The organism is Streptomyces sp. NPDC050509 (assembly GCF_044457965.1).
Classification (GTDB): domain Bacteria; phylum Actinomycetota; class Actinomycetes; order Streptomycetales; family Streptomycetaceae; genus Streptomyces.
Genome location: NZ_JBITHL010000004.1, coordinates 340377 through 453511 on the forward strand (window position 1 = coordinate 340377; position 113135 = coordinate 453511).

Annotated in this window: 102 protein-coding genes, 1 tRNA gene and 1 pseudogene (1 of these 104 only partly in view); 55 read left to right on the plus strand and 49 right to left on the minus strand. The window is 71.2% G+C overall.

Going from position 1 to position 113135, the window contains the following annotated elements:
- Window positions 1-60: 60 nt before the first annotated feature.
- Both ACIBJC_RS13965 and ACIBJC_RS13970 read left to right on the plus strand, forming a co-directional pair.
- The gene (locus ACIBJC_RS13965) at window positions 61-1503 is read left to right on the plus strand and encodes an ATP-grasp domain-containing protein (protein WP_399291815.1); all 1443 of its coding nucleotides are present in this window, start codon (window positions 61-63) and stop codon (window positions 1501-1503) included.
- A 47-nt stretch (window positions 1504-1550) separates the two neighbouring features.
- On the plus strand, window positions 1551-2828 hold the full coding sequence (locus ACIBJC_RS13970; protein WP_399291817.1) for an FAD-dependent oxidoreductase: 1278 nt from the start codon (window positions 1551-1553) through the stop codon (window positions 2826-2828).
- Between the two features lie 52 nt (window positions 2829-2880).
- Here ACIBJC_RS13970 and ACIBJC_RS13975 read toward each other — a convergent pair whose 3' ends face one another.
- The 3 genes from ACIBJC_RS13975 to ACIBJC_RS13985 all read right to left on the minus strand — a co-directional run bounded on the left by ACIBJC_RS13975 (window position 2881) and on the right by ACIBJC_RS13985 (window position 4858).
- A complete protein-coding gene (locus ACIBJC_RS13975; RefSeq protein WP_399291818.1) occupies window positions 2881-3753 on the minus strand; it encodes a chaplin in 873 nt (290 codons plus the stop codon).
- Window positions 3754-3908: 155 nt separating this feature from the next.
- Window positions 3909-4142, minus strand: coding sequence for a chaplin (locus tag ACIBJC_RS13980; RefSeq protein WP_399291820.1), 234 nt, complete (start codon window positions 4140-4142; stop codon window positions 3909-3911).
- A gap of 305 nt (window positions 4143-4447) precedes the next feature.
- Window positions 4448-4858 carry a rodlin gene (locus tag ACIBJC_RS13985; protein WP_399292332.1) on the minus strand — a complete coding sequence of 137 codons (411 nt, stop codon included), beginning with the start codon at window positions 4856-4858 and terminating at the stop codon, window positions 4448-4450.
- Window positions 4859-5090: 232 nt separating this feature from the next.
- Between ACIBJC_RS13985 and ACIBJC_RS13990 the strand changes: the two genes are divergently transcribed.
- The 5 genes from ACIBJC_RS13990 (at window position 5091) to ACIBJC_RS14010 (ending at window position 8485) form a co-directional block, all read left to right on the plus strand.
- Window positions 5091-5501, plus strand: a complete 411-nt coding sequence (locus ACIBJC_RS13990) for a rodlin (protein ID WP_399291822.1) — start codon at window positions 5091-5093, stop codon at window positions 5499-5501.
- Between the two features lie 168 nt (window positions 5502-5669).
- Window positions 5670-6077, plus strand: coding sequence for a rodlin (locus tag ACIBJC_RS13995; protein ID WP_399291824.1), 408 nt, complete (start codon window positions 5670-5672; stop codon window positions 6075-6077).
- A gap of 29 nt (window positions 6078-6106) precedes the next feature.
- On the plus strand, window positions 6107-6514 hold the full coding sequence (locus ACIBJC_RS14000) for a rodlin (RefSeq protein WP_399291826.1): 408 nt from the start codon (window positions 6107-6109) through the stop codon (window positions 6512-6514).
- A gap of 196 nt (window positions 6515-6710) precedes the next feature.
- On the plus strand, window positions 6711-7376 hold the full coding sequence (locus ACIBJC_RS14005) for a TetR/AcrR family transcriptional regulator (protein WP_399291828.1): 666 nt from the start codon (window positions 6711-6713) through the stop codon (window positions 7374-7376).
- The gene (locus tag ACIBJC_RS14010) at window positions 7373-8485 is read left to right on the plus strand and encodes an ABC transporter permease (RefSeq protein WP_399291830.1); all 1113 of its coding nucleotides are present in this window, start codon (window positions 7373-7375) and stop codon (window positions 8483-8485) included. The genes ACIBJC_RS14005 and ACIBJC_RS14010 overlap by 4 nt, the downstream gene beginning before the upstream one ends.
- On the opposite strand, the gene ACIBJC_RS14015 is transcribed toward ACIBJC_RS14010, so the two are convergent.
- The 4 genes from ACIBJC_RS14015 to ACIBJC_RS14030 form a co-directional block, all read right to left on the minus strand.
- The gene (locus ACIBJC_RS14015; RefSeq protein ID WP_399291831.1) at window positions 8467-10101 is read right to left on the minus strand and encodes an alpha-L-fucosidase; all 1635 of its coding nucleotides are present in this window, start codon (window positions 10099-10101) and stop codon (window positions 8467-8469) included. The genes ACIBJC_RS14010 and ACIBJC_RS14015 overlap by 19 nt on opposite strands.
- Window positions 10098-12041, minus strand: coding sequence for a family 20 glycosylhydrolase (locus tag ACIBJC_RS14020; protein WP_399291833.1), 1944 nt, complete (start codon window positions 12039-12041; stop codon window positions 10098-10100). The genes ACIBJC_RS14015 and ACIBJC_RS14020 overlap by 4 nt, the downstream gene beginning before the upstream one ends.
- Window positions 12042-12165: 124 nt before the next feature.
- Window positions 12166-13167, minus strand: coding sequence for a hypothetical protein (locus tag ACIBJC_RS14025; RefSeq protein WP_399291835.1), 1002 nt, complete (start codon window positions 13165-13167; stop codon window positions 12166-12168).
- Window positions 13164-13547, minus strand: a complete 384-nt coding sequence (locus ACIBJC_RS14030; protein ID WP_399291837.1) for a PadR family transcriptional regulator — start codon at window positions 13545-13547, stop codon at window positions 13164-13166. Before ACIBJC_RS14030 ends, ACIBJC_RS14025 begins: the two co-directional genes overlap by 4 nt.
- A 144-nt stretch (window positions 13548-13691) precedes the next feature.
- Here ACIBJC_RS14030 and ACIBJC_RS14035 point away from each other — a divergent pair, with 144 nt between their 5' ends.
- Window positions 13692-14495, plus strand: coding sequence for an exodeoxyribonuclease III (locus tag ACIBJC_RS14035; protein WP_399291838.1), 804 nt, complete (start codon window positions 13692-13694; stop codon window positions 14493-14495).
- Window positions 14496-14545: 50 nt separating this feature from the next.
- Here the strand turns inward: ACIBJC_RS14035 and ACIBJC_RS14040 are convergent, their stop codons facing one another.
- The 4 genes from ACIBJC_RS14040 to ACIBJC_RS14055 all read right to left on the minus strand — a co-directional run bounded on the left by ACIBJC_RS14040 (window position 14546) and on the right by ACIBJC_RS14055 (window position 17168).
- Window positions 14546-14668 carry a hypothetical protein gene (locus ACIBJC_RS14040; RefSeq protein ID WP_399291840.1) on the minus strand — a complete coding sequence of 41 codons (123 nt, stop codon included), beginning with the start codon at window positions 14666-14668 and terminating at the stop codon, window positions 14546-14548.
- Window positions 14669-14968: 300 nt separating this feature from the next.
- Window positions 14969-15166: a hypothetical protein gene (locus ACIBJC_RS14045; RefSeq protein WP_399291842.1), complete on the minus strand. Its 198-nt coding sequence runs from the start codon at window positions 15164-15166 to the stop codon at window positions 14969-14971.
- Between the two features lie 61 nt (window positions 15167-15227).
- Complete coding sequence (locus ACIBJC_RS14050; RefSeq protein ID WP_399291843.1) at window positions 15228-16442, minus strand: helix-turn-helix domain-containing protein; 1215 nt, start codon at window positions 16440-16442, stop codon at window positions 15228-15230.
- A 189-nt stretch (window positions 16443-16631) separates the two neighbouring features.
- Window positions 16632-17168 carry a recombinase family protein gene (locus ACIBJC_RS14055; RefSeq protein ID WP_399291844.1) on the minus strand — a complete coding sequence of 179 codons (537 nt, stop codon included), beginning with the start codon at window positions 17166-17168 and terminating at the stop codon, window positions 16632-16634.
- Window positions 17169-17175: 7 nt separating this feature from the next.
- Between ACIBJC_RS14055 and ACIBJC_RS14060 the strand changes: the two are divergent.
- Window positions 17176-17292, plus strand: a pseudogene (locus ACIBJC_RS14060) (exodeoxyribonuclease III); the annotation flags it as partial.
- 19 nt (window positions 17293-17311) lie between these two features.
- Here ACIBJC_RS14060 and ACIBJC_RS14065 read toward each other — a convergent pair.
- A complete protein-coding gene (locus ACIBJC_RS14065) occupies window positions 17312-17953 on the minus strand; it encodes a MerR family transcriptional regulator (protein ID WP_399292334.1) in 642 nt (213 codons plus the stop codon).
- Window positions 17954-18118: 165 nt separating this feature from the next.
- Here ACIBJC_RS14065 and ACIBJC_RS14070 point away from each other — a divergent pair, with 165 nt between their 5' ends.
- From ACIBJC_RS14070 to ACIBJC_RS14085, 4 genes are all read left to right on the plus strand, one after another.
- The gene (locus tag ACIBJC_RS14070) at window positions 18119-19669 is read left to right on the plus strand and encodes a flavin-containing monooxygenase (protein ID WP_399291846.1); all 1551 of its coding nucleotides are present in this window, start codon (window positions 18119-18121) and stop codon (window positions 19667-19669) included.
- Window positions 19666-20568 carry an alpha/beta fold hydrolase gene (locus ACIBJC_RS14075; RefSeq protein ID WP_399291847.1) on the plus strand — a complete coding sequence of 301 codons (903 nt, stop codon included), beginning with the start codon at window positions 19666-19668 and terminating at the stop codon, window positions 20566-20568. Before ACIBJC_RS14070 ends, ACIBJC_RS14075 begins: the two co-directional genes overlap by 4 nt.
- Window positions 20565-21491 (plus strand): SDR family oxidoreductase, encoded by a 927-nt coding sequence (locus ACIBJC_RS14080; RefSeq protein ID WP_399291849.1) that lies wholly within the window; start codon window positions 20565-20567, stop codon window positions 21489-21491. The genes ACIBJC_RS14075 and ACIBJC_RS14080 overlap by 4 nt, the downstream gene beginning before the upstream one ends.
- Before the next feature lie 105 nt (window positions 21492-21596).
- Complete coding sequence (locus tag ACIBJC_RS14085; protein WP_399291850.1) at window positions 21597-21776, plus strand: hypothetical protein; 180 nt, start codon at window positions 21597-21599, stop codon at window positions 21774-21776.
- A 97-nt stretch (window positions 21777-21873) separates the two neighbouring features.
- Here ACIBJC_RS14085 and ACIBJC_RS14090 read toward each other — a convergent pair whose 3' ends face one another.
- Window positions 21874-25449, minus strand: coding sequence for a S41 family peptidase (locus tag ACIBJC_RS14090; protein ID WP_399291852.1), 3576 nt, complete (start codon window positions 25447-25449; stop codon window positions 21874-21876).
- A gap of 162 nt (window positions 25450-25611) precedes the next feature.
- Between ACIBJC_RS14090 and ACIBJC_RS14095 the strand changes: the two genes are divergently transcribed.
- Both ACIBJC_RS14095 and ACIBJC_RS14100 read left to right on the plus strand, forming a co-directional pair.
- On the plus strand, window positions 25612-26184 hold the full coding sequence (locus tag ACIBJC_RS14095) for a TetR/AcrR family transcriptional regulator (RefSeq protein WP_399291853.1): 573 nt from the start codon (window positions 25612-25614) through the stop codon (window positions 26182-26184).
- A 164-nt stretch (window positions 26185-26348) separates the two neighbouring features.
- Window positions 26349-28592, plus strand: a complete 2244-nt coding sequence (locus tag ACIBJC_RS14100) for an MMPL family transporter (protein ID WP_399292336.1) — start codon at window positions 26349-26351, stop codon at window positions 28590-28592.
- A gap of 148 nt (window positions 28593-28740) precedes the next feature.
- Here the strand turns inward: ACIBJC_RS14100 and ACIBJC_RS14105 are convergent, their stop codons facing one another.
- A complete protein-coding gene (locus ACIBJC_RS14105) occupies window positions 28741-29199 on the minus strand; it encodes an SsgA family sporulation/cell division regulator (RefSeq protein ID WP_399291855.1) in 459 nt (152 codons plus the stop codon).
- Between the two features lie 386 nt (window positions 29200-29585).
- On the opposite strand from ACIBJC_RS14105, the gene ACIBJC_RS14110 reads away from it, so the two are divergent.
- The 6 genes from ACIBJC_RS14110 to ACIBJC_RS14135 all read left to right on the plus strand — a co-directional run bounded on the left by ACIBJC_RS14110 (window position 29586) and on the right by ACIBJC_RS14135 (window position 34930).
- A complete protein-coding gene (locus ACIBJC_RS14110) occupies window positions 29586-29849 on the plus strand; it encodes a hypothetical protein (RefSeq protein ID WP_399291857.1) in 264 nt (87 codons plus the stop codon).
- Window positions 29846-30790: a RimK family alpha-L-glutamate ligase gene (locus tag ACIBJC_RS14115; protein WP_399291858.1), complete on the plus strand. Its 945-nt coding sequence runs from the start codon at window positions 29846-29848 to the stop codon at window positions 30788-30790. The genes ACIBJC_RS14110 and ACIBJC_RS14115 overlap by 4 nt, the downstream gene beginning before the upstream one ends.
- Window positions 30791-30915: 125 nt before the next feature.
- The gene (locus ACIBJC_RS14120) at window positions 30916-31965 is read left to right on the plus strand and encodes an energy-coupling factor ABC transporter permease (RefSeq protein WP_399291859.1); all 1050 of its coding nucleotides are present in this window, start codon (window positions 30916-30918) and stop codon (window positions 31963-31965) included.
- A 1-nt stretch (window position 31966) separates the two neighbouring features.
- Window positions 31967-32728: a cobalt ECF transporter T component CbiQ gene (cbiQ, locus tag ACIBJC_RS14125; RefSeq protein ID WP_399291861.1), complete on the plus strand. Its 762-nt coding sequence runs from the start codon at window positions 31967-31969 to the stop codon at window positions 32726-32728.
- An 11-nt stretch (window positions 32729-32739) separates the two neighbouring features.
- Complete coding sequence (locus tag ACIBJC_RS14130) at window positions 32740-33543, plus strand: energy-coupling factor ABC transporter ATP-binding protein (protein ID WP_399291863.1); 804 nt, start codon at window positions 32740-32742, stop codon at window positions 33541-33543.
- Window positions 33544-33673: 130 nt separating this feature from the next.
- Window positions 33674-34930: a serine hydrolase domain-containing protein gene (locus ACIBJC_RS14135; protein ID WP_399291865.1), complete on the plus strand. Its 1257-nt coding sequence runs from the start codon at window positions 33674-33676 to the stop codon at window positions 34928-34930.
- 7 nt (window positions 34931-34937) lie between these two features.
- On the opposite strand, the gene ACIBJC_RS14140 is transcribed toward ACIBJC_RS14135, so the two are convergent.
- Window positions 34938-36005: a DUF1259 domain-containing protein gene (locus ACIBJC_RS14140; RefSeq protein WP_399291867.1), complete on the minus strand. Its 1068-nt coding sequence runs from the start codon at window positions 36003-36005 to the stop codon at window positions 34938-34940.
- A gap of 185 nt (window positions 36006-36190) precedes the next feature.
- Window positions 36191-36595, minus strand: a complete 405-nt coding sequence (locus ACIBJC_RS14145; protein ID WP_399291869.1) for a Dabb family protein — start codon at window positions 36593-36595, stop codon at window positions 36191-36193.
- A gap of 163 nt (window positions 36596-36758) precedes the next feature.
- On the opposite strand from ACIBJC_RS14145, the gene ACIBJC_RS14150 reads away from it, so the two are divergent.
- Window positions 36759-37388 (plus strand): TetR/AcrR family transcriptional regulator, encoded by a 630-nt coding sequence (locus ACIBJC_RS14150; RefSeq protein ID WP_399291871.1) that lies wholly within the window; start codon window positions 36759-36761, stop codon window positions 37386-37388.
- A 105-nt stretch (window positions 37389-37493) separates the two neighbouring features.
- On the opposite strand, the gene ACIBJC_RS14155 is transcribed toward ACIBJC_RS14150, so the two are convergent.
- On the minus strand, window positions 37494-39083 hold the full coding sequence (locus ACIBJC_RS14155; protein WP_399291873.1) for a putative glycoside hydrolase: 1590 nt from the start codon (window positions 39081-39083) through the stop codon (window positions 37494-37496).
- Between the two features lie 320 nt (window positions 39084-39403).
- On the opposite strand from ACIBJC_RS14155, the gene ACIBJC_RS14160 reads away from it, so the two are divergent.
- Window positions 39404-40414, plus strand: coding sequence for a polysaccharide deacetylase family protein (locus tag ACIBJC_RS14160; protein ID WP_399291875.1), 1011 nt, complete (start codon window positions 39404-39406; stop codon window positions 40412-40414).
- A gap of 159 nt (window positions 40415-40573) precedes the next feature.
- Here ACIBJC_RS14160 and ACIBJC_RS14165 read toward each other — a convergent pair whose 3' ends face one another.
- Genes ACIBJC_RS14165 through ACIBJC_RS14175 form a run of 3 tightly spaced genes read right to left on the minus strand, consistent with a single transcriptional unit; the run spans window position 40574 to window position 42199 of the window.
- A complete protein-coding gene (locus ACIBJC_RS14165) occupies window positions 40574-41650 on the minus strand; it encodes a protein-L-isoaspartate O-methyltransferase (protein WP_399291877.1) in 1077 nt (358 codons plus the stop codon).
- 10 nt (window positions 41651-41660) lie between these two features.
- Entirely contained in the window at window positions 41661-41903 is a 243-nt protein-coding gene (locus ACIBJC_RS14170; protein WP_399291879.1) for a hypothetical protein, read from the minus strand.
- Complete coding sequence (locus ACIBJC_RS14175) at window positions 41900-42199, minus strand: ATP-binding protein (RefSeq protein WP_399291881.1); 300 nt, start codon at window positions 42197-42199, stop codon at window positions 41900-41902. The genes ACIBJC_RS14170 and ACIBJC_RS14175 overlap by 4 nt, the downstream gene beginning before the upstream one ends.
- A gap of 397 nt (window positions 42200-42596) precedes the next feature.
- Here ACIBJC_RS14175 and ACIBJC_RS14180 point away from each other — a divergent pair, with 397 nt between their 5' ends.
- From ACIBJC_RS14180 to ACIBJC_RS14195, 4 genes are all read left to right on the plus strand, one after another.
- Entirely contained in the window at window positions 42597-43481 is an 885-nt protein-coding gene (locus ACIBJC_RS14180; protein WP_399292338.1) for a helix-turn-helix domain-containing protein, read from the plus strand.
- A 2-nt stretch (window positions 43482-43483) separates the two neighbouring features.
- Window positions 43484-43669: a DUF397 domain-containing protein gene (locus tag ACIBJC_RS14185; RefSeq protein ID WP_399292339.1), complete on the plus strand. Its 186-nt coding sequence runs from the start codon at window positions 43484-43486 to the stop codon at window positions 43667-43669.
- Window positions 43670-43675: 6 nt separating this feature from the next.
- Window positions 43676-43861 (plus strand): DUF397 domain-containing protein, encoded by a 186-nt coding sequence (locus ACIBJC_RS14190; protein ID WP_399291882.1) that lies wholly within the window; start codon window positions 43676-43678, stop codon window positions 43859-43861.
- A gap of 67 nt (window positions 43862-43928) precedes the next feature.
- Complete coding sequence (locus ACIBJC_RS14195; protein ID WP_399291884.1) at window positions 43929-44630, plus strand: class I SAM-dependent methyltransferase; 702 nt, start codon at window positions 43929-43931, stop codon at window positions 44628-44630.
- Window positions 44631-44724: 94 nt separating this feature from the next.
- Here ACIBJC_RS14195 and ACIBJC_RS14200 read toward each other — a convergent pair whose 3' ends face one another.
- The gene (locus ACIBJC_RS14200; RefSeq protein WP_399291885.1) at window positions 44725-45663 is read right to left on the minus strand and encodes a helix-turn-helix domain-containing protein; all 939 of its coding nucleotides are present in this window, start codon (window positions 45661-45663) and stop codon (window positions 44725-44727) included.
- 327 nt (window positions 45664-45990) lie between these two features.
- Here ACIBJC_RS14200 and ACIBJC_RS14205 point away from each other — a divergent pair, with 327 nt between their 5' ends.
- On the plus strand, window positions 45991-46884 hold the full coding sequence (locus ACIBJC_RS14205; RefSeq protein WP_399291886.1) for a DUF6801 domain-containing protein: 894 nt from the start codon (window positions 45991-45993) through the stop codon (window positions 46882-46884).
- Between the two features lie 175 nt (window positions 46885-47059).
- Window positions 47060-49234: an NACHT domain-containing protein gene (locus tag ACIBJC_RS14210; RefSeq protein ID WP_399291888.1), complete on the plus strand. Its 2175-nt coding sequence runs from the start codon at window positions 47060-47062 to the stop codon at window positions 49232-49234.
- 162 nt (window positions 49235-49396) lie between these two features.
- Here ACIBJC_RS14210 and ACIBJC_RS14215 read toward each other — a convergent pair whose 3' ends face one another.
- The 3 genes from ACIBJC_RS14215 to ACIBJC_RS14225 all read right to left on the minus strand — a co-directional run bounded on the left by ACIBJC_RS14215 (window position 49397) and on the right by ACIBJC_RS14225 (window position 51692).
- Window positions 49397-50095, minus strand: a complete 699-nt coding sequence (locus tag ACIBJC_RS14215) for a cation transporter (RefSeq protein WP_399291890.1) — start codon at window positions 50093-50095, stop codon at window positions 49397-49399.
- Window positions 50096-50419, minus strand: a complete 324-nt coding sequence (locus ACIBJC_RS14220; RefSeq protein ID WP_399292341.1) for an ArsR/SmtB family transcription factor — start codon at window positions 50417-50419, stop codon at window positions 50096-50098. It lies immediately after the preceding gene.
- Window positions 50420-50546: 127 nt separating this feature from the next.
- Window positions 50547-51692, minus strand: a complete 1146-nt coding sequence (locus ACIBJC_RS14225; RefSeq protein ID WP_399291892.1) for an amidohydrolase family protein — start codon at window positions 51690-51692, stop codon at window positions 50547-50549.
- A 182-nt stretch (window positions 51693-51874) separates the two neighbouring features.
- Here ACIBJC_RS14225 and ACIBJC_RS14230 point away from each other — a divergent pair, with 182 nt between their 5' ends.
- Window positions 51875-52804 carry a sigma-70 family RNA polymerase sigma factor gene (locus tag ACIBJC_RS14230; protein WP_399291894.1) on the plus strand — a complete coding sequence of 310 codons (930 nt, stop codon included), beginning with the start codon at window positions 51875-51877 and terminating at the stop codon, window positions 52802-52804.
- A 38-nt stretch (window positions 52805-52842) separates the two neighbouring features.
- Here the strand turns inward: ACIBJC_RS14230 and ACIBJC_RS14235 are convergent, their stop codons facing one another.
- From ACIBJC_RS14235 to ACIBJC_RS14245, 3 genes are all read right to left on the minus strand, one after another.
- On the minus strand, window positions 52843-54507 hold the full coding sequence (locus ACIBJC_RS14235) for a penicillin-binding transpeptidase domain-containing protein (RefSeq protein WP_399291896.1): 1665 nt from the start codon (window positions 54505-54507) through the stop codon (window positions 52843-52845).
- 137 nt (window positions 54508-54644) lie between these two features.
- Window positions 54645-57452 (minus strand): SpoIIE family protein phosphatase, encoded by a 2808-nt coding sequence (locus ACIBJC_RS14240; protein WP_399291897.1) that lies wholly within the window; start codon window positions 57450-57452, stop codon window positions 54645-54647.
- Between the two features lie 96 nt (window positions 57453-57548).
- A complete protein-coding gene (locus ACIBJC_RS14245; protein WP_399291899.1) occupies window positions 57549-59273 on the minus strand; it encodes a dolichyl-phosphate-mannose--protein mannosyltransferase in 1725 nt (574 codons plus the stop codon).
- A gap of 101 nt (window positions 59274-59374) precedes the next feature.
- Between ACIBJC_RS14245 and rsmI the strand changes: the two genes are divergently transcribed.
- The 8 genes from rsmI (at window position 59375) to ACIBJC_RS14285 (ending at window position 67269) form a co-directional block, all read left to right on the plus strand.
- Window positions 59375-60295: a 16S rRNA (cytidine(1402)-2'-O)-methyltransferase gene (gene rsmI / locus ACIBJC_RS14250; protein WP_399291901.1), complete on the plus strand. Its 921-nt coding sequence runs from the start codon at window positions 59375-59377 to the stop codon at window positions 60293-60295.
- 128 nt (window positions 60296-60423) lie between these two features.
- Window positions 60424-60927: a hypothetical protein gene (locus tag ACIBJC_RS14255; RefSeq protein ID WP_399291903.1), complete on the plus strand. Its 504-nt coding sequence runs from the start codon at window positions 60424-60426 to the stop codon at window positions 60925-60927.
- A 69-nt stretch (window positions 60928-60996) separates the two neighbouring features.
- Window positions 60997-61866, plus strand: a complete 870-nt coding sequence (locus tag ACIBJC_RS14260) for a TatD family hydrolase (protein WP_399291905.1) — start codon at window positions 60997-60999, stop codon at window positions 61864-61866.
- A 125-nt stretch (window positions 61867-61991) separates the two neighbouring features.
- A complete protein-coding gene (locus ACIBJC_RS14265; protein ID WP_399292343.1) occupies window positions 61992-63185 on the plus strand; it encodes a ubiquitin-like domain-containing protein in 1194 nt (397 codons plus the stop codon).
- A gap of 95 nt (window positions 63186-63280) precedes the next feature.
- On the plus strand, window positions 63281-64135 hold the full coding sequence (gene rsmA, locus ACIBJC_RS14270) for a 16S rRNA (adenine(1518)-N(6)/adenine(1519)-N(6))-dimethyltransferase RsmA (protein WP_399292344.1): 855 nt from the start codon (window positions 63281-63283) through the stop codon (window positions 64133-64135).
- Entirely contained in the window at window positions 64132-65067 is a 936-nt protein-coding gene (locus ACIBJC_RS14275; protein WP_399291907.1) for a 4-(cytidine 5'-diphospho)-2-C-methyl-D-erythritol kinase, read from the plus strand. Before rsmA ends, ACIBJC_RS14275 begins: the two co-directional genes overlap by 4 nt.
- A gap of 149 nt (window positions 65068-65216) precedes the next feature.
- A complete protein-coding gene (locus ACIBJC_RS14280) occupies window positions 65217-65816 on the plus strand; it encodes a hypothetical protein (protein ID WP_399291908.1) in 600 nt (199 codons plus the stop codon).
- A gap of 127 nt (window positions 65817-65943) precedes the next feature.
- Complete coding sequence (locus ACIBJC_RS14285) at window positions 65944-67269, plus strand: hypothetical protein (RefSeq protein ID WP_399291910.1); 1326 nt, start codon at window positions 65944-65946, stop codon at window positions 67267-67269.
- A gap of 72 nt (window positions 67270-67341) precedes the next feature.
- On the opposite strand, the gene ACIBJC_RS14290 is transcribed toward ACIBJC_RS14285, so the two are convergent.
- The gene (locus tag ACIBJC_RS14290; RefSeq protein ID WP_399291912.1) at window positions 67342-68436 is read right to left on the minus strand and encodes a hypothetical protein; all 1095 of its coding nucleotides are present in this window, start codon (window positions 68434-68436) and stop codon (window positions 67342-67344) included.
- Window positions 68437-68745: 309 nt separating this feature from the next.
- Here ACIBJC_RS14290 and ACIBJC_RS14295 point away from each other — a divergent pair, with 309 nt between their 5' ends.
- Window positions 68746-69081 carry a hypothetical protein gene (locus tag ACIBJC_RS14295; RefSeq protein WP_399291914.1) on the plus strand — a complete coding sequence of 112 codons (336 nt, stop codon included), beginning with the start codon at window positions 68746-68748 and terminating at the stop codon, window positions 69079-69081.
- 138 nt (window positions 69082-69219) lie between these two features.
- Here ACIBJC_RS14295 and ACIBJC_RS14300 read toward each other — a convergent pair whose 3' ends face one another.
- From ACIBJC_RS14300 to ACIBJC_RS14310, 3 genes are all read right to left on the minus strand, one after another.
- On the minus strand, window positions 69220-69684 hold the full coding sequence (locus ACIBJC_RS14300; protein WP_399291916.1) for a hypothetical protein: 465 nt from the start codon (window positions 69682-69684) through the stop codon (window positions 69220-69222).
- Between the two features lie 83 nt (window positions 69685-69767).
- On the minus strand, window positions 69768-71363 hold the full coding sequence (locus ACIBJC_RS14305; RefSeq protein ID WP_399291917.1) for an alpha/beta hydrolase: 1596 nt from the start codon (window positions 71361-71363) through the stop codon (window positions 69768-69770).
- A 10-nt stretch (window positions 71364-71373) separates the two neighbouring features.
- Window positions 71374-71613: a hypothetical protein gene (locus ACIBJC_RS14310; RefSeq protein WP_399291919.1), complete on the minus strand. Its 240-nt coding sequence runs from the start codon at window positions 71611-71613 to the stop codon at window positions 71374-71376.
- A gap of 261 nt (window positions 71614-71874) precedes the next feature.
- Here ACIBJC_RS14310 and ACIBJC_RS14315 point away from each other — a divergent pair, with 261 nt between their 5' ends.
- The 4 genes from ACIBJC_RS14315 (at window position 71875) to ACIBJC_RS14330 (ending at window position 78794) form a co-directional block, all read left to right on the plus strand.
- Window positions 71875-73689 (plus strand): ABC-F family ATP-binding cassette domain-containing protein, encoded by a 1815-nt coding sequence (locus ACIBJC_RS14315; RefSeq protein ID WP_399291920.1) that lies wholly within the window; start codon window positions 71875-71877, stop codon window positions 73687-73689.
- 251 nt (window positions 73690-73940) lie between these two features.
- Window positions 73941-75845 (plus strand): PQQ-binding-like beta-propeller repeat protein, encoded by a 1905-nt coding sequence (locus ACIBJC_RS14320; RefSeq protein ID WP_399291921.1) that lies wholly within the window; start codon window positions 73941-73943, stop codon window positions 75843-75845.
- A gap of 99 nt (window positions 75846-75944) precedes the next feature.
- Window positions 75945-77780: a PQQ-binding-like beta-propeller repeat protein gene (locus ACIBJC_RS14325; protein ID WP_399291923.1), complete on the plus strand. Its 1836-nt coding sequence runs from the start codon at window positions 75945-75947 to the stop codon at window positions 77778-77780.
- 300 nt (window positions 77781-78080) lie between these two features.
- Window positions 78081-78794 (plus strand): LuxR C-terminal-related transcriptional regulator, encoded by a 714-nt coding sequence (locus ACIBJC_RS14330; RefSeq protein WP_399291924.1) that lies wholly within the window; start codon window positions 78081-78083, stop codon window positions 78792-78794.
- 30 nt (window positions 78795-78824) lie between these two features.
- Here ACIBJC_RS14330 and ACIBJC_RS14335 read toward each other — a convergent pair whose 3' ends face one another.
- Both ACIBJC_RS14335 and ACIBJC_RS14340 read right to left on the minus strand, forming a co-directional pair.
- Window positions 78825-79214, minus strand: coding sequence for a hypothetical protein (locus tag ACIBJC_RS14335; RefSeq protein WP_399291926.1), 390 nt, complete (start codon window positions 79212-79214; stop codon window positions 78825-78827).
- A complete protein-coding gene (locus ACIBJC_RS14340; protein ID WP_399291928.1) occupies window positions 79211-79549 on the minus strand; it encodes a hypothetical protein in 339 nt (112 codons plus the stop codon). The genes ACIBJC_RS14335 and ACIBJC_RS14340 overlap by 4 nt, the downstream gene beginning before the upstream one ends.
- 119 nt (window positions 79550-79668) lie before the next feature.
- Here ACIBJC_RS14340 and galT point away from each other — a divergent pair, with 119 nt between their 5' ends.
- From galT to ACIBJC_RS14360, 4 genes are all read left to right on the plus strand, one after another.
- A complete protein-coding gene (gene galT / locus ACIBJC_RS14345; RefSeq protein ID WP_399291929.1) occupies window positions 79669-80712 on the plus strand; it encodes a galactose-1-phosphate uridylyltransferase in 1044 nt (347 codons plus the stop codon).
- Window positions 80709-81686: a UDP-glucose 4-epimerase GalE gene (galE, locus tag ACIBJC_RS14350; RefSeq protein WP_399291931.1), complete on the plus strand. Its 978-nt coding sequence runs from the start codon at window positions 80709-80711 to the stop codon at window positions 81684-81686. The genes galT and galE overlap by 4 nt, the downstream gene beginning before the upstream one ends.
- A 106-nt stretch (window positions 81687-81792) precedes the next feature.
- On the plus strand, window positions 81793-82965 hold the full coding sequence (gene galK, locus ACIBJC_RS14355) for a galactokinase (protein WP_399292346.1): 1173 nt from the start codon (window positions 81793-81795) through the stop codon (window positions 82963-82965).
- A gap of 315 nt (window positions 82966-83280) precedes the next feature.
- Window positions 83281-84135, plus strand: coding sequence for a LuxR C-terminal-related transcriptional regulator (locus tag ACIBJC_RS14360; protein WP_399292348.1), 855 nt, complete (start codon window positions 83281-83283; stop codon window positions 84133-84135).
- Between the two features lie 24 nt (window positions 84136-84159).
- Here the strand turns inward: ACIBJC_RS14360 and ACIBJC_RS14365 are convergent, their stop codons facing one another.
- Window positions 84160-84657: a MarR family transcriptional regulator gene (locus tag ACIBJC_RS14365; RefSeq protein ID WP_329823396.1), complete on the minus strand. Its 498-nt coding sequence runs from the start codon at window positions 84655-84657 to the stop codon at window positions 84160-84162.
- A 183-nt stretch (window positions 84658-84840) separates the two neighbouring features.
- On the opposite strand from ACIBJC_RS14365, the gene ACIBJC_RS14370 reads away from it, so the two are divergent.
- The gene (locus ACIBJC_RS14370; RefSeq protein ID WP_399291933.1) at window positions 84841-85674 is read left to right on the plus strand and encodes a trans-aconitate 2-methyltransferase; all 834 of its coding nucleotides are present in this window, start codon (window positions 84841-84843) and stop codon (window positions 85672-85674) included.
- A 30-nt stretch (window positions 85675-85704) separates the two neighbouring features.
- Here the strand turns inward: ACIBJC_RS14370 and ACIBJC_RS14375 are convergent, their stop codons facing one another.
- The 3 genes from ACIBJC_RS14375 to ACIBJC_RS14385 form a co-directional block, all read right to left on the minus strand.
- Window positions 85705-86067 (minus strand): hypothetical protein, encoded by a 363-nt coding sequence (locus tag ACIBJC_RS14375; RefSeq protein WP_399291935.1) that lies wholly within the window; start codon window positions 86065-86067, stop codon window positions 85705-85707.
- A gap of 171 nt (window positions 86068-86238) precedes the next feature.
- A complete protein-coding gene (locus ACIBJC_RS14380; RefSeq protein WP_399292350.1) occupies window positions 86239-86934 on the minus strand; it encodes a TetR/AcrR family transcriptional regulator in 696 nt (231 codons plus the stop codon).
- Complete coding sequence (locus ACIBJC_RS14385; RefSeq protein ID WP_399291936.1) at window positions 86934-87923, minus strand: acyl-CoA desaturase; 990 nt, start codon at window positions 87921-87923, stop codon at window positions 86934-86936. The genes ACIBJC_RS14380 and ACIBJC_RS14385 overlap by 1 nt, the downstream gene beginning before the upstream one ends.
- Window positions 87924-88220: 297 nt before the next feature.
- Between ACIBJC_RS14385 and ppc the strand changes: the two genes are divergently transcribed.
- Window positions 88221-90950, plus strand: a complete 2730-nt coding sequence (gene ppc / locus ACIBJC_RS14390) for a phosphoenolpyruvate carboxylase (protein WP_399291937.1) — start codon at window positions 88221-88223, stop codon at window positions 90948-90950.
- A gap of 122 nt (window positions 90951-91072) precedes the next feature.
- Here ppc and ACIBJC_RS14395 read toward each other — a convergent pair whose 3' ends face one another.
- From ACIBJC_RS14395 to ACIBJC_RS14425, 7 genes are all read right to left on the minus strand, one after another.
- A complete protein-coding gene (locus tag ACIBJC_RS14395) occupies window positions 91073-91597 on the minus strand; it encodes a hypothetical protein (protein WP_399291939.1) in 525 nt (174 codons plus the stop codon).
- A 76-nt stretch (window positions 91598-91673) separates the two neighbouring features.
- Window positions 91674-92270, minus strand: a complete 597-nt coding sequence (gene pth / locus ACIBJC_RS14400; RefSeq protein ID WP_399291941.1) for an aminoacyl-tRNA hydrolase — start codon at window positions 92268-92270, stop codon at window positions 91674-91676.
- 133 nt (window positions 92271-92403) lie between these two features.
- Window positions 92404-92991: a 50S ribosomal protein L25/general stress protein Ctc gene (locus tag ACIBJC_RS14405; RefSeq protein WP_399291943.1), complete on the minus strand. Its 588-nt coding sequence runs from the start codon at window positions 92989-92991 to the stop codon at window positions 92404-92406.
- Between the two features lie 224 nt (window positions 92992-93215).
- Window positions 93216-94193 (minus strand): ribose-phosphate diphosphokinase, encoded by a 978-nt coding sequence (locus tag ACIBJC_RS14410; RefSeq protein WP_329823405.1) that lies wholly within the window; start codon window positions 94191-94193, stop codon window positions 93216-93218.
- Between the two features lie 130 nt (window positions 94194-94323).
- The gene (glmU, locus tag ACIBJC_RS14415) at window positions 94324-95772 is read right to left on the minus strand and encodes a bifunctional UDP-N-acetylglucosamine diphosphorylase/glucosamine-1-phosphate N-acetyltransferase GlmU (protein WP_399291944.1); all 1449 of its coding nucleotides are present in this window, start codon (window positions 95770-95772) and stop codon (window positions 94324-94326) included.
- A gap of 109 nt (window positions 95773-95881) precedes the next feature.
- Window positions 95882-95954, minus strand: a tRNA-Gln gene (locus ACIBJC_RS14420).
- Between the two features lie 27 nt (window positions 95955-95981).
- A complete protein-coding gene (locus ACIBJC_RS14425; protein WP_399291946.1) occupies window positions 95982-96839 on the minus strand; it encodes a hypothetical protein in 858 nt (285 codons plus the stop codon).
- A 156-nt stretch (window positions 96840-96995) separates the two neighbouring features.
- Between ACIBJC_RS14425 and ACIBJC_RS14430 the strand changes: the two genes are divergently transcribed.
- Window positions 96996-98336, plus strand: a complete 1341-nt coding sequence (locus tag ACIBJC_RS14430) for a sensor histidine kinase (RefSeq protein ID WP_399291948.1) — start codon at window positions 96996-96998, stop codon at window positions 98334-98336.
- A 74-nt stretch (window positions 98337-98410) separates the two neighbouring features.
- On the opposite strand, the gene ACIBJC_RS14435 is transcribed toward ACIBJC_RS14430, so the two are convergent.
- The 4 genes from ACIBJC_RS14435 to ACIBJC_RS14450 all read right to left on the minus strand — a co-directional run bounded on the left by ACIBJC_RS14435 (window position 98411) and on the right by ACIBJC_RS14450 (window position 104401).
- Window positions 98411-99427 (minus strand): ImpB/MucB/SamB family protein, encoded by a 1017-nt coding sequence (locus ACIBJC_RS14435; protein ID WP_399291949.1) that lies wholly within the window; start codon window positions 99425-99427, stop codon window positions 98411-98413.
- Window positions 99424-102897, minus strand: a complete 3474-nt coding sequence (locus ACIBJC_RS14440; RefSeq protein ID WP_399291950.1) for a DNA polymerase III subunit alpha — start codon at window positions 102895-102897, stop codon at window positions 99424-99426. Before ACIBJC_RS14440 ends, ACIBJC_RS14435 begins: the two co-directional genes overlap by 4 nt.
- 395 nt (window positions 102898-103292) lie before the next feature.
- A complete protein-coding gene (locus ACIBJC_RS14445; protein ID WP_399291953.1) occupies window positions 103293-103808 on the minus strand; it encodes an SUKH-3 domain-containing protein in 516 nt (171 codons plus the stop codon).
- A gap of 2 nt (window positions 103809-103810) precedes the next feature.
- Window positions 103811-104401 carry a YwqJ-related putative deaminase gene (locus tag ACIBJC_RS14450; RefSeq protein WP_399291955.1) on the minus strand — a complete coding sequence of 197 codons (591 nt, stop codon included), beginning with the start codon at window positions 104399-104401 and terminating at the stop codon, window positions 103811-103813.
- A gap of 394 nt (window positions 104402-104795) precedes the next feature.
- On the opposite strand from ACIBJC_RS14450, the gene ACIBJC_RS14455 reads away from it, so the two are divergent.
- The 4 genes from ACIBJC_RS14455 to ACIBJC_RS14470 all read left to right on the plus strand — a co-directional run bounded on the left by ACIBJC_RS14455 (window position 104796) and on the right by ACIBJC_RS14470 (window position 110576).
- Window positions 104796-105773 carry an SMI1/KNR4 family protein gene (locus ACIBJC_RS14455; protein WP_399291957.1) on the plus strand — a complete coding sequence of 326 codons (978 nt, stop codon included), beginning with the start codon at window positions 104796-104798 and terminating at the stop codon, window positions 105771-105773.
- The gene (locus ACIBJC_RS14460) at window positions 105770-108415 is read left to right on the plus strand and encodes an SUKH-4 family immunity protein (RefSeq protein ID WP_399291958.1); all 2646 of its coding nucleotides are present in this window, start codon (window positions 105770-105772) and stop codon (window positions 108413-108415) included. The genes ACIBJC_RS14455 and ACIBJC_RS14460 overlap by 4 nt, the downstream gene beginning before the upstream one ends.
- A gap of 156 nt (window positions 108416-108571) precedes the next feature.
- Window positions 108572-109429 (plus strand): cellulose-binding protein, encoded by an 858-nt coding sequence (locus ACIBJC_RS14465; protein WP_399291960.1) that lies wholly within the window; start codon window positions 108572-108574, stop codon window positions 109427-109429.
- Window positions 109430-109535: 106 nt separating this feature from the next.
- A complete protein-coding gene (locus ACIBJC_RS14470; RefSeq protein WP_399291961.1) occupies window positions 109536-110576 on the plus strand; it encodes an SDR family NAD(P)-dependent oxidoreductase in 1041 nt (346 codons plus the stop codon).
- Between the two features lie 35 nt (window positions 110577-110611).
- Here ACIBJC_RS14470 and ACIBJC_RS14475 read toward each other — a convergent pair whose 3' ends face one another.
- The gene (locus ACIBJC_RS14475) at window positions 110612-112183 is read right to left on the minus strand and encodes an MFS transporter (protein WP_399292352.1); all 1572 of its coding nucleotides are present in this window, start codon (window positions 112181-112183) and stop codon (window positions 110612-110614) included.
- A 551-nt stretch (window positions 112184-112734) separates the two neighbouring features.
- Here ACIBJC_RS14475 and ACIBJC_RS14480 point away from each other — a divergent pair.
- Window positions 112735-113135, plus strand: the 5' portion of a protein-coding gene (locus ACIBJC_RS14480) for an ABC transporter ATP-binding protein (protein ID WP_399291963.1). 388 nt of this gene lie beyond the right edge of the window; 401 of the gene's 789 nt are visible here — the first part of the coding sequence; it begins with the start codon at window positions 112735-112737; its stop codon lies beyond the right edge, outside the window.

A 113135-nucleotide genomic window follows, 5' to 3' on the forward strand; every position in this document is an offset into this window, starting at 1 on the left:
ACCCGACCTGGTGTTCCAGTAGTCCGTTCGTGAATTTCATCCCTCGCATGGGGTATCGAAATGAAGGGCACCACCGTGCCGAGCTTTGACACCCGCGTCCCGGCCGTCCTCGTACGGCTCGACCGGAACCCGTTCCACCACGGCACGCTGGGCGCCGTACGCTCCCTCGGCCGCGCCGGCATCGAGGTGCACGCGGTGGTCGAGGGCGCGCACAGCCCCGTCGGGCGCTCCCGCTATCTGCGCCAGGCCCATCTACGGCCCGGTCACGCAGTGGATCTGACGGCGGATCCGACGCACGACCCGGCGCGGGACCCGGCGCTGTCGGCGGTGCGGCGGCTGCTCCTCTCCATCGCCGACCGGCTCCCGGCCCCGGCCGTCCTCATCGCGATGGACGACCTGAGCGCGATCGCCGTGGGCCGGCTCCAGCCGGAGCTGGCGGGCCGTTACCTCCTGCCTGAACAGCCGTCAGGGCTGCCCGAGCGCGTCGCCGACAAGGCGGAGCTGGCCGGAATCTGCCAGGAGCTGGGCCTGCCCCATCCGCGCACGGTCATCCCGGACGGAGCCGCGGAGGCCGCCGCGGCGGCCTGGTCGCTGGGGCTGCCCGTGGTCGCGAAGTGGAGCAGGCCCTGGCTGCTGCCCGAGGGGTCCGGGCTGCGCAGCACCCGCGTCGTCCGCTCCTCGCAGGAGGCCCGCGCGCTGTACGGGCGCAGCGACGAGGCGGGCAGCAGGCTGCTGCTCCAGGAATTCCTGCCGCACGGCCCCGACCGCGACTGGTTCTTCCACGGGTACAGCGCGCGCGCCCCCGAGGCCGGCCGCACCCGGCTGCTCGGTGCGGCCGGGCGCAAGGACCGGGCCTGGCCGGTGGGGGCGGGGCTGACCGCGGTCGGCCGGTGGCTGCCCAACCCGGCCGTGGAGCGGCTGGCGGGCGAACTGGTCGCCGCGCTCGGCTACCGGGGGATCCTCGACCTCGACTTCCGCCGCGAGGCCGCGACCGGCGCGTACCACCTGCTCGACTTCAACCCCCGGCCCGGCGCGCAGTTCCGGCTCTTCACCGACCGCTCGGGCACGGACGTGGTCCGCGCGCTCCACCTCGACCTGACCGGGCGCGGCCTTCCGGTGCAGGAGGCGGTGCACGGGCGCGCGTTCGTCGTGGAGAACTACGCGCTGCTGTCGCTCCTCTCCCACGCCGGGGCGTCCAGAAAGCTGCCCCGCTTCCGCTTCCGCTTCCCTTCCCCTTCCTCTTCCCGTTCCCCCTCCCGTTCCACGGAGACGGCGTGGTGGGCGCTGGACGATCCGCTGCCCGCCTGCGCGATGGCCCTCGCCTGGGCGTTGCATCTCGTACGGCGCGGCGGGCGGCTGCTGCGCCGCGCCCTGCCGTACCGGCGTACGGGCGAGGCCGGACGGCCGCCGCGCACCCCGCCCGCACGGCAGCGGTGGAGCGGCCCGGACCACTCCGGCCCCACCGACCGATCCAGGACCCCCGCATCACGCCGTACCCGATGACCTCCCACCCCCTGACCGACCGACACGCACAGAGAGCGGGAAACACCATGCACGACCTGGTAGTTGTGGGCGCAGGCCCCTACGGACTCTCCATCGCCGCGCACGCCGCCGCGGCCGGGCTCGACCTGCGGGTGTTCGGCAGGCCGATGGCCTCATGGCGGGAGCACATGCCGCCGGGGATGTTCCTGAAGTCCGAACCGTGGGCGTCCAACCTCTCCGACCCGGACGGCGCCTACGGCCTCGCCGCGTACGCCGCCACCCGGGGCAGGGAGGCCCGGCACGGCGTTCCGCTGCCGGTCGGTCTCTTCGCCTCGTACGGACTGTGGTTCGCCGAGCGCGCGGTCCCGCCGGTGGACGAACGGACCATCACCTCCGTACAGGCGTGCCCCGGCGGGTTCCGGCTGACCGCCGAGGACGGTGAGCAGCTCCTGGCCCGTACGGTGGCGCTCGCCGTCGGGGTGATGCCGTTCATCGACATCCCCGCGCCGCTGCTCGGTCTGGACCGCGCGCAGGTGACCCACAGCAGCCACCACGCCGATCTGACCCGCTTCGCCGGCGGCGACGTGACGGTCATCGGGGCGGGGCAGGCGGCGCTGGAGACCGCCGCGCTCCTCGCCGAACAGGGCACGTCCGTACGGCTGGTGGCCCGATCCCAGCGGCTGAACTGGAACACCCTGCCGCCGCCCCTGGACCGCCCAGCCGCCACGGCGGCCCGCGCCCCGCACACCGGGCTCGGGTGCGGCTGGAAGAACTGGCTGTACGCGGAGACCCCCGGCGTCTTCCGCCGCTTCCCCGAGGCGACCCGCGCCCGGATCTTCACCTCGGCGCTCGGCCCGGCCGGCGCGTGGTGGCTGCGCGAGCGCTTCGAGACGGCGGCGCGGGTGGAGGTGCGGCTCGGCGAGAGCGTGGTGACGGCGGCCCCGGCGGGCGGGCGCGTACGGCTGGAGCTGTTCGCCACCACGGGACGGACGGAGACGGTGGAGACCGACCATGTCATCGCCGCCACCGGCTTCACCCCGGGGCTCGACCGGCTCGGCCTGCTGGAGGGACCGCTCGCCGAGGGCCTGCGGACCGTGGGCCCGAGCAGGGCGCCGGAGGCGAGCGCCGCCTTCGAGTCCTCGTACCCGGGACTGTTCCTGGCGGGCCTGCTGAGCGCGCCGTCGTTCGGCCCGTCGATGCGCTTCGTGTACGGGGCGTCGTACACCGCGGAGCGGCTGGTGGCCGGGGTACGGCGCAGGGTCGGCGCCCGGGGCGGACCGCTCGCGAAGGTGCGTCAGCGGCAGGTGCGGCGGCAGGTCCGCCAGGACCGGATCCCCGTGAGGTGACCTCGGCCCGTCGCCCCGTCAGCCCCACGCCGACGGGGTGACGGGGCGGTGGTCAGACGCGGGCCGCGACGCGGGAGCGCCGGTACAGGAGCGCGCCGCCGAGGATCAGCCCGGCGCTCGACGCGGCGGCGCTGAGGAGGCGGGGGTCGCCACCGGTGGCCGCGAGCTGCTCATCGGCGGCGGGGTTCGCGGCGACGGGCAGGACGGCGGGCGTGATCGCCCGCGAGGTGACCTCGGTGTGCGGCACGTGGTGCGGGGGTGCGGCGGGGGACGGCGGGAGTACGGAGCGGTCCTCCGGCGGCGTGATCTCCTCGGGCACCTCTTCGGGGGCGTCGGGGAGTTCGGGGGCGGTGGGCCGCTCCGGGGGCGTGCCGTTGACGCAGGAGTTGCCGAAGGCCGGGTTGAGGAGGCCCACCAGGTCGACGGAGTCGCCGCAGACGTTCACGGGGATGTCGACCGGCGCCTCGACGCTGTTGCCCCCGAGCACGCCGGGCGACCCCTTGGCGATGCTGCTGGCCTCGCTGCCGGAGCCGGTGACCGCCTGGTGCGGGGCTCCGGGCGCCAGGTGCGGCTGGGCGGGAGCGCCGTGCGGGGCGGGAGCGCCGTGCTGCTGGGGCGCGTGGTGCTGGGGCGCCGCGGGGTGCTGAGGCGCGTGCGGGGGTGCCGTGTGGTGCTTCGGCGGGGCCGACACGTTGGCGCAGGAGTTGCCGAAGGCGGGGTTCAGGAGCCCGACGACATCGACGCTGTTGCCGCAGACGTTGACCGGGACGTCCAGCGGCGCCTGGACGTTGTTGCCGGACAGCAGCCCCGGCGATCCGACGGCCGCGCCGCTCGCGTCGGCGGCCTGGGCGTAACCGCCGCTCAGGGACAGCACACTCGACGCCGCGGCGGCCGTGAGCAGTCCTTTGCCGATGAGGTCTCGCACTCTGTTTCTCTCCTCCTGCCGGTGGACCGGCGGGCTGTTGTCGCGGGTGGGTTCGGTGCCCCACCGGGACCGGTCCCGGAGCGCGACCGAACGCGCTCCGGGACCGGAAGGGGGTGTCCCGCGGGACGCCCCCGGGACCTCACGAGGTCACAACGTCACTTGTTGATACAGACGTTGCCGAAAGCGGGGTTCAGGATCCCGATGACGTCGATGCTGTTGCCGCAGACGTTCACGGGGATGTGAACGGGAATCTGGACGACGTTGCCCGAGAGGACACCCGGGGAACCGACGGCGATGCCCTCGGCGCCCGCGTCGGCCATGGCGGGGGCCGCGGCACCCATGGCGAGGAGCAGACCCGCGACGACCGTTGCGGCCTTCTTGCACTTCATGTTGAGCCCTTTCCGCAGCGGCGAACACGTCCGCACGACCGTCGTGCGGGCGTGAGCCGTCGACTACCGGCTCTCACTCCGCTGCTGGAACTCCAACGAGAGGGCCGTTCCGAGGAAACTGTCCTGATTTACGGCATTGTTGTTTCACCCGATTGCGCCCTTGAGGATTTTCGTTTCTGCGCGGAAGAAACAGACGCGGAAGAACGGACGCGGAAGAACAGACACCGAAGTGCCGAAACGCCGAACGGGCCGTACGGGGCGCCATTGCCCCGTACGGCCCGCCCATCGCGCGCCGAGCGGTCGGGTCAGCCGTTGCCGACACCGTTGCCCGAGAGCACCGGGATGTCCTCCAGCAGGTGCGACAGCGGCTCGTCGCCCTTGGCCTGGGTGGAGTTCTCCGCGCACTGCTGGTTCTGCGGGGAGGACAGGACGTTGACGTCCTGGACGGCGACGGGCACGAGCAGGCCGACGAGCGAGCCGACGTTGGCCTTGATCGGGGCGCCGACGCACAGCTTGTTCAGCGACCCCTGGACCAGCTCCAACTGAGGGCTCTGGTCGCCCTTGGTCACCGCGTTGCCGAAGGTCTCCTTGGCGCCGTTCCCGCTGAACGACGTGGTGCCGCCGTCATCGGCGATGGCGAGTGCCGGAGCTGCGGCGGCGGCGGAGACGCCGACGACGGAGACGGCCATGGCCGCGCCGGCCATAATCTTCTTGATCACGGTCTGTTTCCTTTTCTCAAGAAATGCATGTGGAGCGACCTGAACAACCGGGTGGCGGTGTTTTGGTTCTCCTCGGCCCTCCTGCTTCACCCGATCGGCTTGTCCGCCCTCCGAGTGGTAGATCGCCGGTAATAGGCCATTGGAGTGAAGGGCCAGAACCAAACCGGTGGTGTGGAGTTGCACAGGGGGCCCCGGGGATTTTGGGGCATCCTTCAGAAGGGGACTCATCGTGATCAAGAAGGTTATGGCCGGCGCGGCTGTCGCCGCCTCCGTCGTCGGCGTCTCCGCCGCCGCCGCGGCCCCGGCACTCGCCATCGCCAACGACGGCGGCACCACGTCGTTCAGCGGCAACGGCGCGGACCAGTGGTACGGCAACTCGGCGACCTACGGCAACATGAGCCCGCAGATGGCGCTCATCCAGGGCTCGCTCAACAAGCCCTGCATCGCCCTGCCCGCCAAGGCGAACGTCGGTTCGCTCCTGGGCCTGGTGCCGATCTCGGTCCAGGACCTCAACATCCTGTCCTCGCCGCAGAACCAGCAGTGTGTCGAGAACTCGACGCAGGCGAAGGGTGACGAGCCGCTGTCGCACATCCTCGACGACATCCCGATCCTGTCCGGGAACGGCGTCGCGAACAACTGAGGAATCGGCCGTCAAGGCCGGGCTGTTGCTGTTCTCCGCGACGGTCCGGCCTTTTTATCTGCCGGTGCGGTACTCCATTAGGGGGAACCGCAGAAACTAATCCCCCCGTAAGTAGTTGAACACAATGGATTCCACCGGTGGAGTCCGACTTTCCGGAAAGGCATTTAAATGAAGAAGCTGTGGGCAACCGCTGCTGTAGCCGCCTCCCTCGTCGGTGCGACGGCCGCCATGGCGTCGCCGGCGCTGGCCATCGCCGATGACGGTGGTACGACCTCCTTCAGCGGCAACGGCGCCGAGCAGTCCTTCGGCAACGCGGTGACCAAGGGCGACCTGAGCCCCCAGCTCGGTCTGGTCCAGGGGTCGCTGAACAAGCCCTGTGTCGGACTTCCGCTCAAGGCCAACGTCGGTTCGCTGATCGGTCTCATCACGGTCGCCGTCCAGGACGTCAACGTGCTGTCCTCCCCGCAGAACCAGCAGTGTGTCGAGAACTCGACGCAGGCGAAGGGTGACGAGGCGCTGTCGCACATCCTCGACGACATCCCGATCCTGTCCGGCAACGGCGCCGGCAACCACTGAGAAACCGACTTTCCGGAAAGGCATTCACCATGAAGAAGCTGTGGGCAACCGCTGCTGTAGCCGCCTCCCTCATCGGTGCGACGGCCGCCATGGCGTCGCCGGCGCTGGCCATCGCCGATGACGGTGGTACGACCTCCTTCAGCGGCAACGGCGCGGACAGCTCGTTCGGCAACGCCGTGACCAAGGGCGACATGAGCCCCCAGGCCGGTCTGATCCAGGGCACGCTGAACAAGCCCTGCATCGGTCTGCCGATCAAGGCGAACGTCGGCTCGCTCATCGGCGCCGTGCCGATCGCGGTCCAGGACATCAACGTCCTGTCCTCGCCGCAGAACCAGCAGTGCACGGAGAACTCCACCCAGGCCAAGGGTGACGAGCCGCTGTCGCACATCCTGGACGACATCCCGGTCCTGTCCGGGAACGGTGTCGGCAACCACTGACGCTCCCACGGAGGCCCGGTCCGGCGGTACGCACCGCCGGACCGGGCCTTTTGGCGTGTGCGGGGGCGTGCGGGGCTCCCGGGTGCCCGGGGTCACTTTGCATACATCACGTATCGGATACATGATGTATCCGTTGGTCCCTGGCGCACATCGCCACGGACCCCGGCCGGCCGGAGCGCGAGAAAGGGTCCCTTCCATGCCGAAGTCACCGACCAAACGCCGCCCCCGTACGGTCGCCTCCCTGACCGGCAGCGCGCTGGCGCTCTTCACCGAGCACGGCTTCCACGCCACCTCGATCAGCGACATCGTCGAGCGCGCCGGGCTCACCCGGGGCGCCTTCTACTCCAACTACCGCGACAAGGACGAGCTGTTCCTCGCGCTGTACGACGCCCACGCCGACCGCCTGCTGGCCGGTCTGCGGGACGAGGCCGCCCGGCTGGACCCCGGAGAGGACCTGGTCGACGGGCTGCTGGCGTACACGGCGGACCGGGCCGCCCGGGAACGGCAGTGGTTCCTGGTCTCGATGGAGTTCACGCTGCACGCGGCCCGCACCCCCGCCGTGGCCGAGCTGCTGGCCGTCCACGAGGAACGCCTGGTCCAGGGGGTGTCCGGGATGATCACGGAGACCCTCGCCAGGACCGGGCTGCGCCCCGCGATCGACCCCGCCGACGGGGCCCGGCTGCTCATCGCCCTGTTCAAGGGCATCAGCGCCCTGGAGCCCGTCCAGGGGCCGCGGGGGCTCCGGGGCACCGACGGACTGTCGCGGCGGATCGCCCCGTACCTCGTCCGCGCGCTGACCACGGCGGCCGACCCCGGGGCCACCCCCCACCCGAACGACGCCGAAGGAACCCCCGAGCGATGAGCACCGACCTGTCCGACCCGCCCGAGCCGTCCATATCCACCGCCCCACCGGCGCCCGGGTTCACCGCCGAGCTGCGGGACGCGCTCAGCGCGCGCGGGGTGCTGCTCGTCGTCGGCGGTCTGGTCCTCCAACTCGCCTTCATCCTGTCGTACATCGGGGCGTTCCACGCCCCCACCCCGCACCGGATCCCGCTCGCCGTCGTGGCGCCGGAGCAGGTCTCCGCGCAGACCGTCGACCGGCTGAACGCGCTGGACGGCGACCCCCTCGCGGCCCGTGCCGTCAAGGACGAGGCCGCCGGGCGCGCGCTGATCCACGACCGCACCGTCGACGCCGTACTCCTGGTGAACCCGCAGGGCACCGAGGACACGCTGCTCGTGGCGTCCGCGGGCGGGCCCGCCGTCTCGTCCGCGACCACCCAGATCATCGAGAAGGCCGACGCGGCCCAGAACCGTACGGTCACGACCGACGACATCCTGCCGCCCGCGGCGGGCGACGGCCGGGGGCTGTCCTCGTTCTACCTGGCCATCGGCTGGATCGTGGGCGGCTATCTCGCGGCGGCCATCCTCGGGGTCGCCTCCGGGGCCCGGCCGGCCAACCCGCACCGTACGGTCATCAGGCTCGGCGTCCTCGCCGTGTACGCGGTGGTCTCCGGTCTGGGCGGCGCCCTGATCGCGGGGCCCGTACTCGGGGCGCTGGACGGCCACTTCGCGCGGTTGTGGGCGATCGGCGCGCTGACCGTCCTCGCCGCCGCCGCGACCACCGTCGCCCTCCAGATCCTGCTGGGCGTCATCGGTATCGGTGTGACGATCCTGGTCTTCGTCGTGCTGGGCAACCCCAGCGCGGGCGGCGCGTTCCCCAGCTCGCTGCTGCCGCCGTTCTGGCGGGCCATCGGTGACTACATCCCGACCGGCGCGGGCACCACCGCCGTACGCAACACCGTCTACTTCGGCGGCAACGCGCTCGCCGGGCCGCTGTGGGTGCTGGCCCTCTACGCGGCGGCCGGTACCGGCATCGCGGTGCTGGCCTCGGTCCGCCACCGGCGCGGGGAGACCGCACCGGTGGCGGAGAACGGGACGGATGTGCGGGAGCGTCAGAGCGTGGAGCGGTAGAGGCCGAACTCCGCGATACGGGCCGGCCGGCGGGAGCCGAGGATCCGCAGCCGCCAGCGCCGGGCCGTGACCGGGGCCGGCAGGAGCAGGATGCGGCTCGCACCGACCGTGCCCGTACGGGCGACCTCCGTCCAGCCGGCCGTCGATTCGGCCTCGACCACGGCCCGTTCGACCTGCTGGCCGTGGCGGATGTCCTCGGCCAGCCGGATCCGGTCGACGGCCGTGGGCGCGCCCAGGTCCAGGGTGAGCGTCCCGGCGGACGGTGCCGGGGCGGTCCACGAGGTGTCCGGGTCGCCGTCGACCGCCAGGGCGGGATCGCGGCCGTCGCCCCGGGCGCGGGCACCCCGGGCCAGGTCCGCGGGGAGTTCGCGGCGCACCCGGTCGGCGAAGGCGCCGAGGACCGCGACATCCGCCGGGTCGAGCCGGCCCTGCCGGTCGGGCGGGACGTTGAGCAGGAGGACGGCGTTCCGGCCGACCGACCGGAAGTAGAGGTCGGTGAGCTGCTGGGCCGTCTTGGGGCGCTCTTCCGGGTGGAAGAACCAGCCGGGGCGGATCGACACGTCGCACTCGGCGGGCCACCACTGGAGGTAGTCGGTGTCCGGCTGGGCACGGACCAGGGCGTCGCGGCTGCCCTGGTCGGGGGTGTCGTACGAGAGGGCGAAGTCGGTGCGGCCGTTCGGTACCGCCGTGACGGGGACGGTGCTCCACTCGTTCTCGCGGGCCGAACCGTCCTCGTTGCCGACCCAGCGGACATCGGGCCCGGAGACGGCGATGGCCGCCTGCGGGGCGAGGGCGCGGATCAGCGCGTACCAACTGTCCCAGTCGTAGACCTCGACGTGTTCGGGCGGGATACGGCCCTGGGCGCCGTCGAACCAGACCTCGTCGACCTGGCCGTACTCGGTCAGCACCTCGTAGAGCTGGTTGAGCATATGGGCGCCGTAGTCGGTGGCGGGGAGGTGGAGGACGGGGCCGTCCTGTCCGGCGCGGTCGTCGCCGTCGACCAGGGTGGGGATGGTGCGGGGGGTGCGGGCGCTGCCGTTGGCGTAGACGCCGTGCAGGTACTGGTTCTCGTCGGCGGGGGAGATGTACACACCGACCTTGATGCCGTGGGCGCGCATCGAGTCGGCGAAGGAGCGCAGGACATCGCCGCGGCCCGCCTCCCAGGTGGAGGAGGCGACGCTGTGGGCGGTGTGGCGGGAGGGGTAGAGGACGAACCCGTCGTGGTGCTTGACGGTGAGGATGGCGAGCGAGAAGCCGCCGTCGCGCAGGGCGCGCGCCCACTGGTCGGTGTCCAGGCCGACGGGCTGGAAGACCTCGGGGTCCTCGTCGCCCGTCCCCCATTCGAGACCGGTGAAGGTGTTCACACCGAAGTGCAGGAACGCGGTCCGCTCCAGCCGCTGCCATGCTATCTGGCGCTCCGTCGGGCGCAGGCCCGCGGCCTTCGCCACGAGCTGGTCGGGGGTGTCGCCGGGGCCGACGGGGACACGTGCGGCGCTCTCGTCCGTGACGGCTCCCGCGGTACGGCGGGGGGCCGCCTGCGCGGGGGCGTACGGGAGGAGCGGTACGGCGCCGAGTGCGCCGAGGCCCGCGGCGAACGGGCGTCTTCCCAGGGTCATGAGCGGTTCCCCTTCGGCTGCTGAGGTGTGTTCGGCTGCTGTGGTGGGGCGGCGGTGAGCGTCCAGACGGTGGGCGGGCGCTGGTCGGGCGGGTACTGGACCCACCGTCCCTCGGCGGTGAGGACGACGGACATCCGGGTGATCGCGTGGGTGAGGTGGAACCCGCCAAGGACCGTGGTCAGTTGCCAGCGTTGCAGTGTGTTGGCGGCGGAACAGACCTCCTGGGTGACCGGACTGCCGGGCTCCAGCGGGGTGTTGAGGGTCAGCCTGCCGCTCCGGATCTCCGCGCACCGCCCGGTGGCGGGGTCGGTGAGGGTGACGTAGCCGTCGGCGGTACGGGTGATCCGCCGTGTCGTGGCGGGTAGTTGGCCGCCCGCGTCCCGCAGGGAGTAGGTGCCGTCGGGCAGCGGCGGGCGGGTGAGATCGGTGCGTCCCGGCGCGTACCCGGCGGCGGTGGCGCGGGCGGTGAACTCCGCGTAGGTCGGGTCGGGGCGCGGGACGCCCCAGGTGGTCTGGGCGATGTAGCGCAGCGGCAGGAACAGGCCCGCGGCGACCTCGTTCTCGGTCTCGCCGCGCCCGTTGTCGGGCCAGAGGCTGATCTTCGCGCCGGTGATCCCGGTGGCGGAGGCGACCTTCTCGCCCTCGAAGCTGCGCGGGTCCCAGCCCTGTTCGTACAGGGAGGCGGTGTTCATGTGGAAGCCGCCGCGGATGAGATAGAGGGAGTACGAGGCGTTCATGACCCGGTACCCCTGGGCGAGGAGTTCGCTGGGCCTGGTCCTGACGTTCAGCCAGTGCTCGACGGTGGTGCCCGCGGCGACGGGGACGGTGTGGTCGCCGGTCAGCCCGTCGTTCCAAATCCTGAGCTGCTTGCCCCGGGCCGCCGCGTGGGCCTGGACGCGGTTGACGAAGTCGATGAAGGCGTCCTGCGGAGTGGCGGCCGGGCCGTACCGCTCGCGCGCGTACGCCAGGATGTGCGGGTACTTTGCGAAGTCGGAGCCGAGCATGTACTCGTCCGCGCCCATGTGCCAGACGGGCGCGGTGAAGACCTCGGCGTACTCGTCCATGAGATCGGTGTAGTACGCGAAGGCGTCCTGGCTGGTGATGTCGAGGCGCGAGGGCTGCGGGGCGCCGTCGGAGTCGGTGAGCTGGAGATCGGGCCGCCGCTCGATCCACGGGTCCATGTGGCCGGGGGAGTTGATCTCCGGGACGATGGTGATGTGGTAGCGGTCGCCGAGCGCGACGAGCCGCCGTATCTCGTCCTTGGTGTAGTAGCCCCAGGAGTTGGCCTCCGGATGGCGGTCGCTCTTCACCTTCAGCTCCAGCAGAAGCTGGTTGAGCTTCAGGTACGCCATGTCGCGGACCAGGTTCTCCAGCCAGGCCGGGGTGATGTGGATGTAGCAGGCGCAGACGCCCGCGCCCCGCTCCTCGTACGCGGGTACGTCGACGGTGCGGCCCGCCGGGATCCGGTCGGCCGTGGCGAGGAGCTGGAGCAGGGTGCGGGTGCCGTAGAAGGCGCCGGCGGCGGTGGCTCCGGTGATACGGACCCGGTCGGTGACCTGGAGTTCGTACCCCTCGGCCTTGAGCGTCCCGCTCCGCCCGGGGTCGGTCCCGATGCTGACGTCCCCGGGGCGGCCGGAGCCCCGTACGGCGGCGACGGGGACGGCGCCGCGGCCCGCCGCGCGGAGGTCCTGGGCGAGAGTGTCCGCGGTGCGGCGGGCGGCGGGGTCGTCCGGGGCGACGATCAGCCGGGTGGCGGTGGTGAAGGTGAACTCACCTTGTTCTGCTGTCCAGTTGGTGAGCGCGGGGACGGTACGTGGCGTGGTGTCCGCGGTCGCGGTGGTCGCGGGCGGGGCGCTCGCGGGCGGGGTGGCGGTCGCGGTGGGCGCGACCCCCGTGACCAGCAGCAGCGCTGTCACGAGGATCCCGGCGAGGCGGGCCATCCCTCGGATCTCTGATGAGGCGGATGTTGCTCGGGCGCGGTGGAGCATGGATACAGCACCTCCTGAGGAATCAGGTCATCCGATGTGTACCCGTCGGAGACGGCTGATGCCCCGGTGCGCGCCCTCAGGATGACGGCTTGTCCGGAACCACCTTCGCGACCCAGAGCAGGGCGACGGCGGCCACCCCGGCCGTGTTGACCCAGAACACCCAGTCGATGTCGCCCTGGGAGAGGCGCACCACCCAACTGGCCGTGATCAGCGAGCACATGACCGGCAGCCACCAGCCCGAGCGTGACCACCAGGTGCGGGGGCCCGCGTGCTCGGCCAGGTGGAGCGCGTACACCTCCACGGGCCCGAACTCCTCGGCCGGTGAACTCCCGCTCGCCGCCAGGTGGTCACGGGCCTCGGTGACCAGCTCGGCGGCGCGGCGGCGGGGCAGCTTGTGGCGTCCGCGCAGGAGCGCTTCGAGCCGGCGCAGCCACTGCTCGGGGTCGGTGGGGTCGGGCGCCGCGGTGGCGCGGGCGGCGTAGCCGGGCCGCAGGCGCACGGTCAGGGCGTGCAGCGCCACGCAGACAGGGATCAGCGCGAGGGTCGGGAAGCGGGCGATCCGGTCGTCCGGCAGCGACAGGAAGGCGACCGCGGACCCGACGACCAGCGCGGCGGCGGCGTCCCCGGCGACGGCGGCGGCCCTTATCCGGCCGTCGGCGTGCAACCCCATGCCGAACCAGGCCAGTTGTACGAGCACGGCCATCAGTGCGACCCCGCTCAGGCCCGAGACGGTCACGTCGAACCAGAGGCCGTGATGGACGAGGGTGAAGACGGCGAAGACCGCCAGCATCCCGGTGACGGTGATCAGGCCCGTGGGCCAGAACTCCGAGGGTGCCCGGAAGGCCCAGTCGCGCCGGGCCCGCTCCTCGACGGGCACCCGGTCGCGGGCCGCCTGGACGGCGAACTCCTCCGGCGAGCCGAACGCCTCCTCGGGGTGCCGGCCGGTCTCGGCGCAGTGCGCGGCGACCTCGTTCAGCACCTCGGTGATCGCGGCGCGGTCCATGCCGGGCTCGCCCGCCAGCCGGTACTCCAGCCGCTCCGTCCACTGCGCGGCGGTCCTGCTGTGTGTCTCGGTCATCGTTCCCCCTGAAGCGATCGATCGGGTGTGTGTGCCACGGGCGGTGCCTCGGTCAGCAGCCCGTGCATGAGGACCGAGAAGCGCGTCCATTCCGCCCGCTGCTCCCCGAGCCGGTCCCGGCCCGCCGGTGTGAGCGCGTACACCTTCCGGCCGGGTCCGCCCTCGCCCGGCTCCCAGTTCGCTGTCACCACGCCGTCCCGCTCCATCCGGCCCAGGACCGGGTAGAGCGCGGCGCCCTTGACCTGGCCGAAGCCGTGTTCGTCCAGTCGCTGGGCGAGCGCGTAGCCGTGGCCGTCGCCCTCGGCGAGGACGGCGGCGAGGGCGAGTTCGAGGGCGCCGCGCAGCCAGCCCGCCTGCCAGTCCACCGGTTTGCCCGGCATGCGGCCTCCCGTCATCCGTTTGTCGAGTAGCTGGTAACTCCGACTAGTTCGAATTCAGACTAGCAGGAGGTGCGGGGCCCTCCCAGGGGGTGGCCGGATAGGCTGCCCGTCTGTTCTGTGCGACGTGCGACGGAAGATGATGTTTTGTACACCGTGACCAGCGTGAATGTGAATGGGCTCCGCGCCGCCGCGAAGAAGGGCTTCGTGGAGTGGCTCGCGGCCACCTCCGCCGATGTGGTCTGCCTCCAGGAGGTACGGGCGGAGCCCCAGCAGCTCCCCGACGCCGTACGGGCGCCCGACGGCTGGCACGTCCTGCACGCCCCCGCCACCGCCAAGGGCCGCGCCGGGGTCTCGCTCTACGCGCGCCGGGAGCCGGAGGCCACCCGCATCGGGTTCGGCAGCGCGGAGTTCGACGCGAGCGGGCGGTACGCGGAGATCGACCTGCCCGGGGTCACGGTCGCGAGCCTCTACCTGCCCTCGGGCGAGGTCGGCACGGAGCGGCAGGACGAGAAGATCCGCTTCATGGACGCGTTCCTGCCGTACCTGGAGGGGCTGCGCGAGCGCGCGGCGGCCGACGGGCGCGAGGTGGTGGTCTGCGGCGACTGGAACATCGCCCACCAGGAGGCCGACCTCAAGAACTGGAAGGCCAACCGCAGGTCCTCCGGCTTCCTCCCCGAGGAACGCGCCTGGCTGACCCGGGTCTTCGAGGAGCCGGGCCCGGGGTACGTCGATGTCGTACGCGCCCTGCATCCGGACCAGGTCGGCCCGTACTCGTGGTGGTCGTACCGTGGCCGCGCCTTCGACAACGACGCGGGGTGGCGCATCGACTACCAGATCGCGACGCCGGGGCTGGCGGCGCGCGCGGTGAAGGCGTACGTGGAGCGCGCCGCCTCGCACGAGGAGCGGTGGAGCGACCACGCGCCCGTGACGGCGGTGTACGACCTGTAGGCAGGGGCAGCGGGAAGCCCCGAACGGCACGGGACCGAACGGGGCAGGGTCTATATGACCAGTCCGATGATGACTGCCACTACAGCGACCGAACATGTGATGATCGTCAGCCCGGTGACCATCAGCGCGACCATCACGCGCTCTTGCCCGTCGTCCTGGTCGTGCTCGCTCATTCGGTGCGGACCGCCAGCACGACACCGAGTGCGATGAGGCCCCAGCAGATCGCCACGCCGAATCCCCCAGCGATCCTGCCGACCCTCTGCCGCGCCGTGCGGCTCACTCGGCACGCCTCACGTCATCCGGGGGTACCAGCCACTCGGCACCCCCGCCCACGGGCCAAAGGAACGCCGTAGGACGCTTGCGGCGCTGGCCCGGGGGCTCGGCGGGATCCTCATAGTCCGGGATCACGTCGCGCAGGATGCCGACGCGCCCCGCAGCGTCCTCCACCCGAGTGCCGATATCTGCCCGCGCGATCACCCGTGACCCTCCGGATGCCGCCGCATGAAGACGTTGCAGTCGGACACGGTGGTCATGTCGCCCCCAGTACGGGCACGGTCCCGCACGTTCGCGAGTTCGGTACAGCCCGGACACCCCTCCACTGGGGTCGGCTCCAACTCCATACGTAATGGCAGTTCCACCGGCATGGTCTGGTAACGCGTCGGTTCGGTCATGTGCCGAGCGTTCCGTTGAACGGCATGGAGTTACAGGGACGGAACGTCCTACTTTCCGTAGCTAGTCGGTGACCCCCAGGAACTCGGCCAACTTGCGCAATCCCGGGGGACGCGTGGGTCCGTGCCACAGATCACCGACGATCGCGACAGCCAACGTGTGATGCCTCATCCAGGCCGGGGCAACCCTGCGCAGAGATTCCAGCGCGCGGACAGCCCCGGCGGAGTCCCCGACATCGGTATGTGCGCGGGCCACGTCGAGCAACAGCCACGTTCGCCATGAGGGCGGGATATCCCGGCTGAGACGCATACCGCGCGCCAATGTCAACGCCTCGTCCGGGCGCCCGTGCTGGACGGCCAGACGCACCCGCTCAATCCGTACAGAGGAACGGCTGAAGACTGACACCAGCTTGCTGTCCGCCGGGGGCGGAAGCGTCGCCAAACGGCCTGTGGCGGCCTCAGCAGTCACCATCATGTCGTTGGCTGTGCTGTAGTCACCATTCCGGGCGTAGGACGTGGCTGCGGACATGAGCAAGCCGCCCCACACGCGGACACCCTCCGCCGTGTCGGTGTGCTCCCGCTCCACTCCGTCAGCGACGTACACCGCCAGGTGCTGCGCGTCATCCAACCTGTTCTGCCGTTGATATGCCCACGCCACGGAGTTGGAGACCATGGCGGACAGCAAGGGATCGGAAGACATCTCCGCTGCCCCTATGGCTCTCTCCAGCGCGGACAGCGCGAGATCCGACTTCCCAAGCCGGATAGCCAGATGACCGCCCAGTTGCAGCGCCTTGCCCAATGCCGCCTGCCCGGCCGCACGCTCATCGTCGCTGCCCACGGCAGCCACAAGGCGAGCGTCCGCGATGATCCCCGGAAGAACGTCCATGAGCCGTCCGAACTCCGCGTCGTGGTAGAGCGTCCACGCAGCGGCAAGTTCAGCCCGCAGAAGGGGCAATGAAAGCCGTTCGGCGCCCGACGGCTCGGGAGGCGGGGCGAAGAGCGGCGGCATGAGCGCACGCCGGACGGCAACCAGAGAAGGGGAATCCGGCTCACCGTTCGACGACACGCCGGGTGGGTCCCCGAGTAGTGCCGTGAGTTCGACGCCAAGCCCTTTGGAAACAGCGTGAAGGGTGGGCAGCCGCGCACTGTGCTTGCGTTTTTGCTCCAACTTCCGAATCACGTCCACGGACACGCCGGAGCGCTCGGACAGCCCCTCTTGGGTGAGGTCGGCAAGGCGGCGCAGTCTCGCGATGCGGTCGCCCAAGTGATCAGTAGCCATGCGTCCGAAGCTACGCCAGAGACAGTTCCCCGGAAACGCGATCACGTTTGACACCACGCGCGGAAAGCTTGAGCAGGAAAGACCGCCCACCCCGTCGGTGAACGGTCCCTCGGGTCGGGGTCGGGTCACTCCGTTGCGCGGCTATGGCGTTCGGAGAGTCGCCGTCCAGCACCATCCGGACCATGGTTTCTATGACATCCACGCGTTCCGGGTCGGGGGGCAAGCGTCCATCCTTCGCCGTTCTCGCGCGGGACCGGTAGGTATCCGTACGGCGGCAGCCCGCCCGCGTAGCGGCCAACGGGCGCGCAGAGCGGCGTTCGCTCCTGTCACGGGTTCTTTGATGGCCTGAGACTCCATCTGCGCGGCGAACGCCAGAAGCATGATGATCAGCTTCGACGTGATCGAAGTCATGTCGGGTTCCAGGGACGCCCCACCCGGTCCCTCGGCGAATATGAGCCGCTTGCCGTGTTGCTTCGCCTGGCGCGCGAGTACCGCCATGTCGGCCATGAAACGAACCGCGCGGTCGAGCCGCCACCAGGTGATCACGTCGTGGTCGTCGGGGCGTGCCGGCCACTCGCCGAGTTCGGGCCGCTCGAACGGGGTCGTCTTGCTCGCGGACACGTCCAGATCTTCCGCATACCCGACGACCTCAGCGCCGAGCCGTTCCGCCGCAATGTCCCCCGCTTCCCGTTGCCGCTTCGGAGAAGTCGTCTCGTCCGTCTTCACGCTCAGGCGTATCGCGACGCCGGGGCTGGCGGCGCGCGCGGTGAAGGCGTACGTGGAGCGCGCCGCCTCGCACGAGGAGCGGTGGAGCGACCACGCGCCCGTGACGGCGGTGTACGACCTGTAGCCGCGCGCCCTGCGCCGCGTCAGACGGCCGGCGGGTCCGGGTCCGGGTTCGTGTGGAGGCGGCGGTCCAGGGCCATGGAGAGTTCCGCCTCCACCACGCTCCGCGCCAGCGGGCGCAGCTTCGCCGGGTCCGCCTCGGGGGCGTGGGTGTGGAGGGTGGTGGCGAAGAGGTCGGCCATCGCGTCCGCGTGGGCGCGGACCCGGCGGGCCGCTTCCAGGACGGCGGCGAGGGGGACGCCCTCGCGGACCAGGGCCGAGGAGACGTCCAGCAGACGGCGGCTGATGTGGACTATCTCGTCGCCGTCCGTGGCGAGGTAGCCGAGTTCCAGCGCCGTCGCCAGGTTCTCCGGGGTGACCTCGTCCTCGAAGTAGTCCGCCAGTTCCTCCGGGGAGAGGCGTACGGGGGTCTCCTCCGTCGGTTCGCCGAGGCCAAGGACCTCGCCGACGTCGCGCCCGCTCTCGAAGACGGTGGCGAGATCCGCGATGCCGGTCAGGGTGTGGCCGCGTTCCAGGAGGGCCGCGATGGTACGGAGCCGGGCCAGGTGGTGGTCGTCGTACCAGGCGATCCTGCCCTCGCGCCGGGGTGGCGGGAGCAGGCCGCGTTCGCGGTAGAAGCGCACGGTGCGCCCGGTGATGCCCGCCGCGCGGGCCAGCTCCTCCATGCGGTATTCCATGGCGGGCAGCCTATGTCGTACCGCCGGTAACTTGGTTCGGTCCGCCCCCTACCCATGGGTAGCCCGCTGCTCTACTCTCACCACCATGCCAGTGATTACTGGCGTGATGCGTGTGCGTCACGGATACGGCTGGGAGGGGTGGTCAGGGTGGTCATGGACCGGCGTGACGAGACCCGGCACGTGCGGGTGGCGGTGATCGGATCCGGGTTCGGCGGGCTCGGTGCCGCCGTCCGGCTGCGCCGGGAGGGGATCACCGACTTCGTCGTCCTGGAGCGCGCCGACACCGTCGGCGGGACCTGGCGGGACAACAGCTATCCGGGGTGCGCCTGCGACGTACCCTCGCACCTCTACTCGTTCTCCTTCGCGCCCAACCCCGACTGGCCGCGCACCTTCTCGGGGCAGCGGCACATCAGGGCGTACCTGGAGCACGTCGCGGACCGCTTCGGGCTCCGGCCCCATCTGCGGCTCGGGCACGAGGTGCGGCTGATGCGCTGGGACGGTGCCGCCGCGCACTGGGAGATCGAGACCTCCCGGGGGACGTTCACCGCCGAGGTCGTCGTCTCCGCGACCGGGGCGCTCTCCGACCCGAAGATCCCGGACATCCCCGGGCTCGACGGCTTCCCCGGCACGGTCTTCCACTCGGCGCGCTGGGACCACGGCTTCGACCCGCGCGGCAAGCGCGTCGCCGTGGTCGGCACCGGCGCCTCCGCGATACAGATCGTGCCCGCGATCCAGCCCGACGTGGCGAGGCTGACCCTGTTCCAGCGCACCCCGCCCTGGGTGATGCCACGCGTCGACCGGGCGATCTCCGGCGCCGAGCGCGCCCTGCACCGCGCCCTGCCCTTCACCGGGGCCGTGCGGCGCGGAGTCCTGTGGGGCATCAGGGAGTTGCAGGTCCAGGCGTTCACCAAGCGGCCGGACGAACTCGGGCTCGTCGAGTCGCTGGCCAAGGCCAACATCGCACGGGCGATCAAGGATCCGGCGCTCCGGGCCAAGCTGACGCCCTCGTACCGCATCGGCTGCAAGCGCATCCTGCTCTCCAGCTCCTACTACCCGGCGCTCGCCCGCCCGAATGTGGATCTCGTCGCCTCCGGGCTGGCCGAGGTGCGCGGCTCCACACTCGTCGCAACGGACGGTACGGAGGCGGAGGTGGACGCCGTCGTCTTCGGGACCGGCTTCCACGTCACCGACATGCCGATCGCCGAACGCGTGGTCGGCGAGGACGGCGTCACGCTCGCCGAGTCGTGGAAGGACGGCATGGCGTCGCTGCGCGGCGCGACCGCCGTCGGCTTCCCCAACTGGATGACGATCGTCGGCCCCAACACCGGCCTCGGCAACTCCTCGATGATCCTCATGATCGAGTCCCAGCTCGCCTACATGGCCGACTACCTGCGGCAGTTGGACGGTCTGGGCGGGCGCGGCGGAACCGGCCGGGCCGTCCTCACCCCGCGCCCCGCCGCCGTGGCGGCCTGGAACCGGCGGGTGCAGGAGCGCATGCGGCGCACCGTGTGGAACACCGGCGGCTGTACGAGCTGGTACCTGGACGCCGGCGGCCGCAACACCACCATCTGGCCCGGCACCACAGGGGAGTTCCGGCGCGCCACCCGCCAGGTCGACCTCGCCGAGTACGAGGTGGGCCGCGCCGGCCCGGGGGTGCCCGGACAGAGAGCCGCGACGACGAGGAAGAAGGAGGCCGCGCGATGATACGGCCGCACACGGAACGCGAACTGACCGCCATATCCGCCGACGGCACCCCTCTCCACGTCGAGGTCCACGGCGAGGCCGGCCGCCCGGCCGTCGTCCTCATACACGGCTGGGCCTGCTCGGTCGAGTTCTGGTCCGCGCAGCTCGCGGAGCTGGCCGCCGACCACCGGGTGATCGTCTACGACCAGCGCGGGCACGGCCGTTCGGCGGTGCCCGACCCCGCGCACTCCGCCGGATACGGCACCGAAGCCCTCGCCGACGACCTGGAGGCCGTACTCCGCCTCACCCTCGGACCGGGCGAGCGCGTGGTGCTCGCCGGGCACTCCATGGGCGGTATGACGCTGATGGCCGCCGCCCGCAGACCCGCCTTCCGGGAGCACGCCGCCGCCGTACTGCTGTGCAGCACGGGCAGTTCACGGCTGGTCGCCGACTCCCGGGTCGTCCCGCTGCGCGAAGGGCCCGTACGGACCCGGATCACGGCGGCCCTGCTCGCCTCCTCCCTCCCGCTGGGGCCCGTCACGCTGCTGTCGAAGAAGCTGCTCCGGTACGGGACGATGGGGGCGGGCGCCGCGCCCGCACGGGTCGCGGAGTGCGCCAGGGTCGTCCACGCGTGCCCGCGCGTCGTCCGGGTCGCCTGGGCGAAGGTGCTCGGCACGCTGGATCTCGACGACGAGGTACGGGAGCTGCGCGTACCCGCCGCCGTCGTCACGGGCGCCGACGACCGGCTCACCCCGCCCGTCCGCTCCCGCGCGCTCGCCGCGACACTGCCCCACTGCACCGGGCTCACCGTGCTCACCGGGGTCGGGCACATGACACCGGTGGAGGCGCCGGAGGCGGTCACCGACGGTGTCCGCGCCCTGGTCACCACGTACCTGAGCGCCAAGGAGGACGTCGCATGAGGGAACCGCAGACCGGCCGCCTCGACGGGCGGGTCGCCGTCGTCACGGGTGCGGCGCGCGGCGTCGGGGAACTCCTCGCCCGCAAGCTCTCCGCGCGCGGCGCCACGGTGGTGCTCGTCGGCCTGGAGGCGGACGAGCTGAAGGCGGTCGCGGGCCGGCTGCACACCGCGTGCGGCCACTGGTACGCCGATGTCACCGACGACGCGGCGATGGCCCGGGTCGCCGAGGAGGCCGTCGAGCGCTTCGGGAAGGTGGACATCGTCGTCGCCAACGCGGGCGTCGCGACCGGCGGCCCCGTCGAAGGCTCCGACCCGGACGCGTGGCGGCGCGTGATCGAGGTGAACCTGATCGGCGCCGCGGTGACCGCGCGCGCCTTCCTGCCCGCGCTCAGGCGCAGCCGGGGCTACTTCCTCCAGATCGCGTCGCTCGCCGCGATCACCCCGGCGCCGATGATGAGCGCGTACTGCGCCTCCAAGTCCGGCGCCGAGGCGTTCGCGCACTGTCTGCGCGCCGAGGTCGCCCATCAGGGCGTACGCGTCGGCGTCGGCTATCTGTCCTGGACGGACACCGACATGGTGCGCGGCGCGGACCGCGACGACGTGCTGCGCGAGCTGCGGCGCCGGCTGCCCTGGCCCGCGAACCGCACGTATCCGCCCGGCCCTGCCGTGGACCGGCTCGTCGCCGGGATAGAGCGCCGCTCGCCGCACGTGTACGCACAGTGGTGGCTGCGCGGGACGCAGTCCGTACGGGGCTGCCTCCCCGGGGTGATCGCCACGGTCGGCGGACGCGAGATGCGGCGCCTCGCGCCCCGCCTGGCGGGGCGGGCGCACGGGATGGGGCAGGGGCTGGTGGGTGCGGGCGGGGCCGCAGACGAGGCGGCGCGGGGCGGTGCCAGGTCCGGGGCCGGTACGGAGCGTAACTGATCGAAATGCGCGGAATGTCCGGCCGTGTCAGGCTGGTCGAGGCCCCACTCAGGGTGCCTTCACCCGCAGACCTTCAGGCTCTCAGCCCTCAGGAGTTGACCTTTCATGGGTATTGCCGATCAGTTCAAGGACAAGGCGCAGCGCATAGCGGACCAGGCGAAGGAGAAAGCGGGCGACAAGGACGACACATCCGGTCGCGCCCCCGACGCCAAGGACCGTGTGAGCGACCCGAAGGACAAGGCGCAGAGCGCCCGTGACGAGATGGACGACCACTTCGACTCCTGAGCCCCTCCGGAGCCGAGATGGACAGCGGAACCCTATGAAGGAAGAGGCGCACCCGGTCCGCCGGGTGCGCCTCTTCCTTTGCTCCGCTTCGTCGGGATCAGCGCGGCGGCAGCTTCGGGCGGCGCAGGTCCGGGACCGCCCCGTAACCCGGCGGGGTCGACGCCGGCTGTCCGGCCAGCAGGTCCAGCGCCACCCACACCGCGTCGTCGAGCTGCGCGTGCCGCCCCTCCGCCCAGTCGAGCGGGGTGCGCAGCGCCTCGATGTCCGGCTCCACGCCACGGTTCTCGACGGACCAGCCGTACGCGTCGAACCAGGCGGCGTTCATCGGCACCGTGATCACCGTCCCGTCGCAGAGCCGGTGCCGGCCCGTCATCCCGACGACCCCGCCCCAGGTGCGCTGGCCGACCACGGGACCCAGGTCGAGCAGCCGGAACGCCGCCGTGATCATGTCGCCGTCGGAGGCCGTCGCCTCGTCCGCGAGCGCCACGACCGGACCGCGCGGCGCGTTCGAGGCGTACGAGACGGGCTGCGCGTCGCGGGTCAGGTCCCAGCCGATGATCCGGCGGCTGAGCTTCTCCACGACGAGTTCGCTGATGTGGCCGCCCGCGTTGCCCCGTACGTCCACGATCAGCGCGGGCCGTGAGACCTCCAGGCGCAGGTCCCGGTTGAACTGCGCCCAGCCGGAGCCGCCCATGTCGGGGATGTGCAGGTAGCCGCACTTGCCGCCGCTGATCTCCCGTACGACCTCGCGGCGTTTGGCCACCCAGTCCTGGTAGCGCAGCGGCCGTTCGTCGATCAGCGGGACGACGGCGACCCGGCGGGGCCGGCTCTCGTGGATGGCGGGCGAGCCCTCGCGCTCGGCGGGCCGGAAGGTCAGCTCGACCGTGGTGCCTCCGGCGGCGGCGAGCAGCGGGTACGGGCCGGCCACCGGGTCGACGGGGCGGCCGTCCACATGGGTGAGGACGGCGCCCTCACGGATCCCCGTACCGGCCAGCGGTGAACGGGCCTTGGAGTCCGAGGAGTCACCGGGCAGGATCCGCTTGATCATCCAATCCCCGTCCCGGCGCACGAGGTTGGCGCCGAGCAGGCCCATGGGGCGCTGGTAGTGCGGCGGTCCCTCGTCGCGGCGGGCGGGGGCGACGTACGCGTGGGAGGTGCCCAGTTCGCCGAGGACCTCACGGAGCAGATCGGCGAACTCGTCGGGGGAGGCGACCCGTTCGACCAGCGGACGGTACTGGTCGAGCACCCCGTCCCAGTCGATGCCGCACATCCCCGGCTCCCAGAAGAACGCCCGGATGATACGGCCCGCCTCCGCGTACGCCTGGCGCCACTCCGCCTCCGGGGCGACATCGTGCAGGATCCTGCGCGGATCGAGGAAGACGGTCGAGTCGAGGTCGCCCAGCTCCGTCGCGGGTACGGCGCGCAGCTCACCGTCGTCCACGACGACGAGGCGGGTGCCGTCGCCGCTCGGCGCGAACCAGTCGAGATGGGCGACGAGTTCGCTCTTGCGGGCGCGGGCGATGTCGAAGTGTTCGAGGGTGGGGCGGCCCGACATGTCGGAGGGGTTGGCGAAGGTCTCGCCGAGCGCCCCGGAGATCGGCCAGCGCAGCCAGACCAGACCGCCGCCGCTGACCGGGTGCAGGGCGGAGTACTTGGACGCGGTGACGGGGAACGGGGTCACCCGGTCCGCCAGCCCCTCGACCTCGACGGTCACCGCGAACGCCCCGTCGATCCCGCCGACCAGCTCCCCACCGGCCGGATCGAGCCCACCGGCCGCCGGACGGCCGTCCGGCGAGAGAGCGAAGGGGGAGGGGGTCGCGGAGGAGAGGGGGACGAGATAGGGGCGGCAGCCGAGGGGGAACGAGAGGTCGCCGGTGTGGACGTCGTACACCGGGTCGAAGCCGCGCCAGGAGAGGAAGGCGAGATAGCGGCCGTCGCTGGTGAAGACCGGATTCTCGTCCTCGAAGCGGCCGTTGGTGACGTCGACGATGGTACGGGCGAAGCTTCCGGCGATCTTGGCGAGCTTGATCTGCCGGAGCGAACGGCCGATCCCGGGGTGGGACCAGGTGAGCCAGCCGCCGTCGGGGGAGAAGGCGAGGTCGGTGACGGGGCCGTTGATGGACCGGATGAGTTCGGTGACCTCGTCGGGGTCGGTATCGGGGTCGGGGTCGCTCTCGTCTGTGGCGGCTTCGCTGTCGGCGTCCTGCGGCTCCGTATCCGTATCCGTATCCACGCCCGCAGCCGCGTCCGTACCGGCGTCCGTACCGGCGTCCGTACCGGCGTCCGCGTCCCCTTCGGTCTCCGCCGCCGGTGTGTCCGCCGTTCCGATCTCCGTTCCGGTCTCCGTCCCGGCGTCCGCCCCCTCCTCCTCGTCCGTCACATCGACCAGCAGCAGCCTGCCGTCGTGCGCGGCGACCGCGATGGTGGTGCCCTCCGGGTCGGCCACCATGTCCAGCACCCGGCCCAGGCGTCCTGAGGCCAGGCGGCGCGGGGGGCGGTCGCCGGTGGCCCGGGGGAGGTAGGCGATCTCGATCGCGTCCTCGCCGTCCGCGTCCGTCACGTACGCGACCTGGCCGCCGCTCCCGAGCATCACCGGGTTGCGGACCCGTACCCCCGGCGTGTCCGCGATCGTGCGGGCCGGGCCGTCGCGGTGGGTGAGCCAGTAGAGGCTGCCACGTACGGAGACGGCGCTCGCCCGGCCCGTCAGGTCCACCGAGATGCCGTCGATGTGGCGGGAGGCCGGGACCTGGTAGCCGCGCCGCCCCGCGCGCGGGCCGCCCAGCCGTACGTCGAGCTTGCGCGGCACGGAGTCCGGGGTCAGCGCATCCACCAGCCAGAGGTCGCCCGCGCACTGGTAGACGACCCGGCGCCCGTCGGAGGAGGCGTGGCGGGCGTAGAAGGAATCGTGGTCGGTGTGGCGGGTGAGGCCAGTGCCGTCGGGGAGGCAGGAGTAGAGATTGCCGACGCCCTCGTGGTCGGAGAGGAACGCGATGCGCCCGCCGACGAACATCGGGCAGTCGAGATGACCGCCCAGGTCCGCGAGCAGCCGTTTGCCGTGCAGCCAGAGCCGGCCCATGGCGCCGCCCCGGTACCGCTTCCAGGCGGCGGGCTCGTGCGGCGGCTTCCCGGTGAGCAGGAGCGTACGGCGCTCTCCGGCGTCGGGCTCCCCGCCGGCCACGGCCGCCGACCCCGACGCGCCCTCGCCGACCGGCAGGTCCGTGATCGCGATGTCCGTCACCGGGCCCCACGGCAGCGCGCCGCCCGGGGAGCCGTCCGTGGGCAGGCTATACGCCCAGGCGAAGTACGAGAACGGCTGGCCGTGCGAGGAGACGGCGAGGATCTGCGACTCGCCGTCCTTGTCGGGCGGCGTCCAGCCGCAGACGCGCGTGTCGGTCGCCCCCCAGTAGGTGAGCCGGCGCGCGGGCCCGCCCTCCACCGGGGCGAGATGGATCTCGGGGTCGAGGCTGCGCCAGTTCGTATAGGCGATGTGGCGGCCGTCCGGCGAGAAGCGGGGATGGCCGATGCGGGTACGGTCGACGGTCACCCGCCATGCGCGCTCCGGCCGCTGCCCGGGTGGCGCGAGGGGGGCGACCCAGAGGTCGTCCTCGGCCACGAAGCACAGCGAGTCGTCGTGAAGGTGCGGGAAGCGAAGGTACGCGGTCTCGTCACTCACCCCCCAATGCTGCCCTTTTGGTCCGCTCTTCGCCTCCGGGACGGCTCGTTTCCTCACCCACGGAGTGGCGTGGCCCAGGCCACAAAGAAAACACTTCCGTTTCGCTCAGCCCCGGCTTACCTTCGTACTGTACGAAACCGTTTCGTTCGATGGAGGTCGATCGTGGCACGCAGCAGACTCACGCCGGAGCGGGAGTCCGAGCTGTACAACGCCGTGCTCGACATCCTGCGCGAGGTCGGTTATGACGCCCTCACCATGGACGCCATCGCCACCCGCACCCGCTCCAGCAAAGCCACCCTCTACCGCCAGTGGGGGAGCAAGCCGGAGCTGGTCGCCCGTGCCATGCGATGCGCGAAGCCGCATCAGGTCGGTCAGGTCGACACCGGTTCACTGCGCGGGGACTTCCTCGCGATCGCCGCGTTGGCCGAGGAACACAAGATGGAAGAGGACGCCGCGCTGATGCGGGCCCTGTTCTATGCCGTCCACAACAACCCGGACCTTCTCCAGGCGCTGCGTGAAGTGCTCATCGAACCTGAGATCGAGGCCTTCCGCGCGATGCTGCGACGCGCAGCGGACCGGGGCGACATCGCCGAGGACAACCCGGCGGTGCCCTACCTCATCCACATGCTGGTCGGCGGGTTCGTCGCCCGGCAGCTCATCGAGGGTCTGCCGCCCGACCCGGCCTTCCTCCGGTCGTACCTCGATTCCGTGGTCTTCCCCGCCCTCGGTATCTGACCCGACCGGCCCTTCCCCGCAGTACCCGTAACTCCACGGCACCTACAGCACCTACAGCACCTACAGAACCCACAGCACCCGCAGCACCTGACGCGTACCGCTCTTCGCCGTCGGGACGGCTCCCCATGCCCTTGTTCCCTTCACAGACCCGGGAGTACGCCCTCGTGGCCACGTTCCTCTACAAGCTCGGACGGCTCGCCTTCCGGCGCCGCCACTATGTCGCCCTCGTGTGGGTGGCGTTGCTGGCGCTCGCCGGAGTCGGCGCGGCCTCCGCGTCCACCGCCACCTCCAGCTCCTTCTCCATACCTGGCACGGAGGCCCAGAAGGCCTTCGACCTGCTGGAACAGCGCTTCCCCGGAGCCAGCGCCGACGGCGCGACCGCCCGGGTCGTCTTCAAGGCCCCCAGCGGCGAGAAGATGACCGACGCCGGCCACAAGGCCGAGGTCGGGAAAATCGTCGACGAACTGAAGGGCGGTTCCGACCAGGTCGCCTCCGTCGCGGACCCGTACGCCGCGAACGCCGTCTCCCAGGACGGGAGGACCGCGTACATCCAGGTCTCGTACAAGGTCAGCTCGATGGAGCTGACGGACGGGACCAGGACCGCCCTCGAAGACGCCGGCGGTGACGCGCGGGACTCGGGGATGGCCGTCGAGATCGGCGGTGACGCGCTCCAGGCCGTACCGGAGACCGGGACCACCGAGATCATCGGGGTGGCCGTCGCCGCCGTCGTGCTCGTCATCACCTTCGGTTCCCTGGTCGCCGCCGGACTGCCGCTGCTCACCGCGCTGATCGGGGTCGGTGTCGGGGTCTCCACGATCACGGCGCTCGCCAACGTGCTGGACCTCGGCTCCACCACCTCCATCCTGGCGATGATGATCGGCCTGGCGGTCGGTATCGACTACGCGCTCTTCATCGTCTCCCGCTACCGCGCCGAACTCGCGGAGGGCAGGGAGCGCGAGGAAGCGGCCGGACGCGCCGCCGGTACGGCCGGATCCGCCGTGGTCTTCGCCGGGCTCACGGTCGTGATCGCGCTCGTCGGACTCGCCGTCGTCAACATCCCGATGCTCACCAAGATGGGCTTCGCCGCCGCGGGTACGGTCGTGATCGCGGTCCTCATCGCGCTCACCCTCGTCCCGGCGATGCTCGGCTTCGCCGGAAAGCGGGTGCACGGCCGCAAGGCCCGTACGGCCGCCGAGGCCACGGCCTCCTCCGACGGGAAGCCCGCCGAGGAGAAGCCCAACATGGGCACCCGCTGGGCCCGCTTCGTGCTGCGTCGCCCCGTCGCCGTCCTGGTGACGGCGGTCGTCGGCCTCGGGGTCATCGCCGTACCGGCCGCCTCCCTGGAGATGGGCCTGCCCGACGACGGCTCGCAGCCGACCAGCACCACCCAGCGCAAGGCGTACGACCTGCTCTCGGACGGCTTCGGCCCCGGCTTCAACGGTCCGCTGATGCTCGTCGTCGACGGCAAGGCCGAGCACAACGCCAAGGAGGCGGCCACCCACGTCTCCGACACGGTGAAGAAGATGGACGGCGTCGCCGTCGTCACCCCGCCCGCCCTCGACAAGGCGGGCGACACCGCCACCATCACCGTCATCCCCAAGGACCGTCCTTCCTCGGTCGGGACCGAGGACCTGGTCCACTCCATCCGGGACGCGGGCGGCACGATCAGGGCGGACGACGGGGCCGACGTCCTGGTCACCGGTGCCACCGCCATGAACATCGACTTCTCGGAGAAGATGAACGACGCGCTGATCCCGTATCTCGCGCTCGTCGTCGGCCTGGCGTTCCTGCTGCTGATGGTCGTCTTCCGGTCGGTGCTCGTCCCGCTCAAGGCCGCGCTCGGCTTCCTGCTCTCCGTGGTCGCCGCCCTCGGCGCGGTCGTCGCGGTCTTCCAGTGGGGCTGGCTCGCGGGTGTGCTGGGGGTCGAGCAGACCGGTCCGATCATGTCGATGATGCCGATCTTCATGGTGGGTGTGGTCTTCGGCCTCGCGATGGACTACGAGGTCTTCCTCGTGACCCGGATGCGGGAGGCGTACGTCCACGGTGAGCGGCCCGGAGAGGCGATCGTCACCGGCTTCAAGCACGGCGCACGGGTGGTGGTCGCCGCCGCGGTGATCATGATCGCGGTCTTCGGAGGCTTCATCGGCTCCACCGAGTCCATGATCAAGATGATCGGCTTCGGCCTCGCCATCGCGGTCTTCTTCGACGCGTTCGTGGTCCGCATGGCGATCGTGCCCGCGGTGCTCGCGCTCCTCGGTCACCGCGCCTGGTGGCTGCCGCGCTGGCTGGACCGGGCGCTGCCCAATGTGGACGTGGAGGGCGAGACCCTGCGCAAGGAGCTGGGCGACGGCACGGACGGCGGCCCGGACGGCGGTCCCGGCGGGAACCGGGAGCTGGCGCGGGTCTGACAGGTTCCCTTTGATACTCCGGGGCCGCTGAAAGAGCGGTGAGGCGGCCCCGGGCCGCGCCGGCGCCGTGGGGACGGGAGCCGGAGCAGGTGAGCGGCCCGGTCCGTACCCCCTGGGAAGGGGCGTACGGGCCGGGCCGCTCGCTGTGTCAGGTGTGCGGGAGTGGTCTGGCCTTGGTCGGCCCGGTGAGTCCGGTGAGGTCGGTGAGTTCGGTCGCGGTGCCGGGCTCGATGTCGTGGCGCTCCTGCCCCGCCGGGACCATCGCGTACGAACGCTTCAGGAACCGGCGCAGCGCCGCGGAGTCGAACTGCACCACCGCGAACCCGTCCGGCGAGTGGAACTCCACCACGGTCTGGGCCCGGCCGCAGGGCCACACATGGACGTCGCCGTCACCGGACGGCATCCGCAGACCGGAGTCGAGGAGCTCGCGGGCGAAGGCCCAGACCACCTCGCCGCGCTCGCGGTCCTGGGAGACCTCGGGCGGGAACACGATACGCAGGGCGAGCGGATCAGCGCCGTCGTAGCGGAGGATGACAGGGATGGTCCTGAGATGGGGGGAGTCCGTGACGACACGGGCTTTGGCCGGTTGCTCGACGACGGGAGACATCGACGCGCGCCTCCTTCATCATTATCGGACTTTTAACTCTTAAGCCTACATATCGCACTCCGCAAGTGCGGCGGGTCCGGGGTGACGAGGGTGGGGATCGCGGGTGGGATCGCGGGTGGGGATCGCGCGGTACTCGACGGGAGCCCGCGCCTGCCGTGGGGCCCAAGGCTCCTCCGGACCATGAGGTCGTCGGCCGCCTTTTCATTTGCCGGACCGCGAGGTTGTCGGTCACCGTTTCGTTTTCCGGACCCCGGAATGTGCACAGTGCTCATTTCAGGTCGGCTCTTGTCCCCCCGATTCACCCGGCGCGGTTGCGGGCTCGGGTATAGGTGATTCAATGGAATTGATACCGGATTGATTTCAGGGCAACCACATGGAGGTCCATCATGCCGGAATTCAAGCTCGGGGACACGGTCAGTAAAGATACGAGAGGCTTCAACGAAAAGCCGCCTCCCGTCGTCTTCCAGGTTCAACCCGACTCGTACGTGGCTCTGCAGACTCCGGAGGAGCTCCGGTCGTGGGAGCAGGCTGTCCGGATGACCACCGGCCTTGAGATCGACGCGGATTCCCTCAAGGCGGCGGTGTGCGGATCCGAGTCGTGCAGAAACTGTTGCACCATCGACAGTTGCGTGGATTCCGCAGAGCAATGATCCTCACCGTTTCGGTCAAGGACGATTTGCATGCTCTCTTCATCCGTGACACGGCGCTGCGCCGCGGATACCGCGATTTCCACATAGTCGAATGCGACCGGATCAGCGGGCGTCCCGACGGTGTGTCCTGGTCCTCGGACCGAACCTCGCCCACCACGGTTCCCACGTCTGACGGCCGAACGGTGGGTCTGGAGGACGCGTCGGTGCTGTGGTGGCGGCGCATGCAGGCGAACCAGCAGGCCGTGGCCGGTGCCGGGAACGACCATCAGCGACGCCTCGTGAACAACGACTGCCGTGGAGCGCTCGACGGCGTACTCGCCGCGGCGTACCGAGGCGAGTGGATTTCCTCGCCCGAGGCGACCGATCGCGCCGCGGACAAGCTGTACCAGCTTGCCGTGGCGCGGGAAGCCGGGTTCCGTGTGCCACGGACACTCGTCTCGCAGTCGCGTGAAGAGGTTGTCGAGTTCGCCAAACAGGTAGGGCGAGTCATTGTCAAGCCGGTGGTCGGCGCGAGCGGCCCTCTGATGTTCACGCAATATGTGGACGACCCGGCTTCGATTGCGGAAGAGTCCTTCGCGGCGTGCCCCGCGGTGTATCAGGAATATGTCACCGGCAGCCGGCATGTGCGACTGAACTGCTTCGGTGACCGTATGTACGCGGGGCTGATCGAGACCGACGCTTTGGACTGGCGCCCCGATCTGAATGTCCCCATAACCAAGTGGGCCGTGCCGGACGATGTGTCCACACGGGTGTCGCAGGTGCTCCGTACACTCGGCCTGCGCATGGGAATCATCGACATCAAGCTCACGGCCGACGGTGAGCCGGTATGGCTGGAAGTGAATCCGCAGGGGCAATTCCTTTTTCTTGAGCCCCTCCTCAAAGAGCCACTCGCCGATCATTTCGTGGACTTTCTGCTGTCGTGCGACGGAGCGGGCGGGTAGCGGGCTCCGGGCAGCCATCACCCCGCCCGGACCGCCCGGCCGCCGCCCCGCCCCCCGGGGGCGGCTGAATCGCACAGCATCCGCTCTTGCAAGTAGTTCGCAAGAAGGCGGTATCATCAGGCGCCATGCATGTCCCCGACGGATTCATCGACCTGCCCGTCTCCGCCGCCACCGGTGCCGTCGCCGCTGCCGCCGTCGCGGTCAGCCTGCGCGGCGCGCGCCGCGAACTGGACGAGCGCACCGCACCGCTCGCCGGACTCGTCGCCGCCTTCATCTTCGCCGTGCAGATGCTGAACTTCCCGGTCGCGGCCGGGACCAGCGGCCATCTGCTGGGCGGGGCGCTGGCGGCGATACTCGTCGGTCCGTACACAGGCGTCCTGTGCGTCTCCGTGGTCCTGCTGATGCAGGGCATCCTCTTCGCCGACGGCGGGCTCACCGCGCTCGGCGTGAACATCACCGACATGGCCGTGGTGACGACCGCCGTCGCGTACGTCCTCTTCCGCGCCCTGGTCACCGTCCTGCCCCGCACCCGCCGCTCCGTGACCGTGGCGTCCTTCGCCGCCGCTCTCGTCTCCGTACCGGCGGCGGCGCTCGCCTTCACCGGTCTGTACGCGATCGGCGGCACGTCGGACGTACCGCTCGGCAAGACGCTCACCGCGATGGTCGGCGTGCACCTGCTCATCGGGATAGGCGAGGCCGCGATCACCGCGCTGACGGTCGGCGCGGTCATCGCCGTACGCCCGGACCTGGTGTACGGGGCGCGCGGGCTGACCGCGCCGCTGAAGCTGCGGGTGGGCGGGGAACTGGTCGACGCGGCGCCCACGGCCGCCGAGGTCCCCTCGCCGCGCTCGTCCCGTACGGTCTGGGCGGCGGGCCTGGTCACCGCCCTCGTTCTCGCCGGTTTCGTCTCCTTCTACGCCTCCGCCGACCCCGACGGCCTGGAGAAGGTCGCCGCCGACCAGGGCATCGACCGGAAGACCGAGGAGCACCACACCGCGGACTCCCCGCTCGCCGACTACGGCGTCAGCGACGTCTCCGACGCCCGGATCTCCGGCGGCCTCGCCGGGGTGATCGGGGTGGGCGCCACGATCGCCGTGGGCAGCGGCGTCTTCTGGGCGGTACGCCGCCGCCGTACCGCCGCGGGGGCCGCCTCCGTACCCCCGGAAACCGCCTGACATGGGCGCCGGCCACGCGCACCGGCTCTACCGGCACGGCGACTCGCCGGTCCACGCCCTGCCCCCGCACTGCAAGCTCGCCGCCGTCTTCTGCTTCGTCCTGGTGGTGGTCTCGACGCCGCGTACCGCCGTCTGGGCGTTCGCGCTGTACGCGGCGCTGCTGGCCGGGGTCGCCGCCGTGGCCCGGGTGCCCGCCGGGCTGCTGCTGCGGCGGATGCTGATCGAGGTGCCGTTCGTGGCCTTCGCGGTGCTGATGCCGTTCGTGGTGCCCGGGGAGCAGATCCGGGTGGCGGGTGTCCCGCTGAGCGTGCCCGGTCTCTGGGACGCCTGGAACGTCCTCGCGAAGGGCACGCTGGGCGTCGCCGCGTCCGTGCTCCTCGCCTCCACGACCGAACTGCGCGCCCTGCTGCTCGGCCTCCAGCGGCTGCGGCTGCCGCCGCTGCTGGTGCAGATCGCGTCCTTCATGATCCGGTACGGCGATGTCATCACCGACGAGATGCGCCGGATGTCGATCGCGCGGCGCTCGCGCGGCTTCGAGGCGCGCGGCGTACGGCAGTGGGGCGTGCTCGCGAAGTCGGCGGGGGCGCTCTTCATCCGCGCGTACGAGCGCGGGGAGCGCGTGCACCTGGCGATGGTGAGCCGGGGGTACGCGGGGAGTATGCCGGTCATCGACGAGGTGACGGCGTCGCGGGCGCAGTGGACGTACGCCGCAGTCCTCCCGGTGACGGCGCTCGTGGTCTGTCTGCTTGGCTGGACCCTATGAGCCCGGACCCGATGAGCCGCAGTGAGGACCGTACCGTCGAGCCCCTTCCGTCTCCCGGGGCCCCCGCGTCCCTGGAGGTCGCCGGGCTGGCGTACGCCTACCCCGACGGCCACCAGGCCCTCTTCGGCGTCGACCTGCGGGTGGCGCGCGGCGAGCGGGTGGCGCTGCTCGGCCCCAACGGCGCGGGCAAGACCACCCTCGTCCTGCATCTCAACGGCATCCTCACGGCGGGCGCGGGGAGCGTCACGGTCGCGGGACTGCCCGTCGGGAAGCGCCACCTCGCCGAGATCCGGCGCCGGGTCGGCATCGTCTTCCAGGACCCCGACGACCAGCTCTTCATGCCGACCGTACGGGAGGACGTGGCCTTCGGCCCGGCCGCCGCCGGGCTGCGCGGCGCCGAACTGGCCGCCAGGGTGGTGACCGCGCTGACCCGGGTGGGGATGGAGGCGTACGCGGACCGGCCGCCGCACCACCTGTCGTTCGGGCAGCGGCGGCGGGTGGCGGTGGCGACCGTCCTCGCGATGGAGCCGGAGATCCTCGTCCTGGACGAGCCGTCGTCCAACCTCGATCCGGCGTCGCGGCGCGAACTCGCCGACATCCTGCGCTCGTTGGACATCACCGTGCTGATGGTCACACACGATCTTCCGTACGCGCTCGAACTCTGCCCGCGCTCCGTGATCCTGAGCGACGGCGTCATCGTCGCGGACGGTCCCACGGGTGAACTCCTCGGTGACGAGGAGCTGATGGGGGCGCATCGGCTGGAGCTGCCGTTCGGTTTCGACCCCCGGTCCGTACGGGCGCGCACGCCAGGTTAAGAGTCGGTTTCGCGGCGGCTTTCCGGCCCGGGGCCCGTTGTGCCGGATCGTGTCGCACCCCGCTCCCGTTGCACCATAGAGGGGGTCGTGCCGACGGGGTGCGACGCGATACACGGGCAGGGGTACGGGCGTGGACGTCCAGGGCACGGTGGCGGCGGGCTTCGAGCCGGTCAGGGACGCTTTCGTACGGAACTTCGAACGGCTCGGTGAACGCGGGGCGGCGGTCGCCGTGTACCGGGACGGACAGAAGGTCGTCGACCTGTGGGCGGGCACGCGCGACGCCGCCCCCGACGAAGGCGACGGGGCGGCCGGCGACGAGAAGCCGGCGGCCCCGTGGGCGCTGGACACCGCGCAGGTCGTCCACTCCGCGACGAAGGGCATCGCCGCCTCCGTACCGCTCCTGCTGCACCAGCGCGGACAGATCGACCTGGACGCGCCGGTCGGCACGTACTGGCCGGAGTTCAAGGCCGCCGGCAAGGAGCGGGTGCTCGTACGGCATCTCCTCGCGCACCGCGCCGGGCTGCCCGTGCTCGACCGTACGCTCACCCCGGCCGAGGCCATGGACGGCGAATCCGGCCCGCGCGCTCTCGCCGCGCAGCGCCCCCTGTGGGAGCCCGGCGCCGACCACGGCTACCACCCGCACACCTACGGCTGGCTCGTCGGCGAACTGGTCAAGCGGGTCACCGGACGCGGCGTCGGCCGCTGGATCGCCGAGGAGATCGCCCGCCCGCTGGGCCTGGACTTCTGGATCGGGCTGCCCGATGAGGAGTCCCACCGGGTGGGCAGGACCGCCCGGATCGAGGAGCCGTCGGCGGTCGGCGGGGCGCTGCGGCTGCGGCCCAAGCGGTCCGTGACGGAGGCGTACCGCAACCCGGAGTCGCTGACGCGCCGCGCGTTCGACATCGTGGAGCCGAGCTTCGACGAGAACGACCCGGTGTACCGGGCCGCCGAACTCCCCGCCTCCGGCGGCATCTCCACCGCCCGCGCCCTGGCCCGCTGCTACGCGGCGATGATCGGCCCGGTCGACGGCCACCGGCTCTTCGCCCCGGCCACCCTGACCCTGGCGCGTACGGAGGAGTCCGCCGGCCCGGACCGCGTCCTCGTCGTCAACACCCGCTTCGGCCTGGGCTTCATGCTCCACGGCCCGGCCGCACCCCTGCTGGCCCCGGGCTCCTTCGGCCACCCCGGCAGCGGCGGCTCCCTCGGCTTCGCGGACCCGGAGTCGGGGATCGCGTTCGGCTACGTCACCAACGGCCTGCGCAGAGGGGTGACGGCGGACGCCCGGCCCCAGGCACTGGTGCGGGCGGTACGGGCGGCGATCTCGTCGCCGGACGGGGCGGCCGGGGAATCACCCGCGGAGGCGGGCGAACGGGCGAGCGGGGAGTGACAGGGCCTCAGTCCTTGGCCGGTACGACATGGGTGGCGTCCACCGCGGGGCGCAGCGCCTTGGCGAGTTCGACGCCGTCGCCCACACCCCAGAAGTGGGTGAAGAACAGCCGGGGTTCCTCCGAGAGCCCGTGGTTGTGGAGTTCGACGAGACTGATCCCGCCGTTCCGCAGCAGGGTGTGCACGGTCTGGATCTCCGAGGCGATCATGACGAAGTCGCCGTTGACCGCGGCCTGTCCGCCGCCCAGGGGCTGGAAGTTGAAGGCCGATGTCGAACCGAGCCCCGCCGGGAGCACCATGCCGTGCTCGATGATCGTCTCGCGGCGGGCGAAGACGGACTTGTAGATCCCGTCGTCGTTGACGCCCTCGGTGCCCAGCACGTCGTCCATCGCCCTGACGTCCAGGTCGAGGGGCTGCGGTGGCTCCAGTGGTCGTGCGGGCGGTGTGGCGGTGGCGTCGAACGCGGCGCGGAATCCGCGGGCCATGGCCATCGGGTCCCGGCCGTGGGCGTGCACATGGGTCCACCAGATGTCGGGGTCGTGCGCGAGCAGATGCTTGTGGATCGCGGTCTGGGCGATGCCGTGCTCGATCAGCGCGTCGCTCACCCGCTGCAACTCGTCCTCGGTGACGGCCATGTCGCCCATGGCGAGCGTGCTGCCGTCGGCGTAGCGGATGAACCCGATGTGCGAAGCGAGGGCGAGACCGGGGGTCACCCTGATCCCCTGGGAGACCACGTTCAGGTCGTGGCGGGGGAAGCGGGTGCGGTACATGACGTCGTTCAGCACACTGCCCGGCCGGCCCATGACCTTGGCGACGCCCTTCCAGTCCGCCGGGGTGGTGGCCACGGGCCGCACCGGCTCCGGCGCGGCCCCGGCGGTGGTGCCCGTGCCGTACCCCCGGCCCGCGTTCGCCCCGGCTCCGGACTCCTTGGCCCCGGCCGACGCGGTCCCGGCCGAGGCGGGCCCCGTACCGGCGACGGCCAGCACCGGGGCGAACGCGGCGGCGGCCAGCAGCCGGCGCCGGGGTGTGGTTGCCCGGTCGTGTCCGGACTCGTCCTTCTGTGATCTTCCGTTCATCACATGAAACACCTCCGTGTCGGATGAGAACACGGCGGAGGCGAGGAATCGCGATCCCTCGGGCGACACGTCAGGTGCAGGGTGAAAGTGCCGCCGAACGGACCCGGGCCGGGCGGGCGATCTCGGCGGCGGGGCGGCCGGTGCGGCGGCCGGTACGGGGCCCGCCGACCGCTACGCGCAGCTCATCAGGTGGTCGCGATCGAGGTGTCGGGGATCGTGTCGAGGAGCCGGGCCCACTCGGGGGACCGGGCCACCCGCGCGAGATGCAGCTCCGTGATCTTCTCGGCCAGGCCGGGGTCCATGTCGTCCGAGAGCCGGACGGGCGAGAGCCGCTGAAGGTGCGGGAAGACGTCGAGATCGCCTTCGATCAGCACCCGGTCGTTCATGTACCGCTCCAGCGCGGCCAGATCCTCGACGCCCACGCAGTAGGTGTGGGTGTAGCCCTCGGCGGGATCGCCCAGGTCCTGGCCGACGACGCCGAACGATGTCGATTCGAGGGTCGAGATGCGGCGCATGGTGGCCAGGACGGCGGCCTTCTCGTCGTCGGTCGTGCCGTCCTTGAAGCTGAAGCGCAGGATGTTGACGATCACGGGATCCCCTCTCGATCAGAACCAGTTGGTTCAATCTGATGGCCCAGTAAGTTAATCACGAGATGGTTCACAGAAATGAACCCATTGGTTCAATCAGATCAGGGGGAACGGCCCGGACGAGGTACCGCGAGACGGCCTGAGGTACCTTGCGGAGGTGACCGGAGTGGCAGCCTCGCGTGGGCGTATCGACAAGCGGCAGGCCATCCTGGACGCCGCCTTCGCGGTCTTCGCGCGCCAGGGGTACGAGGGCGCGTGCGTGCAGCGCATCGCCCGGGAGGCGGGCGTCGCGAAGCCGACGGTGTACAACCACCTGACGGACAAGGAGAACCTGTTCCGTCATACGGTGCTGGCGGCGGCCGACGCGGTGATGGCGGACAACCTCGCCGTCATGGACCGGATGCGCGCCCCCGGCGCCGATCTGCGCGCCGCGCTGGAGGACATGGCGTACCGCCTGCTCCAGGTCTGCTGCGGCGAACGCGCCCGCGCGCTGCGCTGGCTGACGTACGCCCAGGTCGCGGGGTTCCCCGACCTGATCGAGATGGTCCAGGACCGCACCGCCACCCGCCTCACCGAAGCCCTGGCCGACCGCCTGGCCCGCCTCTCCCTGGCGGGCCGCCTGCGCCCCTGCGACCCGGCCGTGGCGGCGGAACAACTCCTCGCGCTGCTCACGGCCCCGATGGAGGCGCGTACGCGGCTGGGCACGCGCAAGGTTCCGGCGGCGGAGACCCGGACGGTGGCGAGGGCGGCGGTCGACACGTTCCTGAGGGCGTACGGCCCGGAGCCGGGCCAGTAGAGCGGCCCAGCAGACCGGCCCAGCAGGACGCCCCGGTGACCTGGCGGGTCACCGGGGCGTCCTGCTGGGCGCTGTCCCCGGGGGATGCGCGTCTCGCGAGCCGCGTCAGTGCGCGGCGATCTGCTGGAGCGCCGCGCCCTGGTAGCGGGCCCCGGCGTTCCAGAGGATGAAGGAGTGCATCTTGTTGGCCTCAGCGGCCTTGATCTGCTCGGCCACCTGGGCCGGCCCGTAGGTGCTGCCCATCGAGAAGTCCTGGAGCCACGGGACGATCTCGGTCTGCGTGCCCTTCGCCTGGCGGGCGAAGTCGGCGAGCGAGCGCTGCACGATCGCGTACGGGGCGGTGTCCGGGTTGGCGACGCCGTACTCGCCAGGACCCCAGTGGGACGGGTAGACCATCGGCGCGATGTAGTCGCTGACCTTGACCAGGGCCCCGATGTCCTGGGCGATCTCGGTGGGCCGGGTGGCCGCTATGCCGAAGACCGAGACCCCGAGGTACGTGGCGTGCGGGCGCAGTGCTTCCCGGGTGTCCGCGACGAACGAGGTGATGGACTGCTCGGGCGTGGCGGACCCGATGCCCGGGAACCGCATCTTCGACAGCGGGCCGTCGGGGCGGCGCACGTAGTCGTAGAGGATGTCGTCGAAGCCGAGCTGAGCCGCCTCGACGGCGAGGTCCCGGTTGTACTTGCGGACCGCGGGGTCCGCGAAGTTGGTGAAGGACAGGTTCCCGTAGTGGCCGCCGTTGTAGGCCTGCCCGTCGGGGGTCTGTACGACCTGGCTGCGCTTGCCGGCCTTCCAGGCCGCCGCGCCGAGCTTGGGGTCCCGGAAGGCGACGATACGGCCGATGACCTGGGCGCCCGCGGCGTGCAGCTCCGCGACCGCCTTGCGGGCGTCGTAGTAGCCCTTGGCCGCGCCGATCTGACGGGCCATCGCCACCTGGGAGGCGTAGCCGACCTCGCCGTCCTCGTCCTTGATGTCCAGCTCCACGGCGTTGAGCTTGCCGCTGCGGATCAGCGCGAGGATGTTGTCGTGCAGGGTCTTGTCGCCCCAGCCGATGGCCGTGATGTGCGCGGCACGGATCATGGGGCGGCGCCCCCGGGTGGACACGGTCCTGGCGGTGGTGTTCCCGGCGCGGTCCACGGCCTTCACCGTCACGGAGGGGGTGCCCTTGGGCACCGTGATCGTGAACGTCCCGGACTTGTCGACGGGAACCTCCTTGCCGTCGACGGTCACCTTGGCGTCGCCGGAGGCCCTGCCGGTGACGGTCACCTTGGCGTCGGCGGCGGCGGAGGTCTTGCCGTTGGCGGACACGGGGGAGGTGACGTTCTTGACCTCGGGGTCGGCCACCTTCAGGGCGGGGGCCCTGGTGTCCACGGTGAAGCCCACGACCTTCTGGTACGAGGCGAAGGGGAGACTGCTGTCGCCCGCCACCACCAGGGTGTGCTTGCCCTCGGTCAGACGGGGGAGGGCGAGCTTCAGCCGGCCGCCCTCGGCCGTGACGGGGACCACCGTGCCGTCGAGCGTGGCGTGCACCTTGTCCTGGCGGCCCGCCGCCTTGGCGTTGAGGTACGCGGTGACCTGCGCGGCCTTGCGCCCGTCGAGGAAGGCGCCGTCGGCGAGACCCTGCACGCGCGGTCCCGGTGTGAGGACGGTCCAGGCTCCGACGCCGGCCCCGGCCAGGGCGAGCGTCCCGGCCATCGCTATCAGGGCGCGGCGGCGGGCGGGACGGGGGGGACGGTAGGAGGAGGTGGAATTCGCTATGTATCGCGTTTTCGTGACCATCATGCGCCCTTCGTGCTGTGGCCGGGCCGGCCGCCGTTGCGGCGACGCTCGGTGGTGCTCCATTGATTGCCCACCGGCGCGTCACCCCTCCTCCCTTCGGCCGGATTTCACACGAACGGCCGCGTTCTGCCCGGCGTGGTGGCTGCGCCATCCAGGCGACGATGCGGTACGGGGGCCTCCGCCGCCGGTAAGGATGCCGCGACACATCCGCCCCGGAGGCCGCCTTGGAGGCCCTCATGCGCCACCCGCTCGTCCCGCTCTGCGCCCTGGCAGGCGCCGCTCTGCTCGCCTCGGGCTGTTCCCCGGGGTCGTCCCCGGCCGCCGGAGGGCGGCAGGCGGCGGCCTCACCGGCGGCGGTCAGTGCCGTCGCCGCGAAAGACCCGGCGGAGGTCGGCGCCGATGAGCTCGGCCAGGTGCCGGTGCTGATGTACCACCAGCTCACCGAGAAGCCGGCGAGCGTCTACGACCGCACCCCGGCCGATTTCCGGGCCGAGCTGGAACGCCTCGCCCGGGAGAAGTACGTTCCGGTCACCGCCCGGGACTTCCAGACGGGCCGCATCGACATCCCGGCCGGGACGCACCCGGTGGTCCTCACCTTCGACGACTCGACCAACAGCCAGGTCCGCCTGGGCCAGGACGGCAAGCCGGTGGCGGGCACGGCCGTCGCCATCCTGGCGGAGACGGCGAAGAAGCACCCCGGGTTCAAGCCCGTGGCGACCTTCTTCGTCAACGCGGACGCCTTCTCGGCCACCGGCTCCGCCAAGGCGCTGACCTGGCTGAAGAAGCACGGGTACGAGGTCGGCAACCACACCGACCGCCACCAGAACCTGGCCTCCCTGGACCAGGCGGGCGCCGCGAAGGCCATCGCCGCCGGACAGCAGGCCATCGTCAAGGCCGCGGACGGGGCCAGGGTCACCTCCCTCGCCCTGCCCTTCGGGGCCATGCCCCAGCAGGCCGGGGTCGCCGCGAAGGGAACGGGCTACCGCTACGACGGCGTGTACCTCGTGGGCGCCAACCCCTCGGTCTCGCCCTTCGACAAGGCCTTCACGCCCGGCGGGATCCCGCGGATCCGCTCGGCGGGGCCCAAGGACCAGGACGCCGAGTTCGGTTCGTCGCGCTGGCTGGACAAGCTCGCCGAGGGGAAGAACTGGTACGTCTCGGACGGCGACCCGAACACGGTCGCCTTCCCCCGCGCCGCGCAGGACAAGGTGGCCCCGGCCTTCGCGAAGCGGGCCCGGCCGTACTGAGGCCCTTCGTTCCGTGTCGGGAGGGGCAACTCGGACGCGTCGCGAGTGCCCCTCCCGGCTACGAGCAGTGGGGGCAGCGCTCCTTCACCCGCTTTCCGTCGTACACGACCCAGATCCATCCGTCCTCGCAGCTCGGACAAGCAGCCATGACCGTTCCCTTCAATTCCGTGTGTACGAGAGAGGTACCGCGGGGTCGTCCAGCCAGACGAACTGCTCCTCCGGCGTGACGGTGACGCCCATCCGCTCCAGCCCGGGGCGGCCGAGGCCCAGCCACGCGTCGTGGATCCGCTCAGCCGTGTCCCACAGGTCGCGTGGCCCGGTCTGGGTGACCTGGTCGCCGCGTACGGTGGCCCGCGAAAGGCCGTCGCCGAGCGGGGTGATGATGCCGTCCTCGGTGCCCCAGGGCGTATCGCCCACCACCGTGTCGAAGAGCACCTGCAACCCCGGCGGCGGATGGAGCAGCGTCGCGGGATCGCGCTTCAGTTTCCGTACCCGCGGTTCCGTATCCGCGTCGACGTCTCCGCCCGCCGGGCGGCTCCGCTGGCCACGGAGCACCATGAACGCACACTCCTCGTGGAACCGGCCGACCGCCGTGCCGTCGCCCCGGACCTTCAGGCGCAGCAGCCGCATGACCGGCGCGTACGGCATCACGATGACGCCACCCGGCCGGGTCTGCTCCACCCAGGTGTACGGGATCTGCCGTACACCGCAGGTCACATGCGTCCGGTCGAACGGGGCCAGGCCCGGAACACCGGCTTCCCCCTCCCCGACGACCAGGCGCGGCGCGAGCCCGGCCGAGCGCAGGTTGGCGGCAGCGGCGGCGGACAGCCCGGCGTCGATGTCGACCGACACCACCTGTTCCGGGCCGCCGGTCAGGTACGACAGGAGGCCGGCCGTCCAGCCGGTGCCCGTACCCACTTCGAGCACCCGGTCCCCGGACCGGGGCGCCAGGTGCCGCAGAAACGCGTTGACGAGGAGCGGGCTGGACGCCGAACAGGTGGGCGCGTACGTCTTCGCCGCGTTCTCCGGGGTCAGCTCGGTCCGCCCGTCGTCGAGTTGGGTGAAGACGACGGTGTCCGAGCAGACCGCCCGCCACCAGGTCGCGGGATCGGCCTCGCGGTCGATCCAGTGACCCGCCCCGGTTCCGGCGGGCTTGGCCCACGCCTGCGCGGGGATGAAGAGGTGTCGCGGTACATGGATCGTCGCGTCGGCGAGACAGCGGGTGTGTGGGGCCACAGGGTCCGCCTCACATTCGGGTCGCGGGTGGGCGGCCGTAGCCGCGTCGGTAACGGGTCCGCGGATGGCGGACGGTGACGAGGACCGGGTCGCGATAGCAGTAACAGGTGTATGTATGCCCCTCCTCGGCGTCCACCGGCACGTACGGCGCGGGGGCCTCGGGGCGGCCCGCCCACGCGTACAGGATGCCCAGCACCAGCACGACAAGGCTGCCGGTCAGGGCGACGACACCCCACAGGACGCGGTCGTTCACCGCGTCCACAGTTCGCACCAGACCGTCTTGCCGACGGTACGGGGCTCCACGCCCCACCGGTCCGCGACCTGCTCCACGATCAGCAGCCCCCTGCCGAAACACTCCTGGTCGGTGGCGGCCCGCACCACCGGCAACCGCTCCCCGCGCGGATCCGTGACCTCGATACGGAGCACCGCCGCGCTCAGGGCGACCCGCACCCGGAAGAACCGGTCCCGCAGACACCCGTGCAACAACGCGTTCGTCCCCAGCTCACTCACCAGCAACGCCGCCGACCACGACAGCTCGGGCCGCCCCACTCCGCCACCAACCGCCCCACGTGCCCCCGGGCCAGCGACACACTGCCGGCCACCGGCGTGTAATCCAGCGAATCCACCTTCAGCACGGGCCCGAACTCAGGCCCCGGGGCCGGAACTTCCTGCGCAGCGGTCATGAACACGCACCTCCGTGTGCGGTCGGGATCTGCCCGTACGGGACGCGCATGGCAGTGGCGATGCCACCGGGCCGCACCCCTTCCAGGGCACGGCAGGGCGGTGCACTTCCACCAAGTGGCTCCGCAGTGCGAGCGGTTGCGTACTGAACGTAGCGGCCGAGTCGCGACCGGACAACTGCACGGGACGAATTCTCCCCGTGCGGGTGATTGCTGAGCGTCGAGTGGCTGTTGCAGACTGTGCGCGACGAGGAGAGGGGTGCGTGATGGTGAACCGGCACGTGAAGGCGGGTAATCGGGTATCGACCGTCCTGGCACGCCAGTTGGGCAGCCAGTTGCTTGCCTTCAGGGAGGCTGCCGGGCTCAATCAGTCACAGGCGGCCAAGGTGCTCAGCGCTCACACGGCCAAGGTGGCCAAGATGGAGCGGGGATGGGTTCCTTTCCGGGATCCCGACATCGTCGCGTTGTGCAAGCTGTACGGAGTTGAGGACGAGGAGGTCATCGAGGGGTTGCTGGGTCTGGCCAAGCTGGATCGCGAGCGCCGCCGGGCGAAGGGCTGGTGGGTCAGTTGTGCCGGCGGAAACCTCCGTGAGTACATCGCCATGGAGGACGCGGCGCTCGGGGTGCGTATCTGGCAACTGTCACTTGTACCTGGGCTGTTCCAGACTCCTGAGTACATCCGCGCCTCGGTGGTGGCCGGGATCTCGGCCGAAGAGATGGACCGCATCGAGGAGGTCGTGGATGTGCGGCGGAGGCGGCAGGAACGTCTGCACAGCGACCGTCCGCTTCAGGTGCACGCGGTGATCTGGGAAGCGGCGCTCCGTCAGCTCATGGGCGGGCCGCAGGTGATGGCACGGCAGCTCAACCGCTTGTGCGAGCTGTCCGAACTGCCCCACGTTCGCATTCAGGTGCTGCCCTTTCGAACGGGTGGATACCCTGGCATGGGAGGCCCCTTCAACATTCTGTCCTTCGCGGAGGAGGGTGCGACGGACGTCGTGCACATGGACGGTCTTCACTCCACGGACTGGGTTGAAGGCGTGGAGGACAGCACGGCGTACGGAGATCTGTTCAGGCATCTGTGTGCGATCAGCTTGTCGCCCTACGACTCCGTGCGGCTCATCGAGGACATCGGCAAGGAAATGAGCGAGTGAGCGTGTCCGCCTTCAGGTTCACGAAGTCCAGTTACAGCAACCCGAGCGGCGAGTGTGTGGAAGTCGCCCGGAACATACCTGGCACTGTCGCCGTGCGCGACTCCAAGGCCCCTGCGGGCCCGCTGCTTCAGCTTTCCCCCGAAGTCTGGGACGCCTTCCGGTCAGGCCTCGTCCGTGAGGAGCCGTAGCACCCCGTGTCGCACTTCCAGTTCGTCAAGTCCAGCTACAGCAGCGGCGATGGCGAGTGCATAGAGGTTGCCCTCAACGTCCCCCGTATCGTCGCCGTCCGCGACTCCAAGAACCCCACCGGCCCGCTGCTCCAGCTCACCCCCGCCGCCTGGTCCGCCTTCCGGTCGGACCTCATCCGTGAGGGGCTGTAGCACCCCGCGCCGTAACGCCGGGTGAGATTCCCCGGAACCGGTCCGACGCCGGGCCTCGCCCGCCAGGATGGTGCGGGTGACGACCGACTCCTCAGACCTCTGGCACCACTACGGCCGCACCCGCGCCGATCGCGACCGCGCGGTCCCCGAGACGTTCCGCTGGAACTGGAGCCAGGACAGCGGGCCTGGTCCGGAAGTGCTCGGTGATCTGTCCGGGCGGGTCGTCGGGGACCTCGGTGCCGGGGCCGCCCGGCACGCCGCTCACCTCGCCGCCCGGCACGGGCCTGCCCAGGTCGTCGCCGTCGACGCCTCGCCCGCGCAGTACGCGATGGCCACGGAGCTGTTCGGCCACCTCGCGCCGGGCCTGCGGATCGTACGGTCCGGCGCCGTGCCGCATCTCCACGCGTCTGCCGGTACCTACGACGTGCTGTACAGCGTCTTCGGCGCGCTCGACTTCACCGACCCGCGTGTTCTTCTGTCTGCGGCGGCCACCGCACTCAAGCCCGGCGGGCGGCTGGTGTTCTCCACCCTGGCGCACTACCTCGGTGGCGCCGTCGCCCAGCCGGATGTCGTGGCCACCGACGTCCCTGCGAAGACTCCGGAGGGGGAATCGGCCACGATGCGCCGCTGGGTGCTCCAGGAACACGTCTGGGTGAAGGTCCTGGACGAAGCCGGATTCACCGGGATCGTCGTGGATGTGCTGCGTTCCACGGTCGCCGGGCCGCGCACCGCGGACACACTCCTGGTGAGTGCGGTACGGCGACCCTGAGCGCCCTGGTCCGCCTTCACCTTAGCCCGCGTGCGGCATCAGCCCGATGCCGGACGGCCCCTGTCGCCGCGCCCACGGTGACCCCCTTGATCAATCAACTCCGGCGCGTATTGCCGACGGGCCGGGGGCCTGCGTGCCGCATCTCGCGGGGGCATACCCCGAAGCGCCTCCGGAATGCCGTGCTGAGCGCGCTCGCGGAGGAGAATCCCGACGCGTATGCCAGCTCGGTGATCGTCAGATGCCGGTACACGGGTGCCCGCAGCCGGTCCCGTACCAACCGCAGCCGCTCCTCGCGGATCAGATCGCGGGGGGTTGTCCCTGCATGATGCAGGGCCAGCTGCACCTGGCGCAGCGACCAGCCCAGCGCCTGCGCAATGGTGGCGCCGGTCATGTCAGGGTCGGCCGCGTGTTCGCGGATGTACTGGCGGACCACAGCCTCCACCTCGGTCAGATGGCCCGGGGCGGTGGGGCGGTTGTCGCCTGCGGCGAGCATGCACAGCAGCTCGACCAGCCGGTCCGACACCGCGTCAAACCGGCCGCCGGTCAGGGTGTCGCGCTCCTCATGCAGACCGGTCAGCATGTCGCCCACCACCCGGCCCAGGCCAGAGGCCAGGTCGAGGCCGGCAACGAGCGGCGACGACCGGTTCAATCGCCCGTTCACCTCCCGAGCGGGGATCGACATGATGAGCGCCCGCATGGAGGCGTCCTGCAGCAGCTCGAACGGTGCGGCGAACGTGACAAGGCACCCGGCCTTCGGCGTCAGCCGTACCTCCTGGTCCTCCTGCCGCAGCACCAGTTCCCCGGCGACCGGTAGCAGAAAGCGGTAGTCCTCGTCCGGGTCGCGCCGCACCTGGCCCGCGGTCCGGGCGTACCTGATCGTGTCCGACCAGAACGTGACGAGCTGATAGGTGTCAGTGCGCTGACGGATCGTTCCCGCATGAAAGTCGTCGGTGGGCGGGTACCTGTAGTCCATCAGGCCTTGACACGACGTCACATGCTCGCTCCAGAAGTCGGTGCGCTCACCCGACGTCATGTCCCGAGTTGTCGACGAATCCACAACGTAGGTTCCTAAGGCCATTGAAGACGCCCTTCACTACAGCCTTCTCGTCGGGCATATCCGGAGTCGGTTCTCGCGCTCATGCCATCAAGCGTTGCACAATGCGACAACTTCCTTACGCGCAAGCACAATTCCCGGCGCGTCATCCAGTCCTATGGTCGGTCGCAGGATCCGCTGTGCGCCGAGCAGGGCAGGTCCCGACCCCCGCGCGACTGAGGTGGGGACGGCCCCGCGACCGTCCCCACCTGGGGGAGGAAACCATGGGCCTTATCCAGAGCCCCAAGTACCTGACTGAGGATCAAGATGGCAAGTGACAAACTGATCCAGAACCTGGGTGAGCGGCACAGGCCATTCCGTGCCGCCCTCAGTGGTCGAGTGGCCCGAAGCGTGTTGGGGCTGACGATGGCTGTAGCGGTTGCGGGCGTAAGCGTGGGAATTCTCGGAGCCGGACCCGCAGCCGCGGACCCGGTATCGCTCAAACTGCGGTACACGTGCTCAGTTCAGGTGATCCCCGACCGGTCAGACACGGTAAAGATCGACTCGGATGTCCCGAAGTCGGCTGCGGTCGGCAAGCCCACCCCGAAATTCGTCATCCATGCGGCGGTGCCGGTGAACGCGGCTGACACGAAGGGGCTGCGCAGGGCCGGTATCAAGACCATCGAGGGCACGGTGGAAGCGAAGGTCCGCGTGACAGCGCCGGGGGGCGACACCAACCTCAGAGTGTCGTTCCACGTGGCCAGGACCAACGTCCCGGAGTCCGGACCGTTCTTGGTCAAGACGACCGGCGTCGCGCCGAAGCTCACCTTCAGCCAACCGGGCAGGGCGAAAATCACCGTCGGTGACTTGATCATGCACGTCACTGCGAGTGGTGGCATGACTGTCAAACTCGACGTGCCATGCAGGCTGGACACTGGGCAGAACAACGTCGTGGCCTTGCTCGACATCACTGGAACGACGACCGGCCCGGCCCCGTCCAAGATGCCTGATACGGCCACCTCCGGCACCACTGGGTCGCAGAACCCGGGCGAAGGCGTGAGGGCGGGGGCGACCACGGAAGACTCGGCCAGCCCCTCCGGCAGCCTGGCTACGACTGGCAGCCAGGGCATCGCGAGTCTGATCCCGCTGGTTACGGGAACTTTTGTCCTGGGAACCCTTGCCGCAGCCGCCGCTTTTCGATTCCGCTCACGCAGCCGGTGACCAGGGCGAACCCTGAAATCCCCGAACCGGTGGACCCTCTCGGGGTCAGGTGCCCCGAGAAGGTCGGGTGCCGGTAACAACGGCCCCTTGAACACCGTTACTGCGTTCGGTTTCAACGAAGACAACGGTTGAGGATGGGCACATGAGGGCGGCACGTCACCTGTGGTGGAGATGGTTGGCGCTGGCGGTGGTGGCCGTGGGGGTGGCGGTCACCTTAGCTGTTCGGGCGGGAACCGGGGAGGTGGACCCAGGCGGGTTGGCGGTCGGGCTGTTCGGCCTGATGCTGGCGATAGTGGGCCTGCACCAGGCGACGCGCTCCCAGGTCTCGCAGGATACCGACACCGCCGCACTCGCCGACCGACTCGCCGTCGACATCAGGAAGCGCGAAGAGGAAGCCCGCCAGAGACTCCTCGGCGGCAGCGACCGCACCATCAACGTCGAGTTCACCTTCCTACCCTCTCCCGCTCACCGCGCCACAGGCGCAGCACCCCACGGCACGTTGGAGGAAGCCGCTACCTACTACCGTGCTCTTCGGCCCGGCCGCCTCGTTATCACCGGCGCGCCCGGAGCCGGCAAGACCGTACTTGCCCTCCATCTCATGCTGCTCCTCCTCGCTGACCGGGCGCCGGGCGGTCCCGTTCCTGTACGCCTGTCGTTATCCACCTTCGACCCCAGCCGGAATAAGCTCGAGGACTGGCTCGCCGAGCATCTCGCCCGTACCTACCGGCTACGCCCCACCGCAGCAGCCGCCCTCGTCACCGGCCGACTGGTCCTCCCCGTGCTTGACGGGCTCGACGAAATGGATGCCAGTGAGACTCCCGGGCACGGCTCTCGCGCTGCAGCCGCCTTGGAGGCTATGAACACCTACCTCCACGGCATCACCAAGGGCCAGCTTGTCCTCACCTGCCGCAGTAGCCCCTACGTCGCTCTCGAAGGTGCGGAGCTGTGGGCACAGGACGCCTCCCGTATCGACATCGTCCCCGTCAGCCTGGCCGCGACCATGGCGTTCGTCACCGCCCGCGCCCGCAACCCGGCCCGCTGGGAACCCGTCCTGAACGCACTCCACGCCTCCCCGGCCGGTCCACTGGCTCGGGGCCTGTCCACACCCTGGCGGCTGACCGTAGCTCTCGCCGTCTACGACGAACGTCACCTCGACGGCAGCTGGGTCCGTGACCCCGTAGACCTCCTTGAGCCCACCCTGCAGACCCCCGAGCAGATCCGGGACCACCTGCTGGATCTGTTCATACTCGCCGCTTCCTCGACAGAGGGCACGACGGCGCCGTACACCCGGCTGCAGGTACGCACCTGGCTGACAGTCCTCGCCTGCTACCTGCGTGCCAACACCATCAGCGCCGGCGAAGTGGCCGGACGGCGTCTGTCAGGCACCGACCTCGTACTCCATGAACTGTGGCCGCTCACCGGCCGCCGCCGCGCCCGCACCGTCCACGTTCTGCTGAGCATCGCGGTGTGGGCCACCGCCGACCTACCTGCCGCCCTGCTCGATGACTGGAACGTGTACGCAACGAACGTGACACTCATGGTGGCGGCCGGTCTTCTTATAGGAATCCCTCCCTGGCCCGTACCGTCTCGGCTGGAACGAGTATCTGCCGGAACCCCTGCTGGAAGACATCAGTTCGTGAACGGGCTTGTGGGTGGGCTTTTCTGGGGAGTGCTCGTAGTCGTGGTCGACATGGGGAATGTCCTCGGGCTGGTGCTCGGGCTCGTATACGGATTGGTGGTAGGGCTCGTTGCTGGAGCGATGGTCGGATTCGGGCTGGCGGGCGTGCTCTCGGACGTACCCGAGGTTCGCAGGTCACACGGAAACGCGTCGCCGCGTGGCATGGTGCGGGACGACCTTGTGGCCGGGTTCGCGATCGGCCTCGTGGTCGGGCTCGTGTTCGTCCCTTTCTATTGGTTTGCCCTGGGCCCCGTACTCGCGCTCGGGGCAGTACTCATCTACATGCTCCTGTTCGGTCTCGGCGGCGGGCGTGCGCTCGCAATCCTCTACAACCGCCTGTTCAGATGCGGTTACCGGAGCGCGCTCGACTTGCTGTTCAGGCCCTGGCGCGCGTTCGGACCCCTGTTCAGGACCGGCGCCGGCCCAGCCCTTGGCGCCGCAGGCGTCCGCTACATAGCTTTTCTCCTCTGCACCCGCCCCTGGTGGTCCAACCAACCACTGCCCTGGCGCCTCGGTCGTTTCCTCGACTGGTGCTGCGACGCGGGTCTGACGCGCACCGCCGGGATCGCCTACCAGTTCCGCCACCGGGAGCTCCAGGACTTCCTCACCCGCGACCACATCCACCACGACCCGCCGAACCGCCCCACTTCTGTACAAATGACACGACTCTGAGCTGCTTGAGAAGCCGTATCCCAACCGAACGTGATCGCTTGATTCCTGCTGGTCGGGCATGGTCTCGGTCGGAGTGAGGGAGACATCCGGAAACCTTCGACCCGGCTCGAAGGCCAAGCCCGGCGGGCGCCTCGTGTGCCGCGCCGGTCAGATCGTGAACAGTCAGTCGCAGCAGTCGCATCCGGGCTGGCATCCGCAGGTGTCCGTGCTGGTCACCGGCGTGCTGACGGGGGCGCAGCAGCCCTTGCCCTGCCAGGCGTCCCGGCCTTCCTTCGCGGCGATGACCGCGATGACGAGGGCGGCGATCGGGTCGGCCCAGGACCAGCCGAGGGTGAGGTTGGCGAGCAGGCCGACGAGGAGGACGGCGGACAGGTAGGTGCACAGCAGGGTCTGCTTCGAGTCGGCGACGGCCGACGCCGAGCCCAGTTCCCGTCCGGCCTTGCGCTGGGCGGCGGACAGGAACGGCATGATGGCCAGCGACAGCGCGGCCAGGACGATGCCGGGGATCGAGTGCCCGGCTTCGCCGGTGCCTGTCAGGGCCCGTACGGAGTCGACGGTGACGTACAGCGCGAGCGCGAAGAAGGACACTGCGATGATCCGCAGCGTGGTCTTCTCCCGGGCTTCGCGGGCGGCGTGTTCGGTGGCGGAGAACTGCCAGGCGACGGCGGCGGCCGAGGAGACCTCGATGACGGAGTCCAGGCCGAAGCCGATCAGGGCGGTGGAGGAAGCGATCGTGCCCGCGGTGATCGCGACGATCGCCTCGATTGCGTTGTAGGCGATGGTCGCCGCGACCAGGAACCGTATTCGGCGGGTGAGCGCGTCGCGGCGCGTGGGGCTGGGGCCGAGGGATATCGCGGTCATTCAGCAGCAGCCCTTCTCGTCGGTCCCCGTACAGGTGCGGTCCGCGGCGACGGCCACGACTGCGGTGCGCAGGTCGTCCAGGGCGTGGCCCAGGCGGTCGTCGGCGAGTTCGTAGCGGGTGCGCCGGCCGTCGGGGACGGTGATGACCAGGCCGCAGTCGCGCAGGCAGGCCAGGTGGTTCGACAGGCGGGTGCGCGAGATGTTCAGGGTGTCGGCGAGGTCGGCCGGGTAGGCCGGGGCCTCGCCGAGCGCGAGCAGGATGCGGCAGCGGATCGGGTCGGCGAGGGCGCGTCCGAACCGCGCCAGGACTTCGATGTCCTGAATTCAGGGATTCGTGGATTCTCGATGAAGGGTGGACGTCAGGCTGTTCGTGGTGCGGGCCGGTCAGCGGCGGGTGAGGTCGGCGGCGTACTCGGGGCTGAAGCCCTGGCTTTCCCTGTGCCAGAGGTGGTCAGCGGGCCTGGCGGACCCCGCGCCGCCAGACAGCGGTGAGGGAGGCGAGGGCGGAGATGTCCCGGGTGGGGTCTCCCTCGACCAGCAGCAGGTCCGCGCGCAGACCGGGGACGATACGGCCCCGGTCGGCGAGCTCGAAGTGAAGGGCCGGGACGCTGGTCGCGGAAGCGAGTACCTCCTCGGCGCCGAGGCCGGCCTGGGCGAGCAGTTGCAGTTCACGGTGGAGGCCGGCGCCGTGAGCGGGCACGAACGGGGTGGCGTCGCTCCCGGCGAGGAGAGGGACGCCCGCCCGGTGCAGCGCCCGCAGCGCGCCGACGGCGTTGGCGTAGTGGCCGGCGTGTGTGCAGCCGGCGGTCCCGGGGCGTTGGGCAGTGATCGCCTCGAAGTACGCGAGCGTGGTGACGACGAAGACACCCTGGGCGTGGACCCGCTCGGCCAACCGTCGTGAGGCCGGAGCCTGGGGGGCGAGGTCGGCCCATACGTGGGCGAGGCCGTCCACACCGGCGTTGAGCGCGATGTTCGCCTCGGCGGCGGTGATCGTGTGGGCGATGACCCGCAGGCCGGCTTCGTGCGCCGCCGTGGTGACGGCGGCGGCGACCACCGGGGTCATGGCGGGGAGGTCGGCGCCGTGCACCGTGCCGTCATCAATGACGATTTTGAGGTAGTCGGCGCCTTCGTCGAGCCGGGCCTGGACGAAGGCCGGGGCCTGCGCGGGGTCGGTGACGAAGTCGATCTCCGTTACATCGCTCGGGTCGAGGACGGTGCCGCTCAGGGCGGCCAGCAGCTGGGTCGGGTGCCCGCCGGGTGCTGTGGCGACGGTGCCGGCGCTGCGCAGGTCGGCCACGTCGTCGTGGTGGTCGGCGAGCCTCCGGTACCGGGCCAGCGGCCGTGGCAGGCAGAACATGTCGAGCTCGGTGGTCACCCCGTAGCGCAGTGCCTCGGCCAGACTTCCGTCGAACGTGTGCGTGTGGGCATCGATGAACCCCGGCAGCAGCGTTGCGCCCCGCCCGTCGATCTCAACGTTGGCCGCTCCGATCGCACCGGCGCCGACCGCGGCGATGAGACCGTCCTCCAGCATCACGTCCGTGGCGGCGATGGTGCGCTCGCCATCGAACACGCGAGCGCCGTGAATCCGTGTACGCATCGAAGTCCTCCCTGTGATCTCAGGGGAGGAGGCCCCTCCTCCCCGGACATCACCACAGAGAGAAGTCGGGCGCCCACTGTGACCTCGGCGGGCACCATCGTGATGTGGCTCACGATCGGGTCTGTCCGTGTCACACTCGCGGCGTGACGGCTCTCTTCGGTCCGGCAGACGAGGAGGCACGTATGACACCCGCCCCACCACCGCACCCGACGGCCGACACCGTTACCGAGCAGTTCCTTGGCCATCGCGAGCTGCTGTTCTCGGTGATCTACAACATGCTCGGCAGTGTCGCCGAGACGGAGGACGCGCTCCAGGAGGTGTGGCTGGCGTGGTCCGCCCGGCACCGCAAGCCGGACGCCGAGCCCGTCCACAACGCCCGGGCCTATCTCGTCCGTATCGCGGCGAATCGCGCTCTCGCCCGCCGCGCGGACATGAGCCGCAGGCGGGAGACGTACATCGGCTCCTGGCTTCCTGAACCCCTGGTGATGGCCGAAAGTGATGTCACGGACGGTGCCGAGCGCGCCGAGGCGCTGTCCATGGCCGTGCTGGTTGTGCTGGAGACCCTGTCGCCACTGGAACGTGCCGTATTCGTGCTGCACGAGGTGTTCGGGTTCGCCCACCCGGAGATCGCGGGCATCCTGGACCGCTCACCGGCGGCGGTGCGCCAGATCGCCACCCGTGCGCGCCGCCATGTCCACACGCGTCGTCCCCGCCACCAGCCCGAGCCTGCCCTGCACGCCCAGGTCACCGAGCGGTTCGCCGCTGCCGCGCTCGGCGGCGACCTCCGCGCGCTTCTGGAAGTGCTGGCACCCGATGTGACGCTCTGGACCGACGGAGGCGGCAGCGGACCCGCAGTCAGCCTGCGTCCCGTCCACGGCCGCGACCAGGTCGCCGCAGTATTCATGGCGGTCGCCCGAGCGCTGCCCCCGGAGGGGCTGGACGTCCACTACCGGCGGGTGGCCCAAGACCCCTGTGCGCTCATCTTCTCCGGCGGCAGTCCGCTCGCCGTCGTGATCGTTGACCTCACTCCCGGGGGAGACCGGATCGCCGGCGTCTTCTCCGTCACCAACCCGAACAAACTCTCCGGCGTCCGGCCTTGTCGTCGGGGATAGGGGCACCGTTCCCGCCCCGCCCGCCGCGCGAGCCGCTTTCACCCCGCCGCCAGCACCGCCGCCACCACCGGGCCCGCCGCGTCGCCGCCGTGGCCGCCGGCCTCCACGACCGCCGCCGCGGCGATGTCGTCGTGGTAGCCCGTGAACCAACTGTTCGACGTTTCCTGGCCGTCGACCTCCGCCGAGCCGGTCTTCGCGCCCTTGTCGCCGCCGAGCCCGGCCATCGCCGTCGCGCCCGTACCGCTCGTCGCCGTCAGCCGCATCATCGAGCGCAACTGCTGCGCCACGCCGGACGGCAGGGAGCGCGCCGCCGTGGCGATCTCCCGGTCGTCCAGTGAGGGGGCGACGACGACCGGCTGCTTGAACGTGCCGTTCTTCGCGGTGGCCGTGACGGAGGCCATGTTGAGGACGTTCATCTGGACCGTGCCCTGCCCGATGTACTGGGCCGCCGCCTCGCCGCCCGACGACGACGGGATGGAGCCGTCGAAGGACGCGACGCCGGTCTTCCAGTTGTCGAGGCCGATCCCGAAGACCTCGGCGGCCTCCTTGGGCAGCGCGCCGTCGTCGCCCACGTCGTCGATCAGCTTGATGAAGGCGGTGTTGCAGGAGCGGGCGAAGCTCTGCGAGAAGGGCCGGCCGTCGATGGAGAAGTCGTCCAGGTTCTTGAAGGTGCGGCCCATGTAGATCGCGTTCTTCGGGCACTCGGCGGTCCTGGTCGCGCCGATCAGGTCCTTCTCCAGCAGCATCGCGGCCGTGACGATCTTCATGGTGGAGCCGGGGGCCTGCTTGCCGAGCATCGCCGCGTTGAAGCCGTCCTTGCGGTTGTTCGCGACGGCCAGGATCTCGCCCGTGCTCGGCTTGACGGCCGCGACCGACGCCTCGCTGTACTTCTTCACCGAGGTCTCGGCGGCGGCCTGGACGGTCGCGTCGAGCGTCGTCTTCAGCGTGCCCTCCTTGCCCTTGGAGAGGGTCAGGAGGGACTCGTCGGCAGAGGTGGAGCCGGAGCCGGTGGTGGCGTCCGGATCGGCGTCGCTCTTCAGCATCAGCTCGACGCCGGCCGAGCCGCCCGCCTCCTTGCCGTACCGCTCGCGGAGCTGGTCGAGGAGGGACCCGAGCGACGGGTACTTCTCCTTCGTCAGCTCGACGCCGTTGCGGTCGACCGCCTTGATGGGCGGTACGGACGCCTTCGCCGTTTCGAGGCGGGTGGTCTTCGTCAGCTTCGGGTGGATCACGGACGGCGCCCAGGAGACCAGCGGCCGGCCCGTCGACAGGCCGCGCACCACGGTCAGTTCCGAGGTGTACGTCCACGGCTTGCTCGCGCCGTCCAGCTCGACCTTCGCCTTGACGGTGAACGGCACCTTCGCGCCGACCGCCGGGCCCGGAGTGATCACCGCGTCGGTGACATGGGCCTCGGTGCGGTACGCGCCGATGACGGGCGTCGCGCCGGTCGGGTCGTTGGTGAGCTGCGCGACGGCCGCCGCGTCACCGCCCTGTGCCCACTTGGTCAGGAAGTCCTTGGACGCCTGGTCGATCTCGGCGGCGCTCAGCGGTCCGGTCTTGACCTCACTGGTCGCGGACTTCGTCTCCGCGTCCGTGCCCCCGCCGGACATCCCGTTGTAGACGTTGTACGCGCCGTAGCCCACTCCACCGGCGAACACGAGAAAAACTCCGCCTATGACGGCGGTCTTCGCTCCACTGCGCATGAGTGGTGGTCACCCCTCCCCAGGAGCCCCTCGAACATCTGAACACGTTCAAGGAAGTCATCGACTCGGAACTCTACGGGACGGTTGAGTCACGGGAGGCGGGCGTTACCGGACTGCTACAGAGGCCCGGACGCCCCTCAGGACGGATGTGGGCCGCCGCCGCGCGGCAGCGCCGTCTCCGTCCAGATGACCTTGCCGTGCGCCGTGTACCGCGTCCCCCACCGGTCGGCGAACTGGGCGACCAGGAACAGCCCCCGCCCGCCCTCGTCGGTGGCCGCGGCGGCGCGCAGATGCGGGGAGGTGGAGCTGGTGTCGGAGACCTCGCAGATCAGCGTACGGTCGCGCAGCAGCCGTACCCCGATGGGCCCCGAGGCGTACCGGATGGCGTTGGTGATCAGCTCGCTCAGCACCAGCTCGGTGGTGAACGCCGCCTCCTCCAGGCCCCAGTCGGTGAGCCGGCGGCTGACCTCGGCGCGTACCTCGGCCACCGCCGCCGGGTCGTGCGGCACGGTCCACTCGGCGATCCGGTCCGTGTCGAGCCTGCGGGCGCGGGCGACGAGTACGGCGATGTCGTCGCTCGGCCGGTCGGGGACCAGCGCGTCGAGCACCGCCTGACAGGTGGCCTCCGGGTCCTGTCCGGCGGCCCCGGCGAGCGCCGTCCGCAGGTGTGCGAACCCCACGTCGATGTCCCACCCGCGGTCCTCGACCAGCCCGTCCGTGTACAGCACCAGCCGGCTGCCCTCCTCCAGCGTGAACTCGGTCGCCTCGTACGGCTGCCCGCCGATCCCGAGCGGCAGCCCGGCCGGCAGGTCCAGGAACTCGGCGGTGCCGTCCGGGTGGACGAGGGCGGGCGGCGGGTGCCCGGCGCGGGCCACCGTGCAGAGCCCGGAGGCCGGGTCGTAGACCGCGTACACGCAGGTGGCGCCGGTGACGGCGGTCCTGCCCCCGGAGGGCCGGGGCGGCGCGCCGTCCTCGCCGGGCGCGTCCGTGCCCTCCTCCTCCTCGTCGATCCGGCTGACCAGCTCGTCCAGGTGCCCGAGCAGCTCCTCGGGCGGCAGGTCGAGCGCCGAGAAGTTGGCGACGGCCGTCCGCAGCCGCCCCATCGTGGCGGCGGCGTGCAGCCCGTGCCCGACCACGTCGCCCACCACCAGCGCCACCCGCGCGCCCGGCAGGGCCAGTACGTCGAACCAGTCGCCGCCCACGCCCGACTCGGCCGGCAGATAGCGGTAGGCGAGGTCGAGGGCGCTCTGCTCCGGGAGCCGGTTGGGCAGCAGGCTGTGCTGGAGCACGACGGCCATGGTGTGCTCGTGCGTGTAGCGGCGCGCGTTGTCGATACAGACGGCCGCGCGGCCGGCCAGCTCGCCGGCCAGGGAGATGTCGTCCTGCTCGAAGGCGTCGGGGCGCCGCGAGCGCCAGAAGTTGACCATCCCCAGCATCACGCCCCTGGCCAGCAGCGGAACGGTGATGAAGGAGTGGAACCCGTACGCCATCAGGAGTTCGCCGCGCTCGTGGTCGTGCCGCCTCCAGGTGTCCGAGGAGCGCAGGTCGGTGGTGAGGACGGGCTCCCCGCCGGCCAGGCTCTCGGTCTGCGGGGTGGACGGCATCAGGCTGAACTCCACACCGACCCGGTAGAGCGGCGACTCCTCCGCGATCCCGTGCACGGCGATCCGGCGCAGCCCCGCACCGGTCGCGGTCGCGGGGCCCGGCTCCTCGCCGCGCAGGACGGGTTCGGCGAGGTCGACGGTGACGAAGTCCGCGAAGCGGGGGACGGCCACCCGGGCCAGCTCCTCGGCCGTACGCGTCACGTCCAGGGTGGTGCCGATCTGCGTACTCGCCTCGTAGAGGAGGGTGAGCCGGCCGCGGGCCATCTCGGCCCGTCCGGAGAGCGCGCGCAGCTCGGTGGAGTCGCGCAGCGTGGTCACCCAGCCGGGCGGCCCGCCGGCCCGGTCGGTGGGGCGGCGGTTGACGACGAGCTGCCGCTCCCCGGAGTTGACCACCTCGTCGTCGGCGACCTGCTCGGAGGTGAGCAGCCGCGCCGTCTCCGGGGCGAGCCCCAGCTCCGAGACGTACCGGCCCTCCGGGTTCGGGGGGAGGCTGAGCAGGAGGGCCGCCTCGTCGTTGACGAGCAGCAGCCGGCCGTCGCCGCCGACGATCAGCACGCCCTCCCGTACCGCGTGCAGGACCGCGTCGTGGTGCTCGTACATCCGGGTCATCTCGGTCGGGCCGAGACCGTGGGTCTGCCGGCGCAGCCGGCGGTTCATGAACGCCGTCCCGGCGGTGGCCAGCAGGAGGCCGCCGGCCGCCGCGCCGAGGAGCACCGGAAGCTGCTCCTCCACGGCGGTGCTGACCCGGGCGATGGTGATCCCGGCCGAGACGAGGCCGACGATCTTGTGGCCGGGGCCGAAGACCGGCACCACCGCGTACACGGCGGGGCCCAGGGTGCCCGTGTTCCTCGCGGTGAAGGGGTGACCGGCCTGCGCGGGCTTGAGGTTCCCGACGAAGTGCTGGCCGATACGGGCAGGGTTGGGGTGGGTGTACCGGATGCCCCGCGGGTTCGTGACCACGACGAAGTCGACGCCGGAGATCTTGCGCGCGGCCTCCGCGCGCGGCTGGAGGATCGCGGTCGGGTCGGGGGAGCGCAGCGCGGCCACGATGCCCGGGGAGTTCGCGAAGGCCCCGGCGACGGCGAGGGACCGGTTCGTCGCCTCCCGCTGGCTGTCCCGGTGGGCCTGGAGGACGACGGCGGTCGCGGCGGCGGCCACCAGCAGCAGCACGATCACGGCCTGGAAGAGGAAGACCTGCCCCGCGACACTGCTGTTCCCGATCCGCAGCCAGGATCCGCCGCGCGACCGGGGTCCGCCGCGCGACCGGGACCCGGCCCGCCACCAGGACCGGGGACCGGCTGAGGGCCGGGGCTCGCCTGGACGTCGGGCCAATCGGGCCATAGGGACAGATTTACACCAGGATCCGGGGCGAGGCGACCGGTGCCCGGCCGCCGGATCCGTCCCCGCGGCCCCGCCGGACGGGGCCGAACGGGCGGCCTACACCCAGGTGTCGAGCCACATCCGGTTGCGCCACGAGTCCAGCGGGATCGCCGTGCCCGTGTACAGCGGCCAGAAGTAGATGAAGTTCCAGACGATCAGCAGGACCAGCACCCCCGCGCCGACCGCGCCGACCGTCCTGCGCCGTTCGTCCGAGCCCTGCGGCCCGAGGATCGCGCCGATCATCATCGCCACCGCCAGACAGAGGTACGGGACGAAGACGACCGCGTAGAAGAGGAAGATCGTCCGCTCCTGGTAGAGGAGCCAGGGGCCCCAGCCCACCGCCACCGCGCAGGCGATCGCGCCCGCGCGCCAGTCGCGGCGGAAGAACCAGCGCCACAGGACGTAGAGCAGCGCGAACGCGCCCGCCCACCACAGCATCGGCGTGCCGATCGCCAGCACCTCGCGGGCGCACTTCCCGGCGGTCGACGCCGGGCAGCCGTCCTGGCCGGCGGCCGGGTCCTCGTAGAAGTACGAGACCGGGCGGCCCAGGACGATCCAGCTCCACGGATTGGACTGGTAGGTGTGGCCGGACGTGAGGTTGATGTGGAACTGGTACACCTCGTACTCGTAGTGCCACAGGCTGCGCACCCAGTCGGGCAGCCACGTGAAGCTGCCGCCCTTGCCCGCCGTCGTGGCCCAGTCCCGGAAGTAGCCCTTGTCCGTGACGATCCAGCCGGTCCACGAGGCGACGTACGTGGCGATCGCGACCGGCACCGTCGAGAAGAACGCCGGCACGATGTCCCGCTTCAGCACCGCCAGGTACGGCCGTACCGCCCCCGCCGTACGCCGCGCGCCCACGTCCCACAGGACCGCCATCACCGCGAAGGCGGCCAGGATGTAGAGCCCGTTCCACTTCGTCGCGAAGGCCAGGCCCAGCAGCACACCGGCCGCGATGCGCCACGGGCGCCACCCCAGGCGCAGCCCCTCCGCGACCGAGGCGTCCGGGCGCAGGACGCCCTCCTCCTCGTCCACCGGGAGCGCCGCCGCCAGCCGGGCTCTGGACCGGTCGCGGTCGATCAGCAGAGCGCCGAACGCGGCCAGCACGAAGAACATCAGCACCAGGTCGAGCAGGGCGGTGCGGCTCATCACGAAGTGCAGGCCGTCCACCGCGAGCAGCGCGCCCGCCAGACACCCCAGGAAGGTGGAGCGGAAGAGCCGCCGCCCGATCCGGCAGAGCATCAGCACGGAGAGCGTGCCGAGCACCGCCACCATGAAGCGCCAGCCGAACGGGGTGAAGCCGAACATCTGCTCACCGAGCCCGATGACCCACTTGCCGACCGGCGGATGCACCACATAGCCGGGGTCGGTGGGCACCGGGACGGAGGACGGGTCCTTGAGGATCGACGTGTCGACGTCCTTGGGCCAGCTCCCCTCGTACCCCTGGTTGATCAGGGCCCAGGCGTCCTTGGCGTAGTACGTCTCGTCGAATATCACCGCCTTGGGGTTGCCCAGGTTCCAGAACCGCAGCACACCCGCGACCAGCGCCACGAGGGCCGGGCCGCCCCACGCAGACCAGCGGACCAGCCGCGCGGTGAGCGGGGCCGGCACCCCGAGCACGGCCCACAGCCGGTCCGAGGGCCGGGTGTACGGCGGCACCAGGCGTTCGCGCAGGCCCGTCACCGGCCGCGGGGCATGGCCGAATCGGCGCAGCCGCTGAGGCCATGAGGGCTGCTTCTCGTCGGCGTCGTGCCCCTGGAGGGCTTCTGGCGCAGTACTGGTCACCGCGCCATCGTAGGGAACGCCGCTGTGCGAGGCGCGCGTCCCGTCCTGCGAGGATGGCGGATGTGACTGGAACGCCTGGAACACCGCCCCCGACAGCCCCCGTGACTCACCCCTCGGCGGGTGGCTCGAAAACCGCCCCGGCATCCCCCGGAACGCTGGTCCTCGCGGGCACGCCCATCGGCGATGTCGCGGACGCGCCGCCCCGGCTCGCCGCCGAGCTGGAGACCGCCGAGGTGATCGCCGCCGAGGACACCCGGCGGCTGCGCCGGCTCACCCAGGCGCTCGGGGTGCACACCCGGGGGCGGGTCGTGTCGTACTTCGAGGGGAACGAGTCCGCCAGGACGCCCGAACTGGTGGAGGCGCTGACGGGCGGGGCGCGGGTGCTGCTGGTCACGGACGCGGGCATGCCGTCCGTCTCCGACCCCGGCTACCGGCTGGTGGCGGCGGCCGTCGAGCACGGCATCCGCGTCACCGCCGTACCGGGGCCCTCGGCCGTGCTGACCGCGCTGGCGCTCTCCGGGCTGCCCGTGGACCGCTTCTGCTTCGAGGGGTTCCTGCCGCGCAAGGCGGGCGAACGGCTGGGCAAGCTCCGCGAGGCGGCCGGCGAGCGGCGCACGCTCGTCTACTTCGAGGCCCCGCACCGGCTGGACGACACGCTCGCCGCGATGGCCGAGGTCTTCGGCGCCGACCGCAGGGCCGCCGTCTGCCGCGAGCTGACCAAGACGTACGAGGAGATCAAGCGCGGCCCGCTGGGCGAGCTGGCGGCGTGGGCGGCCGAGGGCGTACGGGGCGAGATCACCGTCGTCGTGGCGGGCGCCCCGGACCCCGTGCCCGGCGATCTCGACCCCGTCGAGCTGGTGCGGCGGGTACGGGTGAGGGAGGAGGCGGGGGAGCGGCGCAAGGAGGCGATCGCCGCCGTCGCCGTCGAGGCGGGGTTGCCCAAGCGGGAGGTGTTCGATGCTGTCGTCGCATCAAAAAACGCGGCGCGCACGGCCCCCTCGGAAGGTAAAGGACTATCGTGAAATGTAAAGCGCAGACCGCGTGCCGGGTCATTGGGACATGAGAAGGCCAAGACCCATCCAATAATCGACAGGCGCTGATGCGCTCCCGCCTTCGAAGGCGTCCACTGGGGCAGTGGAGAGGAGCTGGCATGAGTGAGATCACGGGCACCGCTGTAGTTCACGAGGCATATGCCTTTTGTTGCATGCGTTGTGGACACGGCTGGGAGCAGGCGTACGACATAGAGCATCATGTCGACGGCTCGGGCCAGAACGTCGTCGTGTACAAGGCGGAGGGGGTGCGGGTTCCCTCCCCGCTCTCCAGCCCGACCTGTCAGAACTGCGGCGGCCATGTCGTACGCATCATGAGGTCCGGACAGGTCTCGTCGGTCCGGGCGCTGATGACGGAGCAGCACCACCCGGCGAAGACGGCCAAGACGGCGAAGGCGACGAAGGCCGCCAGGACGGCGAAGGGCGCCAGGACCGCCGAGGGCGAGGGGGGCGCGGGCACGGAAGGGCAGCCGGGCGAGGAGATACCCGCCCAGGCGCGGGGCGGGGAGATATCCGAGGGATCCGCCGGGAAGACCGGCGAGGGGCACCACCACTGGCACCTCTCCGACCTCCTGCACCCGTTCCAGCACCACCACCGCCCGTGAGCGCGCGGGACCGGCCCCCGGGAGATCCTTCCGGACCCCGGCGGACCGGTCCCCCGTAGGATCGCGCCCATGAGTTCGAAGCAAGCCCCGCCGCCGCTGCCCGAGCCCCTTCGGGTGGCGGTCGCGGACGCGCACACCCACCTGGACATGCAGGAAGGCACCGTCGCTGAGGCCCTGGAGAAGGCCGCCTCGGTCGGTGTGACGACGGTGGTCCAGGTGGGGTGCGACCTCAAGGGGTCCCGCTGGGCAGCCGAGACGGCCGCGGCGTACGACACCGTCCACGCGGCGGTCGCGCTGCACCCCAACGAGGCGCCGCGCATCGTGCACGGCGACCCCGACGGCTGGTCGCGCCAGGGCGCTCGCGCGGGCGGCGGCGACGCGGCGCTGGACGACGCGCTGACCGAGATCGACGCGCTGGCCGCGCTGGAGCAGGTGCGGGCCGTCGGCGAGACCGGGCTGGACCACTTCCGTACGGAGCCCGAGGGCAGGGCGGCGCAGGAGCGCTCGTTCCGCGCCCACATCGAGATAGCCAAGCGCCACGGGAAGGCGCTCGTGATCCACGACCGCGAGGCGCACGCCGACGTGCTGCGCGTCCTCGCGGAGGAGGGCGCTCCGGAGCGCACCATTTTCCATTGTTATTCCGGCGACGCCGAAATGGCCGGGATTTGTGCCGCGGCCGGTTATTACCTGTCCTTCGCAGGAAATGTCACCTTCAAAAACGCTCAATTGTTGCGTGACGCGCTCACCGTAGCGCCGCTCGACCTTCTGCTGGTCGAGACCGACGCGCCATTTCTCACCCCGGCCCCCTTTCGCGGGCGGCCGAATGCGCCCTACCTCATTCCCGTCACCCTGCGGGCCATGGCAGAGGTGCGGGGGATCGGCGAGGACGCGATGGCGGAGGCGATCGCGCGGAACACGGCCCGGGCGTTCGATTACTGAGCCGTCGCCGCACCACTACTGAGCCGCTGCCGGTCCGCCGCTGAATCGCGTGTCCGTGCGAGTGGGTACGCTGGGTAGCCGAGCCGCTTTGGAGAGTGACCGAAGCTCCGCTAGGGTCCGGGGGCATCCCGCACCGGATCCCGTGGAGCGTCGTGAGCAATGCACAGGGCAGTCACCGTGCGACACGCGGCGGGCGCCGACGCCGGAGCCCCGACGCCCCCGCGGCCCCCGAGACCCTGCGCCGGCTGCTCCCGCAGGCCCTCGTCGTCGCCTTCCTGGCGGGCGGCACCTCCGCCTTCGTCGTCCACGACAAGGCCGTACGGCTGAGCGTCGACGGTGAACCGCGCACCCTGCACACCTTCGCCGGTGACGTCGGGGAACTCCTCGCCCACGAGGGCGTCGCCGTCGGCGCGCACGACATCGTCGCCCCCGCGCCCGGCGCCCCGCTCGGCCACGGCGACGAGGTCGTCGTCCGCTACGGCCGCCCCGTCCTGCTCACCCTCGACGGGCAGCGCCGCCGCGTCTGGACCACGGCGCGCACCGTCGACGGCGCGCTGCGCCAGCTCGGGGTGCGGGCCGAGGGCGCGTACCTCTCCGTGTCGCGCTCCGCCGCCATCGCCCGCCACGGCCTGGCGCTGGACGTACGCACCGAGCGCGCCCTGACCTTCCTGGCCGACGGCCGCGAACACCGGCTCCGCACCAACGCGGCGACCGTCGCCGAGGCGCTCACCGAGGCCGGGATCACCCTGCGCGGCCAGGACACCACCTCCGTACCGGGCGACAGCTTCCCGCGCGACGGCCAGGTCGTCACGGTCCTGCGCGTCACGGCGGGCGAGGAGACCCGCGAGGAGGCCGTCCCGTACGACACGGTGCGTACCGCCGATCCCGCGCTGCCGCGTGGCACGGAGGTGGTCGAGCGGGCCGGGCACGCGGGCGCCCGCCGGGTCACGTACGCCCTGCGCACCGTCAACGGCGTACGGCACAAGCCCCGCAGGATCCACACCGAGACGGTCCGCGCGCCGGTCACCCAGCGGGTCAGGGTCGGCACGAAGGTGCTGCCGACGTCCGTCGCGGGCGCGGACGGGCTCAACTGGAGCGGGCTCGCCGCCTGCGAGTCGGGCGGGCGGCCGGACGCCGTCGACGCGTCGGGGAACTACGGCGGGCTGTACCAGTTCGACACCGGGACCTGGCAGGCCCTCGGCGGCAGCGGACGGCCCCAGGACGCCCCGGCCGGCGAGCAGACGTACCGGGCGAAGAAGCTCTACGTACAGCGGGGGGCGAGCCCGTGGCCGCACTGCGGCCGTAGGCTGACCGGGTGAGCACCACTGAGCCCGACGTACCGGACGCCGCCTCCGACGCCCCCGCCGACGTCCCTTCCGACGCCCCCTCCGCCCCTCCCGCCGCGTCCGACGCGCTGCTGGGGCCCGCCGACGTCCGCGAACTGGCGGCGGCGCTGGGCGTGCGCCCGACCAAGCAGCGCGGGCAGAACTTCGTCATCGACGCCAACACCGTCCGCCGGATCGTCCGCACCGCCGAGGTGCGCCCCGACGACGTGGTCGTGGAGATCGGCCCCGGGCTCGGCTCGCTGACCCTGGCCCTGCTGGAGGCGGCGGACCGGGTGACGGCCGTGGAGATCGACGACGTCCTCGCGGGCGCCCTGCCCGCGACGATCGCCGCCCGGATGCCGGAGCGCGCCGACCGGTTCGCACTGGTGCACTCGGACGCGATGCGGGTACGGGAGCTGCCGGGCCCGGCGCCGACCGCGCTGGTCGCGAACCTGCCGTACAACGTCGCCGTCCCCGTACTGCTGCACATGCTGGAGCACTTCCCGACCATCGAACGCACCCTGATCATGGTCCAGGCCGAGGTCGCCGACCGGCTGGCCGCGGCGCCGGGCAACAAGGTGTACGGGGTGCCGTCGGTCAAGGCCAACTGGTACGCGGACGTGAAGCGCGCGGGCGCGATCGGCCGGACCGTCTTCTGGCCCGCGCCCAACGTCGACTCCGGACTGGTCTCGCTCGTACGCCGGACGGAACCGGTGAAGACGACGGCGACCAGGACCGAGGTCTTCGCGGTCGTCGACGCGGCCTTCGCGCAGCGCCGCAAGACCCTGCGCGCGGCGCTCGCCGGCTGGGCGGGCTCGGCTCCGGCGGCGGAGGCGGCGCTGGTCGCGGCGGGCGTGTCGCCACAGGCGCGCGGGGAGTCGCTGACGGTGGAGGAGTTCGCGCGGATCGCGGAAGCCGCGCAGCCGAAGGGTGCGGGCGCGTGAGCGGTCAGGAGCGGGCGCGCGTACGGGTACGGGTCCCGGCCAAGGTCAACGTCCAGCTCGCGGTGGGTGCCGCGCGCCCCGACGGCTTCCACGACCTGGCCAATGTCTTCCTCGCCGTCGGCCTGTACGACGAGATCACGGTGACGCCCGCCGACACGCTCCGGATCACCTGTGAGGGCCCGGACGCCGACCAGGTCCCCCTGGACGCCACCAACCTCGCGGCGCGCGCCGCGCTCGCGCTGGCGGAGCGGCACGGCATCGACCCGCACGTCCATATCCACATCGCCAAGGACATCCCCGTCGCGGGCGGCATGGCGGGCGGCAGCGCGGACGGCGCGGGCGCCCTGCTGGCCTGCGACGCGCTCTGGTCGCTGCACTCCTCGCGGGACGAACTCCTCGCGATCTGCGCGGAGTTGGGCAGCGACGTACCGTTCAGCCTGATCGGCGGCGCGGCGCTGGGCACCGGGCGGGGCGAACAGCTCACGCCCCTCGACACCGACGGCACCTTCCCCTGGGTGTTCGCGGTCGCGGACGGCGGGCTCTCCACCCCGACGGTCTTCCGGGAGTTCGACCGCCTCACCGCCGGTACCCCCGTACCGCCCCCGGCCGCCGACCCGGCGCTGCTCGACGCCCTGCGCACCGGCGACGCCACCGCGCTGGCGGCCACCCTGTCCAACGACCTCCAGCCCGCGGCCCTCACCCTGCGCCCGTCCCTGGCGGACACCCTGACGGCGGGCACGGCGGCGGGCGCGCTGGCCGCCCTGGTCTCGGGCTCGGGTCCGACGACGGCGTTCCTCGCCAAGTCCCCGGAGGCGGCGGGCGAGGTGGCCGAAGCCCTGCTGGCCTCGGGGACCTGCCGTACGGCTCGGGTCGCGACCTCCCCGGCCGAAGGCGCGACCGTGGTGGAACACACGGGCCAGGGCCGTATCTGACGAGGTGTTACGGCCACCCGTGGGCAGTTGTCCGCTAATGGCTCAAGATCCATTGCGGCGGGATGGCAGGGCCGCGCGGGGTGCCGGAGTCTGACCGCGGGTGGCCGCGGCGTCAGGCGGCCACCGGCCCCCTGACGAAGAGGAGTTCCATGCGTGTTCTCCGCGCGCGCCTGCTGCCCGTCCTCACCGGAATCGCGGTCCTGACGGGCCTGGTCGCCCTCGACCCCGGACCGTCCCCCGTCGCCGCCCCCGTCGCGGTGGCCGCCCCCGCTCCCGCCGCCGCTGCCACCCCCCAGCCGCAGCACGGCGCCGGTCCCGCCGCCCTCGCGGTGGCCCCCACCCCGCCGATGCCCGCCCCTGAGCCGCCGTCACCCGGGAAGCCCTCGCCCCCCGCCGTCCCCTCGGCCAAGCCGGTGCCCGAAGCCCCGGGGACCGACCCGTGCGGGGCGATCAACGGCATCCCGGCGAGCGAGTCCTGCAAGGGCGTGGGCCAGAACCAGGCGGCCAACGACAAGTGCCAGTCGGCGAGTTTCCACGACTGCAACAAGCCGATGACGGGCCAGGCCCAGGACACCTGGCAGAAGGACCAGAACAGCCACGCCCAGACACAGCAGGACTTCCACGCCGTACCCCGTGACCAGTCCGCCGCGGCCGGCACGGCGGAGCTGTGCCACTCCTCCTCCGGCATGCGGGAACGGCTGACCGACACGGATGTGATCGTCCCCCCGTCCACCTGGTGGGCCTGCTGACCGGACCGCCCCGGCCCCACGCCGCCGGATCCGCTGACCCACACGCCCGGCCCCACGCCCCGGACGCGGGGCCGTCCTGCTCCAGACCAAGGAGACAGCCGTGCCACGACGCTGTGCCCGACGCTGTATGACCGCCCTGCTCGGCGGTTCGCTCGTCCTCATCGCCCCGCCCGCCCCGGCCGCCGCCGCGGAGCCGGTCCCCACCCCCGTCGAGAACGCCGACCACGCGGAACCCCTGGTGCCCACCGGGACCGCGACCAAGCCCCCGGACCGGTGGACGGCGGCGCAGACCCAACTCCTCTCCGCCACCACCGCGGGCCACCCGGACAAGCTCCAGGCGACCGCCCTGAACCGTGACGTGAGCCCGAAACAGGGCACCCTGACCACCCGGCTGTGGCGGGTGCAGAAGGGCGCGAAGGTGACCGTGTCCTGGGACGACAGCCCCAGCTCCCTGACCGAGTGCAAGCCGGACGAGGTCGCCGACGGGCAGACCTACGAACTGACGGCGGCGGGAGCGGCGGGCGACCAGCCCGCGTCCTTCACCACCAAGAGCACCGAGCCGGGGAAGGCCAACTGGCAGCACGGCCCCGAGCGCCGCTCGTACTCCTTCACCGCCGGCGAGAACAATCCGAAGCTCACCTTCGCCGCGAAACCCGCGGACAAGGCGTCCAAGTGCGGCCCGCTGCTCACCCGGTTCACCGCCACGCAGGAACCCGCGCCCGTGCCGTACGGCGACAAGAAGGCGCGGCTGCCGATGCCCGAGGCGTACAAGGCGCACGAGGTCGTCCCGCCCAAGGACGTCGTGTCGGCCTGCAACACCCCGGGCGCCTGCCGTTTCGAGAAGGACGAGCGGTACTCCTTCCAGTACTACGACCGGCCGCGCACGGTCGGCCAGGCGTACATCAACTGCACCCGGAACCCGATCACCGATCAGCGCCCGCTGAAGTGGGCGGAGTTCCCCTACGACAACCTCACCCAGTACTTCGTGAAGGACGAGAAGAAACCGCTCAATCCGCGCGACCCGCTCAACCTGAGCCTCAAAGAGATCGCCGCGCAGATCGAGACCGGCTTCACCAGCTCGGACGGCAACCCCCTCGGCATGGCCACGACCAACCCCCTCCTGTGGAACCGCGCGGAGGAGCGCACGCTCTCCGTCACCGTCCAGCCCGGCGAGGTGAGCTGGATCGAGGTACAGGCCGCCCGGGAGCGCTCCGCCGGCACCCTGGTGCACGACAAGAACGTCATGCGCCTCGACATCACCGTGGACGTGCCCTCGGGGTCGTTCGGTGACCGCTTCTACCAGCGCACCGGCCCGATGAGCAAGGTCGAACTGACCCGCTGCGCCGACGCCCGGGACAACGCGCGGACCCCGGACAACACCATCGGCTCCCCGACCCTGCGCTCCGGGGGTTCGGCGGCGCCCGGACTGCTGCCGGTGACCCGGCTCCCGTAACCCCGTACGTACGACGGAAAGAAGGGTGACCGGACCTCAGGTCCGGTCACCCTTCTTTCCCTACCGGGCGGATCAGGCGGTCCGCCGCCACGTCCCGTTCCGCTCCAGCACGTACTGCCCGGTGAGGACCCTCGTCCCAGGGCGCGGGACCGCCCGCCGCGCGCTCCTCGGCTCGTCGTCGGGCTGACGGGCCTCGGCACCCGAGGGGCGCAGCGTCTGGCACTTGTCCGGGTTGGTGAAGGTCTGCGCCACGATGGTGGAGGAGTTCACCGTCGAAGGGCCGTCCACGGTCACGTTCTTGACCAGCTTGCCCGTGCCGTCCACGACGAGGTCGCCGACCGTACGGGTCATGGCGTTCAGCGCGCCGAACTGCAACTCGTCATTGGCCTTGATGGTGAACGTCACCTGGGTCGTCTCGGTGTTGGTCATGGACCAGGTGTGGTTCCAGGTGCCCTTGAAAGCCGCGGTGAAGGCGCCCCGCAGCGCCAGATGGATGTTGCTCTTGGACGCGACGGTCGTGCTGCCCATCTCCGTCATCTGCTCGGTCGTCGTCGACGTGTGCTCCACCGTGGCGCTGGAGGTGGCCGTCCCCTCCACCGTGGTCTCCTGGTTGGGCCCCTTGTCCTTGGGCGCGGTGTGATTGGTGGTGCTGAGCTTGGCGCTGCCCGTCTGGGTCGCGCTGCCCTTGTCGCTCTCCTGCTGCGTCTGCTGCGCCGTCACCTGGCCCGTACCCGACCCGCTGACCTCGTTGTCGGTCGCCGCCGTCCCCTCGATGGTGCCGCTGCCGGAGATCTCCCCGCCGATGTTGTCCGTACTGCTCGACTGGAGCGCGACCGTACGGGACACGGTCATCGGCTCGTTCGTGCAGTTGATGGCGCCGTTGGCCACGGAGTGGACGGCGCTGGTGAACTCACGCGAGCGCGCCGGATCGATCCGGAACGAACACGCGTACCGCTGAATCTGGCCGCACAGCCCCGTCACCTCCGACACCGTCGGCAGCGCCTTGTCCCGGTCGAACGCCCGGGCCTTGGGCATCCCCTCCGCACCGGAAGCGACGGCGGCGGGCACGCTCACGGTCAGGGTGAGGGCGGACAGCGCGGGAAGGACCACGGCGGTACGGCGGACCAGCCGCCCCCGGGCACCGGAGGATCGTGCGTGATGGACCATGGAGTGCTCTCCTTGTCATCGCCCGAGCCCGGGGCGTGGACCGTCGGGATGACATGTCACACCGGTTCCGGGCCGACTTCACCACGGGCGGCGTGCCCGGGGCCGGTGTGGTCATCGTCAGTTCCCCGGACGGGTGTTGCGACCGGTGATCACTTGATCGCCGCCAATCGGGCCGCGCTGTAGGGCATTTGGGTGGCAGGGCGGCCTCGGTCGGCCCCACCGCCCCGTCCGCCGGACGGACCCGTGCCACGGTGTCCCGGCGGCGGTGCGATCACGCCACCGTCTTCCCTGAGCACGAGGAGTTCGGTTATGGCCGACAAGGAAAAGACACGCCTGAGGCTCCGGAGCGGCACGGGCCATGTCGTCGGCGCGAGGGGCACTCTCATCGCCACCCTGACGAAGGTGCCCGACGGCGACCCGATCGAGGGCGAGGAGATCCACTTCTACACCGGAGACGGTAACCAGGAGCTGGGTACGGCGATGACGAACGACCGCGGTGAGGCGGAGTTCGAGAGCGGCAACACCTACGGCTCGCCCCTCACCTGGGGATCGGCCCTCGGCTCCGGCGTCGCGGCCGACTACCAGGGCAGCAAGCAGTACCTGTCCCACCCCAAGGTGAAGGCGGCGCTGACCCCGTCCATGTGACCGGCGGCACACCACGGGGCGGCAGCAGGCACCCGTAGACCAGGCCCACCCCCGGTGGCAGCCGGTCCGGCGCGCCACTGCCGCCCCCGTTCGCGTCCGGCCTCCTCCTGGCCCCGATCGCTCCTTGGAGCGAGGCGGTCAGAACTGCTTCTGCTCGGCACCGGGCGGCAGGAGGCAGGGGGTGACGACGATCAGGGTGAGAAGTTCGTCGGTTACGTCGCCCGCCGAGACGAACTGGTGGTCCTTCGGGTGGGTGGCGTCCACCAGATTGGCGGGGTCCTTGGTGGGGTCCGATCGGTAGCCCTGGATCTCGAAGCCCTTCTCCTTGAGCGTGTCTCTGATCGCGCGGATGGCCTCCGCGTGTTGTGCCTTGGGCAGCTTGGCGCGAACGCTGTAGCGCAGGCTGAACCGGCCGTCGTCAACGACCTCGTTGTTCTTGCCGACGCAGTCAGTGAATTTCGCTGCGGGCAGCTCAGGATCGGTCTCGGGCTGGATCTCCGCGTTGGCGGTGCGGGCCATGGATCCGGTCCAGTGCATGGCCCATTCCTCGGCTTTCTCCCTGCTCATACGGGGCAGAGGATCGTTGATCGCGCCGTCGGACATGCAGCCTCCCAGGAGCAGGGCGAGAGCCAGGGCCGTGGCGCCCCGACGCATTACGGATGAGGCATGGGGGTGCTTGGGGGCCATCAGCGCGGTCCTCCGTCTTTCGGGGTCTTACCGGCGATGATGCGTCCCTGGTTCTCCAGGCTCTGGCTGCCGTCGTCCCAGTAGCCGCTGTGCCCGCTGGTGTCCACGTACATTCTTTGGGCGCCGAACTCCGACTTCTTTGGGTCGGCACCCAACGTGAGGTCCGAGGCCACGTTGGAGATCGGGTCGTTGCCGGCGGCGCCCACCCAAAGGTGCTCGGGGTCGATCTGGAGCTGATCGGCCCGGTCGACGGTCAGCCCGGGACTGCCGAGCACCACCATGTCGTCCGCGTCCAGCCCTTGGCCCCCGGCGTTCGCGGCGCCTGCGATTGTGGAGCCGTAACTGTGCGCGAGAACGGTCAGATGGGTGCGCTCACCTTCCTGAGCAGCGCGTAGCCCGTGCGTGAAGCCGCGCAGGTCTTCGGCCCCGTCCAGCGCTCGTCCGTCGGTGATGACGCTGTTGTCCAACTCCGGAGCGTCGTAGCCCAGCCAGGCGATGACCGAGACGTCTTTGCCCGTTCCCGCGCTCCAGTCACCAGCCGCATCCTGCAACTTATTGGCCCGGCTGATCTGGCCGTCAAAGTTGTCCAACTGATTGTCCGTGCCCGGTACCTGGACCGCCGTGTGCTTGGCCGTGTCCGGGTTGCCGATCGCCACGATCGCGCGCCCGTCCCCCTTCGTGCTCAGGCCGAGCAGATACTGCTGCTTGTGGGCTGGGCCGACGTCTGCCTTTTCCAGACGCTCCTTGAGGGCGCTCAAGGACCGGTAGTTACTCCGGTCGTGGTAGCCCAGGCTTCCCTCCCGCAGCGCGTAGTCGTTCAGCTTCACGTCCAGCACCGTCCGGTTGGCGTGGTCCCGGGCAGTCGCGGGCAGGCCGTCCAGCGGGCCGAGCTGGTCCGGGAACGCGGCCAGGTAGAAGCGCTGATCGTCCTCGCCCAGGCCGGCCCACCAGTCCGCCGCCTTCTGCGGGTCCTTCCCGTCCGGGATGTCCTTCCGGCTGATCCCGGCGAACTCGGCCACCCGGGCGGCGTCCTCCTGGGCGTTCGCGCCGCCGTACCGCTTGTCAAGGTCGAACGGGTCGATCTGGTGCAGGAGCTCGGCCGCTTCGTAGCTGGCGGTTGCGGCGTCGGTGAGGGCTCCGTCGATACGGGCGCGGAAGCCGCCGAGCCCGGCGTTGGCCTCACTCTGAAGGCCCTCGTAGTCCGGGTCGTTGTGGTACTTGGGGTCGAGGGCCTGTTTCGGCTCCACCCAGCCGCCGTCCCGGACTGTGTGCCCGGCTGCCTCGGCATCGGCCACCGCGTTGCGCAGCGTGCGCTGGGCCGCTTCCATTCTGGTACGGAGTGTGTCCAGGGTGGTGGTGATCAACTGGGCATCGAGCTGTGCCGTGCCCAGCTTGCTCTCGGTGGCCTCCATGGCCTCGAAGCCATGGGTGGCGCTGAGGCCCGTCCACCCTGCCTTGTGGAGCGGGCCGGTCACCCGCTTGCCGCTGTCGGTCCCGGTCTTTCCCAGCGCCTCGGCGAGCTTCTTCCAAGAAGAGGCCGCTGCTTCCAGATCCGAGAAATCCTGCGTGAACAGCCGCGTGAAGTTCTCCGTCATCGCGGCCGACTCACCAGCCCCTGAAGGAACTGAGAACTTCCTGTTCCATGATGTCGTGGCCGTTCGCGAGTATGCGCAGTCCCCGCGCGTGCCGGGAGAGGTCGTCCCGCAGCACGCCGAGTGCGCTGCCCCAGCCGCTGCCGGTCTCCTCCATGCGGGGGCCGACCGTCCAGTCACCGAAGGAAGCCGATGCGGTGGCCAGGTCGTCCACCGCCTTCTTCAGGAGCGGCTGGAGATCCGTTACCAGCATGTCCGCGGCCCCTGCGGAAGCTCTCAGTTCACCCGCGGAAATATTAAGGTCGTACTTCACGCGTTCCTCGCCCTTCGATGCCCGTACCGCGGCTGTGCCGTACGGCAGGACCTTATTTACCAGAGCGTTCCCCCGAGCAAAGAGCCGACGGGAAACGGGCGCGGCGGGCGTAAATCACCACAGACCGCCGTGGTGCTCCGGGCGACTACGCTGGGACGTCGGTCGGCCCACCGGTCGAGTTTCCCCCGTACAGGAGCGTTGATGGCCGTCAATCTGGTCAATGTCGAGACAGTCACCAAGGTGTACGGCACCCGTGCGCTGCTCGACGGTGTGTCTCTCGGCGTCTCCGAGGGGGACCGGATCGGCGTCGTCGGGCGTAACGGCGACGGCAAGACCACCCTCATCCGGATGCTCGCCAAGCTGGAGGAGGCCGACACCGGGCGTGTCACGCACAGTGGCGGGCTGCGGCTCGGGGTGCTGACGCAGCACGACTCGCTCGACCCGGCCGCCACCGTCCGGCACGAGGTCATCGGCGATCTCGCCGACCACGAGTGGGCCGGGAACGCCAAGATCCGCGATGTGCTCACCGGGCTCTTCGGCGGGCTCGACCTGCCCGGGTTCCCGCAGGGGCTCGACACCGTCATCGCACCGCTCTCCGGTGGTGAGCGGCGGCGGATCGCACTCGCCAAGCTGCTGATCGGCGAGCCGGAGCTGATCGTTCTCGACGAGCCCACCAACCACCTCGACGTCGAGGGCATCGCCTGGCTCGCCGAGCACCTGCGCGCCCGCCGCTCCGCGCTCGTCTGCGTCACCCACGACCGGTGGTTCCTCGACCAGGTCTGCACCCGGATGTGGGACGTCCAGGGTGGGGCGGTGCACGAGTACGAGGGCGGTTACTCCGACTACGTCTTCGCCCGCGCCGAGCGCGAGCGCATCGCGGCGACGGAGGAGGTCAAGCGGAAGAACCTGGTCCGCAAGGAGCTGGCCTGGCTGCGCCGCGGCGCCCCCGCCCGTACGTCCAAGCCGCGCTTCCGCGTCGAGGCGGCCAACGAGCTGATCGCCGACGTGCCGCCGCCCCGCGACACCTCCGAGCTGATGAAGTTCGCCAACGCCCGGCTCGGCAAGACCGTCTTCGACCTGGAGGACGTCACCGTCCAGGCCGGCCCGAAGGTGCTGCTCACCCACCTCACCTGGCAGCTCGGCCCCGGCGACCGGATCGGCCTGGTCGGGGTGAACGGCGCGGGCAAGACCTCCCTGCTGCGCGCCCTCGCCGAGGCCGCGCGCAGCCAGGGCGACGTACAGCCCGAGGCGGGGAAGGTCGTCGTCGGCAGGACGGTGAAGCTGGCGTACCTCTCCCAGGAGGTCACCGAGCTGAAGCCGACCCTGCGGGTGCTCGAAGCGGTCCAGCAGGTACGGGACCGGGTCGACCTCGGCAAGGGCCGGGAGATGACCGCCGGGCAGCTCTGCGAGCAGTTCGGCTTCACGAAGGAGAAGCAGTGGACGCCGGTCGGTGACCTCTCCGGCGGCGAGCGGCGCAGGCTCCAGTTGCTGCGGCTGCTGATGGACGAGCCGAACGTCCTCTTCCTCGACGAGCCCACCAACGACCTCGACATCGAGACGCTCAACCAGTTGGAGGACCTGCTCGACGGCTGGCCGGGCTCCATGGTCGTCATCTCCCACGACCGGTTCTTCATCGAGCGGACCACCGACAAGGTGATGGCGCTCCTCGGGGACCGCGCCCTGCGGATGCTGCCGCGCGGGATCGACGAGTATCTGGAGCGCCGCCGCAGGCTCGTCGAGACCGCGGTCCCGGCGTCCTCGTCCGCCCCGTCCGCCGGGCCGGTCGACGGGGGAGCGGTTTCGGCCAAGGACAACCGCGCCGCGAAGAAGGAGCTCCAGAAGATCGAGCGGCAGGTCGCCAAGATGGACGGCCAGGAGAAGACCCTCCATCAGCAGATCGCCGATAACGCCACAGACTTCGGGAAAGTGGCGAAACTGGACATCCAGCTCCGTGAACTCAAGGCCGAGCGCGACGAGTTGGAAATGCGCTGGCTGGAGCTGGCGGAGGACGCGTAGGGGGAAGCGTAGAGACGGTGTGCAGAGCGCATAACAAGCGCGTCACGGGCCGGTCCTCCCTTGGGAACAGGGGCGGACCGGCCCGTCCCGTACAGCAGTCCGAGTGATACAAAGAAGCCCCGCTCGACTGATGTGACGATGCGGAATCCACGCCCGAATCGCTCCATTCCGGCCGACCGCTCCGTTCGGCCGCCGGGATCGCGGGGGAGTCCGACCGGGCCGTGCTCCGCAGCAACAGGGGGAAAGCGCTGATGACCCAGCCACCCAGCCAGCAGCCGCCGCAGGGGGGCTTCGGCGCTCCGCAGGATTCGCCTCCGGGTCCGCCGCAGAGTCCGCCTCCGGGGCCGCCGCAGAACGCGCCGTACGGGGGCGCGCAGCCGCCCGCCCAGCCGCCGGTGCCGCCCGCGCAGCCGCCGCAGGCACCCGCCCAGCCGCCGCAGCCTCCGGCCCAGCCGCCGCAGGCGCCCGCCCCGCAGCCCGGGTACGGATACCCGCAGGCGCCGGGTCCGTACGGCCAGCAGCCCGGCCCGTACCAGCAGCAGCCGGGCCCCTACGGCCAGGCGCCGGGCCCGTACCAGCAGCAGCCGGGTCCGTACGGTCAGCAGCCGGGACCGTACAACCAGCAGCCCGGATACGGCTATCCCGGCCAGCCCGGTCCGCCCACCGCGCCCCTCGGCAGCGGTCCCGGCGGACCTGGCGGCCCCGGCGGCGGCAAGAACCTCCTCAAGGGCAAGCCCGGTGTCATCGTCGCGGCGGCCGTCGCCGGGCTGCTGGTCATCGGCGGCGGTACGTGGTTCGCCTTCAGCGGTGACGACGGCGGCCAGAACAAGAAGCCGGTCGCGGGCAAGAGCGACGGCGCCGAGCCGACCACGTCGTCCGACGACGACGTCGACCAGGGCGACGGCAGCGGCAGCGGCCGGGAGGCGGACGACGACCTCAACGCCGGGCGCAAGGACGGCGAGTCCAAGGTCACCTGGCTCCAGACCAACGACGTGGACCTGCCGCGGGGCGGCGCCGACGTGTACGGCCCGTGGCTCGTCGGCGACACGGTCGTCAAGGCCATGTACAAGGGGATCGCCGGCTACTCCGCGAGCGACGGCAAGAAGAAGTGGACGGTCCCGACGGCCGCGCCCGTGTGCGCCGCGCCCAACGCGCCCACCACCGACGGCAAGATCGTCATCGCGTTCAAGGACGACAACACCGACAGCGCGAAGTGCACGCAGCTCCAGATGATCGACCTCACCACCGGCAAGGCCGGCTGGAAGAAGGCGGTCACCAAGCACGGGAACTGGGACTTCGTCAGTGAACTGACCCTGGCCATCAGCGGGGACACCCTCGCCGTCGGCCGCTCCAGCAACTCCGACGGCTACCGCGTCAGCGACGGCGAGGAGCTCTTCGGCAAGCAGGACGGCGACTGCCAGCCCGAGTCGTTCGCCGGCGGCGCCAAGCTGATAGCCGGCATGGACTGCGGCCTGGACGACAAGCGGGTCTCGGAGCTGGACCCGACCACCGGCAAGTCCAAGTGGTCGTACCAGCTCAAGAAGGGCTGGGACCTCCAGAAGGTCTACTCCCTCGACCCGCTGGTCATCTCGGTGGAGAACAGCGACGAGAAGACCTGGAGCATCCTCGGGCTCAACCCGAACGGCACCCTGCGCTCGCAGCTCGCCGGCGGCAAGGACAAGTTCCAGCCGGACTGCGGCGGTGGCTTCATCGTCTTCGGCCAGCACCTGGAGGGCTGCGTCGGCGTCGCCGCCGACGCGAGCACCTTCTACATCGCGACCGCGCCCGCATCGGGCTCCACCTCGCGCACCAACGAGGTCGTCGCCTTCAGCCTGGACACCGGAAAGCCCAAGTGGCGCTCCAAGGCGCCCGAGGGCCGCACGATGACGCCGCTGCGCATGGAGGGCGGCAAGGTCCTCGTCTACATGGACGCCTCGTACGACAAGGGCGGCACGGTCGCGACGATCGCGCCGACCGGCGGCGCCCCGAAGACGATCCAGCAGCACCCGACCTCGACGTCCGAGATCGAGAGCTCCTTCTACTCGGCGAAGTACCTCTACGCGGACGGCCGGTTCTACCTGGCCAGCGGCCGGGTCAGCGCGAGCAGCGACGAAGAGGAACTCCAGACGAAGACCATGATGGCCTTCGGTGACTGACCACCGTCCCTCGCTCCGTTCCCCGTCCCTCGCTCCGTCCCCGTCCCCCTCTCCTCGTTGTTCTCTCCTTCCTCCTGAATGCCCCGAGGTACGTACGCCATGACGCAGCCACCTCCGCCGCCGCCCAACCAGCCGCCCCCGCCGCCGGGCCAGCCCCCGCAGGGCGGGTTCGGCGCCCCGCAGGAGCCCCCGGCCGGTGGTTTCGGCGCCCCGCAGGACCCGCCGCCCGGTGGTTTCGGCGCGCCCACGCCGCCCCCGCAGAACCCGGGGTACGGGTATCCGCAGGGGTACGGGTACCCGGGGCAGCCCGGTCAGCCGGGCCAGCCCCCCGGCCAGCCGCCCGCCCAGCCCGGTCCGCCCGGATACGGGTACCCCACACCGCCCACCCAGCCGCAGGGCCCGTACCAGCAGCAGGGCCCGTACGCGCAGCAGTCCCCGTACGGGACCCCGGCCGGCCCCGGCGGGCCGGCGGGCCCCGGCGGCGGCAAGAAGCCGAACCGCCAGATGCAGATCATCATCGCCGCGGCCGTCGCCGTCGTACTGATCGTCGGCGGCGGTATCTGGTTCTCGTCCTCCGGCGACGGTGACACGAACAACGACGCCAAGGGCGGCACTTCCGGCGCCACCGAGGGCTCCACGGGCGGCGGCAAGAACCTCGGGGGCGGCGGCACGGAGAAGGCGCCGTCCGACCCCAAGGCCACGGTCGGCTACCAGGTCCCGGTGCCCAAGGTCGTCGGCATCACCGACGTCAGCGGCTCCTGGCTCACCAGCACCGCCTACGTGAAGACGGGCGTCAACCAGATCGTCGCGTACGACCGGGACAAGGGCACCCAGCTCTGGACGATCCCGCTGCCCGGCCAGGTCTGCGCGGCGTCGAAGCACGCCACCAAGGACAACCGGGCCGCGATCGCGTTCGAGCCCGCCAAGCGCGCCAACTCCAAGGACTACCAGCAGTGCACCGAAATCGGCGCGATCGATCTGACGGCCGGAAAACTGCTCTGGAGCAAGTCCGTCACCGGCTCCAACTCCGGTGACAGCAAGTCGAGTTTCAGCGAGGTCACGCTCAGCGGCTCGACGGTCGCCGCGGGCGGTACGGACGGCGGCGCGGCCTTCGACGTCGCCGACGGCACGGTCCGCTGGAAGCCCGAGGTCAGCGCCGAGGGCTGCTACGACATGGGGTACGGCGGCGGCGAGGGGCTGGTCGCGGCCCGCAAGTGCGGCTCGTACGACGACCCGCAGGTCTCGATCCAGAACGTGAACCCGCTCACGGGCGCCGTGCTCTCGACGTTCAAGATGCCGGTCGGGGTCAAGTACGCGGGCATCGTCTCCACCAAGCCGCTCGTCGTCGCGGCCGATGTCGGGGAGACCGCGACCGGCGGCAGCAGCATTTCGGACTTCTTCTCGATCGACGAGAAGACCGGCAAGCTGCGCGCCAAGTTCCCGGCGGGGAACATGGCGGCGGAGTGCGGCGCCACCGAGGTCGAGAAGTGCCTGCACATGACGGTCGGCAACGACCGGCTCTACCTGCCGACCGCGGAGCACGACGCGGACGGCGAGGACTACGGCGAGACGAACGAGATCATCTCGTACGACCTCGCCACCGGTAAGACCACCTCGGACCGGGGCGACGCGGGCGGCACGTACACGATCTCCCCGCTGCGCATGGACGGCGGCAACATCATCGCCTACAAGCGGCCCCCGTACGGCGAGGGCGGCCAGATCGTCTCCATCGACGGCAGCACGTTCAAGCAGACGGTGCTGATGCGCAACCCGTCCGACGAGGCGGTCAACGACGTCGAGTCCAACTTCAGCGAGGACTACTCGGAACTCCTGTACAGCGACGGCCGGTTGTTCATCTCCGACACCATGCTGAGCGAGCCGTCCACGTCGAGCAGCCGGAAGGAGTACCTCGCGGTGATGTTCGCGGCACGCTGACCCACGCCGACCGCGAACGTCATCGACCGCGCGTCACCGATCGGGTGTTCCGATCCGTCTTCGTACGACATGCTGAGCGGCCCCGCCGGGTGACGGCGGGGCCGCTCACGCGTGATCAGGGAGTGATCCCTTCGCGTTCCCGGAGCGGCCGAATGTGAGGTCAACTTGCCCTGAACAGGACGAATTTCGCTGATCCGGGGGGCTTCTGACCGGTAAGGGGCGCGCGATGTCGAACAAGCGTGTAGCTTGCCGGGGCAAGAGGCCGGGGGGTCAGGACCAGCGGGGGATGGGGGTTGCTCGATGGGCGTGCGGCTCATGGTGGTCGACGATCACAGATTGCTTGCCGAGGCGCTCGCCTCCGCGCTGAAGCTGCGCGGGCACCGGGTGCTCGCGGCGGCGGCGCCGACGGCGGGCGTCGCGGAGCTGGTGGTGAGCAGGGCGCCGGAGGTGTGCCTGCTGGGTACGGCGGCACCGGCGGAACCGGGCGCGTTCGACCCGATCGTACGGATCAAACGGGACCGCCCGCAGGTGGCGGTCGTGGTGCTGGGCCCGGTGCCCAACCCACGCGGCATCGCGGCGGCGTTCGCGGCCGGCGCGTCCGGCTACGTACGGCACGACGAGCGCATCGAGGGCGTCGAACGGGCCATGGTCAAGGCGCGGGCGGGCGAGGCGGCGGTCGCGCCGCAACTCCTCCAGGGCGCGTTCACGGAACTGCTCAACCCGGCGGCGCAGCCGGACGACGAGGGCCAGCGGCTGCTGCGGATGCTCACGCCGCGCGAGATCGAGGTGCTCGTACGGGTCGCGGAGGGCGAGGACACGCGGCTGATCGCGGCGGGCATGGGCATAGCGCCGAGCACGGCCAGGACACATGTGCAGCGGGTCCTGATGAAACTGGGCGTCGGCTCCCGCCTGGAGGCAGCGGCCCTGGCGGCCCGCACGGGCCTCCTGGACCGCGCGGCCGTCCTGACGACGCGATCGGGGCCGGGGGCGACGGGGGCGGACCCGGCCGGGTAGGGACCCGGTCCGCCGTGCGGCCGAAGGGGGCTATTTGTTGAGGTCCAGTACGGCCACGCGCAGGCCCTCGTAGTTCTCGGGCGCGACTGTCGCGACGATCGCACCGTTCGGGCGGTCGGCTGCCGGTGCGGCGGTGACGGCGGCGTGCGCGACGCCGATCGGCACGCCCGCGCGGGCCAGTTCGGCGACGTGGAGACTTCCGGGGAAGTCCAGGTCGACGGTGTGTAACGCGTTCAGGGAGCCGGCGTGGACGCCGATCCCCTCCCGTTTGCGGTCGGCTTCGAGGAGGCACAGCGTGGGGACGAGGAGCCGTACGTCGGGGTTGCGGTAACCGCGCATGACCAGGGCGGAGGCGGGCTTGTTCCCGCCGCCCAGGGCCAGCAGCGTCGGATCGTCGAGAATGAGGTGCTGAAGACTCACGCGGCGTCCCGGATCTCGTTCGTCGTGGCGGTCGCGGTAGTCGTGTCCGCTTCGGGCGTCATGGCCGTCCCGGTGGCCCCGGTGGCGTTCGCGCGGTGGAAGGCCGCGTCGATGGAGCGCTGCACGGCGGTCTCGTCGGCGTCGCTCACCAGTACCCCGAAGTGTTCGGAGATGTACCGCCTCGCCTCGGCGGCCCTCTCCTCGCGTTCCTCCGGCGTGAGCGTGGACTCGGCGAACTCCTGGAGCAGGGCCCTGATCGAGAGGGAACGGGCCTCGGCCAGGACGGCGAGGCGGTCGCGGACGGTGTCGGGGACACGGATCATCACGTCTTTCATGAGGGCAGCATACGGCGCGTATACGCTCCGCCTCGCCGGCTCTCCGCTCTTGACCTCCGCTGTCGATTGGTGATTTATTGTGTTTGCTTTTGTTTGATTGGAGCGCGAGGGAGTCCGTAGTGAAGAAGACGTCGACCCGACTCGCCGACGGGCGCGAGATCGTCTATTACGACTCCCGGGACGACGCCGTACGCGACGCCCCCGACCGCCGTCCGCTCGGCCCCGTCGCCACCACCTCCGAGGTGCGCCACGACCCCCTCCTGGGTGACGCCGTCGCCATCGCCTCGCACCGGCAGGGCCGTACGTACCACCCGCCCGCCGACGAGTGCCCCCTCTGCCCCTCCCGGGACGGCCGGCTCAGCGAGATCCCCGAGCCGGAGTACGACGTCGCCGTCTTCGAGAACCGCTTCCCCTCCCTCGCCGGGGACTCCGGGCGGTGCGAAGTCGTCTGCTTCACCTCCGACCACGACGCCTCCTTCGCCGACCTCACCGACGAACAGGCCGCCCTCGTCCTGGAGGCGTGGACCGACCGCACCGCCGAGCTGGCCGAACTTCCGCAGGTCGAGCAGGTCTTCGCGTTCGAGAACCGCGGTGCCGAGATCGGCGTGACGCTCGCCCATCCGCACGGGCAGATCTACGCGTACCCCTTCGTCACCCCGCGCTCCGCGCTGATGCTCCGCTCCGTGGCCGCGCACCGGGAGGCGACCGGCCGCAACCTCTTCGACGACCTCGTGGAGAAGGAGGTCACGGACGGGGCCCGGATCGTGCTCGACGGTGAGCACTGGGTCGCGTTCGTGCCGTACGCCGCGCACTGGCCGTACGAGGTCCACCTCTACCCCAAGCGGCGCGTCCCCGACCTGCGGGCGCTCGACGACGCGGCGCGCACAGAGTTCCCACAGATGTATCTGGAACTCTTGAGGCGCTTCGACCGGATATTCGGCGAAGGTGAACCGCCCACGCCGTACATCTCCGCCTGGCACCAGGCCCCCTTCCGGGCCGCCGGACGGGACGATTTCGCGCTCCACCTTGAGCTTTTCACCATCCGCCGCACTTCCGGCAAGCTGAAATTCCTCGCGGGTTCCGAGTCCGGCATGAGTGTGTTCATCAACGATGTGCCGCCGGAGGCCGCGGCCGAGCGACTGCGAGAGGTAGCGAGCGAGTGAGCACGAAGAAGTACCTGGTCACTGGTGGTGCGGGATATGTCGGCAGCGTGGTCGCCGCACATCTGCTGGAGGCGGGGCACGCGGTGACCGTGCTCGACGACCTCTCCACCGGCTTCCGCGCCGGGGTCCCCGAGGGCGCCGAGTTCATCGAGGGGCGCATCCAGGATGCCGCCAAATGGCTCGACCCCTCGTACGACGCCGTGCTGCACTTCGCCGCGTCCTCGCAGGTCGGCGAGTCCGTCGCCAAGCCCGAGAAGTACTGGGACAACAACGTCGGCGGCTCCATGGCGCTGCTCGCCGCGATGCGCTCCGCGGGCGTGCGCAAGCTGGTCTTCTCGTCCACCGCCGCGACGTACGGCGAGCCCGTCTCCTCACCCATCACGGAGACCGACCCGACCTCCCCCACCAGCCCGTACGGCGCCACGAAGCTGGCCGTCGACCACATGATCGGCGGCGAGTGCGCCGCGCACGGCCTCGCGGCCGTCTCCCTGCGCTACTTCAACGTCGCGGGCGCGTACGCCGCGCGCTCCGGCGCGACCGCCGGCGAGCGCCACGACCCCGAGTCGCACCTCATCCCGCTCGTCCTCCAGGTCGCCCTCGGCACCCGCCCGTCGATCTCCGTCTACGGCGACGACTACCCGACGCCGGACGGCACCTGTGTCCGCGACTACATCCATGTCGCGGACCTCGCCGAGGCGCACCTGCGCGCGCTGGACGCCGCCACCGGGGGCGAGCACCTGATCTGCAACCTCGGCAACGGCAACGGCTTCTCGGTCCGCGAGGTCATCGAGACCGTACGCAAGGTCACCGGCCACCCGATCCCCGAGGTCATGGCCGCGCGCCGGGACGGCGACCCCGCCGTCCTCGTCGCCTCCGCCGAGACCGCGCACCGCCGCCTGGGCTGGACGCCGAGCCGCGCCGATCTGACGGGCATCGTCGCGGACGCGTGGGCGTTCGCGCGCGCCAAGCACTAGAGCACGACCGCAGAAACGAAGGAGAACCAGGGTGAGCGAGAGCGGCACCAATGGCGTTGGCCGGACGGGCGAGGGCGGTGGCGACATCGACGCGACCGCGACCGGGATCGGAAGCGCGACCGGGACCGGGACCGTGGCCGAGCAGTTCCAGCGGCTGTACGGGGCCGCCCCCGAGGGCGTCTGGGCGGCCCCGGGGCGCGTCAACCTGATCGGTGAGCACACCGACTACAACGACGGCTTCGTCATGCCGCTGGCCCTGCCGCACCGGGCCGTCGCCGCCGTGTCCCGCCGTACGGACCATGTCCTGCGCGTGCACTCCGCCGACATCCCGGGCGGCATCGTCCAGCTCGACGCCGCCGCTCTCGTCCCGCTCTCCGACAGCGGCTGGGCCGCCTACCCCGCGGGCGTCCTCTGGGCGCTGCGCGAGGCGGGCCACCCCGTCGCGGGCGCCGACATCCACCTCGCGTCGACCGTCCCGACCGGCGCAGGGCTCTCCTCCTCCGCCGCCCTGGAGGTCGTCACCGCGCTCGCGCTGAACGACCTGTACGAACTCGGCCTGAACGCCACCGAGTTGGCCGTCCTCGCGCAGCGCGCCGAGAACGACTTCGTCGGCGTGCCGTGCGGCGTCATGGACCAGATGGCCTCGGCCTGCTGCGCCGAGGGCCACGCCCTCCACCTGGACACCCGCGACCTGACCCAGCGTCAGGTGCCCTTCGACCTCGCCGCCCAGGGGCTGCGGCTGCTCGTCGTGGACACCCGGGTCCAGCACGAACTGGGCGACGGCGCGTACGCCGAGCGGCGCGCCGGGTGCGAGGCGGGCGCGCGGGCGCTCGGGGTGCCCGCGCTGCGGGACGTCCCGTACGGGGAACTGCCCGCAGCGCTCGACCGGTTGGCGGCGGAGGGCGAGAGCGGGACCGTACGCGCCTACACCCGCCATGTCGTGACCGAGAACCACCGGGTCGAACGGGTCATCGCCCTGCTCGACGCGGGCGACGTCCGCGCGGTCGGCCCGCTCCTCACCGAGGGGCACGCCTCGCTCCGCGACGACCTGCGGGTCTCCTGCGCGGAACTGGACCTGGTGGTCACCTCGGCCACGGCGGCCGGCGCGCTCGGCGCCCGGATGACGGGCGGCGGCTTCGGCGGCTCGGCGATCGTCCTGGTCGAGGCGGACGCGGCCGACGCGACGGCGAAGTCGGTGACGGAGGCGTTCGTGGCGGCGGGGTACGCGGCGCCGCGCATCTTCCCGGCGATCCCCTCGCGGGGGGCGTACCGCCTCTAGATCGGGGTCGGTCGTCCGCCGAACGAACAACAGGCGTCGATATTTGTCGACTTCTGTCTCGATACGAAACATCAAGCGCACCGTAAACAACCAGGCCAACGAGTTCTGCGAAATTCCTTCCCCTCCCGGCGGACGCCCGTACGCTGATGCACATGCACCGGTGGGGGCCGGTGCTGTTCAGGGGTGGAGACAAGCGGGTACGACGCTCGGGGCGGGGTATCAGTCAACACGCGGCGGCGGCCGTGCCATTGACGTATCACCCGCACACCGGGCGTTGTGCCCGCACCGTCCGCTCCCCACCTTGAGGGGGTGTCCATGGTACGTATCCGGGTTCTGGTGGTGGACGACCATCGCATTTTCGCGGAGTCGCTGGCAGCGGCGCTCGCGGCCGAGCCGGACGTCGACGTCGCGGCGGCCGGCAGCGGTCCCGCGGCGCTGCGCTGCCTCGACCGCGCGGCGGCCGAGGGGCGCCGATTCGATGTGATGCTGGTCGACGCCGACCTCGGCGGGGTGGCGGGAGGCGTCATGAACGGCGCGCCGACCGGCCATCCGGCCGCTCACCCGAACGGTCACGCGAACGGCGGCCCTGTCCCGCTGCCCGCCGTGCCCGCACTGCCGGCGCCGGTCGCACGCGCCGTGCCGGACCACGGCGAGAGCGTGCCCGTCGACGGCATCTCGCTGGTCGCCGGGGTCCGCTCCGGCCAGCCGTCCGTCCGTACGGTCGTACTCGCCGAGAAGGACGACCCGCGCCGCGCCGCACAGGCGCTCCAGGCGGGCGCGTCCGGCTGGGTCGCGAAGGACTGCTCGCTCCAGCGCCTGCTCACCGTCGTACGGGGCGTCCTGCGCGACGAGACGCATCTGCCGCCCGCGCTGCTCACCGGCGTCCTGCGGGAGCTGACGGCCGCGCGCAAGCACCGTACGGAGAGCGAACGCCTGGTCGAGTCGCTGACCCCGCGCGAACGCGAGGTACTGCGCTGCATGGTCGCGGGCCTGGGCCGCAAGGCCGTCGCGGAACGCCTCTTCCTCTCCCCGCACACCGTGCGGACGCACATGCAGAACGTCCTGGGGAAGCTGGGTGTGCACTCCACGCTGGCGGCGGTGGCGCTGGCCCGCAGAGCGGGCGTCGGACCGGTCGACCTGGTGCCGCGCCAGATCACCTCGGCGGGCTGAGGCACTCCGGGTCCGGCTTCGCTCCTAGCCGGGAACGTTGTCGAACGGCGCGGTCAACTGGCGTAGCAGGCCCGCCAGTTCACCCCGCTGTGCGCCGGACAGCTCGGCGAGGATCGCCCGCTCCTGGGCGAGCAGCCCGGCGAGCGACTGATCCGCGCGGTCCCGTCCCTCGGGCGTGAGCCGGACCAGCACCCCGCGCCGGTCGCTGGGGTCGGGCAGCCGCTCGACCAGCCCCTTCTGGGCCAGCCGGTCGATCCGGTTGGTCATGGTGCCGGAGGTGACCAGGGTCTGGGTCAGAAGCTGGCCCGGGGAGAGCTGGTACGGGTCGCCGGCGCGGCGCAGTGAGGTCAGTACGTCGAACTCCCACGGCTCCAGGCCGTGCTCGGAGAAGGCGATCCGGCGTGCGCGGTCGAGGTGCCGGGCCAGCCTGCTCACGCGGCTGAGCACCTCCAGCGGTTCCACGTCGAGGTCGGGGCGCTCTCGACGCCATGCTGCCACCAGTCGGTCGACCTCATCCTCCATGTCGATCAGTGTAGAGGGTCCCTCGACATGAAGTCTCTTGACGTCAAGAGACTTCGCGGTGCAGGCTGGAAAGAGCCCATCGGGCCCGCCCGCCCGCCCGCTCCGCACCAGCGAGGGAACACCGCCATGCCGTCGTCCCCACCTCCCCCACCTCCCGTGTCTCCTGCGTCCCCCGTGTCCCCCGTGTCTCCCACGCCTCCCGCGCCGACCTGGGACCCGTCCCAGTACCTCAGGCACGCGGGCCACCGCACCCGCCCCTTCCTGGACCTGCTGGCCCGCATCCCCGACCTGCCCGACCACCCCGAAGGTCCCGGCGGAGCGCCCCGGATCGCCGACCTCGGCTGCGGCGCGGGCAACGTCACCGCGCTCCTCGCCGACCGCTGGCCCACCGCCCGTATCACCGGCTTCGACAACTCGCCCGAGATGCTGGCCCGCGCGACCGAGGAGTACGCGGGCCCCACCCCCGGCGGCGGCACCCTGGACTTCCGGCCCGGCGACGCCGCGCACTGGACGCCCGGCGAACCGTACGGTCTGATCGTCTCCAACGCCGCCCTCCAGTGGGTCCCGAACCACCCCGACTCCTTCGCCGCCTGGACCGGCGCCCTCGCCCCCGGCGGCACCTTCGCCTTCCAGGTCCCCGGCAACTTCACGGCCCCCAGCCACACCCTCCTCGCCGACCTGTGCGCCACCCCACGCTGGCGGGACCGCCTGAACGTGCGCGCCGTGGGCGTCCTCACCCCCGAGGACTACCTCACGCGCCTCATGGACCTCGGCTGCGAGACGGACGTCTGGGAAACCACCTACCTCCAACTCCTCCCCGGCGAGGACCCGGTCCTCGACTGGGTCAAGGGCACCGCCCTGCGCCCGGTCCTCACCGCGCTGTCCGACGACCCGGCGGCGGCCCAGGAGTTCACCGCCACCTACCGGGACCTCCTCAGGGACGCCTACCCCCCGGGCCCCCACGGCACGGTCTTCCCGTTCCGCCGCATCTTCGCGGTCGCCCACAAGACAGCGTGAACCGCCAGTGCGCCACGAACGCCGACTTCTTCAGCCGCACCAGGTGACGTTGCGGATGTAGACACATTGGTGCCGGGGTACGGCGAGGAAGCTGAGGAATCCACGGCCGCCGAGAAGGTCGAACTCCCGCAGGCCGCCTTCCCGGTCGGGCAACCGGGCGGCACGCTCCGGGTGCCGCCCGACCGCGACGGACACAGCCCATGAGTGAACGAAGGCTCGCAAGGGGGCAAGACTCTGCGTCTGCTGCGCGTTCGTCGTCGCCTCGAACAGATGCTGGGTGAGCGCGGGAACCCGGCTGGGGGCGATGCGGGCCACGGTGGCCCGCAAAGCGTCCGGTGCGAGGTCGGGCATGGGAATCAGCGGTTCGTGCGGAACGTCGGGCTGTGCGCTCACGGTGACCTCCGGTGCCGAGTTGTGCGGACTCCGTACCGTGCATGCGAGTCGCGTGCACAACCCCAGGCTCGATCTCGGACAGAAGGGTCCCAAGCCGACCACGTCACCGCAACGAGCGACCGCGGCCCGCAGAGCCCCCTCGGAGCCCCCGGAAGCCCCCGCGGCCCCCGCTCAGACCTTCCGGTGGCCTATGAGGCGCGGCTTCGGCTCCAGGTTCTCCAGGCCGTGCCACGCCAGGTTCACCAGGTGCGCCGCCACCTCCGACTTCTTCGGGCGGCGCGCGTCCACCCACCACTGGCCCGTCAGGGCCACCATGCCGACCAGGGCCTGCGCGTACAGCGGGGCCAGCTTCGGGTCGAAGCCGCGGTTCTTGAACTCCAGGCCGAGGATGTCCTCGACCTGCGTGGCGATATCGCTGATCAGCGACGCGAACGTCCCCGTCGACTGGGCGACCGGGGAGTCACGGACCAGGATGCGGAAGCCGTCCGTGTACGTCTCGATGTAGTCGAGCAGGGCGAACGCCGCCTGCTCCAGCAGCTCCCGCGGATGGCCCGCGGTCAGGGCGCTCGTGACCATGTCGAGGAGCTGGCGCATCTCCCGGTCCACGACCACCGCGTACAGCCCCTCCTTGCCGCCGAAGTGCTCGTACACGACGGGCTTGGAGACCCCGGCCTTCGCCGCGATCTCCTCCACCGACGTCGCCTCGAAGCCCTTCTCGGCGAAGGCCGTACGGCCGATGTCCAGAAGCTGCTCGCGCCGTTCCGCTCCGGTCATCCGGACCCGGCGGGTCCGCCGGCCCGTCGCGGGACGGGCCTTCTCCGTGCTGCCCTGCTTGCTCGTACCGCCGTCGATCGCCACGGTGCCCATCATGCCTTGGCGGGTGCGCTCTTGCGGCGGGAGTCCAGGCGGGAGGCGCTCGGCCAGCGGGCGTCGCTCGCCCAGCCCAGCTTCTCGAACCAGCGGATCAGCCGCGCGCTCGAATCGAGCTGCCCCCTGAGCACGCCGTGCCGCGCGCTCGTCGGGTCCGCGTGGTGCAGGTTGTGCCAGGACTCGCCGCAGGAGAGCACCGCCAGCCACCACACGTTGCCCGAGCGGTCCCGCGACTTGAAGGGCCGCTTGCCGACCGCGTGACAGATCGAGTTGATCGACCAGGTGACATGGTGCAGCAGCGCCACCCGCACCAGCGACCCCCAGAAGAACGCCGTGAAAGCCCCCCACCAGGACATCGTCACCAGACCGCCCACCAGCGGCGGCACCAACACCGAGACGAGCGTCCACATCGCGAACTGACGCGACACCGCGCGGATCACCGGATCCTTGATCAGATCAGGGGCGTACTTCTGCTGCGACGTCTGCTCCTCGTCGAACAGCCAGCCGATGTGCGCCCACCACAGCCCCTTCAGCAGCGCGGGCAGCGTCTCGCCGAACCGCCACGGCGAGTGCGGGTCACCCTCCGCGTCCGAGAACTTGTGGTGCTTACGGTGATCCGCCACCCAGCGGACCAGCGGGCCCTCCACGGCCAGCGAACCCGCCACCGCGAGCACGATCCGCAGCGGACGCTTCGCCTTGAACGCGCCGTGCGTGAAGTAACGGTGGTAGCCGATCGTCACACCGTGACAGCCGATGTAGTACATCGCCACCATCAGGCCCAGGTCCAGCCAGCTCACACCGCCCCACGACCAGGCCAGCGGCACCGCCGCCAGCAGAGCCAGGAACGGCACCACGATGAAGAGGAGCAGCGCGAACTGCTCCAGCGAGCCCTTGCTCTCCCCACCGATCGTGGCGGAAGGTAGCGGAGTGGACCCGGAGGGTGACGGGTAAGGGGAATCGTTCATCACGTCAGGAGGCGTGGACATGGGGGATCCCTGGGGTGAGGAGTGAAGAGGGGAGAGGCGGGGGGCGGGTGTGGGGGAAGCGGGTGGGGGAGGGGGAGAGTGGGGGAGCGGAAGGCGTCGTACGGGGAAATCGGACAGAAGCCCGGATACAGGTGCGTAACCTACGGCAACGTAAGTATGGCAGCGCCGAACCACGAGGCAAGAGGGCTGTGGATAACGTCAGGCGAAGGCCACCTATCCTTGGACCGTCGGACAGCGCGGTCCGTAAAGTCTCCAGAACCCTCCAGACGTGCTCAAACACTGCAAGGAGCCGCACCTGTGAGCAGTGCCGACCAGACCCCATCCGCCAACACGGAGCTCCGCTCGGACATCCGCCGTCTCGGTGACCTCCTGGGCGAGACCCTCGTACGGCAGGAAGGCCCGGAGCTCCTCGAGCTCGTCGAACGGGTCCGCGCCCTCACGCGCGAGAACGGCGAAGCCGCCGCCGAGCTCCTCGGGGACACCGACCTGGAAACCGCGGGCAAGCTGGTCCGCGCCTTCTCCACCTACTTCCACCTGGCCAACGTCACCGAGCAGGTCCACCGAGGCCGCGAGATGCGCGAGCGCCGCGCCGCCGAAGGCGGCCTCCTCGCCCGTACCGCGGACCGCCTCAAGGACGCCGACCCCGAGCACCTGCGCGCGACCGTCAAGAACCTCAACGTACGGCCCGTCTTCACCGCACACCCCACCGAAGCCGCACGCCGCTCCGTACTCAACAAGCTCCGCCGCATCGCGGAACTCCTCGAAGCCCCCGCCCTCGCCTCCGACCGGCGCCGCCACGACCTGCGGCTCGCCGAGTCCATCGACCTGATCTGGCAGACGGACGAGCTGCGCGTCGTACGGCCCGAACCCGCCGACGAAGCCCGCAACGCCATTTACTACCTGGACGAACTGCACATCGGCGCCGTCGGCGACGTACTCGAAGACCTCGTCGCCGAGCTGGACCGCGTCGGCGTCGAGCTGCCCCCCGGCACCCGCCCCCTCACCTTCGGCACCTGGATCGGCGGCGACCGCGACGGCAACCCCAACGTCACCCCCGAAGTCACCCGCGAAGTCCTGATCCTCCAGCACGAGCACGGCATCACCGACGCCCTCGAACTCGTCGACCAGCTCCGCGGCCAGCTCTCCAACTCCATCCGCTACACCGGCGCCACTGACGAACTCCTGGACTCCCTCCAGAACGACCTCGTCCGGCTCCCCGAGATCAGCCCCCGCTACAAGCGCCTCAACGCCGAAGAGCCCTACCGCCTCAAGGCCACCTGTATCCGGCAGAAGCTCGTCAACACCCGCGAGCGCCTCGCCAGGAACATCCCCCACGAGAACGGCCGCGACTACCTCGGCACCGCCGAACTCCTCGACGACCTCACCCTCATCCAGACCAGCCTGCGCGAACACCGCGGCGGCCTCTTCGCCGACGGCCGCATGGACCGCACCATCCGCACCCTCGCCGCCTTCGGCCTCCAGCTCGCCACCATGGACGTACGGGAACACGCCGACGCCCACCACCACGCGCTCGGCCAGCTCTTCGACCGCCTCGGCGAGGAATCCTGGCGCTACGTCGACATGCCCCGCGACTACCGGCAGAAGCTCCTCGCCAAGGAACTCCGCTCCCGCCGCCCCCTCGCCCCCACCCCGGCCCCGCTCGACGCCGCCGGCGAGAAGACCCTCGGCGTCTTCCACACCGTCCGCCAGGCCTTCGAACGCTTCGGACCCGAAGTCATCGAGTCCTACATCATCTCCATGTGCCAGGGCGCCGACGACGTCTTCGCCGCCGCCGTCCTCGCCCGCGAAGCCGGACTCCTCGACCTCCACGGCGGCTGGGCCAAGATCGGCATCGTGCCGCTCCTCGAAACCACCGACGAGCTGCGCGCCGCCGACATCATCCTCGACGAGATGCTCGCCGACCCCTCCTACCGCCGCCTCGTCTCACTCCGCGGCGACGTCCAGGAGGTCATGCTCGGCTACTCCGACTCCTCCAAGTTCGGCGGCATCACCACCTCCCAGTGGGAGATCCACCGCGCCCAGCGCCGGCTCCGCGACGTCGCCCACCGGCACGGCGTACGACTCCGCCTCTTCCACGGCCGCGGCGGCACCGTCGGCCGCGGCGGCGGCCCCTCGCACGACGCGATCCTCGCCCAGCCCTGGGGCACCCTCGAAGGCGAGATCAAGGTCACCGAACAGGGCGAGGTCATCTCCGACAAGTACCTCATCCCCTCCCTCGCCAGGGAGAACCTGGAACTGACCGTCGCCGCCACCCTCCAGGCCTCCGCTCTGCACACCGCGCCCCGCCAGTCCGACGAAGCCCTGGCCCGCTGGGACTCCGCCATGGACACCGTCTCCGACGCCGCACACGGCGCGTACCGCACCCTCGTCGAGGACCCCGACCTCCCCGCCTACTTCTTCGCCTCCACCCCCGTCGACCAGCTCGCCGACCTCCACCTCGGCTCCCGCCCCTCCCGGCGGCCCGACTCCGGCGCCGGCCTCGACGGCCTCCGCGCCATCCCGTGGGTCTTCGGCTGGACCCAGTCACGGCAGATCGTGCCCGGCTGGTTCGGCGTCGGCTCCGGCCTCAAGGCGCTCCGCGCTGCCGGACCCGACACCGTCCTCGACGAGATGTACGAGCACTGGCACTTCTTCCGCAACTTCCTCTCCAACGTCGAGATGACACTCGCCAAGACCGACCTGCGGATCGCCCGCCACTACGTCGACACCCTCGTCCCCGACCACCTCAAGCACGTCTACGAGGCGATCGAGGCCGAACACGCCCTCACCGTCCAGGAAGTCCTGCGCATCACCGGCGGCGAGAAGCTCCTCGACTCCAACCCGGCACTCCAGCAGACCTTCGCCATCCGCGACGCCTACCTCGACCCGATCTCCTACCTCCAGGTCTCGCTGCTGGCCCGCCAGCGCACCGCCGCCGAGAAGGGCGACCCCGCAGACCCGCTCCTGGGCCGCGCCCTGCTGCTCACCGTCAACGGCGTCGCGGCCGGACTCCGCAACACCGGCTGACCGACCCGCCCCGTCACGACGTCTGCCCCCGCACCGGGAACCCGGTGCGGGGGCAGACGTCGTCATACGTACGCGGACAGACGTACGTGGACAGACCTACGTGGACAGACGGACGCCGTGCCTCACAGGGCGAAGAACGTCGCCACCAGCAGCACCCCGCCCGCCACCGCCGCACCCCACGCCGTACGCGTCAGCCGCAGCCCGCCCCCGATCACCAGCGACGCCAGCAGCAGCGCACCACCCAACGGCACCCACGCGTACAGCAGACCCGCCGTGTCCGTACGCACCAGCTCGTTCGTGCCGGGCTTCACCACCACCCGGAGCTCATCGCCCTTCCGCACGGCGACGGACTCCTCGATCGTCATCCGCCCCGGCTCACCACCCGGACCGTCCGCCACGTACCGCCCCGAACACGCGCCGTCCCGGCACCCCGTCACCGTCAGCGTCCCGTGCTCGCGGCCCTTGGCCAGCACCACATGCTGCGCATCGCTCCACGACGTCCAGACGGCAGCCACGAGCAGCAGCAGGACGACCGCGCCCATCGCCGCCCGATGGCCGAACGAGACGATGCGGGCGGACGGGGCGGGCTTCCGCTTCCCCTTGCCGGCCGCCCCCTTCTTCCGTTTCCCAGGACTCACAGGGCTCATAGGGCGGGATCCTTGGCCATGGGAACGCGCCCGGTCAAACCACGGGCAGGGGAAAGCACGGCAATGCGCGGGCTTGTCAGGAGTTGTACGTGCTCTGCGCGCGCTCCAGCCCGTCCATCACCAGAGCCTCCACCGCGTCCGCCGCACGGTCGACGAAATACGCCAGCTCCTTGCGCTCCACCGACGAGAAATCCTTCAGCACGAAATCCGCGACCTGCATCCGCCCCGGCGGCCGGCCGATCCCGAACCGCACCCGGTGATACTCCGGCCCCATCGCCTTCGTCATCGACTTCAGCCCGTTGTGACCGTTGTCCCCGCCACCCAGCTTCAGCCGCAGCGCCCCGTAGTCGATGTCCAGCTCGTCATGGACCGCCACCACACGCGCCGTCTCCACCTTGTAGAAATCCCGCAGCGCCGTGACCGGACCGCCCGACAGGTTCATGTACGACGCCGGCTTGGCCAGCACCACCCGCCGGCCCGCGGGACCAGGACCACCGAGCCGGCCCTCCACCACCTGCGCCTGCGCCTTCTGCGCCCGCCGGAACGAGCCGCCGATACGCTCCGCCAGCAGATCGGCCACCATGAACCCGACATTGTGCCGGTTGGCCGCGTAACCCGGCCCGGGGTTCCCCAGGCCCACGATCAGCCAGGGGGCAAGGGCATCCGTGGTCATCCGCGCCGTCTCTCCTCGCGCACTCGTACAGCTACAGGGACATCTACAGCTACAGGTCGGTGGGTGTGCGGATACAGCGAACGGGGTGGCCGGCCCGACAGGCCCGCCACCCCGTGAAACGCCGTCCGCGGGATCAGCCCTCGGAACCCTCGGCGGCGGCCTCGTCCGCCGACGGCTCCTCGGCCTGCGCGGCCAGGACCTGGATGACCACCGCGTCCTCGTCCGTCACCAGCGTCGTGCCGGACGGCAGCGGGACATCCTTCGCCAGGATCGACGCACCGGCGTCCAGACCCTCGATGGAGACCGTGACGGACTCCGGGATGTGCGTGGCCTCGGCCTCGACGGTCAGCGTGTTGAGGACGTTCTCCAGCAGGTTCGCACCCGGCGCCAGGTCACCCTCGGTGTGCACCGCCACCTCGACGGTGACCTTCTCGCCGCGCTTCACCGCGAGCAGGTCGACGTGCTCGATGTGACCCTTGATCGCGTTGCGCTGCACGGCCTTCGGGATGACCAGCTCGCTGCGGCCCTCGATGTCCAGGCTGATCAGCGCGTTCGCCGTCTTCAGCGCCATCATCAGGTCGTGACCCGGCAGGGTGACGTGGACGGTGTCCGCACCGTGGCCGTAGATGACCGCGGGGACCTTGCCGGCGACGCGCGTACGGCGGGCCACACCCTTGCCGAACTCGGTACGGACCTCGGCGCTGATCTTGACTTCAGCCATGGCTGACGCACTCCTCGTAAGTTAACGCGGGTATCCCGGTAACCGGGACACGAAATCGGGCCGTCACCCGGCCACAACGGGCCTGCTACGAAGAGCGCGTCGATAACGGACCAGCCGCACACAGGTGCGGCCTCCCTCGCCGAGCAACCCGATGAGTCTACCCGGCGGGGAGGCCGCCCCAGAAATCGATCTTCCAGCAGGCCACCGGCTTCAGCGGCCGGCGGTCACGCCTGCTCCTCGAAGAGGCTCGTCACCGAACCGTCCTCGAACACCTCACGCACCGCCCGCGCGATCGTCGGCGCGATCGACAGCACCGTGATCTTGTCCAGATCCAGATTGCCCGGATCCGGCAGCGAATTCGTGAACACGAACTCGCTCACCTTCGAATTCTTCAACCGGTCCGCAGCCGGACCCGACAACACCCCGTGCGTCGCCGTCACGATCACATCCTCCGCGCCGTGCGCGAACAACGCGTCCGCCGCCGCACAGATCGTGCCACCGGTGTCGATCATGTCGTCCACCAGCACACACACCCGGCCCGACACATTGCCGACGACCTCGTGCACCGTCACCTGGTTGGCGACATCCTTGTCCCGCCGCTTGTGCACGATCGCCAGCGGTGCACCCAGCCGATCGCACCAACGGTCCGCCACCCGCACCCGGCCCGCGTCCGGGGAGACCACCGTCAGCTTCGACCGGTCCACCTTCCCCGCCACGTAATCCGCCAGCACCGGCAGCGCGAACAAGTGATCCACCGGACCGTCGAAGAAACCCTGGATCTGGTCCGTGTGCAGATCCACCGTCAGGATCCGGTCCGCACCCGCCGTCTTCATCAGATCCGCGACCAGCCGCGCCGAGATCGGCTCCCGGCCACGGTGCTTCTTGTCCTGGCGCGCATACCCGTAGAACGGCACGATCACCGTGATGCTCCGCGCCGACGCCCGTTTCAGAGCGTCGATCATGATGAGCTGCTCCATGATCCACTTATTGATCGGAGCGGTGTGGCTCTGGATCAGGAAACAGTCCGCACCACGGGCCGACTCCTGATAACGGACATAGATCTCACCATTGGCGAAATCAAAAGCCTTGGTCGGCACGATCCCGACGCCGAGTTGTTGCGCGACCTCCTCGGCCAGCTCGGGGTGGGCGCGGCCGGAGAAGAGCATCAACTTCTTCTCGCCGGTCGTCTTGATCCCGGTCACAGCACTGTCTCCTCAGACGTGTTGATGGCCGCCGAGCCCGCGCGTCCCTGCGAGGCGTCCCTGCAAGCCAGCCGAATCGTGCAGATGTGCAGTTATCACGGTACGCCGTGATCGGTGCGCCTCTTTCCGGTCAGCTTTCCCCCGCGCCGCCCCCGGACGCCGACGCCGCCGCCTGCGCGGCAGCACTCCCCGGACGCTTCCGCGCCACCCAGCCCTCGATATTCCGTTGCTGGCCACGGGCCACGGCCAGCGAACCCGCCGGTACATCCTTCGTGATCACCGACCCGGCGGCGGTGTAAGCACCGTCCCCGACCGTGACAGGCGCCACAAACATGTTGTCCGAACCCGTCTTGCAGTGCGAACCCACCGTCGTATGGTGCTTCGCCTCACCGTCGTAGTTCACGAACACGCTCGCCGCACCGATGTTGGTGTACTCACCGATCGTCGCGTCCCCCACATACGACAGATGCGGCACCTTCGTACCCTCACCGATCGTCGCGTTCTTCATCTCCACATACGTACCCGCCTTCGCGCGCACGCCCAACCGTGTACCCGGCCGCAGATAGGCGTACGGACCCACCGTCGCGCCCTCACCCACCTCCGCGCCGTCCGCCACCGTGTTGTCCACCCGCGCGCCCGCGCCCACGGCCGTGTCCTTCAACCGCGAGTTCGGACCCACCTCCGCGCCCTCCGCCAGATGCGTCGAACCCAGAAGCTGCGTCCCCGGATGCACCACCGCGTCCTGCTCGAACGTCACCGTCACATCCACGGACACCGACGCCGGATCCACCACCGTCACCCCGGCCAGCATCGCCCGCACCAGCAGCCGCTCGTTCAGCAGCCGGCGCGCCTCCGCGAGCTGTACGCGGTTGTTGATGCCCAGGATCTCCCGGTGGTCACCGGCCACCGACGCCCCCACCCGGTGACCCGCCTCACGCAGAATGCCCAGCACATCCGTCAGGTACTCCTCACCCTGACTGTTGTCCGTACGCACCTTGCCCAACGCGTCCGCGAGCAACTGCCCGTCGAACGCGAACACCCCCGAATTGATCTCCCGGATCGCCCGCTGCGCGTCCGTCGCGTCCTTGTGCTCGACGATCGCGGTCACCGCGCCGCTCGCCCCGTCCCGTACGATCCGCCCGTACCCGGTCGCGTCCGGCACCTCGGCGGTCAGCACCGTCACCGCGTTGCCGTCGGCGGCATGGGCCGCGGCCAGCGCGTTCAGCGTCGCGCCGGAGAGCAGCGGGGTGTCACCGCAGACGACGACCACGGTCCCGTGCGGCGTGCTCCCCAGCTCCTGGAGCGCCATCCGTACCGCATGCCCGGTGCCGAGCTGGGTGGCCTGATAGGCGGTGCGCACGCCCTCGTACGCCGTGGAGAGATGGCCCTCGACCTGCGCACGGGCGTGGCCGACGACCACGACGAGCTGCTGCGGTTCGAGCTCTTGCGCGGCGGACACGACATGTCCGACGAGCGAGCGCCCGCAGACCTCGTGCAGGACCTTGGGGGTCTTCGACTTCATGCGGGTACCTTCACCCGCTGCGAGGACGACGACGGCTGCCGGGCGGTTGGCGCTCACGGGGATGCCCTTCGGCTTCGGGTGATGGTCAATCGCAGGATACCGGGGGGTAGCGGGGCGTAAACGAGGACGGGTCCCGACCGGTGAGGTCGGGACCCGAACCTAGATGCTCCCCCGCCAGGACTCGAACCTGAACTGATGGCACCAAAAGCCACAGTGCTTGCCAATTACACCACGGGGGATAATAGTCGGCCAAACCAGACATTACGTCACGTCGCCGAATCCGCACCCAACACTATGCCGTACCAAGCCCCCTCTACGCGACGGTAAAGATCAGCGCTCTTGGTGACGTAGACGATCAGGCAGCCCCTGTACGCCTCCGAGATGTTCTTCCTGACGGTCTTCGGGTTGTGCTTCTTGAGCGTCGCCTTCTGGAAGAGGGAGGGGGCGACGCCTGCCAGATCGGCCCAGAATTTCTCGGCTTCCGGGACGTCCGCCGACTCGTGGATGCTGACCCGGAAGTGCATCCGCTCGCGCGTGACGCCCAGGAGTTCGAGCCAGCGCAAGTAGAACGTGATCACGTTGGGGTCGCTGTTGATGAAGAGAAGTGACTCGCGCCGGGCGTACGGCTTGTCCTTGGTGCCCTCGGCCCAGTACAGCGCGACCCCGGCGATGAAGAGCTCCCGGTCGCTCAGGGTGCCGATCTCGCGGGTCGCGGCGGCCTTCGTCTCCTGGCGGGCTTCGTCACGTATGGCCAGCTCGTGATCCCACCGCTTCCGGGCCGCCAGCTTCGCCTGCTCCTTCGCGTCGCGCCGGTCCGGCTTCGGCAGGTCCCGTACCCACAGGGAGATCGAGCTCTTCGAGCACCCCAGCTCCACCTGGATCTGGTCGTACGTGAGCCCTTGCAGGCGCAGCTCGCGTGCCTGGTCGCGTAAGTCGTCCTTGGCGTTGGGGCGCTTGGTCCATTCCGGGGGTGGTTCGCCCTCCAGGAGGCGGTTGAGGAGGTCGTTGTTGTCGATGTGGACGCGGTCGCGGATCTGCCGGCGGCTCAGGCCCTCCCTGCGCAGGGCCACCACCTGGGTGCGAAGTCCTTCGAAGTCGGCGTATTTGCCGGGAAGTGTCGTCATGCCTCGTATCGTCCTGCGGAACCCGAGCCTCCGGCTCGAATGCGCGGGCGATTCACCAGTTCGAGTGATCGACTCGTGTTCCCGGTGTGGCGTGCCGTGATTCAGGGTCCCGAGGTCGCCGGATATTGGGGTGCGGGCCCCCTTAGGCTGGGAGACATGACCACAACGGGGGCACACCGGGACTCTGCGGGCATGGCTGCTCGTGGCTACTGGTGGTGGGAGCGGCGGCGGAGTGTCGTGCTGGATGTGGGGCTGGCGATCGTGTCGGCCCTGGAGTGCGGGTTGCAGGGGGTGCGGTTCGCGGAGACCGCGGTGCTGCCCGTGCCGGTGGGGGTGCTGTTCGGGCTGATCGCCGGGTCGATGCTGCTGGTGCGGCGGCGGTGGCCGTTCGCGGTGGTGCTGGTGTCGATCGCGATCACCCCGGCGGAGATGGGCTATCTGATGGGCCTGGTGGGGCTGTACACGCTCGCCGCGTCCGAGGTGCCGCGCCGGATCATCGGGGCGCTGGCCGGGATGTCGTTCGTCGGGACGCTGATCGTGACGGCTGTTCGGATGTCGCGGAACGTGGTGGACACGGGGATCGATTCGTCGCGCTGGTACGTGCCTCTGGTCGCGGTGCTGATGTCGGTGGGGCTGACGGCGCCGTCGGTGCTGCTGGGGTTGTACGTGGGGGCCAGGCGGCGGCTGATGGAGAGCCTGCGGGAGCGGGCGGACAGCCTGGAGCAGGAGTTGTCGCTGCTGGCGGACCGGGCGGAGCAGCGGGCTGAGTGGGCGCGTACGGAGGAGCGGACGCGGATCGCGCGGGAGATGCATGACGTGGTGGCGCATCGGGTGAGTCTGATGGTGGTGCATGCGGCGGCGTTGCAGGCGGTGGCGTTGAAGGATCCGCAGAAGGCGGTGAAGAACGCGGCTCTGGTCGGGGACATGGGGCGGCAGGCGTTGACGGAGTTGCGGGAGATGTTGGGGGTGTTGCGGGCGGGGGAGCAGGTGGCGGCGCGGCAGGCGGACGGGGTGGCGGGGGTGTCCGCGGGGGTGCCGTTGGCGTCGGTGGGTCTGGCGGCTGCGGCGGCTGCGGCTGCTGCGGCGGAGGACGGTCCGGGGATGGGGGACATCGAGGCGTTGGTGGGGGAGTCCCGGGATACGGGGATGGTGGTGGAGCTGATGGTGCAGGGGGAGTCGCGGTCGTATGCGCGGGAGGTGGAGCAGACCGCGTATCGGGTGGTGCAGGAGGCGCTGACGAACGTGTTGAAGCATGCGGCGGGGGCGAAGGTGATGGTCCGGCTCGCGCATCGGGAGGCGGAGGTGGCGATGCAGGTGGAGAACGGGCCTTCGGATGGTGGTGCGCAGGACGCGGGGTTGCCGAGTGGGGGGAATGGGCTGGTGGGGATGCGGGAGCGGGTGGTGGCGCTGGGTGGGGTGTTTGTGTCGGGGGAGACGGATGCGGGGGGTTTCCGGGTGTCGGCGGTGTTGCCGGACCGGCGGGGTGCCGCTGTCTGAGGGTGGTAGTGGGGTGAGTCGTCTCCGGGCATCCCGTCATCCGGTCGCCCCGGGCTTTTTCCGGTCGTCTCCCGTCATCCGGTGAGCAGGGTGGCGCGGTGGTGGTGCCGGTTGTCGGCGAGGGTGGCCGGGTGTACGGCGGTTGTTCCGAAGCGGTGGCGGGCGCGGTCCGCGGCGGCTTCGGCGGCTCGGGCGCGGTCTTCGGTGGGGTCCAGGGAGAGCTGGCGGTGGGCGTGGTGGGCGGGGCGCAGGTCGTCGGCGCGGAGGGTGAGGGCGCGGACGCGGGCGCGTTGGAGTCCGAGGGTGTGGAGGAGTTCGAGGGCGGTTGTGGTGAGGGTGGGGGAGTGGTCGGTGGGTTCGGTCAGGGTGCGGGTGCGGTGGGTGGAGCTGTGGTCGGCGTATCGGACGGTGAGGGTGAGGCGGCGGGTGGTCCGGTGTTCGCCGCGCAGGCGTTGGCCGATGCGGTCGGCGAGTCCGAGGACGGCTCGGTGGTGCCGGGCGGGGTCGAGGCAGTCCCGTTCCAGTACGAGGTCGGCGGCGAGGTGTGCGGCGGGTTCTTGTGGGGTGACGGGGTGGGGGTCGTGGCCTTGGGCGCGTTCGGCCAGGAGGCGGGCCGGGTTCGCTCCGACGATGCGTTGGAGGGTCGCGGTGGGGGTGGTGGCGATCTGGCCGATGGTGTGCAGGCCGTATCGGCCGAGGGTGGTGGCGGTGGTGTGGCCGATTCCTGGTAGTGCGGTGAGGGGTCGGGGGTGGAGCCAGGCGGCGGCTTGTCCGTCGGGGATCCAGGTGGTGTCGCCGGGGGTGGAGGCGTCGGCCGCCATGGCGGCCAGGGTGCGGTTGGCCGCGAGTCCGGCGCTGCTGTCGATGTCGTAGAGGGCTTTCAGCCGGAGTTTGGCGAGTTGGACGAGGTCGTAGGGGGAGAGGTCGAAGTAGCGGAGCGCGGAGGTGAGGTCGAGCCGGACGGCGTGGGGTGGGAGGGCTTGGACGTGCGGTGTGATGTCCGACATCAGTTCGACCGCGTCGTCGTATCGCTCCTTGTTCGGTACGGCGTGCAGGTGGAGGTGGGCGATGTGCCGTGGGCGGGTGGTCATCCGGCGCTCCCGGGGCTGCGGTGGCCGAGTTTTCCGAGGTCGGCCGGGTGGCTGCCGGCCGGTCGCAGGTCGGCGTAGGGGTGGAGGCGGGCGCCGGTGGTGCCGTCGGCCAGGGTGCGCCGGGGCTGGGCGGGGGTGGGGTGCGGGTGGTCGGCGCCGAGGAGGGCGAGGGCGGCCTCGGGGCCGTGGTCGCGGCGGGTGGCGGCGATGAGGTCCAGGTCCCAGGCCATGGTGCCGACGATGGTGCGGCGGGTGCCGCGTACCTGGACCGTGCCGCGGACGAGCAGGAGTCCGCTGTGGAAGACGGTGTGGGCGCAGGCGGGGTGGGAGTCTTCGAAGAAGGCCAGGTCGATGAGGCCGGAGCCGTCTTCCAGGGTGACGAAGATGATGCGTTTGCCGCTGGCGATGGGCGGGGTCTGGGTGGCGGCCCGTACTCCGGCGACGAGGACCTGCCGGCCGGCGCGCAGGCCGGTCAGGTGGGCCGCGTCGGTGGCGCCGATCTCCCGCAGCAGTCGGTGGTGGTGTTCCATCAGGTGCTGGGAGACGTCGATGCGGAGGGTGGCCAGTTCGGCGCTGAGGGCTTCGCGTCCGGTCATCTCGGGGAGGCCGCTGGGTTCGGCTCCGCCGACGGCGTCGGTTCCGAGGGGCAGTTGGCCTTCGGTCGCGGTGCGGGTGCGGGAGGCGCGGTGGAGTTCGGTGATCTGGAGCAGCAGGTCGCGTCGGGTGAGGCGGCCGTCGTGGAGGGGGTTGAGCGCGCCGATCTCCGCGAGGCGTTCGGCGAGTGGTCTGCTGGGCCGGGCCCGTTGCCAGAAGTCCGACAGTGATCCGTACGGTCGGCCTTCGTCGATCCGGGCGGCTTCTTCTTCGCTGATGCCGTGGACGGCGGTGAGTGCGAGCCGTACGCCCCATCGTTCGCCGTCGGTCCGTTCCACGGTGTGCCGTGTCGTGGAGTGGTTGACGTCGACGGGCAGGAGGGGGACGCCGCGCCGGCGGGCGTCGGCGACGATGACGCGTTTCGGCCACATGCCGGGGTCGTGTTCGAGGAGGCCGGCCAGCAGGAACGCCGGGTAGTGGGCTTTCAGCCAGGCGCTTTGGAGGGCGGGTACGGCGAAGGCGACCGCGTGGGCCCGGCAGAAGCCGTAGGCGCCGAAGGATTCGACGGTTTTCCACACCTCGTCGCGGACGGTGGCGGTGTAGCCGCGGGCGGCGGCCTGCTGGTGGAACCAGGTCTTGATGCGGGGGAGCCGGTCTTTCTCCCCGAGTGCCCGCCGGGCGATCTCGGCCATGGCGCGGTCGCAGCCGGTCAGCACGGTCAGGGTTTCGATGATCTGTTCGTGCCAGATGGTCACGCCGTAGGTGTCGGCGAGTACCGGTTCGAGGTCGGGGTGGGCGTACTCCGGTGTGCCGCCGTGGCGTGCGGCGATGTACCGCTCGGGCATGCCGCCGGCGACGGGTCCCGGCCGGAAGAGGCTGATGTCTGCGATGACGTCCTGCGGGTCGCGGGGCTGGAGCCGGGAGAGGAGGTCCTGCTGGCCGGGGGATTCGAGCTGGAAGAGGCCGATGGTCTGGCTCTCCTGGATGATTTTGAACGCGAAGACGTCGTCGAGGGGGACTTGTTCCGGGTCGTCGAGGTCGATGTGATTGCCGGTCGTCCGTTCGATCTCGGTGACGGCGTGGGCCATCGCGGACTGCATCCGTACGCCCAGGACGTCGAGTTTGATGTTGCCCAGGGCTTCGATCTCCTCCTTGGCGGCCATCGCCATCGGATAGTCGCCCTGGGGGGTGGGCTGGACCGGTAGCCGGTCCAGGAGCGTCGCGTCGCTGATGATCACTCCGCAGGGGTGCATGGCCATGCCGTGGACCAGGGAGTCGAGGCCTTCGGCGAGTTCCCACAGCGGCCCGTACCGGTCGGCTTCGGCCGCCAGCGGGCGCAGTTCGGGGAGTTCGGCGAGTGCGCTCGTGATGTCGGAGGCCCGCAGGTGGGGGAAGCTCTTGGCGATCCGGTCGATGTCGGCGGGGGCGATGCCCAGCGCCAGGCCGGTGTCGCGCAGGGCGCGGCGGGCCCGGTAGGTCTCGGGCATCGCGGTGACCGCGACCCGTTCGGGGCCGAACCGGGCGAAGATCGCGTCGTAGCACTCCAGCCGCCGGGCGGACTCCACGTCGATGTCGATGTCGGGGAGGGTGTCGCGGCGCGCGCTGAGGAAGCGTTCGAACAGCAGCCGGTGGTCGAGGGGGTTGGCCGTGGCGATGTCGAGGGAGTGGCAGACCATCGAGCCGGCGCTGGAGCCGCGGGCCGCGACGCGGATGCCCAGTTCGCGGATGTCGGTGACGACCTGGCCGACGGCGAGGAAGTACGAGTCGTACCTCTTCGCCGAGATCACGTCCAGTTCTTCGTCCAGCCGGTCGAGTGCGGCCCGGTCCCGGTCCAGGCCGCGCCGGACCAGGCCGGCCTCGCAGCGTTGGCGCAGCAGGCGTCCGGCGCCGTCCGCACCGTCTGTAGGGGGTCCGGCGCCGAAGACGGCCGGTTCCGGGAAGTGCGGGGTGCCCAGGCCGAGGTCCGCCGCGGGGTCGACGGCGCACGCGTCCGCGGTGGCGGCGGTGTCCGCCAGCAGCCGGGCCGCCCGCCGGGTGTCCGCCCCGGCGCACGCGGCGATCCGCTGGGCGAGGTCCGCCATGGCCGTCCCGTCCTTGAGCCAGCGCTGACCGCCGTCCAGGCTCCGCCGGTCGACGGGCCGCAGCAGCCGGGCGGCGTCCAGGACATCGGCCAGCCGGTGCTGGTCGGGGTCGGCGTAGCGGACGGCGTTGGAGAGTACGGCGGGGGTACGGGTGCGGTCGGCCAGCGCCAGGGTGCGGGCGGCGAGCCGCAGTGAGCCCGGGGCGGTGCCGGGCCGGGAGTGCAGGACGGTCTCCAGCCGTACCCCGTCCCCGAAGATCTCCCGCCACGGTGCCAGCAGCCGCTCCGCGACGTCCTCGCGGCCGGCCGCGAGCGCCCGTACCGGCTCGGATACCGGACCGAGCAGGACGGTCAGACCGGGGCCGCCGTGTTCGCGCAGCGCCTCCCAGCCCACGGTCACCGGCGCCGCGCCGGTAGTGGTCCCGGTGGGCGCGGCGTGCGCGGCGGAGGTGATGCGGCACAGCCGTGCCCAGCCGGCCCGGTCCTGGGCGAGCAGGACGAACCGCAGGGCGGGTTCGACGACATGGGCGCCCCCGCGCGCGGGGGTACGGGGCCGCCGCGCCGGAGGGGGCGGTGCGAGGGGTTCCACGGCCAGGTCGATGCCGAAGAGGGGGCGGATCCCGGTGGCGGCGCAGGCCTGGGCGAACCGCACGGCTCCGGTGACGGTGTCACGGTCAGTGAGCGCGAGCGCCGCCATGTCGCGCTCCGCCGCCCGCCGGACGAGGTGCTCGGGGTGGGCGGCGCCGTAGCGGGCGGAGTATCCGGACGCGACGTGCAGATGGGTGTGGCCTGCCATGCCGCACCTCCGTCACTCCACCCCGTTCAGTCACCCGACCGATGCCTGTCTCGTACTCTCGTTCGATTACTCTAACCGTGTTGTCCCCGGTCAGCGACTTTTTTCGTACAGGTGATCGAGAGTGGGCGGGTGCGGTGTGCGGGCGGGACGGGCGTCCCTCCGTCACATCCGTGCCCGGGCAGCGGAGTTGGGTACGGTCGCGCTCCGCGCCGCGGCGGTGGTGGCGTACGTCACCACCGCCGCGGCGCGTGGCGGCACGCGGCGGGAACGGGTACCGCCTGCCCGTCGTTACTGTCAGTGATCTACGGGAGGGTGGCTCAAGACGCAAGACGCAAGACGCAAGACTCAGGGCTCAGGGCTCAGGGGGGAGAGGCCAGAGAGAGGCTAGGGAGAGGTCAGGGGGAAGTCAGCCGTGCCGGTTCCAGGCCGGTGATCAGTGTCTTCAGCGCCTGGTCGATGTCCGGCCCCACGTACCAGTCCCCGGTGTGGTCGACGCTGTAGACGCGGCCCTCGCTGTCGATCGCGAGGACGGCCTGCCCCTCGCCCTCCTCGCCGAGCGGGCTCAGCTCCGTCTCCAGCGACCGGCCGAGGTCGGTGAGGGTACGGGCGTGGTGGAGCCCGGCGGTGGGGTCGATACGGAGGGTGGCCGGGGCGATCTGGCGGCCGGGGCCCGGGGCGGTGATGTGCAGGCCGCCGAATTCGGCCCAGGCCTCGACCGCGGCCGGGAAGACGCTGAGCCGGTGGCCGGCCGGGGTGATGTGGGCGCGCAGGACGTCCGCCCACGCCTCGGCCTGCTGTATGTCCCAGCGTCCCGGCAGCCAGCCGGCGTCGCGCAGCGCGGCGTCGACGGGGACGGGGAAGCGGGTGCTGGTGTGCGGGTGCGGGTGGCCGGCGGTGTGCGGGTCGGGCATGGTCAGCCGTTCTCGGTGGGGTCGACGGGCCGTACGCCGAAGTGGGCGAGCAGCGCCGTACAGGAACGGCAGGGCGGGGCGTAACTTCCGTGCAGTGGGTCGCCGTCCTCGCGGATGCGGCGCGCGGTCAGCTTGGCGTGCTTGAGGGAGCGCCGTGCCTCGCCGTGGGTCAGGGGTTTTCGCCGGGCTCTCTTGGAGCGGGCGGCCTCGGCGGCGGTGAGGTGACGGGAGAGCAGTATGGCCTCGGGGCAGCGGCCGGTGAACCGTTCACGCTGGCCGCTCGTGAGGGTGTCGAGGAAGTCCTGCACGAGGAAGTGGAGGGCGGGCGGCTGGTCGGCCTTGCCCGCGGTGCAGGTGAGGGTCTCGCCGCGGACGGAGAGCGCGGCGGCGACGGCCGGCAGGATGCCGTCCCTGCGCTGCCGGACGGTCGGCGGTAGCTGCTCCTCGGTGGCACGCCAGCTCAGCCGCGGGTCGCCGGAGGCTCGCGGGTCGCCGGAGGCTCTCGGAGCGCCGGGAACGCCCGAGGCGTCGGTCCTGCCGGTGGTGCGTGGAGCGGTGTACTCGGCGCGCTCCGTGTGCTGTGCGGTGTGCATGGTGCTGGTCCCCTCCCCTCACCGGCGGCCGGTAGCCGTCGGTGTCACGCCCCCCATGTTGCTGGGACAGCCTGCCAAATGTGACGCACTGTGGGGAAGCTGGGGAGCCGATCCGCGTAGATCGGCGTGGATCGGTGTAGATCGTGACGTGGAATCGTCGCTGGGCCACGCGGGGAGTGACCGTTCGTCACCGGGTGCGAGGGGTGGTGCCGGGGCGTCCTCGGGGTGCCCGCCGCCGTGGGGTGGACGTAGCTGACTGTCACCGGCCGGAGGCGGGGCGCGGGGCGGGATCCGGCCGGGGGAGGAGCGTCGCGGGCGCCTCTTGCCCCACCGCATAGGCTGTGCTGGACCAGGGCTGTGGAACCAGCCGGAAGCGCAGCAGGGGGCAACCGCCATGACGACAGGTCGGCTCGGGCAGCAAGCCGCGCCACCGAACGCGGCCTATGCCGGGCAGGTCGTGCATTTCCCGGACCCGGTCCGGGCCTCCCGGCATCCCAGAGGTGTACGGGTGGGTGCCGACGGCTACCCGGATTTCGCGCCGTACGCGCGCGCCGCCGCCGAGATAGCCGAGCCCCCGGAGGGGTTCGGCGTGGACGAACTGCGGCTGACGGACTACGTGTCCGCGAACGCCGCGCTGGCCGCGGCGGGCCATGAGCTGTGGGACACGATCGCGCCGGTGGCGACGCCGCACGGCTGGACCTGGCACCACGTGGCGGGTTCGCGCCGGATGGAGCTGGTGCCGGTCGAGGTGAAGGCGCTGCTGCGGCACCACGGCGGTCTGGCGACGGCGCCGGTGGACCACGGCAAGCGGGGTACGCGTCCGCTCCAGGAGACCCGGCCGGTGCACTTCGGGCTGCCGAAGGTGTCGGCGTCGGTGAGCGAGCAGCAGGTGCTGGGCGTGGAGGAGGACCTGGGCTACCGGCTGCCGGGCTCCTACCGCTCGTTCCTGAAGGCGGCGGGCGGCTGCGCGCCGGTGGGCGCGGCGCTCGACGCGGAGCTGGGGCTGCTGGTGGACCAGCCGTTCTTCACGGTGCGGGACGAGGCCGCGGTCAACGACCTGGTGTACGTCAACAAGTGCCTGCGGGACCATCTCACCAAGGACTATCTGGCGGTGGCCTTCGCGCAGGGCGGGCTGCTCGCGGTGAAGGTGCGGGGCGAGCGGGCCGGTTCGGTCTGGTTCTCCGCGTACGACGACGCCCGGGACCAGGACGGCTGGGGTGTCCAGGAGCGGGTGGAGCGGCTGCTCCTGCCGTGCGGCGACGACTTCGACGCGTTCCTGCTGCGGCTGGCGGGCAGCCCGCCGGAGCTGGAGACCGTGGCGAACCTGATGGTGGACGGCGGCTTCGCGCGCGCCGTCCCGGTGGAGGGATGAGCGCGGTGGTGACCTTCGCGCAGGCGCAGGAGCGCGCGGAAGACTGGGTGAACGGCGAGGTGCCCGGCTACCAGCACCGTGAGGTGCGGGTGCGGGAGTTCGAACTCGGCTTCGTGGCATGGGCGGAGGACCGCGAGAACGGTCCGACGTCGGACGGCGGCCGGCAGCGGCTGGTGATCGCGCGGGACAGCGGTGAGGCGACGCTGTGGCCGGGGCTGCCGGTGGGCGAGGTCATACGCCGGTACGAGGAGGAGTACGGGACGCGGGGCGAGCCGCAGGCCGCCGCGGCGCCCGAGGCGCCGGCGCGTATCGATCTGAACCAGACGTCGTTCCTGCTGACGCCGCCGGAGTGGTTGCAGGACGCGGCGGACAAGATCGGCATTCCGGACCGCAGGAAGCCGGCGGACCCGTCCGCCGCTCCAGGCGCTTCGGCCACTCCGGGTGCTCCGAGCACTCCGGGTGCTCCCGGTGCTTCGGTGCCCGGCGGTGCCGGCGGCGGCTCCCTCGGCGGTGGTGGCGGCTCGCTCGGTGGTGGCGGTTCCCTCGGCGGCGGTTACGGCGCGGGCTCGGCCGGGGCGCCCGGCGCGGGCGCCTCGCAGGGCAGCTCCGCCCGCCCCGCCGCGTACGAGCCCACGGCCAACGACGGTGTGCCCGCCCCGGTGTCCGCCCCGCCGCCCGGGGCGACGCCCTGGACCGGGATCGACACCAGCGAGACGTCCACCTCGCCGGACGCGGGCTCCGTACCGCTGCCCGCGACGGTCTTCGCGCCGCCGCTCGCCGGTGCCGACGACGATGACACCCCGCCGCCGAGCGTGCCCGCCGAGGCGCCGACCGCGCTGATGTCCGGCGGCAGCCAGTTGCCCCGTACGACGCTGGCGTCCGCGCTGAGCCCTCCGGAGACCGGAACTCCGGTGCCGGGCGCCCCGGGTGCTCCCGGTGCTCCTGGCGCTCCCGGTGCTCCGGGCGCTCCGGGCTCCGGCTCCGGCAGCGGTGACATCGCCGACGCCGCGACGAGCAAGGCCGCCGTACCGCCGCGTGGCGCGCGCGGGAGCGGCGGCGTGGTACCGCCGCCGCCCGGCGCGCCGGGCGTTCCCGGTGCGACCCCGCCGCCCGTCGCCCCGCCGGCGCCGTCGGGTCCGGGTACGCCCGGTGCCCCGGCCGGTGGCTACCTGCCGACGCAGATGGCGCCGAGCATCGGCTCCCACATCCCGCAGCCGCCCGGTCCGCCCGGCGCGCCGGGCACTCCGCCCGGTCCGCCGCCCGGCGGTGTGCACCAGGCGGCCACGATGTTCGCGGACCCCAGCCAGGGCCAGGGCATCCCGGGCGCCCGGCCCCCGCAGCCGCCGGGCCCGCCCGGTGCGCCGGGTGCCCCTGGGGCGCCCAGCGCCCCGGGTGTTCCGGGTGTTCCGGGTGTTCCGGGAGCCCCAGGCGCCCCCGGTACGCCCCCCGGTGGGGTCCATCACGCCGCGACGATGCTGGCGGGACCGGACCGGACGGGTGGCGGCTCCGTACCGCCGCCGTCGGCCCCCCGGCCGCCCGGTCCGCCGCCCGGCGCCCCCGGCATGCCGCAGGGCACGCCGCCCGGCGGGATCCCCGGTGGCCCCGGCGTCCCTGGCGGACCCGGCCCCGTACCCCCGTCGTACGGTTACCCGCCGCAGCCGTCGGGGCTGCCGACCGTCGGCCCCGGCTACCAGGCCGTGCTGCGCTACCGCGCGCCCGACGGCTCCGAGGCGCAGCTCATCCGGCGTTCCGCGCCCGGCACCCCGCACCCCGAGTGGCAGATCCTGCACGAGCTGCGCGGGATGAACGTGCCGCCGCAGCAGGTGCTCGAACTCCACACGGAGCTGGAGTCGTGCGAGCTGCCCGGCGGCTACTGCGCGCGGATGATCCGGGAGACCTGGCCGCAGGTGCGGATCACCAGCGTCGCCCCGTACGGTCAGGACCACGCCAGCCGGCAGCAGGGCATGCAGCATCTCCTCACCCACCAGGGCGAGTTGCACCAGGTCGCGGACGGTCCCGCGCGCCCCGCGCCGGTCCGGGCGCCGCTGCCGCAGGTGGCGCCTGCGCCGCCGGTGCCGCCGGAGGGGATCGCGCAGGAGCTGGCGGGGGCGTTCGGCCCGCAGGGCATCTGCCGGTTCGACCAGCGCGCCGTGTCCCGGCAGGGCGTGCCCGAGCTGGTGGCGCGCACCCTGGTGTGGGCGGGGCTGCCGGCCGACTTCGGGCCGTTCTTCTGGGCGCAGCCCCCGCAGCCGGTGGTGCCGACGCTGGCCGAACTGGCCGCGCAGCGGCAGGTTCCGGCCGCCCCGGACGCGGGTTCGTACCTGGTGATGGGCAGCGACTTCGGGCGGGCGCTCTGCGTCCAGTACGGTACGGCGCACATCATGGCCGTACCGGTGGAGGCGGGTCCCGGCGGGCAGTCGGTGCCGCCGCAGTTCGTGAACACCGGGCTGCCGGAGTTCACGCGCTCGCTGGCGCTGCTGGGACGGATGTGGCGGCTGCGCTTCGGGCTGACCCCGGAGCAGGCGGGTCGCTGGACCGTCGACTTCCAGGCGCAGTTGGCGGCGCTGGACCCGGCGGCGCTGTCGTCGCCGGAGAACTGGTGGTCGGTGCTGCTGGAGCAGATGTGGGACGGATTGCTGTGACGGTTCGTTAGGACACACGCGTCGGTACGGATGACCGAGGCGCCCACCGCATGGCGGTGGGCGCCTCGCTGTACCCGACCTGACTCTCTGATTCTGTGGTCTGCCCGAGAGGGGCTTTCAAGAATGGGTGGTGCACCGTTGTCGGATCATGGCTTCGTGCCCGTACGTGGTCGTGGTTACCGTCCCGAACAGGTCGACCGGGAGTACGCCGCGCTGACCCAGGACCGCGACGACGCCCTGGAGCGGGTCGCCCAACTCACCTCCCTGGCCGACCGGATGGTGGGCGAGGCGGAAACGCTCGCGGCGCGGGTGGCGGCGCTGGAGCCGCCGACGTACGAGAACCTGGGCCGCCGCGCCCAGCAGATCCTGGCCCTCGCGCGGCTGGAGGACGAGACGCTGCGGGCCGAGGTGCGCGAGGAGTGCCGGGCGGCGCTCGCGGCGGCGGAGTCCGGGGCGAGGAACATACGTGACGCCGCGCGCGAACAGGGCGACGGCGTACGGGCGGACGCGGAGGCGCACGCCGAGCGCGTGATCGGGGCGGCGCGGGACGCGGCCGACGAGGCGCGCGACGAGGCGCGGAACGAGGGCGCGGAGCACCGGGCGGAGGCGCTCGCGGAGCTCCAGGAGGTGCGCCGGCGTACGGAGCGGCTGCTGGAGGAGCTGGAGCAGAAGCACACGGACCGGCTCGCGGCGACGGATCGCGAGATCGCGGCGCGGGAGGCGGCGCTGGAGGCACAGACGGCCGAACTCACCGAGCGGGCGCAGGCGAAGCTGACGGAGGCGCAGCGGGGGCTCTCGGCGGCGGGCGAGCAGGCGCGCCACCGTGAGGAGGACGCGCAGGACCAGGCGGACGAGCTGAAGGCACAGGCCAGGGCGCGCGCGGACTCGGTGGCGCGGGACACGGAGCGGCTGGTACGGACCCACGAGGAGGCGCGCGAGGAGATGCGGGCGCACATGGCGCACGTACGGAACAGCCTGGCGGCGCTGACCGGGAGGGCCCCGACGGAGGAGTGAGAGCGGGCCGACGCCGGGCCGACGGGGGACCGGCGGGGCCCGTACGGGGGACGTCAGGTCGAGGCCGCTTGACTTGGAGAGCGCTCCAATTCGTAGCTTTCACGACATGACCACGCACCAGAACCAGAACCAGAACCAGAATGAGAACGAGGGCCGGGACGAGGGCCGGGGCCAGCACAGGATCGGCTCCGGTTTCGGGGCACGGAGCACCACGGACGACGTGCTGCGCGGGATCGATCTCACGGGGAAGCTCGCGCTCGTCACCGGCGGATACTCGGGCCTCGGCCTGGAGACCACGCGGGCGCTGGCCGCCGCTGGCGCCCGGGTCGTCGTACCGGCGCGGCGGCGCTCGACGGCCGAGGAGGCGGTCGGCGCCCTCGGCACGGCGGACGGGGCCGGAGGCGTCGAGGTGGACGAGCTGGACCTCGGGGACCTGGAGAGCGTGCGGTCCTTCGCCGACCGCTTCCTCGCCTCGGACCGCCCGATCGACCTGATGATCAACAGCGCGGGCATCATGGCCTGCCCGGAGACCCGGGTCGGCCCCGGCTGGGAAGCCCAGTTCGCCACCAACCACCTCGGCCATCACGCGCTGGTCAACCGCCTCTGGCCGGCGCTCGCCAGGGGCGGGGCGCGCGGCGGGGCGCGGGTCGTCTCGGTGTCGTCCCGGGGCCATCAGTTCTCGGACATCCGCTGGGACGACCTGGGGTTCGAGCGCGGCTACGACAAGTGGCAGGCGTACGGGCAGGCGAAGACGGCCAACGCGCTCTTCGCGGTACGGCTGGACGAGCTGGGCCAGGAGGCCGGCGTACGGGCGTTCTCGCTGCACCCCGGCGAGATCCTGACGCCGCTGGCGCGCCATGTCACCGAGGAGGAGCAGCGCGCCGCCGGCTGGATCGACGAGCGGGGCAACCTGGTGGGGACGTTCAAGACGCCCGAGCAGGGCGCGGCGACACAGGTGTGGGCGGCGACGTCTCCGCGGCTGGCGGGGACGGGCGGCCTCTACGCCGAGGACTGCGACATCGCCGAGCCCGCGGTGGCCGCCCCCGAACTGGTCCCGGGTGTGCGCGACTGGGCGACGGATCCGGTGGCGGCGGCGCGCCTGTGGGAGCTGTCCGCCGAACTGACGGGCGTCAACGCCTTCGCCTGAGCGCCGAGTTCCCGGGGCTTACGGGGTTACGGGGCTTACGGGTCCTGCTGGTCCTGCTGGTCCGGCGGAGGGTCCGGGAGCACCGGGAAGCGGCGCGGCGCCAGGAAGAGCAGGGCGAGGAGGGCGAGCGCGCCCGCCCCCGCCGCGCCCACGTAGACATGGTCGACGGCCGTGTCCATCGCCCGGCGCAGATAGTCCGCCGCCTCGGCGCTCAGGGACCCCGGATCCTCCAGGGCCCGCGCGACCCCGTCCACGTCCTCGGGCAGGCCGGGTGTGGGCGCGCTCGCCAGCCGCGCGGAGAGCACGGAGTTGGCGACCGCGCCGAACACCGCGGCGCCCACGCTCTGGCCGATCAGCCGGCAGAAGAGGATGGACGCGGTGGCCGTGCCCCGCTCCGACCAGCCGACCGTCGACTGCACCCCGATGATCAGCGGAAGCTGGAACAGACCCAGCGCCGCGCCCAGCAGCAGCATGATCAGCGTCGGCTGCCAGGCGTGCCCGGGGTAGGGGAGCAGGGGGAAGGCGAGCAGGACCAGCGTCGCGAGCGAGATGCCGATGACGGCGGTCTGCCGGAAGCCGATGCGGTTGTAGACCCGGTTCGAGAGGGCCGCGCTGACCGGCCAGCTCAGGGTCATGGCGGAGAGCACGAACCCGGCGGCGATGGGGCCGAGCCCGAGGACGGACTGCGCGTACGTCGGGAGGAAGACGGTCGGGGCGACCATCAGCAGCCCCAGGGCACCGAGCGCGAGGTTGACGGCCGCGATGGTGCGGCGGCGCCAGACCCATCCCGGGATGATCGGCTCCGCGGCCCGGCGTTCGATGACGACGGTGAACGCGGCGAGGACCGCGCTGGAGCCGAGGAACGCCAGCGACGGTACGGAGAGCCAGGGCCAGGCGACGCCGCCCTGGACGAGCGCGGTGAGCAGGAGCGCACCGGTCGCGAAGACGCCCACGGCGCCCGCCCAGTCGGTACGCGGCCGGGACCGGGCCGCCCGGCCCGCCCCCGACGCCGTACCGGCACCGCTTCCCGTACCCGTACCCGTACCCGTACCCGTACCCGACGCCGTACCGGCACCGTTCCGTGCGCGCTGCGGCTCGTGGAGGTACCTGACGACCAGCCAGAGCGCCACCGCCCCGACCGGCAGGTTGATCAGGAAGATCCAGCGCCAGTCCGCGTACCCCGCGATGAACCCGCCCACCGCCGGGCCCGCCACGGACGACGAGGCCCAGACCGTCGACAGCCTGGCCTGGATCTTCGGGCGTTCCTTGAGCGGGTAGAGATCGGCGGCGATGGTCTGCACCGTGCCCTGGAGCGCCCCGCCGCCCAGCCCCTGGACGACGCGGAAGGCGATCAGGGAGGCCATGTTCCAGGCGGTGGCGCAGAGCAGCGAGCCGATGAGGAAGAGGATGATGCCGGCGACCAGCACGGGCTTGCGGCCGAGGGTGTCGGAGAGCTTTCCGTACACGGGCAGCGTGACCGTGACGGCGAGCAGATAGCCGGAGAACAGCCAGGAGAAGACGGCGAATCCGCCGAGGTCGCCGACGATCTGCGGGACGGCCGTGGAGACGATGGTGCCGTCCAGCGCGGCGAGCGCCATCCCGAGCATGAGCGCGGCGACGACGGGGCCGCGCCCGCGCGGCGCGCGCGGCCCGCCGGGTATCGCCTCCGGTATCGCCTCAGTACGTCCCGTGTCCTCGGTACTTCCTCCGGCGCCGCTCACAAGATCCCTTCCCCGTACACGTATCTCGTCGGGGACACCTTCTCACCCGCACCTCGTACGGCGGGAGGGGACGAAACGGAGCTTCGGCCGCTCCTCCCACGGTTGTAGCCCCCTAGGGGGACCTCCCTACTTCTGTCCAGGGGCCGTTCGTCCCGGTGGAGGACGTACGGGCTCTCCCCGCTCCTTAGGTTGTTCTTACGTACACGGGAGCCCCCGTCACGGGCCCCGCGCCGGGGCTTCCCCACAACAGGGGAGTGGGGAAAACCCGGGCGAAAGACGGTGCCGGGCACCCACCGGCGAGCACCCACCTGCGAGCACCCACCGACGAGCACACCCGGCGCCCGCCTTCCCGCGCGGCTGGACGACGTTCCCGTACGCACACACATGGACGAACGCACACGCTCACGCGGTGTATCAAGCGAAATAGGAGACTTACCGTGACAACGGCTGTGACCATCCCCAGGCACGGGGGTACTGGAGGACCTACGGCCGTCGCGGCGCGAGCGCGGCAGGTCGTCAAGGCGTACGGCTCAGGGGACACCCGGGTCGTCGCGCTGGACCATGTCGATGTGGACATCGCCCGGGGGGAGTTCACCGCGATCATGGGCCCGTCCGGCTCTGGCAAGTCGACGCTGATGCACTGCCTCGCGGGTCTGGACACGGTCTCCTCCGGCGAGATCCACCTCGCCGAGACCGAGATAACCACGCTCAAGGACAAGCAGCTCACGCGGTTGCGCCGGGACCGTGTCGGCTTCATCTTCCAGGCGTTCAACCTGCTGCCGACGCTCAACGCCCTGGAGAACATCACGCTCCCCATGGACATCGCGGGCCGCAGGGC

Excerpts from the sequence above, each read along its gene's own strand:
- ACIBJC_RS14310 (WP_399291919.1), bottom strand. The coding sequence starts at position 71,613 with ATGCTGGTAACGGATCTCCAGCCGCTCCTGAAGAAGGCGGTGGACGAC.
- ACIBJC_RS14030 (WP_399291837.1), bottom strand. The coding sequence starts at position 13,547 with ATGCCGGGCAAACCGGTGGACTGGCAGGCGGGCTGGCTGCGCGGCGCC.
- ACIBJC_RS14340 (WP_399291928.1), bottom strand. The coding sequence starts at position 79,549 with ATGAAAGACGTGATGATCCGTGTCCCCGACACCGTCCGCGACCGCCTC.
- ACIBJC_RS14450 (WP_399291955.1), bottom strand. The coding sequence starts at position 104,401 with ATGCACACCGCACAGCACACGGAGCGCGCCGAGTACACCGCTCCACGC.
- ACIBJC_RS14475 (WP_399292352.1), bottom strand. The coding sequence starts at position 112,183 with ATGCTCGGGATGGCGCTCGCCGCGCTGGACGGCACCATCGTCTCCACG.
- ACIBJC_RS14195 (WP_399291884.1), top strand. The coding sequence starts at position 43,929 with ATGGTGCGGGTGACGACCGACTCCTCAGACCTCTGGCACCACTACGGC.
- ACIBJC_RS14385 (WP_399291936.1), bottom strand. The coding sequence starts at position 87,923 with ATGTCCACGCCTCCTGACGTGATGAACGATTCCCCTTACCCGTCACCC.
- ACIBJC_RS13995 (WP_399291824.1), top strand. The coding sequence starts at position 5,670 with ATGAAGAAGCTGTGGGCAACCGCTGCTGTAGCCGCCTCCCTCGTCGGT.
- ACIBJC_RS14140 (WP_399291867.1), bottom strand. The coding sequence starts at position 36,005 with ATGAACGGAAGATCACAGAAGGACGAGTCCGGACACGACCGGGCAACC.
- ACIBJC_RS14405 (WP_399291943.1), bottom strand. The coding sequence starts at position 92,991 with ATGGCTGAAGTCAAGATCAGCGCCGAGGTCCGTACCGAGTTCGGCAAG.
- ACIBJC_RS14300 (WP_399291916.1), bottom strand. The coding sequence starts at position 69,684 with ATGTCCGACGGCGCGATCAACGATCCTCTGCCCCGTATGAGCAGGGAG.
- ACIBJC_RS13970 (WP_399291817.1), top strand. The coding sequence starts at position 1,551 with ATGCACGACCTGGTAGTTGTGGGCGCAGGCCCCTACGGACTCTCCATC.
- ACIBJC_RS14305 (WP_399291917.1), bottom strand. The coding sequence starts at position 71,363 with ATGACGGAGAACTTCACGCGGCTGTTCACGCAGGATTTCTCGGATCTG.
- ACIBJC_RS14045 (WP_399291842.1), bottom strand. The coding sequence starts at position 15,166 with ATGACCGAACCGACGCGTTACCAGACCATGCCGGTGGAACTGCCATTA.
- ACIBJC_RS14325 (WP_399291923.1), top strand. The coding sequence starts at position 75,945 with ATGACGCAGCCACCTCCGCCGCCGCCCAACCAGCCGCCCCCGCCGCCG.
- ACIBJC_RS14225 (WP_399291892.1), bottom strand. The coding sequence starts at position 51,692 with ATGCGTACACGGATTCACGGCGCTCGCGTGTTCGATGGCGAGCGCACC.
- ACIBJC_RS14070 (WP_399291846.1), top strand. The coding sequence starts at position 18,119 with ATGGACCGGCGTGACGAGACCCGGCACGTGCGGGTGGCGGTGATCGGA.
- ACIBJC_RS14470 (WP_399291961.1), top strand. The coding sequence starts at position 109,536 with ATGACCACGCACCAGAACCAGAACCAGAACCAGAATGAGAACGAGGGC.
- ACIBJC_RS14330 (WP_399291924.1), top strand. The coding sequence starts at position 78,081 with ATGGGCGTGCGGCTCATGGTGGTCGACGATCACAGATTGCTTGCCGAG.
- ACIBJC_RS14110 (WP_399291857.1), top strand. The coding sequence starts at position 29,586 with ATGCCGGAATTCAAGCTCGGGGACACGGTCAGTAAAGATACGAGAGGC.
- ACIBJC_RS14455 (WP_399291957.1), top strand. The coding sequence starts at position 104,796 with ATGACGACAGGTCGGCTCGGGCAGCAAGCCGCGCCACCGAACGCGGCC.
- ACIBJC_RS14010 (WP_399291830.1), top strand. The coding sequence starts at position 7,373 with ATGAGCACCGACCTGTCCGACCCGCCCGAGCCGTCCATATCCACCGCC.
- ACIBJC_RS14120 (WP_399291859.1), top strand. The coding sequence starts at position 30,916 with ATGCATGTCCCCGACGGATTCATCGACCTGCCCGTCTCCGCCGCCACC.
- ACIBJC_RS14200 (WP_399291885.1), bottom strand. The coding sequence starts at position 45,663 with ATGACGTCGGGTGAGCGCACCGACTTCTGGAGCGAGCATGTGACGTCG.
- ACIBJC_RS14440 (WP_399291950.1), bottom strand. The coding sequence starts at position 102,897 with ATGGCAGGCCACACCCATCTGCACGTCGCGTCCGGATACTCCGCCCGC.
- ACIBJC_RS14460 (WP_399291958.1), top strand. The coding sequence starts at position 105,770 with ATGAGCGCGGTGGTGACCTTCGCGCAGGCGCAGGAGCGCGCGGAAGAC.
- ACIBJC_RS14050 (WP_399291843.1), bottom strand. The coding sequence starts at position 16,442 with ATGGCTACTGATCACTTGGGCGACCGCATCGCGAGACTGCGCCGCCTT.
- ACIBJC_RS14290 (WP_399291912.1), bottom strand. The coding sequence starts at position 68,436 with ATGGTCCATCACGCACGATCCTCCGGTGCCCGGGGGCGGCTGGTCCGC.
- ACIBJC_RS14255 (WP_399291903.1), top strand. The coding sequence starts at position 60,424 with ATGAGTGAGATCACGGGCACCGCTGTAGTTCACGAGGCATATGCCTTT.
- ACIBJC_RS14435 (WP_399291949.1), bottom strand. The coding sequence starts at position 99,427 with ATGACCACCCGCCCACGGCACATCGCCCACCTCCACCTGCACGCCGTA.
- ACIBJC_RS14295 (WP_399291914.1), top strand. The coding sequence starts at position 68,746 with ATGGCCGACAAGGAAAAGACACGCCTGAGGCTCCGGAGCGGCACGGGC.
- ACIBJC_RS14260 (WP_399291905.1), top strand. The coding sequence starts at position 60,997 with ATGAGTTCGAAGCAAGCCCCGCCGCCGCTGCCCGAGCCCCTTCGGGTG.
- ACIBJC_RS14020 (WP_399291833.1), bottom strand. The coding sequence starts at position 12,041 with ATGGCCCGCCTCGCCGGGATCCTCGTGACAGCGCTGCTGCTGGTCACG.
- ACIBJC_RS13980 (WP_399291820.1), bottom strand. The coding sequence starts at position 4,142 with ATGAAGTGCAAGAAGGCCGCAACGGTCGTCGCGGGTCTGCTCCTCGCC.
- ACIBJC_RS14180 (WP_399292338.1), top strand. The coding sequence starts at position 42,597 with ATGGTGAACCGGCACGTGAAGGCGGGTAATCGGGTATCGACCGTCCTG.
- ACIBJC_RS14285 (WP_399291910.1), top strand. The coding sequence starts at position 65,944 with ATGACCGCCCTGCTCGGCGGTTCGCTCGTCCTCATCGCCCCGCCCGCC.
- ACIBJC_RS14430 (WP_399291948.1), top strand. The coding sequence starts at position 96,996 with ATGACCACAACGGGGGCACACCGGGACTCTGCGGGCATGGCTGCTCGT.
- ACIBJC_RS14115 (WP_399291858.1), top strand. The coding sequence starts at position 29,846 with ATGATCCTCACCGTTTCGGTCAAGGACGATTTGCATGCTCTCTTCATC.
- ACIBJC_RS14130 (WP_399291863.1), top strand. The coding sequence starts at position 32,740 with ATGAGCCGCAGTGAGGACCGTACCGTCGAGCCCCTTCCGTCTCCCGGG.
- ACIBJC_RS14075 (WP_399291847.1), top strand. The coding sequence starts at position 19,666 with ATGATACGGCCGCACACGGAACGCGAACTGACCGCCATATCCGCCGAC.
- ACIBJC_RS14315 (WP_399291920.1), top strand. The coding sequence starts at position 71,875 with ATGGCCGTCAATCTGGTCAATGTCGAGACAGTCACCAAGGTGTACGGC.
- ACIBJC_RS14005 (WP_399291828.1), top strand. The coding sequence starts at position 6,711 with ATGCCGAAGTCACCGACCAAACGCCGCCCCCGTACGGTCGCCTCCCTG.
- ACIBJC_RS14105 (WP_399291855.1), bottom strand. The coding sequence starts at position 29,199 with ATGTCTCCCGTCGTCGAGCAACCGGCCAAAGCCCGTGTCGTCACGGAC.
- ACIBJC_RS14445 (WP_399291953.1), bottom strand. The coding sequence starts at position 103,808 with ATGCCCGACCCGCACACCGCCGGCCACCCGCACCCGCACACCAGCACC.
- ACIBJC_RS14085 (WP_399291850.1), top strand. The coding sequence starts at position 21,597 with ATGGGTATTGCCGATCAGTTCAAGGACAAGGCGCAGCGCATAGCGGAC.
- ACIBJC_RS14360 (WP_399292348.1), top strand. The coding sequence starts at position 83,281 with ATGGTACGTATCCGGGTTCTGGTGGTGGACGACCATCGCATTTTCGCG.
- pth (WP_399291941.1), bottom strand. The coding sequence starts at position 92,270 with ATGACCACGGATGCCCTTGCCCCCTGGCTGATCGTGGGCCTGGGGAAC.
- ACIBJC_RS14040 (WP_399291840.1), bottom strand. The coding sequence starts at position 14,668 with ATGAGCGAGCACGACCAGGACGACGGGCAAGAGCGCGTGATGGTCGCG.
- ACIBJC_RS14380 (WP_399292350.1), bottom strand. The coding sequence starts at position 86,934 with ATGGGCACCGTGGCGATCGACGGCGGTACGAGCAAGCAGGGCAGCACG.
- ACIBJC_RS14280 (WP_399291908.1), top strand. The coding sequence starts at position 65,217 with ATGCGTGTTCTCCGCGCGCGCCTGCTGCCCGTCCTCACCGGAATCGCG.
- ACIBJC_RS13965 (WP_399291815.1), top strand. The coding sequence starts at position 61 with ATGAAGGGCACCACCGTGCCGAGCTTTGACACCCGCGTCCCGGCCGTC.
- ACIBJC_RS14155 (WP_399291873.1), bottom strand. The coding sequence starts at position 39,083 with ATGGCCGGGACGCTCGCCCTGGCCGGGGCCGGCGTCGGAGCCTGGACC.
- ACIBJC_RS14065 (WP_399292334.1), bottom strand. The coding sequence starts at position 17,953 with ATGGAGGAGCTGGCCCGCGCGGCGGGCATCACCGGGCGCACCGTGCGC.
- ACIBJC_RS14015 (WP_399291831.1), bottom strand. The coding sequence starts at position 10,101 with ATGACCCTGGGAAGACGCCCGTTCGCCGCGGGCCTCGGCGCACTCGGC.
- ACIBJC_RS14080 (WP_399291849.1), top strand. The coding sequence starts at position 20,565 with ATGAGGGAACCGCAGACCGGCCGCCTCGACGGGCGGGTCGCCGTCGTC.
- ACIBJC_RS14230 (WP_399291894.1), top strand. The coding sequence starts at position 51,875 with ATGACACCCGCCCCACCACCGCACCCGACGGCCGACACCGTTACCGAG.
- ACIBJC_RS14205 (WP_399291886.1), top strand. The coding sequence starts at position 45,991 with ATGGCAAGTGACAAACTGATCCAGAACCTGGGTGAGCGGCACAGGCCA.
- ACIBJC_RS14395 (WP_399291939.1), bottom strand. The coding sequence starts at position 91,597 with ATGAGCCCTGTGAGTCCTGGGAAACGGAAGAAGGGGGCGGCCGGCAAG.
- ACIBJC_RS14160 (WP_399291875.1), top strand. The coding sequence starts at position 39,404 with ATGCGCCACCCGCTCGTCCCGCTCTGCGCCCTGGCAGGCGCCGCTCTG.
- cbiQ (WP_399291861.1), top strand. The coding sequence starts at position 31,967 with ATGGGCGCCGGCCACGCGCACCGGCTCTACCGGCACGGCGACTCGCCG.
- ACIBJC_RS14365 (WP_329823396.1), bottom strand. The coding sequence starts at position 84,657 with ATGGAGGATGAGGTCGACCGACTGGTGGCAGCATGGCGTCGAGAGCGC.
- ACIBJC_RS14240 (WP_399291897.1), bottom strand. The coding sequence starts at position 57,452 with ATGGCCCGATTGGCCCGACGTCCAGGCGAGCCCCGGCCCTCAGCCGGT.
- ACIBJC_RS14000 (WP_399291826.1), top strand. The coding sequence starts at position 6,107 with ATGAAGAAGCTGTGGGCAACCGCTGCTGTAGCCGCCTCCCTCATCGGT.
- ACIBJC_RS14215 (WP_399291890.1), bottom strand. The coding sequence starts at position 50,095 with ATGACCGCGATATCCCTCGGCCCCAGCCCCACGCGCCGCGACGCGCTC.
- ACIBJC_RS14025 (WP_399291835.1), bottom strand. The coding sequence starts at position 13,167 with ATGACCGAGACACACAGCAGGACCGCCGCGCAGTGGACGGAGCGGCTG.
- ACIBJC_RS14235 (WP_399291896.1), bottom strand. The coding sequence starts at position 54,507 with ATGCGCAGTGGAGCGAAGACCGCCGTCATAGGCGGAGTTTTTCTCGTG.
- ACIBJC_RS14425 (WP_399291946.1), bottom strand. The coding sequence starts at position 96,839 with ATGACGACACTTCCCGGCAAATACGCCGACTTCGAAGGACTTCGCACC.
- ACIBJC_RS14320 (WP_399291921.1), top strand. The coding sequence starts at position 73,941 with ATGACCCAGCCACCCAGCCAGCAGCCGCCGCAGGGGGGCTTCGGCGCT.